The 111,256-nt window shown below is 68.8% G+C and carries 106 protein-coding genes and 3 tRNA genes (2 of these 109 cut by a window edge); 67 read left to right on the top strand and 42 right to left on the bottom strand.

From position 1 onward, the window contains the following. Positions 1-404, bottom strand: the beginning of a protein-coding gene (locus CAL15_RS11015) for a multidrug effflux MFS transporter (protein WP_086078632.1). The gene continues 790 nt to the left of window position 1, outside the view; only the first 404 of its 1,194 coding nucleotides appear in the window; the start codon lies at positions 402-404; its stop codon lies beyond the left edge, outside the window. Positions 405-586: 182 nt separating this feature from the next. Here CAL15_RS11015 and CAL15_RS11010 point away from each other — a divergent pair, with 182 nt between their 5' ends. The 4 genes from CAL15_RS11010 (at position 587) to CAL15_RS10995 (ending at position 5,469) form a co-directional block, all read left to right on the top strand. Then, complete coding sequence (locus CAL15_RS11010) at positions 587-1,924, top strand: class I SAM-dependent methyltransferase (protein WP_086078631.1); 1,338 nt, start codon at positions 587-589, stop codon at positions 1,922-1,924. A gap of 366 nt (positions 1,925-2,290) precedes the next feature. After that, positions 2,291-3,289, top strand: a complete 999-nt coding sequence (locus tag CAL15_RS11005; RefSeq protein WP_086078630.1) for an ABC transporter substrate-binding protein — start codon at positions 2,291-2,293, stop codon at positions 3,287-3,289. A 48-nt stretch (positions 3,290-3,337) separates the two neighbouring features. Beyond that, positions 3,338-4,195: an ABC transporter permease gene (locus CAL15_RS11000; protein WP_086078629.1), complete on the top strand. Its 858-nt coding sequence runs from the start codon at positions 3,338-3,340 to the stop codon at positions 4,193-4,195. Further along, entirely contained in the window at positions 4,192-5,469 is a 1,278-nt protein-coding gene (locus CAL15_RS10995) for a quaternary amine ABC transporter ATP-binding protein (protein ID WP_086078628.1), read from the top strand. The genes CAL15_RS11000 and CAL15_RS10995 overlap by 4 nt, the downstream gene beginning before the upstream one ends. Here the strand turns inward: CAL15_RS10995 and CAL15_RS10990 are convergent. From CAL15_RS10990 to CAL15_RS10980, 3 genes are all read right to left on the bottom strand, one after another. After that, the gene (locus CAL15_RS10990; protein WP_198299203.1) at positions 5,456-6,433 is read right to left on the bottom strand and encodes a Bug family tripartite tricarboxylate transporter substrate binding protein; all 978 of its coding nucleotides are present in this window, start codon (positions 6,431-6,433) and stop codon (positions 5,456-5,458) included. The genes CAL15_RS10995 and CAL15_RS10990 overlap by 14 nt on opposite strands. A 44-nt stretch (positions 6,434-6,477) precedes the next feature. Continuing rightward, positions 6,478-6,942, bottom strand: coding sequence for a MaoC family dehydratase (locus CAL15_RS10985; RefSeq protein ID WP_086078627.1), 465 nt, complete (start codon positions 6,940-6,942; stop codon positions 6,478-6,480). 62 nt (positions 6,943-7,004) lie between these two features. After that, positions 7,005-8,222, bottom strand: coding sequence for a CaiB/BaiF CoA transferase family protein (locus CAL15_RS10980; RefSeq protein ID WP_086078626.1), 1,218 nt, complete (start codon positions 8,220-8,222; stop codon positions 7,005-7,007). Between the two features lie 72 nt (positions 8,223-8,294). Between CAL15_RS10980 and CAL15_RS10975 the strand changes: the two genes are divergently transcribed. Continuing rightward, entirely contained in the window at positions 8,295-9,242 is a 948-nt protein-coding gene (locus CAL15_RS10975; protein WP_232468181.1) for a LysR family transcriptional regulator, read from the top strand. A gap of 12 nt (positions 9,243-9,254) precedes the next feature. Here the strand turns inward: CAL15_RS10975 and CAL15_RS10970 are convergent, their stop codons facing one another. The 3 genes from CAL15_RS10970 to CAL15_RS10960 all read right to left on the bottom strand — a co-directional run bounded on the left by CAL15_RS10970 (position 9,255) and on the right by CAL15_RS10960 (position 11,901). Further along, on the bottom strand, positions 9,255-9,629 hold the full coding sequence (locus CAL15_RS10970) for a tautomerase family protein (protein ID WP_086078624.1): 375 nt from the start codon (positions 9,627-9,629) through the stop codon (positions 9,255-9,257). Positions 9,630-9,706: 77 nt separating this feature from the next. Beyond that, positions 9,707-10,723, bottom strand: coding sequence for an acyl-CoA dehydrogenase family protein (locus CAL15_RS10965; protein ID WP_086078623.1), 1,017 nt, complete (start codon positions 10,721-10,723; stop codon positions 9,707-9,709). Positions 10,724-10,746: 23 nt separating this feature from the next. Beyond that, positions 10,747-11,901 carry an acyl-CoA dehydrogenase family protein gene (locus CAL15_RS10960; protein ID WP_086078622.1) on the bottom strand — a complete coding sequence of 385 codons (1,155 nt, stop codon included), beginning with the start codon at positions 11,899-11,901 and terminating at the stop codon, positions 10,747-10,749. A gap of 202 nt (positions 11,902-12,103) precedes the next feature. Between CAL15_RS10960 and CAL15_RS10955 the strand changes: the two genes are divergently transcribed. Further along, positions 12,104-13,285: an acetyl-CoA C-acyltransferase family protein gene (locus tag CAL15_RS10955; protein WP_086078621.1), complete on the top strand. Its 1,182-nt coding sequence runs from the start codon at positions 12,104-12,106 to the stop codon at positions 13,283-13,285. 56 nt (positions 13,286-13,341) lie between these two features. Here CAL15_RS10955 and CAL15_RS10950 read toward each other — a convergent pair whose 3' ends face one another. Continuing rightward, on the bottom strand, positions 13,342-14,079 hold the full coding sequence (locus CAL15_RS10950; protein WP_198299202.1) for an IclR family transcriptional regulator: 738 nt from the start codon (positions 14,077-14,079) through the stop codon (positions 13,342-13,344). A 145-nt stretch (positions 14,080-14,224) separates the two neighbouring features. On the opposite strand from CAL15_RS10950, the gene CAL15_RS10945 reads away from it, so the two are divergent. From CAL15_RS10945 to CAL15_RS10815, 27 genes are all read left to right on the top strand, one after another. Further along, positions 14,225-15,028 (top strand): enoyl-CoA hydratase, encoded by an 804-nt coding sequence (locus CAL15_RS10945; protein WP_086078619.1) that lies wholly within the window; start codon positions 14,225-14,227, stop codon positions 15,026-15,028. Beyond that, positions 15,025-17,106: an acetate--CoA ligase family protein gene (locus CAL15_RS10940; protein WP_086078618.1), complete on the top strand. Its 2,082-nt coding sequence runs from the start codon at positions 15,025-15,027 to the stop codon at positions 17,104-17,106. The genes CAL15_RS10945 and CAL15_RS10940 overlap by 4 nt, the downstream gene beginning before the upstream one ends. Positions 17,107-17,146: 40 nt before the next feature. Further along, positions 17,147-18,115 carry a Bug family tripartite tricarboxylate transporter substrate binding protein gene (locus CAL15_RS10935; RefSeq protein WP_086078617.1) on the top strand — a complete coding sequence of 323 codons (969 nt, stop codon included), beginning with the start codon at positions 17,147-17,149 and terminating at the stop codon, positions 18,113-18,115. 5 nt (positions 18,116-18,120) lie between these two features. After that, complete coding sequence (locus CAL15_RS10930) at positions 18,121-19,320, top strand: acyl-CoA dehydrogenase family protein (RefSeq protein ID WP_232468180.1); 1,200 nt, start codon at positions 18,121-18,123, stop codon at positions 19,318-19,320. Between the two features lie 5 nt (positions 19,321-19,325). Next, complete coding sequence (locus CAL15_RS10925; protein WP_086078616.1) at positions 19,326-20,360, top strand: acyl-CoA dehydrogenase family protein; 1,035 nt, start codon at positions 19,326-19,328, stop codon at positions 20,358-20,360. A 31-nt stretch (positions 20,361-20,391) separates the two neighbouring features. Continuing rightward, positions 20,392-21,171 carry a spermidine synthase gene (locus CAL15_RS10920; RefSeq protein ID WP_086078615.1) on the top strand — a complete coding sequence of 260 codons (780 nt, stop codon included), beginning with the start codon at positions 20,392-20,394 and terminating at the stop codon, positions 21,169-21,171. 151 nt (positions 21,172-21,322) lie between these two features. Beyond that, a complete protein-coding gene (locus tag CAL15_RS10915; protein WP_086081038.1) occupies positions 21,323-22,168 on the top strand; it encodes a GntR family transcriptional regulator in 846 nt (281 codons plus the stop codon). Beyond that, the gene (locus CAL15_RS10910; protein ID WP_198299201.1) at positions 22,119-23,432 is read left to right on the top strand and encodes a malonyl-CoA decarboxylase domain-containing protein; all 1,314 of its coding nucleotides are present in this window, start codon (positions 22,119-22,121) and stop codon (positions 23,430-23,432) included. Before CAL15_RS10915 ends, CAL15_RS10910 begins: the two co-directional genes overlap by 50 nt. Next, a complete protein-coding gene (locus CAL15_RS10905) occupies positions 23,429-24,232 on the top strand; it encodes an enoyl-CoA hydratase/isomerase family protein (protein WP_086078614.1) in 804 nt (267 codons plus the stop codon). The genes CAL15_RS10910 and CAL15_RS10905 overlap by 4 nt, the downstream gene beginning before the upstream one ends. A gap of 5 nt (positions 24,233-24,237) precedes the next feature. Next, complete coding sequence (locus tag CAL15_RS10900) at positions 24,238-25,779, top strand: malonate--CoA ligase (RefSeq protein WP_086078613.1); 1,542 nt, start codon at positions 24,238-24,240, stop codon at positions 25,777-25,779. Positions 25,780-25,996: 217 nt separating this feature from the next. Then, entirely contained in the window at positions 25,997-26,974 is a 978-nt protein-coding gene (locus CAL15_RS10895) for a Bug family tripartite tricarboxylate transporter substrate binding protein (RefSeq protein WP_086078612.1), read from the top strand. Positions 26,975-27,119: 145 nt separating this feature from the next. Next, a complete protein-coding gene (gene sodC / locus CAL15_RS10890; protein WP_086078611.1) occupies positions 27,120-27,647 on the top strand; it encodes a superoxide dismutase family protein in 528 nt (175 codons plus the stop codon). 171 nt (positions 27,648-27,818) lie between these two features. Continuing rightward, on the top strand, positions 27,819-28,793 hold the full coding sequence (locus CAL15_RS10885) for an ABC transporter substrate-binding protein (RefSeq protein ID WP_086078610.1): 975 nt from the start codon (positions 27,819-27,821) through the stop codon (positions 28,791-28,793). A 109-nt stretch (positions 28,794-28,902) separates the two neighbouring features. Beyond that, the gene (locus CAL15_RS10880) at positions 28,903-29,793 is read left to right on the top strand and encodes an ABC transporter permease (protein ID WP_086078609.1); all 891 of its coding nucleotides are present in this window, start codon (positions 28,903-28,905) and stop codon (positions 29,791-29,793) included. A gap of 2 nt (positions 29,794-29,795) precedes the next feature. Beyond that, positions 29,796-30,590 carry an ABC transporter ATP-binding protein gene (locus tag CAL15_RS10875; protein WP_086078608.1) on the top strand — a complete coding sequence of 265 codons (795 nt, stop codon included), beginning with the start codon at positions 29,796-29,798 and terminating at the stop codon, positions 30,588-30,590. A 110-nt stretch (positions 30,591-30,700) separates the two neighbouring features. Beyond that, positions 30,701-31,282: a DUF4136 domain-containing protein gene (locus CAL15_RS10870; protein WP_232468228.1), complete on the top strand. Its 582-nt coding sequence runs from the start codon at positions 30,701-30,703 to the stop codon at positions 31,280-31,282. An 11-nt stretch (positions 31,283-31,293) separates the two neighbouring features. Next, entirely contained in the window at positions 31,294-32,481 is a 1,188-nt protein-coding gene (locus CAL15_RS10865; RefSeq protein WP_232468179.1) for a patatin-like phospholipase family protein, read from the top strand. 184 nt (positions 32,482-32,665) lie between these two features. Beyond that, a complete protein-coding gene (locus CAL15_RS10860; RefSeq protein WP_086078605.1) occupies positions 32,666-33,958 on the top strand; it encodes an efflux RND transporter periplasmic adaptor subunit in 1,293 nt (430 codons plus the stop codon). An 89-nt stretch (positions 33,959-34,047) separates the two neighbouring features. Beyond that, positions 34,048-37,299: an efflux RND transporter permease subunit gene (locus tag CAL15_RS10855; RefSeq protein WP_086078604.1), complete on the top strand. Its 3,252-nt coding sequence runs from the start codon at positions 34,048-34,050 to the stop codon at positions 37,297-37,299. Beyond that, positions 37,296-38,864, top strand: a complete 1,569-nt coding sequence (locus CAL15_RS10850; RefSeq protein WP_269768324.1) for an efflux transporter outer membrane subunit — start codon at positions 37,296-37,298, stop codon at positions 38,862-38,864. Before CAL15_RS10855 ends, CAL15_RS10850 begins: the two co-directional genes overlap by 4 nt. Then, positions 38,861-39,607: a pyridoxine 5'-phosphate synthase gene (pdxJ, locus tag CAL15_RS10845; protein WP_086078603.1), complete on the top strand. Its 747-nt coding sequence runs from the start codon at positions 38,861-38,863 to the stop codon at positions 39,605-39,607. The genes CAL15_RS10850 and pdxJ overlap by 4 nt, the downstream gene beginning before the upstream one ends. Positions 39,608-39,649: 42 nt before the next feature. Beyond that, positions 39,650-40,366 (top strand): GntR family transcriptional regulator, encoded by a 717-nt coding sequence (locus CAL15_RS10840; protein ID WP_086078602.1) that lies wholly within the window; start codon positions 39,650-39,652, stop codon positions 40,364-40,366. A gap of 117 nt (positions 40,367-40,483) precedes the next feature. Continuing rightward, a complete protein-coding gene (gene acpS, locus CAL15_RS10835; RefSeq protein WP_086078601.1) occupies positions 40,484-40,966 on the top strand; it encodes a holo-ACP synthase in 483 nt (160 codons plus the stop codon). After that, positions 40,953-42,011, top strand: a complete 1,059-nt coding sequence (gene nagZ / locus CAL15_RS10830; protein WP_086078600.1) for a beta-N-acetylhexosaminidase — start codon at positions 40,953-40,955, stop codon at positions 42,009-42,011. Before acpS ends, nagZ begins: the two co-directional genes overlap by 14 nt. After that, the gene (gene uvrC / locus CAL15_RS10825) at positions 41,974-43,806 is read left to right on the top strand and encodes an excinuclease ABC subunit UvrC (RefSeq protein ID WP_086078599.1); all 1,833 of its coding nucleotides are present in this window, start codon (positions 41,974-41,976) and stop codon (positions 43,804-43,806) included. Before nagZ ends, uvrC begins: the two co-directional genes overlap by 38 nt. A gap of 45 nt (positions 43,807-43,851) precedes the next feature. Further along, on the top strand, positions 43,852-44,424 hold the full coding sequence (gene pgsA, locus CAL15_RS10820) for a CDP-diacylglycerol--glycerol-3-phosphate 3-phosphatidyltransferase (RefSeq protein ID WP_086078598.1): 573 nt from the start codon (positions 43,852-43,854) through the stop codon (positions 44,422-44,424). A 169-nt stretch (positions 44,425-44,593) separates the two neighbouring features. Then, positions 44,594-45,883 carry an MFS transporter gene (locus CAL15_RS10815; protein ID WP_086078597.1) on the top strand — a complete coding sequence of 430 codons (1,290 nt, stop codon included), beginning with the start codon at positions 44,594-44,596 and terminating at the stop codon, positions 45,881-45,883. Between the two features lie 100 nt (positions 45,884-45,983). Here the strand turns inward: CAL15_RS10815 and queF are convergent, their stop codons facing one another. Next, on the bottom strand, positions 45,984-46,811 hold the full coding sequence (gene queF / locus CAL15_RS10810; RefSeq protein WP_086078596.1) for an NADPH-dependent 7-cyano-7-deazaguanine reductase QueF: 828 nt from the start codon (positions 46,809-46,811) through the stop codon (positions 45,984-45,986). 312 nt (positions 46,812-47,123) lie between these two features. On the opposite strand from queF, the gene aceA reads away from it, so the two are divergent. Continuing rightward, positions 47,124-48,449 (top strand): isocitrate lyase, encoded by a 1,326-nt coding sequence (gene aceA / locus CAL15_RS10805; RefSeq protein ID WP_086078595.1) that lies wholly within the window; start codon positions 47,124-47,126, stop codon positions 48,447-48,449. A gap of 99 nt (positions 48,450-48,548) precedes the next feature. Here aceA and CAL15_RS10800 read toward each other — a convergent pair whose 3' ends face one another. Continuing rightward, on the bottom strand, positions 48,549-48,863 hold the full coding sequence (locus tag CAL15_RS10800; protein WP_086078594.1) for a DUF4148 domain-containing protein: 315 nt from the start codon (positions 48,861-48,863) through the stop codon (positions 48,549-48,551). Positions 48,864-49,147: 284 nt separating this feature from the next. On the opposite strand from CAL15_RS10800, the gene CAL15_RS10795 reads away from it, so the two are divergent. The 4 genes from CAL15_RS10795 (at position 49,148) to CAL15_RS10780 (ending at position 52,111) form a co-directional block, all read left to right on the top strand. Next, positions 49,148-49,600 (top strand): MarR family winged helix-turn-helix transcriptional regulator, encoded by a 453-nt coding sequence (locus CAL15_RS10795; protein ID WP_086078593.1) that lies wholly within the window; start codon positions 49,148-49,150, stop codon positions 49,598-49,600. A 161-nt stretch (positions 49,601-49,761) separates the two neighbouring features. Further along, the gene (locus tag CAL15_RS10790; RefSeq protein ID WP_086078592.1) at positions 49,762-50,187 is read left to right on the top strand and encodes an organic hydroperoxide resistance protein; all 426 of its coding nucleotides are present in this window, start codon (positions 49,762-49,764) and stop codon (positions 50,185-50,187) included. A gap of 236 nt (positions 50,188-50,423) precedes the next feature. Then, positions 50,424-51,353 (top strand): ABC transporter ATP-binding protein, encoded by a 930-nt coding sequence (locus tag CAL15_RS10785; protein ID WP_086078591.1) that lies wholly within the window; start codon positions 50,424-50,426, stop codon positions 51,351-51,353. Next, positions 51,350-52,111 (top strand): ABC transporter permease, encoded by a 762-nt coding sequence (locus CAL15_RS10780; RefSeq protein WP_086078590.1) that lies wholly within the window; start codon positions 51,350-51,352, stop codon positions 52,109-52,111. Before CAL15_RS10785 ends, CAL15_RS10780 begins: the two co-directional genes overlap by 4 nt. Positions 52,112-52,117: 6 nt before the next feature. Here CAL15_RS10780 and CAL15_RS10775 read toward each other — a convergent pair whose 3' ends face one another. Then, on the bottom strand, positions 52,118-52,816 hold the full coding sequence (locus tag CAL15_RS10775) for a glutathione S-transferase family protein (protein WP_086078589.1): 699 nt from the start codon (positions 52,814-52,816) through the stop codon (positions 52,118-52,120). A 128-nt stretch (positions 52,817-52,944) separates the two neighbouring features. Between CAL15_RS10775 and CAL15_RS10770 the strand changes: the two genes are divergently transcribed. Together CAL15_RS10770 and CAL15_RS10765 are read left to right on the top strand one after the other, a co-directional pair. After that, positions 52,945-53,421: a GFA family protein gene (locus CAL15_RS10770; RefSeq protein ID WP_086078588.1), complete on the top strand. Its 477-nt coding sequence runs from the start codon at positions 52,945-52,947 to the stop codon at positions 53,419-53,421. A gap of 43 nt (positions 53,422-53,464) precedes the next feature. Continuing rightward, positions 53,465-53,680 carry a SlyX family protein gene (locus CAL15_RS10765; protein WP_086078587.1) on the top strand — a complete coding sequence of 72 codons (216 nt, stop codon included), beginning with the start codon at positions 53,465-53,467 and terminating at the stop codon, positions 53,678-53,680. Here the strand turns inward: CAL15_RS10765 and CAL15_RS10760 are convergent. Together CAL15_RS10760 and CAL15_RS10755 are read right to left on the bottom strand one after the other, a co-directional pair. Next, entirely contained in the window at positions 53,674-54,153 is a 480-nt protein-coding gene (locus tag CAL15_RS10760) for a VOC family protein (RefSeq protein WP_086081036.1), read from the bottom strand. The two genes, CAL15_RS10765 and CAL15_RS10760, sit on opposite strands and share 7 nt — an antisense overlap. A gap of 147 nt (positions 54,154-54,300) precedes the next feature. Next, the gene (locus CAL15_RS10755; protein WP_086078586.1) at positions 54,301-54,660 is read right to left on the bottom strand and encodes a DUF1428 domain-containing protein; all 360 of its coding nucleotides are present in this window, start codon (positions 54,658-54,660) and stop codon (positions 54,301-54,303) included. Positions 54,661-54,807: 147 nt separating this feature from the next. Here CAL15_RS10755 and CAL15_RS10750 point away from each other — a divergent pair, with 147 nt between their 5' ends. Continuing rightward, the gene (locus CAL15_RS10750; protein ID WP_086081035.1) at positions 54,808-55,770 is read left to right on the top strand and encodes a GlxA family transcriptional regulator; all 963 of its coding nucleotides are present in this window, start codon (positions 54,808-54,810) and stop codon (positions 55,768-55,770) included. A gap of 119 nt (positions 55,771-55,889) precedes the next feature. On the opposite strand, the gene CAL15_RS10745 is transcribed toward CAL15_RS10750, so the two are convergent. The 4 genes from CAL15_RS10745 to CAL15_RS10730 form a co-directional block, all read right to left on the bottom strand. Further along, on the bottom strand, positions 55,890-56,693 hold the full coding sequence (locus CAL15_RS10745; protein WP_086078585.1) for an aspartate dehydrogenase: 804 nt from the start codon (positions 56,691-56,693) through the stop codon (positions 55,890-55,892). A gap of 42 nt (positions 56,694-56,735) precedes the next feature. After that, positions 56,736-57,866 carry a LysR substrate-binding domain-containing protein gene (locus CAL15_RS10740; RefSeq protein ID WP_086078584.1) on the bottom strand — a complete coding sequence of 377 codons (1,131 nt, stop codon included), beginning with the start codon at positions 57,864-57,866 and terminating at the stop codon, positions 56,736-56,738. A gap of 15 nt (positions 57,867-57,881) precedes the next feature. Further along, the gene (locus tag CAL15_RS10735; protein WP_086078583.1) at positions 57,882-58,862 is read right to left on the bottom strand and encodes a Bug family tripartite tricarboxylate transporter substrate binding protein; all 981 of its coding nucleotides are present in this window, start codon (positions 58,860-58,862) and stop codon (positions 57,882-57,884) included. 211 nt (positions 58,863-59,073) lie between these two features. After that, positions 59,074-59,973, bottom strand: a complete 900-nt coding sequence (locus CAL15_RS10730; RefSeq protein WP_086078582.1) for a LysR substrate-binding domain-containing protein — start codon at positions 59,971-59,973, stop codon at positions 59,074-59,076. A gap of 101 nt (positions 59,974-60,074) precedes the next feature. Here CAL15_RS10730 and CAL15_RS10725 point away from each other — a divergent pair, with 101 nt between their 5' ends. Next, the gene (locus CAL15_RS10725; RefSeq protein WP_086078581.1) at positions 60,075-61,358 is read left to right on the top strand and encodes an MFS transporter; all 1,284 of its coding nucleotides are present in this window, start codon (positions 60,075-60,077) and stop codon (positions 61,356-61,358) included. A gap of 19 nt (positions 61,359-61,377) precedes the next feature. Here CAL15_RS10725 and CAL15_RS10720 read toward each other — a convergent pair whose 3' ends face one another. The 5 genes from CAL15_RS10720 to CAL15_RS10700 form a co-directional block, all read right to left on the bottom strand. Then, positions 61,378-61,590: a YdcH family protein gene (locus tag CAL15_RS10720; protein ID WP_086078580.1), complete on the bottom strand. Its 213-nt coding sequence runs from the start codon at positions 61,588-61,590 to the stop codon at positions 61,378-61,380. A 109-nt stretch (positions 61,591-61,699) separates the two neighbouring features. Then, positions 61,700-62,374: a hypothetical protein gene (locus CAL15_RS10715; RefSeq protein WP_086078579.1), complete on the bottom strand. Its 675-nt coding sequence runs from the start codon at positions 62,372-62,374 to the stop codon at positions 61,700-61,702. Between the two features lie 22 nt (positions 62,375-62,396). Beyond that, the gene (locus tag CAL15_RS10710) at positions 62,397-62,765 is read right to left on the bottom strand and encodes a response regulator (protein ID WP_086078578.1); all 369 of its coding nucleotides are present in this window, start codon (positions 62,763-62,765) and stop codon (positions 62,397-62,399) included. Positions 62,766-62,936: 171 nt separating this feature from the next. Continuing rightward, positions 62,937-63,389, bottom strand: a complete 453-nt coding sequence (locus tag CAL15_RS10705; RefSeq protein WP_086078577.1) for a copper resistance protein NlpE N-terminal domain-containing protein — start codon at positions 63,387-63,389, stop codon at positions 62,937-62,939. A 6-nt stretch (positions 63,390-63,395) separates the two neighbouring features. After that, positions 63,396-65,165: a peptidase M14 gene (locus CAL15_RS10700; RefSeq protein WP_086078576.1), complete on the bottom strand. Its 1,770-nt coding sequence runs from the start codon at positions 65,163-65,165 to the stop codon at positions 63,396-63,398. Between the two features lie 156 nt (positions 65,166-65,321). Here CAL15_RS10700 and CAL15_RS10695 point away from each other — a divergent pair, with 156 nt between their 5' ends. The 3 genes from CAL15_RS10695 (at position 65,322) to CAL15_RS10685 (ending at position 66,734) form a co-directional block, all read left to right on the top strand. Beyond that, positions 65,322-65,654 carry a hypothetical protein gene (locus CAL15_RS10695; RefSeq protein WP_086078575.1) on the top strand — a complete coding sequence of 111 codons (333 nt, stop codon included), beginning with the start codon at positions 65,322-65,324 and terminating at the stop codon, positions 65,652-65,654. Positions 65,655-65,730: 76 nt separating this feature from the next. After that, positions 65,731-66,327: an NUDIX domain-containing protein gene (locus CAL15_RS10690; RefSeq protein WP_086078574.1), complete on the top strand. Its 597-nt coding sequence runs from the start codon at positions 65,731-65,733 to the stop codon at positions 66,325-66,327. Continuing rightward, the gene (locus tag CAL15_RS10685) at positions 66,324-66,734 is read left to right on the top strand and encodes a 2Fe-2S iron-sulfur cluster-binding protein (RefSeq protein WP_086078573.1); all 411 of its coding nucleotides are present in this window, start codon (positions 66,324-66,326) and stop codon (positions 66,732-66,734) included. The genes CAL15_RS10690 and CAL15_RS10685 overlap by 4 nt, the downstream gene beginning before the upstream one ends. On the opposite strand, the gene CAL15_RS10680 is transcribed toward CAL15_RS10685, so the two are convergent. The 3 genes from CAL15_RS10680 to CAL15_RS10670 form a co-directional block, all read right to left on the bottom strand. After that, the gene (locus tag CAL15_RS10680; RefSeq protein ID WP_232468225.1) at positions 66,712-67,857 is read right to left on the bottom strand and encodes a hypothetical protein; all 1,146 of its coding nucleotides are present in this window, start codon (positions 67,855-67,857) and stop codon (positions 66,712-66,714) included. The two genes, CAL15_RS10685 and CAL15_RS10680, sit on opposite strands and share 23 nt — an antisense overlap. Before the next feature lie 213 nt (positions 67,858-68,070). Beyond that, positions 68,071-68,550 (bottom strand): gamma-glutamylcyclotransferase family protein, encoded by a 480-nt coding sequence (locus CAL15_RS10675; protein WP_086078572.1) that lies wholly within the window; start codon positions 68,548-68,550, stop codon positions 68,071-68,073. Next, positions 68,547-69,359: an IclR family transcriptional regulator gene (locus CAL15_RS10670; RefSeq protein ID WP_086078571.1), complete on the bottom strand. Its 813-nt coding sequence runs from the start codon at positions 69,357-69,359 to the stop codon at positions 68,547-68,549. The genes CAL15_RS10675 and CAL15_RS10670 overlap by 4 nt, the downstream gene beginning before the upstream one ends. A gap of 152 nt (positions 69,360-69,511) precedes the next feature. On the opposite strand from CAL15_RS10670, the gene CAL15_RS10665 reads away from it, so the two are divergent. From CAL15_RS10665 to crcB, 6 genes are all read left to right on the top strand, one after another. After that, the gene (locus tag CAL15_RS10665; RefSeq protein WP_198299200.1) at positions 69,512-70,372 is read left to right on the top strand and encodes a TauD/TfdA dioxygenase family protein; all 861 of its coding nucleotides are present in this window, start codon (positions 69,512-69,514) and stop codon (positions 70,370-70,372) included. A gap of 59 nt (positions 70,373-70,431) precedes the next feature. Beyond that, positions 70,432-71,403 carry a tripartite tricarboxylate transporter substrate binding protein gene (locus CAL15_RS10660; protein ID WP_086078570.1) on the top strand — a complete coding sequence of 324 codons (972 nt, stop codon included), beginning with the start codon at positions 70,432-70,434 and terminating at the stop codon, positions 71,401-71,403. Between the two features lie 170 nt (positions 71,404-71,573). Continuing rightward, positions 71,574-74,174: an ATP-dependent chaperone ClpB gene (clpB, locus tag CAL15_RS10655; RefSeq protein WP_086078569.1), complete on the top strand. Its 2,601-nt coding sequence runs from the start codon at positions 71,574-71,576 to the stop codon at positions 74,172-74,174. Between the two features lie 151 nt (positions 74,175-74,325). Next, positions 74,326-74,790, top strand: a complete 465-nt coding sequence (locus CAL15_RS10650; protein ID WP_086078568.1) for a MarR family winged helix-turn-helix transcriptional regulator — start codon at positions 74,326-74,328, stop codon at positions 74,788-74,790. Between the two features lie 87 nt (positions 74,791-74,877). After that, positions 74,878-75,273 carry a DUF1398 family protein gene (locus CAL15_RS10645; protein WP_086078567.1) on the top strand — a complete coding sequence of 132 codons (396 nt, stop codon included), beginning with the start codon at positions 74,878-74,880 and terminating at the stop codon, positions 75,271-75,273. A gap of 136 nt (positions 75,274-75,409) precedes the next feature. Next, the gene (gene crcB, locus CAL15_RS10640; RefSeq protein WP_086081033.1) at positions 75,410-75,793 is read left to right on the top strand and encodes a fluoride efflux transporter CrcB; all 384 of its coding nucleotides are present in this window, start codon (positions 75,410-75,412) and stop codon (positions 75,791-75,793) included. A 119-nt stretch (positions 75,794-75,912) separates the two neighbouring features. On the opposite strand, the gene hpnE is transcribed toward crcB, so the two are convergent. From hpnE to hpnC, 3 genes are all read right to left on the bottom strand, one after another. Further along, the gene (gene hpnE / locus CAL15_RS10635; protein ID WP_086078566.1) at positions 75,913-77,256 is read right to left on the bottom strand and encodes a hydroxysqualene dehydroxylase HpnE; all 1,344 of its coding nucleotides are present in this window, start codon (positions 77,254-77,256) and stop codon (positions 75,913-75,915) included. Continuing rightward, positions 77,253-78,116, bottom strand: coding sequence for a presqualene diphosphate synthase HpnD (hpnD, locus tag CAL15_RS10630; RefSeq protein WP_086078565.1), 864 nt, complete (start codon positions 78,114-78,116; stop codon positions 77,253-77,255). Before hpnD ends, hpnE begins: the two co-directional genes overlap by 4 nt. Before the next feature lie 73 nt (positions 78,117-78,189). Continuing rightward, positions 78,190-79,020 carry a squalene synthase HpnC gene (hpnC, locus tag CAL15_RS10625; RefSeq protein WP_086078564.1) on the bottom strand — a complete coding sequence of 277 codons (831 nt, stop codon included), beginning with the start codon at positions 79,018-79,020 and terminating at the stop codon, positions 78,190-78,192. Positions 79,021-79,160: 140 nt separating this feature from the next. On the opposite strand from hpnC, the gene alr reads away from it, so the two are divergent. Both alr and CAL15_RS10615 read left to right on the top strand, forming a co-directional pair. Further along, positions 79,161-80,291, top strand: coding sequence for an alanine racemase (gene alr / locus CAL15_RS10620; protein WP_086078563.1), 1,131 nt, complete (start codon positions 79,161-79,163; stop codon positions 80,289-80,291). A 148-nt stretch (positions 80,292-80,439) separates the two neighbouring features. Next, positions 80,440-81,156 carry an SDR family oxidoreductase gene (locus CAL15_RS10615; RefSeq protein WP_086078562.1) on the top strand — a complete coding sequence of 239 codons (717 nt, stop codon included), beginning with the start codon at positions 80,440-80,442 and terminating at the stop codon, positions 81,154-81,156. Between the two features lie 105 nt (positions 81,157-81,261). Here CAL15_RS10615 and CAL15_RS10610 read toward each other — a convergent pair whose 3' ends face one another. The 3 genes from CAL15_RS10610 to CAL15_RS10600 are packed head-to-tail and all read right to left on the bottom strand — an operon-like array spanning position 81,262 to position 84,124. Next, a complete protein-coding gene (locus tag CAL15_RS10610) occupies positions 81,262-82,032 on the bottom strand; it encodes a hypothetical protein (RefSeq protein ID WP_086078561.1) in 771 nt (256 codons plus the stop codon). Continuing rightward, positions 82,029-82,607 carry an RNA polymerase sigma factor gene (locus tag CAL15_RS10605; protein WP_086078560.1) on the bottom strand — a complete coding sequence of 193 codons (579 nt, stop codon included), beginning with the start codon at positions 82,605-82,607 and terminating at the stop codon, positions 82,029-82,031. Before CAL15_RS10605 ends, CAL15_RS10610 begins: the two co-directional genes overlap by 4 nt. A gap of 50 nt (positions 82,608-82,657) precedes the next feature. Next, positions 82,658-84,124 (bottom strand): vWA domain-containing protein, encoded by a 1,467-nt coding sequence (locus tag CAL15_RS10600; RefSeq protein ID WP_232468178.1) that lies wholly within the window; start codon positions 84,122-84,124, stop codon positions 82,658-82,660. Positions 84,125-84,569: 445 nt separating this feature from the next. Here CAL15_RS10600 and radA point away from each other — a divergent pair, with 445 nt between their 5' ends. The 3 genes from radA (at position 84,570) to CAL15_RS10585 (ending at position 87,101) form a co-directional block, all read left to right on the top strand. Next, entirely contained in the window at positions 84,570-85,928 is a 1,359-nt protein-coding gene (radA, locus tag CAL15_RS10595; protein WP_086078559.1) for a DNA repair protein RadA, read from the top strand. After that, positions 85,925-86,695, top strand: a complete 771-nt coding sequence (locus tag CAL15_RS10590) for a sulfite exporter TauE/SafE family protein (RefSeq protein WP_086078558.1) — start codon at positions 85,925-85,927, stop codon at positions 86,693-86,695. The genes radA and CAL15_RS10590 overlap by 4 nt, the downstream gene beginning before the upstream one ends. Positions 86,696-86,876: 181 nt before the next feature. After that, positions 86,877-87,101, top strand: a complete 225-nt coding sequence (locus CAL15_RS10585; RefSeq protein WP_086078557.1) for a hypothetical protein — start codon at positions 86,877-86,879, stop codon at positions 87,099-87,101. A 131-nt stretch (positions 87,102-87,232) separates the two neighbouring features. Here CAL15_RS10585 and CAL15_RS10580 read toward each other — a convergent pair whose 3' ends face one another. The 8 genes from CAL15_RS10580 to CAL15_RS10545 all read right to left on the bottom strand — a co-directional run bounded on the left by CAL15_RS10580 (position 87,233) and on the right by CAL15_RS10545 (position 96,224). Further along, positions 87,233-88,654, bottom strand: coding sequence for an MATE family efflux transporter (locus CAL15_RS10580; RefSeq protein WP_086078556.1), 1,422 nt, complete (start codon positions 88,652-88,654; stop codon positions 87,233-87,235). Then, a complete protein-coding gene (locus tag CAL15_RS10575; RefSeq protein ID WP_086078555.1) occupies positions 88,651-90,384 on the bottom strand; it encodes an ArnT family glycosyltransferase in 1,734 nt (577 codons plus the stop codon). The genes CAL15_RS10580 and CAL15_RS10575 overlap by 4 nt, the downstream gene beginning before the upstream one ends. A 167-nt stretch (positions 90,385-90,551) precedes the next feature. Beyond that, positions 90,552-90,818, bottom strand: coding sequence for a type B 50S ribosomal protein L31 (locus CAL15_RS10570; protein ID WP_086078554.1), 267 nt, complete (start codon positions 90,816-90,818; stop codon positions 90,552-90,554). A 155-nt stretch (positions 90,819-90,973) separates the two neighbouring features. Beyond that, positions 90,974-91,819: a tryptophan 2,3-dioxygenase gene (gene kynA, locus CAL15_RS10565; RefSeq protein WP_086078553.1), complete on the bottom strand. Its 846-nt coding sequence runs from the start codon at positions 91,817-91,819 to the stop codon at positions 90,974-90,976. Between the two features lie 10 nt (positions 91,820-91,829). Further along, positions 91,830-93,086: a kynureninase gene (gene kynU, locus CAL15_RS10560; RefSeq protein WP_086078552.1), complete on the bottom strand. Its 1,257-nt coding sequence runs from the start codon at positions 93,084-93,086 to the stop codon at positions 91,830-91,832. A gap of 27 nt (positions 93,087-93,113) precedes the next feature. Continuing rightward, positions 93,114-93,743, bottom strand: coding sequence for an arylformamidase (gene kynB / locus CAL15_RS10555; protein ID WP_086078551.1), 630 nt, complete (start codon positions 93,741-93,743; stop codon positions 93,114-93,116). A 30-nt stretch (positions 93,744-93,773) separates the two neighbouring features. After that, entirely contained in the window at positions 93,774-94,766 is a 993-nt protein-coding gene (locus tag CAL15_RS10550; protein ID WP_086078550.1) for a Bug family tripartite tricarboxylate transporter substrate binding protein, read from the bottom strand. A 57-nt stretch (positions 94,767-94,823) separates the two neighbouring features. Continuing rightward, on the bottom strand, positions 94,824-96,224 hold the full coding sequence (locus tag CAL15_RS10545) for a M20 family metallopeptidase (RefSeq protein WP_086078549.1): 1,401 nt from the start codon (positions 96,222-96,224) through the stop codon (positions 94,824-94,826). Positions 96,225-96,362: 138 nt separating this feature from the next. Between CAL15_RS10545 and CAL15_RS10540 the strand changes: the two genes are divergently transcribed. Then, positions 96,363-97,319, top strand: coding sequence for a LysR family transcriptional regulator (locus CAL15_RS10540; RefSeq protein WP_086081031.1), 957 nt, complete (start codon positions 96,363-96,365; stop codon positions 97,317-97,319). A gap of 4 nt (positions 97,320-97,323) precedes the next feature. Here the strand turns inward: CAL15_RS10540 and radC are convergent, their stop codons facing one another. After that, positions 97,324-98,001, bottom strand: coding sequence for a RadC family protein (radC, locus tag CAL15_RS10535; RefSeq protein ID WP_086078548.1), 678 nt, complete (start codon positions 97,999-98,001; stop codon positions 97,324-97,326). A gap of 129 nt (positions 98,002-98,130) precedes the next feature. On the opposite strand from radC, the gene CAL15_RS10530 reads away from it, so the two are divergent. The 3 genes from CAL15_RS10530 to maiA are packed head-to-tail and all read left to right on the top strand — an operon-like array spanning position 98,131 to position 100,258. Next, a complete protein-coding gene (locus CAL15_RS10530) occupies positions 98,131-98,607 on the top strand; it encodes an FKBP-type peptidyl-prolyl cis-trans isomerase (protein WP_086078547.1) in 477 nt (158 codons plus the stop codon). Then, positions 98,607-99,593 (top strand): 4-hydroxy-3-methylbut-2-enyl diphosphate reductase, encoded by a 987-nt coding sequence (ispH, locus tag CAL15_RS10525; protein ID WP_086078546.1) that lies wholly within the window; start codon positions 98,607-98,609, stop codon positions 99,591-99,593. Before CAL15_RS10530 ends, ispH begins: the two co-directional genes overlap by 1 nt. 20 nt (positions 99,594-99,613) lie before the next feature. After that, on the top strand, positions 99,614-100,258 hold the full coding sequence (maiA, locus tag CAL15_RS10520) for a maleylacetoacetate isomerase (protein WP_086078545.1): 645 nt from the start codon (positions 99,614-99,616) through the stop codon (positions 100,256-100,258). Between the two features lie 168 nt (positions 100,259-100,426). Here maiA and CAL15_RS10515 read toward each other — a convergent pair. Beyond that, positions 100,427-100,502, bottom strand: a tRNA-Thr gene (locus tag CAL15_RS10515). A 109-nt stretch (positions 100,503-100,611) separates the two neighbouring features. Here CAL15_RS10515 and CAL15_RS10510 point away from each other — a divergent pair. Together CAL15_RS10510 and CAL15_RS10505 are read left to right on the top strand one after the other, a co-directional pair. Then, a tRNA-Asn gene (locus CAL15_RS10510) sits at positions 100,612-100,687 on the top strand. A gap of 307 nt (positions 100,688-100,994) precedes the next feature. Then, the gene (locus tag CAL15_RS10505; RefSeq protein ID WP_086078544.1) at positions 100,995-102,005 is read left to right on the top strand and encodes a CobW family GTP-binding protein; all 1,011 of its coding nucleotides are present in this window, start codon (positions 100,995-100,997) and stop codon (positions 102,003-102,005) included. Positions 102,006-102,768: 763 nt separating this feature from the next. Here CAL15_RS10505 and CAL15_RS10500 read toward each other — a convergent pair. After that, positions 102,769-102,845 (bottom strand) — tRNA-Met (locus tag CAL15_RS10500). A gap of 67 nt (positions 102,846-102,912) precedes the next feature. Here CAL15_RS10500 and scpB point away from each other — a divergent pair. The 5 genes from scpB to infB all read left to right on the top strand — a co-directional run. After that, positions 102,913-104,100, top strand: a complete 1,188-nt coding sequence (gene scpB, locus CAL15_RS10495) for an SMC-Scp complex subunit ScpB (RefSeq protein WP_086078543.1) — start codon at positions 102,913-102,915, stop codon at positions 104,098-104,100. Positions 104,101-104,118: 18 nt separating this feature from the next. After that, entirely contained in the window at positions 104,119-105,960 is a 1,842-nt protein-coding gene (locus tag CAL15_RS10490; RefSeq protein WP_086078542.1) for a pseudouridine synthase, read from the top strand. 270 nt (positions 105,961-106,230) lie between these two features. Next, on the top strand, positions 106,231-106,746 hold the full coding sequence (gene rimP, locus CAL15_RS10485) for a ribosome maturation factor RimP (protein WP_086078541.1): 516 nt from the start codon (positions 106,231-106,233) through the stop codon (positions 106,744-106,746). After that, the gene (gene nusA / locus CAL15_RS10480; RefSeq protein WP_086078540.1) at positions 106,743-108,221 is read left to right on the top strand and encodes a transcription termination factor NusA; all 1,479 of its coding nucleotides are present in this window, start codon (positions 106,743-106,745) and stop codon (positions 108,219-108,221) included. The genes rimP and nusA overlap by 4 nt, the downstream gene beginning before the upstream one ends. Before the next feature lie 89 nt (positions 108,222-108,310). After that, positions 108,311-111,256, top strand: partial view of a translation initiation factor IF-2 gene (gene infB / locus CAL15_RS10475; RefSeq protein ID WP_086078539.1) — the 5' portion only. 84 nt of this gene lie beyond the right edge of the window; the window shows 2,946 of its 3,030 coding nt (coding positions 1-2,946); it begins with the start codon at positions 108,311-108,313; its stop codon lies off the right edge, out of view.

Here is a 111,256-nt window from a genome sequence, read left to right as displayed (position 1 = left end):
GCCGCATCCTGAGTGCCGTAGTGATCGCGGATGACCGCGCGCGGAATGACCACGCCGGCCGCGCCGCCCATCGCCTGGGCCAGGCGGCCCAGCGTGAGGGCTTCGATGCTGCCGGCCAGCGCGCAACCCACCGAGGCCAGCACGTACATCAGCAGCCCCAGCTGCATCGGCAGCTTGCGTCCGTAGCGGTCGGCCAGCGGGCCGTACACGATCTGTGCCAGGGCCATGCCCGCCAGGTAGGCGGCCAGCGTGCGCTCGACCTCGCCGCGCTCCACGCCCAGGCCGCCCGCGATGGCCGGAAAGGCCGGCAGGTACATGTCGATGGAAAAGGGGCCGATCGCCGTGACCGCGCCCATCAGCAACAGCCAGCCAGGCAGGGCGCGGGGCAGCGATTCGGAAGGCATGTCGAGTGATGAAGTAGTGAGATGCCGCCGTGCCGGACTACCGGCGCGGCGTGGAGAGAGGGGCGCGGCGGCTGTGCGCCGCGCGAAACCAAAGACTCTAGCACGGTGCGGCTTACATGCAACTTTCCGCCGTTTTCCGATAAAGTCCCCCCACATGTTCTCGTAACAGGGGAGAGGGTCCCGTGAATCCTATGCTTTCTGCAGTGGATCGCAAACTCGGCAACCTGCCGGTGCCGGTCCAGTTAACCATGCCCGATGGAACGACGGTGGGAGCGTCCGACCCACGCGTCAGGTTCATCGCCCGAGACAAAGGCGCGCTGGCGCACCTCGCTTCAGGCGCCGTCGGCATCCTCGCGCAGGACTACGTCGAGGGCCGCATCGACATCCAGGGCGCCATGCGCGACGTGATGGCTGCCGCGGCAGCCCTGCTTCCCGATTCGCCCGTCGAGGGTTCCAGCGGCAGCTGGCTGACCCAGGTGGTGCGCAAGATGGTCTCGGTGTCGCGCCACACCGTCGAGCGCGACGCGCGCCAGATCGAGTTCCACTACGACCTGTCCGACGATTTCTACGCCCTGTGGCTGGATCCGCGCAGGGTCTATTCCTGCGCCTACTTCCGCACGCCGGACATGACGCTGGCGCAGGCCCAGGAAGCCAAGCTGGACCACATCTGCCGCAAGCTGCGGCTGCAGCCGGGCGAACGTTTCCTGGACGTGGGCGCGGGCTGGGGCGGGCTGCTTCTGTGGGCCGCCGAGAACTACGGCGTGGATGCCACCGGCATCACGCTGTCGCGCAACCAGCACGCGCACGTTTCCCGGCTGATCCAGCAGAAGGGGCTGTCGGGGCGGGTGCGGATGCAGTTGCTGGATTACCGCAAGCTCGACGAGACGCAGCCCTACGACAAGATCGCGTCGGTCGGCATGTTCGAGCACGTGGGGCGCGCGCAGCTGGCCGATTACTTCGCCAAGCTCAGCCGGCTGATCAAGCCGGGCGGGCTCATCATGAACCACGGCATCACGTCGGCGGGGGTCTACAACGCCGAGCTGGGCAGCGGCATGGGCGAGTTCATCGAGAAGTACATCTTCCCCGGCGGCGAACTGACGCACATCAGCAGCGTGCTCGAGGCCGTCACCAACGGCGGGCTCGAGTCGCTGGACGTGGAGAACCTGCGGCCGCACTACGCGCGCACGCTGTGGGCATGGAGCGACGCGCTGGAAGCCCAGCTCGAGCGGGCCGGCGAGATCCTGGAGGGCGACAAGGGCCAGCGTGCGCTGCGCGCCTACCGTGTCTACCTGGCCGGCTGCGCGATGGCGTTCGAGCATGGCTGGATCGCCCTGCACCAGGTGCTGGTTTCCACGCTTGCCACGGGCCGGTCCGACGAGCTCGACCATCCCGCCGGCCCTGGCTATCCGTGGCGCCGCGACTACATGTATGGCGCGCCGCAGGCCGCGCAGCCGCCCGGGTCGGCCACGCCGGGCGCGGCCTCCGAAGCGACGTTCGCCGCGTCCGATCAGGCGGCGTGATAGGGGGTGCAATTACCGGTCCGCCGCGAGGCGGCCGGGCCCCTGCATGGCGGAAAATTCGGCTTCTGCTTGAGCATGTTGGCAAAAACGATTAACATGCCGCCTTCTTCGCTCAGCTTCAGTCATTTTCGCTGACTGCTTTTTCTGTGGCGGTGTCATGGGCCTGTGCGCCCATGCATTTGGTGCGTCGCACCAAGCGCTGCTGCTGCCCTACGGGCGCAGGCGACTTCCCGCTTGTCGCTCTTCGCTGCTGGTGTCGGTTTGTATTGGCGGTTCTGCCCGTCTTCCGCACAACCCCCTTAGCTCCTCGGCACGCGCAGGCTCCGGCCTGCCCGTGTCCCTGAACCTATGGAGGCAAAAAAGCCCATGTTTCACCCTGTCTGCAAAACCGTGGCCGTTGCGGCCGTCCTGTTCGCATGCGCCACGGGCGCCCAGGCCGCCGCGCCGGCCTGCGAGATCGACCGGCCCGTCAATTTCGGCGGCATGAACTGGGAGTCGAACCTGGTCGTGGTCGAGATCGAACGATTCATCATGGAAAAAGGCTACGGCTGCAAGACCGAAGTGCTGCCCACCGAAACGCTGCCCGCCCTGGCGGCGCTGCAGCGCGGCGACCTGGACATCAATTCCGAGATCTGGCTGAACAGCGTCGCCGACCCCTGGGACAAGGCCGAGAAGACCGGCAAGGTGAAGCGGATAGGCGAACTGTTCATGGGCGGCGAAGGCTGGTTCGTGCCGCGCTATACCGCCGAGCGCCTGAAAGACCTGCGTTCCGCGGCGGACCTGCCGAAGTTCAAGGACGCTTTCGCCGACCCGGAAGAGCCGTCGAAAGGCCGCTTCTACGGTTGCCCCGCGGGCTGGGGCTGCGAGGTGACCAGCGCCAATCTTTTCCACGCGCTGAAGCTGGACGACACATACACGCTGTATTCGCCGGGCACGGGCGCGGCGCAGAAGGCGGCGCTGATGTCGGCCTACAAGCGCAAGCAGGACGTGGTGTTCTACTACTGGTATCCCACGCCGCTGGTCGGTGCGATGGACCTGGTCAAGCTGGAACTGCCCCCCTACGACGCGGCCGCGCACAAGTGCCTGACGGCCCCGGGCTGCTCCGATCCCAAGCCCAGCGCGTATCCCGAGAACCCGGTGTTCACGGCGGTCAACACCCGCTTCAGCGAAGAGGCGCCGCAACTGACCGCGTTCCTGTCCAAGGTGACGATTCCGCGCGAGCTGATGGACAAGACCCTGGCTCACATGGAAGAGTCCGGCGACGAGGCGGTGGACGTGGCGCGCTGGTTCCTGACGCAGCAGGACGCGGTGTGGACCAAGTGGGTCGACGCCAACGTGGCGCAACGGGTAAAGGCTGCGCTGTAATGGGTGGATCGTCGTTGGCCGTGGGCCACAATCCCTCGGAGGCTGACCATGTTTCCTGAGATCATTCCGGCGCGCGCCGTGCGCGGGGCGATCGATTCGTTCGTCGATCATCTGGTGACGCGCTACGCGGACACGCTCGAGACCCTGTCGCAGCCGTTCCTGCACGTGCTGGTCTGGCTGGAGCAACTGCTGCGCAATTCGCCCTGGTGGGCGGTGGTGCTGGCGGTGGTGGTCCTGGCGTGGGTGGTGGGCCGGCGCATCGGCCTGGCCCTGGCCATGGGGGCGCTGCTGTGCCTGGTGGGCGTGCTCGGCCTGTGGGACGCGGGCATGCAGACGCTGGCGCTGATGATCATGGCTACCGGCCTGTCGGTGCTGATCGGCATTCCGCTGGGCGTGCTGATGGCGCGCGTGAACTGGCTGCGACAGGTGATGCTGCCGGTGCTGGACGTGATGCAGACCATGCCCAGTTTCGTGTATCTGATCCCGGTGGTGATGCTGTTCGGCCTGGGCAAGATTCCGGCCATCATCGCCACCGTCATCTATGCCGTGCCGCCGCTCATCCGCCTGACCGACCTGGGCATACGCCTGGTCGACCGCGAAGTGCTCGAGGCGGCTCGCGCGTTCGGCGCCAGCCCGCGCCAGCAGTTGTTCGGCGTGCAGCTGCCGCTGGCGCTGCCCAACATCATGGCCGGGGTGAACCAGACCACGATGATGGCGCTGTCGATGGTGGTGATCGCCTCGATGATCGGCGCGCGCGGCCTGGGCTACGAGGTGCTGCTGGGCATCAACCGGCTCGAGGTCGGCCGCGGCCTGCTGGCCGGCCTGGGCATCGTGGTGCTGGCCGTGCTGTTCGACCGCATCACGCAATCGTACGGACGGCGCGTGCGCCAGGGAGGCCACCGATGAGCAAGATCGAAGTCCGCAACATCTACAAGATCTTTGGCTCGCATCCCGGCAAGTGGCTGGACAAGGTGCGGGGCGGCATGAGCAAGGAAGCCCTGCTGGCCGAAAGCGGCCATACCCTCGGCCTGCGCGACATCAGCCTGTCGATCGAAGAGGGCAGCATCTACGTCATCATGGGCCTGTCGGGCTCGGGCAAGTCGACGCTCATCCGCCATTTCAACCGGCTGATCGACCCCAGCGCCGGGCAGATCCTGGTGGATGGCATCGACGTGATGGGCCTGGACGCCAAGCAGCTCGAGAATTTCCGTCGCAGCAAGATGAGCATGGTGTTCCAGCGCTTTGGCCTGTTCCCGCATCGCACGGTGCTGGACAACGCGGCCTACGGGCTGGCGGTGCAGGGCGTGTCGCGCGCCGAGCGCGAGAAGCGCGCCCTGCATTGGCTGGAGCAGGTCGGGCTGTCGGGCTTCGAGAAGCAGTATCCGCACCAGCTGTCGGGCGGCATGCAGCAGCGCGTGGGCCTGGCGCGTGCGCTGGCCACCGATGCGGAAGTGCTGCTGATGGACGAGGCCTTCTCGGCGCTGGACCCGCTGATCCGTCGCGAGATGCAGGACCAGCTGCTGCAGTTGCAAGCCCAACTGAACAAGACCATCGTGTTCATCACGCACGACCTGGACGAGGCGCTGCGCCTGGGCAACCGCATCGCGATCCTGAAGGACGGCGAGCTGGTGCAGGAAGGCACGCCCGAGGACATCCTGTTGAATCCGTCCACCGACTATGTGCAGGCGTTCCTGCAGGACGTGAACCGTACCAAGGTGCTGAATGCCGCGCACGCGGTGAACCCGCCACGCCTGACGCTGACCATGCGCACGCGGCCGGCGCAGGCGCTGGAGCGCATGCGGGCGCTGGACTACGACTATGCGCCCGTGCTGGACGGCAAGCGGCTGGCCGGCGTGCTGACCGCCGATGCGGCGCTGCGCGCCGCGCAGGACGGTTCGCGCGACGTCTCGCGGCTGGTGACCGACCTGGCTTCCGTGCCGGCCACGGCCGGACTGGACCAGGTGCTGGCCCGCCTGGTGCACAGCGACCAGCCGGTGGCGGTGACGGGCGAGGGCGACGAGTTCATCGGCATGCTGTCGCGCGCGAAGGTCGTCGAACTCGTCACGCCGACGATCGCCGCCGCGGCGGATCTCGCGGATGCGGCCGCGCAGGCGGCGGCGGTCGCCGAAGAACCCTCCGAGGCCGCCCCGACCGCCGCGCCGCCGGTCAATCCAGCCTGACGTTGGCTGCGCGGACGATCTCGCCCCAGCGCTGGGTCTCCGCGCGGATGTAGTCCGCGTACTCCTTCGGCGACGAGCCCAGCGGCTGGGCGCCCTGTGCCTTCAGCTGCTTGAGCATCTCGGGCGATTGCAGGGCGCGGCGGATCTCGGCGTTGAGCTTGTCCACGATGGGCTGCGGCGTACCGGCGGGTACCACCACGCCCTGCCAGGCACCGATCTCGAAGCCGGGCTTGAGCGTCTCGGCCACCGTGGGGACATCGGGCAGCTGATCGCTGCGCGCCTTGCTGGTGACGGCCAGCGCCTTCAGCTTGCCTTCGCGGATGAAACCCAGCGAGTCGTTCAAGGTATTGGTCATGAACTGCACCTGGCCGCCGATCAGGTCGGTCATGGCCGGCGCGCTGCCGCGATAGGGCACGTGCACGGCTTCCAGTCCCAGCTCGCGCAGCAGTAGGACGGCGCCGAGGTGCGTGACGTTGCCCGCGCCCGCCGATCCGTACGACAGCTTGCCCGGCGCGCGCTTGGCATAGTCCACGAAGCCCGCGACGTCCTTGGCGGGAATGGACGGATGCGTCAGCAGCACCAGCGGAATCACCGCGGTGGACGACACCGCGGTGAAGTCCTTGGCCGGATCGAAGGCGAGCTTGCCGTACAGGTTGGGGCTGAGCGCGATCGAGGACGTGTTGTACAGCACGGTGTAGCCGTCGGCCTTGGCAGCGGCGACGGCCTGCATGCCGATGTTGCCGTTGGCGCCGCCCTTGTTCTCGACCACGAACGTCTGCCCGGTCTGTTCGGTAAGCTGCTTGGCCAGCACGCGGGCCACCAGGTCCGTGGGGCCGCCGGGCGGGAAGGGCACCACGAGGTTGACGGGGCGCTCGGGCCATTCGGCATGCGCCGACGACGCGCCGGCAAGGGCGAACAGCGCCAGCGCGACGCCGGCGGCGCGGCGCAGGGTGATGGCATTCATGGGTTGTCTCCTGGTTTGTGGTCTTGTCGGGATGCTGCGTGGTGCTACTCGGGTTTGCCGGCCAGCATGCGCACGGCCGTGTACTGCATCACGGGCTTGCCGTGCTGGTTGCGGATCTCGATGGCCGAGGTGACGATGGCGCGGTTGTGCTTCGAGGTGGGGCGGATGCCGGTGACCTCCACCTCGGCCCACACGGTGTCGCCGGCCACCACCGGGGCCAGGATCTTCTTGTGCACCTCGAGCAGCGCCAGGCCGGTGCCCTGCACCATGCCCTGCATCAGCAGGCCTTCGATGATCCCGTAGGTAAGCGCTCCTGGCGCGGGCCTGCCGCCGATGGCGCCGCTGTCGAAGGTGGCATCGGTGAAGATCGTCTCGAGCATGCCCGTGACGCTGATGAAATTGACGATGTCGGTTTCGGTGATGGTGCGTCGCACGGTATGGAAGCGCTGGCCGACCTGCAGTTCCTGCCAGTAGTAGCCCATGCCCAGGACGGGGATGGCGTTGCTCATGATGCGTGTCTCCTTGATGTGTCGTCGTGTCGTGCAGTGCATCGCGCAGCGGGCGCCCGCGCTCAGCGCGGGCCGTCGTCGCGCGCCGCGCCGCTTTCCAGCAGGGCGTCTATCTGCGCCGCGGGCAGCCCGGCTTCGCGCAGCACTTCGCGCGTGTGCTGGCCCAGGCGCGGCGGCATCGTGGGAGCAACGTCCGAACGCTGCATGCGCACGGGGTTGCGCACCAGGCGGTAGTCGTGGCCGGCGTCGCTCTTGAGCGGCACGAAGAAATCCACGCTGCGCAGGTGCGGATCGTCTTCGAGGTCTTCCAGCCGGTTCATGGGCGCGGCCGGAATCTCGAGCTGCTGGCAGGCATCCAGCCAATAGCCCGTGTCGCGCCGCGCGACGATGCCGCCCACCAGTTCGTACAGCGTGTCGATGTTGCGGGTGCGCGCCGCGATGTCGGCGTAGCGCGGATCGCCGGCCAGGTCGGCGCGGCCGCAGTGCAGGAAGAAGCGCTGCCAGTGACTGTCGGTGTACGGCATCATGCAGATGTGGCCGTCGGCCGTCTGGTAGGGGCGCCGCCACGGAGCCAGCACGCGCGCGTAGCCGGCCGTGCCCTCGCCATCGGCCAGGTGCCGGCCGTAGTAGTGCTCCAGCAGCACGTACGAGCTCATGGTCTCGAACATGGGCACTTCCAGCTGCTGGCCCAGGCCCGTGCGCTCGCGCTGGAACAGTGCCGCCAGGATGGCGTGCGCCGCCACCAGGCCGCAGGTCTTGTCCGCGGCGATGGTCGGCATATAGCGCGGCGTGCCGGTCTGGCGCCGCATGATGTCCGCCACGCCGGACAGGCCCTGGATGATGTCGTCGTAGGCCGGCCGCCCTGCATAGGCGCCGCCTTCGCCGAAGCCGTACAGCCCCGCGTACACCAGCCGCGGATTGCGGGCGCACAAGGTGTCGGGATCCAGTCCCAGGCGCGCCATTTTGCCGGGCCGCATGCTGTGCATCAGCACGTCGGCCCGGTCGGCCAGCGCTAGCAGCGCCTCGCGCGCCGCGGGCTGCTTCAGGTCCAGCACGATGCTGCGCTTGTTGCGATTCACGCCCAGGAAGATGGCGCCCAGGCCGGGCTCCTGCGCGGGGCCCGTGCGGCGGGTCGAGTCGCCCTCGGCCGATTCGATCTTGACGACGTCGGCGCCGTAGTCGCCCAGCACCTGCGATGCGTAGGGGCCGAACACCACCGAGGTCAGGTCCAGCACGCGCACGCCGGCCAGCGCCGCGTTGTGTGTAGTGTGAGAGTGCATGGCGGAAAATCGTAATGACCTCCCGTATATACGTCTAATATGGCTTCGGTATCGACCCATATGGAATCGCTTATGAGCCTGGACCTGCGCCATCTGCGGCAATTCGTCGCCATCGCCGAACTGGGCAGCTATCGGCGCGCGGCCGAGTCGCTGCACATCGCCCAGCCGGCGCTGTCCGTGTCGATCCAGAAGCTGGAGCATGCTGTCGGCGTGCAGTTGCTCGAGCGCGGCGCGCGCGGCGTGGCGCTGACGGCCGCCGGCGAGGCGTTGATGGGCGATGCGCGCCGCGCGCTGTTCCATGCCGACCAGGCGCGCCGGGCCGCGCGGCGCGTGGCGCTGGGCGAGCTGGGCCGGCTGCGGCTGGGGTTCGTGGGGTCGGCCACCTACATGCTGCTGCCGCGCTGCCTGCCTGCTTTCCGCGAGCGCTATCCCGACGTGCAGCTCGAGCTGCGCGAGGACAGCACCACCGGACTGGTGGCCAGCCTGCGCGCCAACGAGCTGGATGCGGGCCTGGTGCGCGGTCCGCTGGCCGACGATCCTGCGCTGGCGTCATGGGTGGTCGAACGCGACGACCTGATCCTGGCCCTGCCGGCGGGGCATCCATTGGCCAGCGGCGACACCATACCGCTGCAGCAGGTGCGTAGCGAGAGCTTCGTGATGTATGCGCCGGCCAAGGTGCCGGGGCTGCATGGGGTGGCGACGGCGTTGTGCGCCAAGGCGGGCTTCTCGCCGCGTGTCAGCCAGGAGGCGATACAGGTGCAGACCCTGGTCAGCCTGGTGGCCAGCGGCCTGGGATTGGCGCTGGTGCCGGGCGTGACGCGGGCCTATTCGACGCCGCACGTGGTCTTCAGGCCCATCGCCGATGCCGACGCGCGGGGGGCGTTGTCGCTGTCGCTGGTGACCTTGAGCGACACGCCATGCATGCCGGTGCTGCGGTTGCGCGACAGCATTCTGCAGACGCAGCAGGCGGCCGCGGGCCAGGAGGACTGGGCGAGCGCGGCGTGGCGGTGCGCCGGCTGAGCCGCGCAGCCTTCAGCGGCCGGCCGCCTTGGCGGTGAGGCCGCCGGCCACGCCCATGTCGGTGGTGGGCACGTCGGTGATGACGACCCGGATGTCGTCCTTCGAGATGCCGAGGGTGGCATGGATGGCCTGGTTCAGGGCCGCGATCAGCGCCGCCTTCTTCTCTTCCGTGCGGCCCTGGATAAGACGCACCAGCGCCAGGGCCATCGGATGGCCGATGCGGCCGCCGACCATCACGTGTTGCGGGGCGGTCTCTTCCAGCACGATGCGTACCGAGGCCAGCGGCGCGGCGAGGCTGTCCATCACCGAACGGCTCGCGCTTTCCAGCAGTGCGGCCTTCTGGGCCTCGGTATGGCCTTGCATGATCTGGATGTTGAGGATGGGCATGGTCTTTCCGGCAAGGGGACGCGATGGCGGGGCGCCGGCGGCGTTTTCCCGCATTCTGCCAGCACGCGTGCCGCGTGTCAGTCCATGGTCGGGAAGAGCGCGGTGCGCAGGTACGCCAGGGCCGAGCCCTCATGGGCCGCCAGCGCGTCCGCTCCGATGCGCCCATGCCAGTAATTCTCGGTGCCGGCGGCGCGGCGCCATTCGCGCAGGCGGCGCGTGTACAGCTGCAGATCGTATTCTTCCGTGATGCCGATGGCGCCATGTACCGCATGGGCAATGTCCGCGACCGGACCGGCCGCCGCGCTGGTCCGGGCCTTGCCCTGCGCCGCCAGCAGCGGCCGCGGCGCCCAGCCGTCGCTCTGGAACGCCAGCTGCGCCGCCATGCGCGCGGCCCAGACCTGTTCGGCCATGATGCTGAGCTGTTGCTGTATCGCCTGGAACCGGCCGATCGGCTTGCCGAACTGCATGCGCTCGTTGGCGTAGGCTACGGTCATGTGCAGGACTTTCTCCATGGCGCCGGCCAGCAGCACCGCCGCGGCCGCCGCGGTCAGGTCCGCCAGCGAGCCGCCGGACATGAACTGGCTTGCTTCGGGCTCCCCGGTTTTCCAGTGCAGGTCGACATCCAGGCTGGCGTGTCCGCCGGATGGCGCGAGGACGGCCGATTCCACCGGCAGCAGCAGCGCGCCCTGCGGCAGCGCGGCCAGCACCCATAGCGCGGCATGGCCTGCGCAGACCGCGTGGGCATGCACGCCGTCCGCATCCTGCATGGCCCCGAAGGGCGCCAGCGCAATGGGCCCCGGCGGGACGGGATGGCCGGCGGCATGCAGCCAGGCGCGCGCCAGCATGGTCTGCACGAAAGGAGCGCCGACAGCGTGCCAGCCCGCGGCCCGCGCCAGCGGCAGCGTGTCGCACAGGCGCAGGCCGGCGCCGCCCGCGTCCTCGGGCGCCAGCGCATCCAGGAATCCGGACTCCTCGATTGCCTGCCACGCGCGGTCCCGGGCTTGCGCGTCGCCTCGTTCGATGGCGCGCAGCACCTCGGGAGCGTAGGCCTGCGCGAAGAGCCGCTGCGCGGCGTCGCCGAATAGATGGTCCATGTCGTTGGTCCGTGCGGTCGATGTCATCGCAGCCCCAGTCCCCGCGCGATGATGCCGCGCAGGATCTCGCGCGTGCCGCCGCGCAGCGAGAACGTGGGGCTGATCTGCTCGAGATATGCCAGGGTACGCAGCAGTTCGGCTGGCACGGGGCGTTCGGGGGTGCGGCCCAGCGCCTGCGCGATCAGGCCGGGAATGCGTTGTTCGAGTTCGGTGCCGAGGTCCTTCACCAGCGCCGCCTCGACCGCGGGGCTGAGCCCGCGGGCGAGTTGTCCCGCGATGGCCAGCGACGTGGCGCGCAGTGTGGACAGCTGAACGAGGATCTCGCCCAAGGTGGCGCGCGTGGCCTCGTCGTCGATGCGCGAGGCGCGGCAGTGATCCAGCCAGCATTCGACCAGCGCCATGCTGGAATACAGGCGTTCCGGGCCGCTGCGCTCGAAGGCCAGTTCGGCGTTGACCTGCTGCCAGCCTTCGCCTTCAGCGCCGATCAGGGCATCGGCGTCCAGCGCCACGTCCTCGAAGAAGACCTCCGAGAAATGCGCGTCGCCCGCGAGGTCGACGATGGGCCGCACCGTCACGCCGGGCAGGGTCAGGTCGATGATCATCTGCGACAGTCCCTGGTGGCGGTCCGCCGCCGTGCCCGAAGTGCGTACCAGCGCGATCATGTAGTGGGAGCGGTCGGCATTGGTGGTCCAGATCTTGCTGCCGTTCAGGCGCCAGCCGCCTCCCGACCGAAGTTCGGCGCGCGTGCGGATGCTGGCCAGGTCCGAGCCCGAGCCAGGCTCGCTCATGCCTATGCAGAAGAAGGCCTCGGCGCGGCAGATGCGCGGCAGGTAATGCTGGCGCTGACGCGGCGTGCCGTACTTGAGGATCAGCGGCGCGCTCTGGCGGTCGGCGATCCAGTGCGCCGATACGGGCGCGCCTGCCGCCAGCAGTTCTTCGGACAGCACGAACCGCGCGAAATGGCCACGCTGCGCGCCGCCGTACTCGCGCGGCAGCGTCATGCCCAGCCAGCCGCGCTGCGCCAGCGCCTTGCTGAAGTTCGCGTCGAAGCCCATCCACGAACGCGCGCGCCGATCGGCCGGCACGCCGGCCAGCTCGCGCTGAAGAAACTCCCTGATCTCCTGCCGCAGCGACTCGTCTTGCGCGGGTATCGCCGTGAGTTCTAGCGTATCGATCATGCCAGCTGTCCTGCCGTGATTTCTTGTGTGCCGACTATCCCCCCGGCCGGCGATGCCTGTCTAATATTTTTTTCGCGGCTCGCGATACGCTTTTGATATCGCCGGGCCGTCGGCGGGCGGCAGGCGCGTGCAGGTATGATGGATCGATACCGCGGCACCGCCGCCGCGCCAGCACACCGTATGTCGAGAGAGGAGAAATGCCATGAATGAAGTCATCGTCGCATCCGCCGTACGCACCGCCATCGGCGATTTTGGAGGGGCGTTGAAGGACGTTCCGCCCAGCGAACTGGGCGCCACCGTCATCCGCGCGGCCCTCGAGCGCGCCGCCGTGGGCGGCAACGAAGTCGGCCACGTCGCGGTCGGCCACGTCATCAATACCGAACCGCGCGACATGTACCTGTCGCGCGTGGCTTCCATCGGCGCGGGCATCGCAAAAGAGACGCCGGCCTTCAACGTGAACCGGTTGTGCGGCTCGGGCCTGCAGGCCATCGTGTCGGCGGCGCAGACCATCATGCTGGGCGACGCGGAGATCGCCGTGGGCGCCGGGGCCGAAAGCATGAGCCGCGCGCCGTACATCGCGCCCACGCAGCGCTGGGGCGCGCGCATGGGCGACGCCGCCATGCAGGACATGATGACGGGCGCGCTGACCGATCCGTTCGGCCGCATGCACATGGGCGTGACGGCCGAGAACGTGGCGTCGCGCTTCGGCATCAGCCGCGCCGACCAGGACGCGCTGGCCGCGGAGTCGCACCGGCGCGCCGCGGCGGCCATCGAAGCCGGCCATTTCCGCGAGCAGATCGTCCCCATCGTGCAGAAGACGCGCAAGGGAGAAGTCACGTTCGACACCGACGAACACGTGCGCCGTGACGTCACGGCCGAAAGCCTGGCGGGCCTGAAGCCCGTCTTCAAGAAGGAAGACGGCACCGTCACCGCGGGCAATGCGTCGGGCATCAACGACGGCGCGGGCGCCGTGGTGCTGATGAGCGCCGCCGTGGCCCAGCAGCGCGGCGTGAAGCCCCTGGCGCGGCTGGTCGCCTACGCGCATTCGGGCGTGGACCCCGAGATCATGGGCATCGGCCCGGTGCCCGCCACGCAGGCGGCGCTCAAGCGCGCCGGCCTGACGGTGGACCAGCTCGACGTGATCGAGGCCAACGAAGCCTTTGCCGCGCAGGCGTGTGCGGTATCGCGCGAGCTGAAGCTGGACCCCGCCAAGGTCAACCCCAACGGCAGCGGCATCGGCCTGGGTCACCCCATCGGCGCGACCGGCGCCATCATCACGGTCAAGGCTCTGCATGAACTGCAGCGCGTGGGCGGACGCTATGCGCTGGTCACCATGTGCATCGGGGGCGGGCAGGGCATCGCCGCGATCTTCGAACGGGTATAGCCGGCTGCGCAGCCGGGCGCGCCTTCCCGTCGCCGCCCGGCTGCCTGTCTTGACGATCAGCCGCGCGTCGCCATGCCGCGCGCCCACTCCTCGCACTCGCGCCGCAGCAAGGCGCCCATCTCGGCACGGCGCTGCGCATCCAGCCGATTGCTGATCGCGCCGAAACTGAACGCCACCTGCGCAAGCCCCGACACCTGCAGCGCCGCACCCACGCCTGCCACGCCAGGGGTGATGCTGTCCACGATTTCCGAATGGCCGCGGCGCCGGGTCTGCCTCACGGCCTTCGTCAGCGCAGCATCCGCCAGCCCTGCCTGCCGGTACGCGTCGGCATGGCGCGCCTGTATCCGCGCGATCTCTTCGTCGGACAGGCTGGCCAACAGCGCCAGGCCGCCCGCGCCCACGCCAAGCAGCCGTCGTTCGCCCTGGTCGATGGTGAAAACTTTGACGGGAAACGATCCCGCTTCGCGCAGCAGGCACACGGCATGGTCGCCTTGGCGCATCACCACGAACACCGTATCCCCGGACAGGCGCGCCAGCCTTTGCGCGAACGGCCGCAGTGCGTCCAGCAGAGGCATGCGGCGCAGTGCGGCAAACCCCAGCTGCATGGCTTCCACGCCAAGCCGGTAGCGGCGGGTGCGGGCATCGCGTTCGACGAACTGTTCCTCGACCAGGCTGCTCAGTAACCTGTGGGCCGTGGAGCGTTCGAGGCGGCTGGCCTGCATCAACTGCGGCAAGTCCATGCCGTCTTCCTGCTGGTCGGCCAGCAGCCGCAAAAGCCCCAAGGCCCTGCGCATGCTCTGCGTTCCGCCTGTCGATCCTGTGCTCATAATGTGGGATATGGTGTGGGAAATTTTTGTATTCTAGGAAGGGGTCTGCCTAAACTCAATCCTCGCAGCGCGGCTGAGGGCCGTGCAGCAAGACGACAATCGAGGAGACCCCATGGATTACGCCACCCTGGCCGTCGAGCGCTTCGACGCGGTATGCCGTATCAGCCTGGCGCGCGAATCGGCGCGCAATGCCCAGAGCCAGCAACTGCTCGACGAACTTGACCGCGCGCTGGAAGACGCGGCCTGCGACGAGTCCGTGCGCGTGGTCATCCTGGCAGGGCGCGGCGACCATTTCTCCGCCGGGCACGACCTGAACGAAGCACAGGCCAAGCGCGCCGATTTCACGGTCGAAGAGCGCTGGGCATACGAGTCCCGCCGGTACTACGGCTACTGCATGCGCATCTGGGACTTCCCCAAGCCCACCGTGGCGCAGGTGCAGGGCGCCTGCGTGGCCGGCGGGTTCATGATCGCCAATATGTGCGACCTCATCGTCTGCGCGGACGATGCGTATTTCTCCGATCCGGTGGGCCACACGCTGGCCGCCGCCGCGACCGAGGTGCTGATCCATCCCTGGGTGATGGGACTACGCAAGGCCAAGGAGATGTTGTATACGGGTGAGCGCATCCTGGCCGAAGAGGCCTTGCGCATCGGCATGGTCAACCGGGTCGTGCCCAGGGGCGAACTGGAGGATGCCGCGCTGGCCCTGGCGCGCCGCATCGCTGAGGCGCCGCCCTTCGGCCTGGCGCTGACCAAGCGCTCGCTGAACCGCACCGCGGACGCGCAGGGGTTCCGTACGGCCCTGGCCGCGCATTTCGACACGCACCAGCTGTCGCACATGAGCGACGAGTACCGGCGCGTGCGCGAGCGCGGACTGGCCCAGGCGATACAGCGCGGCAAGCGGGGCGAGGCGGCATGACCCGGCTCGAACCCCTGCTCAACCCGCGGTCCATCGCGCTGATAGGCGCCAGCGCCAACGCGGGGCGCATCGGCGGCATGCCGCTGGACCTGCTGACACGCTTCGGCTACCAGGGCATGGTGTATCCGGTCAATCCGAAGTACCAGGAGATGTTCGGCCTGCGTTGCTGGCCTGACATCGAGTCGGTGCCCGAGGCGGTGGACCTGGCAGTGCTGGCCATCGGCGCGGCCGAGGTGGTGCCCATGCTGCGGCGCTGCCACGCGAGCGGCGTCAGTGCCGCCATTGTCTATGCAGCCGGGTTCGCCGAGGCGGGAGAGCAAGGGGCCCGGCTGCAGGACGACCTGGAGAGTTTCGCGCGCGAAACCGGAATGCCCGTGGCAGGGCCGAACTGCATGGGCTTCGCGAATCTGAACACGCGGGCCTACACGGCATTCGCCTCGGTCTTCAAGACAGCCGAGCGACAGTCCGAGCCCGGCATCGCCAGCCTGCTGACCCAGAGCGGCAATGTGTGCGCAGCGGTGTATGCGCTGGCGCGCCAGCGCGGCGTGCCGTTCTCGCACTTCATCAATACGGGCAACGAAGCCTGCATCGATTTCTCGGAGTATCTGGAGTACCTCGCGGCCGACGACCGCACGCAGATCGTGCTGGGCTACATCGAGCAGTTGCGCGACGGGCCGCGCTTCGTCAGGGCATGCCGCGAGCTGGAACGCCGCGGCAAGGTGTTGGTTGCCCTGAAGGCGGGCATCACCGACAAGGGCGCGCATGCGGTCCAGTCTCATACGTCGGCGCTGGCGGGAGATCGGCGCGTCTACGCCGCCGCGTTCAGGCAACTGAACGTGATCGAGGCCGACGACTTCGCGCAGATGGCGGAGCTGGCGCGCCTCGCCATGCTGCGTCACCGCACGGCGGGACGCCGTCTGGCCGTGGTTACGATGTCCGGTGCGTTGGGCGCCATTCTCGCGGACAAGTTCATCACCGGCGGTCTCGAGTTGCCCGAACTGCCTGCCGCGTTGCAGGATGTCCTGCGGGCCGGCATCCCGGACTACGGCATGGTGGGCAACCCCGTCGACGTGACGGGCAACGTCGTCAATGATCCTGACTTCGTGCGAACCGTACTGCACGGCCTGGCGGTGTCGCCGACGATCGATGCCGTGGTGGTGTACGCGCCGGGCTACATGCTCGACCGCATGGCGCAGGCGCTGGCCGAGGCGGCCCGCGACCATCCGCGCCTGTTCGTGGCCATCGACACCGGCGCGGCGCAATGCCGCGAGACGCTGCGCGAAGCCGGCGTGGCGGTGTTCGACGATCTGGGGCGGGCCGTGTCCGCGCTGGTGCCTTACCTGCACTGGTGCGAGGCGCGCAAGCAGCGCCACGGACCGGTTGCGGGACAGCGCGACGTCGCGGCTGCCGTGCCGCTGCCCTGCGACGAGGCGCAGGCGCGCAGCTTCCTGGCAGGGCACGGCCTGCCTTCGGGCGGATGGGGAACCGCCGCCGATGCCGGCGCGGCCGTCGCGCTCGCCCGCAGGCTGGGTTATCCCGTGGCGCTCAAGGTGCTCAGCGCGGACATTGCCCACAAGACCGAGGTCGGCGGCGTGGCGCTAGGCCTTGCGGATGACGACGCAGTCGCCCGGGCCTTCGACACGCTGTTGGCGAGCGCGGCCGCTCATGCGCCGCGGGCCAGGGTGAGCGGCGTGCTGGTGCAGCCCATGGAGCGTGGCGTGGTCGAACTGATCGTCGGAGCCGCGCGCGACCCTGTGTTCGGGCCGGTTCTCACCGTGGGGCTGGGCGGCGTGCTGACCGAGATCTACCAGGACACCAGCCATCGCCTGCTCCCCGTCGACGAACGCACCGCCGCGCAGATGCTCGCCGAATTGAAGGCCTATCCCCTGCTGGAAGGTTACCGGGGCAAGCCGGCGGCCGACGTGGCGGCGGCGTGTCGCGCCATTGTGGCCGTGGGCCGGGCCATGCAGGCGGCGCCTCCGGAACTGGGAGAAATCGAGATCAATCCGTTGCTGGTCAAAGAAGCGGGACGGGGCGTCGCCGTACTGGACGCACTGATCCTGCCCGCACCCCGCTAGCCCCCCGGGCTGGCTTTTCACTACCAAAAAGGAGAGAGACATGATGAGAAGTCTGGCAGCAGGCGTGATCGTGGCCTTGGCTGGCGCGTTCGGCACGGCGGCGGCGCAGCCGTCCTATCCGGCCAAGCCGGTGCGCATCGTGGTGCCGTTCTCGCCGGGCGGCGCCACCGACATCATGACCAGGCTCGTGGCGGACAAGCTGGGAGCCAGGCTGGGCCAGCCGGTGATCGTCGAGAACAAGCCTGGCGGCGGCACCGTGATTGCGTCGGATTACGTTGCCCGCGCGGAACCGGATGGCTACACGCTGCTGATGGCGGCATCCTCGCTGGGCATCGCGCCCAGCATCTACACCAAGGTCAGTTACGACCCGGTGAAAGACTTCGAGCCCGTCAGCCAGCTGGCGTCGGTGGTGCACGTGCTCGAGGTGCATCCCTCCGTGCCGGCCAGGACCGTGAGCGAACTGATCGCCTATGCGAAGGCGAATCCGAACAAGCTCAGCTATGGTTCCGTCGGAACGGGCAGTTCGACGCATCTCGAGGCTGAACTGTTCAGCAGCATGGCGGGCGTGCAGATGTCGCACATACCCTACAAGGGCAGCGCGCCGGCCTTGAACGATCTGGTGGCGGGGCGGCTGCAGGTGATGTTCGACGCGTGGGCCTCGTCGGGCCCCTTCGTGAAGGATGGCCGGCTGCGCGCATTGGCCGTCACCACGGCCCAGCCCTCGGCAACCGTTCCGGACCTGCCGACCGTGGCTTCGTCGGGCCTGCCGGGGTATTCCGCCATGCCGTGGCTTGGCCTGGTGGCCCCCGCGCGTACGCCCGCGCCGATCATCGACAAGCTGTACGCCAATCTTGCCGAGATCCTGAAGCAGCCCGACGTGCGCAAGCAGTTCGCGGACCTCGGCCTGGACATCATCGGCAGCGAGCCCAAGGCTTTCGCATCATTCATCAGGCAGGACATCGACACATGGGCGAAGGTCGTCCGCGACTCGAACATCAAAGCGGAGTAGGCGCCATGCGACGCGATGCGACGGTGATGGCGCTGGTAGGCGCGGCCGACGACGGTACTTTCCGTACGGGATTGCGCCAGTGGCTGGCGCAGGCCTACGCGGAGTTTGCGGCGAGCTGGAAGGACGGTCCGCAGCCGCGCGTCCTGGCGTATCGCAAGGCCTGGGAGGACCGGTTGTGCGCCCAAGGCTGGTCCGCCCTGGGCTGGCCTACGCAGTACGGCGGACTGGCGCTGCCCCTGTCGCGCCAGGCCATATTCCACGAAGAGCACGCGCGCTGCGGCGCGCCGCTGGGCGTGAATCTGATCGGTCACGGCATTCTCGCGCCCACGCTGCTGCACTTCGGATCCGACGCGCAGAAAGAGCGCTTCCTGCCGGGCATCCGGACCAATCGCGAAGTGTGGTGCCAGGGATATTCCGAGCCTGGCGCCGGATCGGACCTGGCCTCCGTGCGCACGCGTGCCGAGCCCGACGGTGATGGCTGGAGGCTGAACGGTCATAAGATCTGGACGTCGTTCGCGGACCTCGCCCAATGGGCGTTCGTGCTGGCGCGCACGAATCTGCAGGCGCCCAGGCATCGGGGCCTCAGCTTCCTGCTGGTGGACATGCGTGCGCCTGGCGTGCGCGTCGAGCCGATCCGCCAATTGACCGCCGAGGCCGAGTTCTGCGAGGTGTTCTTCGAGGACGTGCGAGTGCCGCGCGACCAGTTGGTGGGCGAGGTCGACCAGGGCTGGCGCATCGCCATGGCCGCGGCAAGCTTCGAAAGAGGGACCTACTTCATTCCCAGGCTGGTGCGCTTCGCGCAGGAACTCGCGCAGTTGCGCCGCCTCGCGCAGAACCCGGATGCCCGCGGGCGCCGGCCCTCTGACGACGTCGGCTTCCGGCGGCAGTGGGCGCGCCTCGCGGTGGACAGCCACGTGCTGGCCCTGAAGTCGCAACGCGCCCTGGCCGCGGCGATGCGCGGAGATCCGCCGGGGCCGCAGGGCTCCTCGACCAAGGTGCACTGGAGCGAGGCCCATCAGCGCCTGCTCGAACTGGGAATGCACGTGCAGGGGCTCGATGCATGCGCGCCGGCCGGCATGTCGGGCTTGGCCGACGAGATGACGCACGCCTACCTCTGGTCGCGGGCCGAGACCATCCTGGCGGGGACCTCGGAAATCCAGAGGAACATCATTGCCGAACACATGCTCGGCTTGCCACGAGGGTAGACGCCATGAGTTTCGACCTGACCGAAGCGCAATGCCTGTTGCGCGACGCCGCGCAACGGTACTTCTCCGAACGCCACCCGGTGTCGCGCGCCCGCCAGGCGTGCAATGCGCCGGCAGCCGCTCGGCACGAACTGTGGAAGGAGCTGGCCGAACAGGGTTGGCCCGCCATGCTGGCCCCCGATGACTTGGGCGGCTCGGCGCTGGGCACCCTGGACGCGTGGCTGGTGGCCCAGGAGGCCGGGCGCCATCTGGTGGGCCTGCCGCTGGTTGCCAACATGGCGCTGCTTCCCGCCCTGTGCACGCAACTGGATCCCGTGCCGCCCGCGTTGCGCAACTGGCTTGCTCCTCTGGCTGCGGGCTCGGCATGGTACGCCATGGCCAGCCTGCGGTCCGATGGCACGGCTTTCGTCGAAGGGGCAGCCGCGGGCGCGCCTGTGCTGGCCTGCGAGCGCGTGGAGCCGGGCGTGCTGCGCCTGATGCGCTGCGCCCCGCTGTCGGGCTCTCAGGGCCTGGACCCGACCATGCCCGTGGCGCTGGCGCCTCGGCTGGACAGCCTGGAGGAACTGGACGTGGAGCTGCCGCCGCGCGCATGCGATGACGCCTTGTCGCGCCTGCGGCTACTGCGCGCGGCCGAGATGGTCGGGGCGGCGGACGCCGCATTGCAGGCCGCATCGCAGTACGCGACGCAACGCCGGCAGTTCGACAGGCCCATCGGCGCGAACCAGGCCGTCAAGCACAGGCTCGCCGACGATTGGATGGCGCTGGACGACGCGCGCCTGGCAGCCCGGCACGCCGCGCAGGCGCTGGACGAGGGCGCCGCCGATGCGGAACGTGCCTGCCTGGCTGCTCAGCTTCTTGCCGTCGACGGCGCAAGGCGCACGGTCCAGGGCGCGATACAGGTGCATGGCGCCATGGGCATCACCTGGGAGTGCGACGTGCACCTGTACCTGAAGCGGGTGCTGAGGCTGGCGGCGTTGCTGGAAGCCGAGATCACGCAGGCCGATGCGCTGGACCGTCTCTGGGACATCGCTGCCGTGTAGCGACTGCGCGGCGCATGGCTACAATGCGCCGATGCCGAAATCCCCCGCCCGCAACACTCCCGCGCCGTCCGACATGCCCTCGCTTTCCGAAGCCGACGGCATTCGCTATCTGCACTTCAGCACCGAATGGGTCCAGGGCGCGATGCGCATGGACGATCCCGCCGAATTGGTGCTGGAATACACCGCCCAGATGATGGGTTGGCTGCTGTTCCTCGATCCTCCGAAGCAGGCGCAGATCGGCATGCTGGGCCTGGGCGCGGGGTCGCTGGCGCGCTTCTGCATGAAGCACACGCGCAGTCCGCTGACCGTCGTGGAATGGAATCCGCGCGTCACGTCGGTGTGCCAGCTGTTCTTCCGGCTGCCCACGTCGCCCCGCCTGACCATCCATCATGCGGACGCGGGCCAGTGGGTGGTCGACCCTGCGAATTTCGGCACCTGCCCGGTGCTGATGGTGGACCTGTACGACGCGCAGGCCCGCGGCCCGGTGCGCGATTCGGCGGGCTTCTACATGGGGTGCCGGCAGGTGCTGGGCGAGGTCGGCATCCTGGCGGTGAACCTGTTCGGCCAGCACGAAAGCTTCGATCGCAATATCCAGAATCTCATCAAGGCGTTCGACGGACGCATCGTGCTGCTGCCCGAGATCGACGCGGGCAACCGCATCGTGCTGGCGTTCAGCGGGCCGGACCTGCAGGTAAGCGCGGCGGACCTGATGGCGCGGGCCGAAGTGGTTGAGTCGACATATGGACTGCCGGCGCGTCGCTGGGCGAGATCCTTGATGCAGCACGCCGTGCAGGGCGTACTGCATTTCTAGGCCGGCGAGGGCCGGTGTCGCCCGAAGGCCCCCCGCGCCGGCCCGGCACGACGGCCAAAAATAAATTTCCGCAGGGGTTCCCGCCGGCGTGGTCGCGTGCTAATGTGAGCTTTCCATAATTATGAATTATGGCGTTCACCGGCTGCCGCACATGACCGCTCCCATCATTCGTCAGGCGCTCTACCTCGAGGTCGCCGATCGGCTGCGCGACATGATCCGTTCGCGCTCGTTGGCAGCGGGGGCGTGGATCGACGAGGCCAGCCTGACGCGGCAGTTGGGCATCTCGCGGACTCCGCTGCGCGAGGCCTTGAAGGTGCTGGCCACCGAGGGGCTGGTGCGGCTCGAGCCCGGGCGCGGATGCTTCGTCAGCGAGCTGTCCGTTGCCGACCTCGAACAGATCTTTCCGTTGATGGCCATGCTGGAAGGCCGCTGCGCCTACGAGGCCGCGCTGAAGGCCAGCGCCGCCGACCTGCGCAGGCTCGAGCCCTGGCATCGCGCGCTGCAGGGGCACGCGGCGGCGGGCAGGGTGGACGAGTACTACGACACCAACGCCCGCATCCACGAGGCCGTGCAGGCGCTGGCCGACAATCGGTGGCTGTCCGACATGGTCGGCGGGCTGCGCAAGGTGCTCAGCCTGTTCCGCCACAAGAGCCTGGCGCTGCCGGGCCGCATCGACGAATCCTGCGCCGAGCACATGGCCATCTTCGCCGCGCTGAAGGCGCGGGATCCCGAAGGGGCGGAAGCGCTGGCGCGCAAGCATCTGCTGCGCCAGCTCGACGCCCTGCGCGAACTGGCCCGCTCCGACGCGTCCGCGGGCGAACCTGCCGCCGCGCGCATGGCCGCGAAGGCGGCCGCGGATGCCGCCGCCAAACCTGATGCAGAGGCCGCCCAGCCAGCCGCTGCGCCCGTCATGCTCACTCAAATCGCCCTTCCGGAGGCCGACGTCCATGTCCGTTCCCGAAACGCTCGCCCGCGCGCGCGCGCCGCGCGCACTTGAAGCAGCCAAGCCCGTTGCGGCGCCAGCCGAGGCGGAACCGAATGTCGAGGCCGGGGGGCTGATGGCGCGCATCAGCCGCCTGTGGGAGCGCGACCCGGTACCGGACGCGGCCGCGGTGGAACCGCTGCTGAACGCGCGCCTGACCGACGTGGCTGCCAACAAGCTGGCTCGCCTGTGGTGCGCCGGCTATACCGCCGCCGACGGCAAGCGGCGCCGCGCCATGCTGGGTGCGCTGGCGCAGGCCGCCGAGGCATGCCGCGAGCGCAGCGAGCCCTGCACGCGCATGTTCAAGCGCTTCAATGCGCTGCCGGATGGACTGCGCTTCCTGGTCGACCTGCGGGCCGACATGCTGCGCTGGCGCAAGCAGGTGGCGGGCCTGCAGCCGCTGGACAAGGAGCTGGAAGAGCTGCTGTCGGCCTGGTTCGACGTGGGCCTGCTCGAACTGCGCCGCCTCACCTGGGATTCGCCTGCGTCGCTGCTGGAGAAGCTGATCATCTACGAGGCGGTGCACGAGATCCGTTCGTGGGACGACCTGCGCCACCGCGTGGCGGGCGACCGCCGCTGCTACGCCTACTTCCATCCGCAGATGCCGGACGTGCCGCTCATCTTCGTCGAGGTGGCCTTCTCGGCGCAGATGGCCGACGACGTGCAGGCGCTGCTGGACACGCAGGCGCCCGCGCCCGACCTGGACAAGGCGCGCTGGGCCATCTTCTATTCCATCTCGAACACGCAGGCCGGCCTGCGCGGCATCAGTTTCGGCAACTTCCTGCTCAAGCGCGTCATCGAGCGGCTGCTCGAAGAGCAGCCTCGCCTGAAGTCCTTCGCCACGCTGTCGCCCATGCCGGGCCTGCGTGACTGGTTGTCGAAACTCTCCGCGCAGGAGGTCGAGCAGATCGTGCGCGAGGGCAAGAACCGCGTGCGCGCCGGCGCGCCGGATGGCGCGCGCTGGGCCGAGCGCCTGGCCCGGTCGGCCACCGGCAAGCCCAGCGAAGCGCTGCGCCGTGCCGGGCTTAGGCTGGCCGCGCACTATGTGCAGGCCATGAAGAACGGCCAGCCGGTCGATCCGGTGGCGCGCTTCCATCTGGGCAACGGCGCCCGCGCCGAACGCCTGAACTGGGCGGCCGACGTCTCCGCCAAGGGCTTGCAGCAGTCGTGCGGCATGATGGTCAACTACCTGTACGAGCTGGACAAGCTGGACGACAACCTGTCGCGCCTGGGGCAGGGCAAGCCATCCGCCAGCCGCGCCATCGCGCGCCTCGCATGAACGCCGCCGCAACGAATCAAACCGCGGGCCGCGTGCTGCTGCGCCGCGACGGGGCCGTGGCCCACATCACGCTGTCGCATCCCGGGCGGCTCAACGCCATCACGGTGGCGATGTGGACGCAGCTGCGCGAGGTGTTCGACGCCTTGTCGGCCGACGACAGCGTGCGCTGCGTGGTGGTGGCGGGCGAGGGCGGCAATTTCGCGGCCGGCGCCGACATCCGCGAGTTTCCGCGCGTGCGGCCGGACCAGGCCGGCGTGCAGCGTTATCACCGCGACGTGCTGGCGCCCGCGCTGCATGCGGTGGCCATGTGTCCGCATCCCGTGGTGGCCGCCATCGAAGGCGTGTGCGTGGGCGGCGGGCTCGAGATCGCCTGCCAGTGCGACCTGCGCATCGCCACGGACTCGTCGCGCTTCGGCGTGCCCATCAATCGGCTGGGTTTTCCCATGGCGCCCGACGAGATGCGGGGGCTGCTGGCCCTGGCCGGACGCGCGGCCACGCTGGCCATCCTTCTGGAAGGCCGCGTGTTCGGCGCGGCCGAGGCATTGCGGCTGGGGCTGTTGACGCGTACCGTGCCGGATGGCGCGCTGGAGGCCGCGGCGCAGGAATGCATCGCGGGCATTCTAACGGGGGCGCCCCGGGCGGCGCGCATCAACAAGCGGCTGTCGCGCCGGCTGCTCGACCCCGCGCCGCTGACCGAAGCCGAGTACCAGGATTATTTTTCATACGCGGACAGCCGCGACCATGCCGAGGGCGTGCGCGCCTTCCTGGCCGGCCAGTCCCCCACCTTTACCGGAGACTAGACAAGGTGAGCAACGCCAACCTTTATGCGGTGCTGGAGAGCGGCTTCCCCGCGGACCGCGGCGCGATCGCGCTGGAGACGCCGGACCTGCTCTACACCTGGGACGACATCGATCGTGCCACCGCCTGCCTGGCCAACCTGCTGGCGTCGTTGGGCCTGCCCAAGGACGCGCGGGTGGCCGTGCAGGTCGAGAAGTCGCCCGAAGCCCTGTTGCTGTACCTGGCCACGCTGCGCGCCGGCCTGGTCTATCTGCCCCTGAACACGGCGTATCGCGAATCCGAGATCGAGTACTTCCTGGGCAACGCCGAGCCGGCGGTGGTGGTGTGCTCGCCCGCCAACCTGGAATGGGTGAAGCGCGCCGCCGACAAGGCAGGCACCGCCCACGTGTACACGCTGGACGAGCAGCGGGGCGGCAGCCTGCTGGCGGCCGCCGCGGCCCTGCCGCAGACCTTCCATACCGTCCCGCGCGAGGCCGACGACCTGGCGGCCATCCTGTATACCTCGGGTACCACCGGCCGCAGCAAGGGCGCCATGCTGTCGCACGGCAACCTGGCGTCGAACGCCCGCACGCTGCACGAGTACTGGGGCTGGCGCTCCGACGACGTGCTGCTGCACATGCTGCCCATCTTCCACGTGCACGGGCTGTTCGTGGCCTCTCATGGCGCGCTGCTGGCCGGCGCGCGCATGATCTGGCTGCCCAAGCTCGACGTGGAGCAGGCACTGCGCTACCTGCCGCGCAGCACCGTGATGATGGGCGTGCCGACGTACTACGTGCGCCTGCTGGCCGAGCCCCGCTTCGACCGCGAGGCCTGCCGCAACATGCGTCTGTTCGTCTCGGGATCGGCGCCGCTGCTTACCGAGACCTTCAACGCCTTCCGCGAGCGCACCGGCCACACCATCCTCGAAAGGTACGGCATGAGCGAGACCGTCATGCTCACTTCCAATCCGTACCTGCGCGAAGAAGGCGAGCGCCTGGGCGGCACGGTGGGCAAGCCGCTGCCGGGCGTGGAGGTGCGCGTGGTGGACGACGCCGGCAAGCCGCAGCCGCCCGGCGAGATCGGCAACGTGCAGGTGCGCGGCCCCAACGTCTTTTCGGGCTATTGGCGCATGCCCGAGAAGACACGCGAAGAATTCACCGAGGACGGCTGGTTCAAGACGGGCGACGTGGGCCGCTGGGGCGGCGAATCGGCCGGCCAGCCGGTGCGCCCCGACTACCTGTCCATCGTCGGCCGCAGCAAGGACCTGATCATCTCGGGCGGCTACAACGTCTACCCGAAAGAGATCGAGACGATCATCGACGACATGCCCGGCGTGGCCGAATCCGCCGTGATCGGCGTGCCGCATCCGGATTTCGGCGAAGCCGTGGTGGCCGTGGTGGTGCCGCGCCCGGGCGAGCAACTCGACGCCGCGGCCATGCAGGCCGAACTGAAATCGCGCATCGCCAATTTCAAGGTGCCCAAGCGCATCCACGTGGTCGGGCAGCTGCCCCGCAACACCATGGGCAAGGTGCAGAAGAACGTGCTGCGCGAGACCTACCAGGCACTGTAGCCATTCCGGCCGGGGGCGGATGTCCGTCGGACGACGAAGCCCCCGGCCGCCCCATCAACCAGCAAGAGGAGTTTCATCCGCATTCTTTCCGCGACACCAAGGCTTTGGATGCTGCAGATTCATCGAACCGGCCTCATGCCCGCAGGGGCGTAGCCGGCCATATAAAACCAGACGGGCACATCAGCCTGTCCTGCGCTGTACCAAAGAGGAGACACCAATGAGACATTCCATCACCGCGGCCGCCGCTGCCATGACCCTGTGCGCTGCCGCGCTGGCGCCGGCCTGCGCGCTGGCCGAGTGGCCCGAGCGGCCGATCACCGTGGTCGTGCCGTTCCCCGCCGGCGGCGGCACCGACACCTTCGCGCGTCCGCTGGCCCAGCAACTGGGCATGCAGATGGGGCAGAGCGTCGTCATCGACAACAAGGGCGGCGCGGGCGGCACCGTGGGCGCCTCGTTCGCGGCCAAGGCCCGGCCGGACGGCTATACCTTCTTCATGGGTGGCGCGCACCACGCCCTGGCCCCCTCGCTGTACAAGAACCTGAGCTACGACATCCAGAAGGACTTCGTCCCGGTCGCGCTGCTGGCACAGCCGCCGCAGGTCATCGTGGTGAATGCGACGAAGCTGCCGGTCAAGGATCTGAAGTCGCTGCTGGAATACGTGAAGAAGCGGCCCGGCGAAATCAACTTCGGCACGGCAGGCAAGGGCAGCACGCACCATCTGGCCGGCGAGCTGTTCGCCATGCAGACCGGCGTCAAGCTGGTGGACGTGCCCTACCAGGGCGCGGGCCCCATGCTGTCGGCGCTGATCGGCGGCCAGGTCGACATGGCGTTCGACGGCCTCGGCTCGTCGGCCAGCCACATCCGCGCCGGCAGCATCCGGCCGCTGGCGGTGGCCGCCGCGCAGCGTTCCCCGTCGTTCCCCGACGTGCCCACCGCCGCCGAGGCCGGCGTGCCCAACTACGAGGTCTCGACCTGGTATGCGCTGTGGGCGCCGGCCGGCACGCCGAAGGAGGCCATCGACAAGATGACCGCGCAGGTCACCAAGGCGCTGCAATCGCCGAAGCTCAAGGAGGTCTGGGCCAGCAACGGTTCGGCCATTCCTGACATGACCGGCGCGGCCTTCGGCAAGTTCGTCGACAGCGAAGTGGTGCGCTGGGCCAAGGTGGTGAAGGACGCGGGCGTGACGCTGGAATGAGGCGGCCGTCGGCGAGGTCACCGGCGCTTACCGACTGTTAAGCCTGCGGCGCGCCGGCGTTTCTACACTTGAAGGCCTCTCACCCCGGCCCGCGTTGCGGCGGCATGGCCGCAGGCAGTGCGGGCCTTTGCGCAAGGAGTATGCGATGAAGACCATCCTGATGGCGGGCGCCGTGGTGGCTGCCGGCATGGCGGCCGGCGCGAGCGCCGCACAGACGGCGGTGGAGATGTCCTTCGTCGGGCCCAAGGGCGTGGAGCAGAGCGCCGGCAAGGTCACTATCCAGGACAACAAGTACGGGGCGCTGCTGACGCCCGACCTGTTCGGCCTGCCGCCCGGCTTGCACGGCTTTCACGTCCATGCCAATCCTTCCTGCGATCCGGGGCCCGTGGACGGCCAGACCGCGCCTGGCGGCGCGGCGGGCGGACATTGGGATCCGGACAAGACCGGCGCCCACAAGGGCCCCTACGACGACAGCGGCCACAAGGGCGACCTGCCGGCGCTGTACGTCGCGGCCGATGGCAAGGCCACCTATCCGGTGCTGGCTCCGCGCCTGAAGGCGTCCGACCTGAAGGGCCGCGCGCTGATGGTGCACGCGGGCGGCGACAATCACAGCGACCACCCGCAGAAGCTGGGCGGCGGCGGCGCGCGGATCGTGTGCGGCGTGGTGAAGTAGGCCGACCGCGTTTCTCCCGCACCGATTCAGGGATTTCCCCCGGCGCAAAGGCCGCGTGGCCCGTTGGACACGCGTTAGACTACGCGTCTCATGCCAGCATGGCCGGGTGGAGGTCCCGGCCATGTCCGCGCATGGCCATCATCAACCCCAGGGGTGCAAGGAGAAAACAGAATGCTGATCGGAAAAAAACATTTTCTGACGGTTGGCGCACTGGCGCTGGCAGCGGTCATCCATGCCGCGCCAGCCGTTGCGCAACAGAAGTCGGTGGCGGTCACCGCTATCGTCGAGCATCCGGCGCTGGACGCCGTGCGCGACGGCGTGCAAGAGGCGCTGAAGCAGGCCGGTTTCGAGTCCGGCAAAAACCTCAGATGGCAGTACCAGAGCGCGCAGGGCAATCCCGGCACGGCTGGCCAGATCGCCCGCAAGTTCGTGGGCGATCGCCCCGATGCCATCGTCGCCATCGCCACCCCGTCGGCGCAGGCCGTCGTGGCCGCCACCAAGGACGTGCCTGTCGTGTACTCGGCGGTCACCGATCCCGTCGCGGCGCAACTGGTCCCTGGCATGCAGCCTTCAGGCACCAACGTCACGGGCGTGTCCGACCTGCTGGCGCTGGACAAGCAGATCAACCTGATCAAGCAGGTGGTGCCGCAGGCCAAGCGCGTCGGCATGGTGTACAACCCCGGCGAAGCCAACTCGGTGGTGGTGGTCAAGCAACTGCAGGAACTGCTGCCCAAGGCCGGCCTCACCCTGGTCGAGGCGGCGGCGCCGCGCTCGGTCGACGTGGCCTCGGCGGCGCGCAGCCTGATCGGCAAGGTCGACGTCATCTACACCAACACTGACAACAACGTGGTCTCGGCCTACGAGTCGCTGGTGAAGGTAGGCAACGACGCCAAGATCCCGCTGGTGGCCTCGGACACCGACAGTGTCAAGCGCGGCGCGATCGCCGCGCTGGGCATCAATTACCGCGACCTGGGCATGCAGACCGGCCGCATGGTCGCTCGCATCCTGAAGGGCGAGAAGCCCGGCGCCATCGCCTCCGAGACCAGCTCCAAGCTCGAGCTGTACGTCAATCCGGGCGCGGCGGCCAAGCAAGGCGTGACCCTGTCCGATTCGCTGGTCAAGTCGGCCGCGCAGGTCATCAAGTAATAACAATCGTGGCCAAGGCGGCCCACCCGGCCGCCCTGGCCTGTCCTGCCATCACACACCAAGGAGGCGCCGGCTGGTTCACGAGACCGCGCCGGCCAGGTTCTCTTTCATGTCTCTCTTCTCATTGCTGGGCGCGCTGGAAATCGGCCTGGTGTTCGCCCTGGTCGCATTGGGCGTGCTCATCTCGTTCCGGCTGCTGCGCTTTCCCGACCTGACGGTCGACGGCAGTTTTCCGCTGGGCGGCGCTGTGGCCGCCACGCTCATCTCCTCGGGCACCGATCCCTTTTCCGCCACCATCGCGGCCACCTTCGCCGGCGCGCTGGCGGGCCTGGTCACGGGCTGGCTCAACGTGCGGCTGCGCATCATGGACCTGCTGGCCAGCATCCTGATGATGATCGCGCTGTATTCCATCAACCTGCGCATCATGGGCCGGCCCAACGTGCCTCTCATCACCGAGCCTACGGTGTTCTCGCTGCTGCAGCCTGGCTGGCTCAGCGACTACGTCGCGCGGCCGCTGATCCTGGCCGTGGTGGTGGTGCTGGCCAAGCTGGCGCTCGACTGGTTCTTCGCCACCCAGACCGGACTGGCCATGCGCGCCACGGGCTCCAACGGCCGCATGGCCCGCGCGCAGGGCGTGAACACGGGCGCCATGATCCTGGGCGGCATGGCGCTGTCCAACGCGCTGGTCGGCCTGGCGGGCGCGCTGTTCGCGCAGACGCAGGGGGGCGCCGACATCTCCATGGGCATCGGCACCATCGTCATCGGCCTGGCCGCGGTCATCGTGGGCGAAAGCATCCTGCCGTCGCGCAAGCTCGTCATCGCCACGCTGGCTGTCATCCTGGGCGCCATCGTCTATCGCTTCTTCATCGCGCTGGCGCTCAACAGCGACTTCATCGGCCTGCAGGCGCAGGACCTCAACCTGGTTACCGCGGTGCTGGTCACGATCGCCCTGGTGATACCGCTGCTCAAGCGCCGCCTGGCCGGCAAGAGGGGGGCCTGATCATGCTCAGTGCAAAAGACCTGCGCATCACCTTCAATGCGGGCACGCCCATCGAGACCCGCGCCCTGCGCGGGCTGTCGCTGGACATTCCCAGCGGCCAGTTCGTCACCGTCATCGGCTCCAACGGCGCCGGCAAATCCACTTTCCTCAACGCGGTGTCGGGCGACCTGCCGGTGGACTCGGGCACGATCCACATCGACGGCCAGGACGTCACGCGCCGGCCCGTATGGGAGCGTTCCGGGCTGGTGGCGCGCGTGTTCCAGGACCCGATGGCGGGCACCTGCGAAGACCTGGCCATCGAAGAGAACATGGCGCTGGCCCAGATGCGCGGCGCGCGCCGCGGCCTGGGCCGGGCGGTGCGCCCCGCCATGCGCCAGACCTTCCGCGATCGCCTGGCCACGCTGGGCCTGGGGCTCGAGAACCGCCTGACCGACCGCATCGGGCTGCTGTCGGGCGGGCAGCGCCAGGCCGTCAGCCTGCTGATGGCGGCGCTGCAGCCCTCGCGCATATTGCTGCTGGACGAGCACACGGCCGCGCTCGACCCGCGCACCGCCGACTTCGTGCTGCAGCTGACGGCGCGCATCGTCGCCGAGAACAAGCTGACCACCATGATGGTCACCCACAGCATGCGGCAGGCGCTCGACGTCGGCGAACGCACGGTCATGCTGCACCAGGGCGAGGTCGTGCTCGACGTCTCGGGCGAACAGCGCAAGGGCATGGACGTGAAGGACCTGCTGGCCATGTTCGAACGCGTACGCGGCGAGCAGCTGGCCGACGACGCGCTGCTGCTGGGGTAGGGCATGGGGGCGGGCGGCGGCCCGCCTTCGGGGAGATCGAGGGTCGGTTGCATCCTGCCGGCCTTCGCGGCATCATGTCCGGCGGCGCATCCAGGAGCCGCACGACGATGATCTCTCTGCTACGCAGCATGGCACTGTCCGGCGCTTGCGGCCTGTTGGCGGCATGCAGTTCGGGTCCTGACATCCGCAGCGACTACGATCGCAACGCGGATTTCGGCCGCTACCGCACCTTCGCCTTCATGCCCCACCTGGGCACCGACAAGTCGGGCTACAGCAGCCTGCTTACCGACCGCCTCAAAAGCGCCACGCGCGGCCAGATGGAAATGCGCGGCTACGCATACGACGAAAGCGACCCCGACCTGCTGATCAACTTCAACGCCAATGTGCGCGAGAAGACCGAGGTCGTGTCGCGGCCGCCGCTGCCTTACTACGGCTATCGCACCGGCTTCTATGGCGGCTGGCCCGGTTATCCGTGGGGCAGCGAGGTGCTGCAGTATTCCGAAGGCACGCTCAACATCGACCTGGTGGATGCGCGTCGCAGGCAGCTGGTGTGGGAAGGCGTAAGCGTGGGCCCCGTCGGCGAAGACGTGCTCGACGCTACGCCCGAGCAGGTCAATCAGGGCGTGGCGCGCATCTTCGCGCGCTATCCGTTCCGTGCCGGGGTGGCGGCGCCTCAATTGCCGGCCAAGTGAGCGCACCGGCCGTGACGTCTCGCGTTCATTCCCGGGGCCTGCCTGCCTACGATACGGTTGCCCTGGTCCTGCAAGGCGGCGGAGCGCTGGGCGCCTACCAGGCCGGCGTGTACGAAGGCCTGCACGAGGCGGGCATCCGTCCCAACTGGGTGTCGGGTATCTCCATCGGCTCGATCAATGCCGCCATCATCGCCGGCTCGCCGCAGGACGAGCGGGTCGAACGCCTGCGCGGCTTCTGGGAAAGCATCTGCCGGCCCACGGGCTTCGCCGGCCTGCCCTGGGGCTGGGGCGACAGTCTGGAAGACCTGTTCGACGGCCTGCCGTTCGGCTACGGGTCCGCGCCGGTCAATGGGCAACTGGCCGCCGTGCGCGCGCTGACTCAAGGCCAACCCGGATTCTTCACGCCGCGCTTTCCGCCGCCTTATGTGCTGCGCGATGCCGGTGCCGCCTCTACCAGCTACTACGACACCACGCCGCTCATCGCCACGCTGCGCACGTACGTGGATTTCGACCTGCTCAACCGGGGAGCCGTGCGCGCGAGTTTCGGTGCGGTGAACGTGCGCACGGGCAATTTCGCGTATTTCGACAGCACCCGCCAGCCGCTCGGGCCCGAACACATCATGGCGTCCGGCGCGCTGCCGCCGGGCTTTCCGGCGGTGGAGGTCGACGGCGAGTTCTTCTGGGACGGCGGCCTGGTCTCGAACACGCCGTTGTCCGAGGTGCTGTCGGTGCATCCCATGCGCGACACGCTGGCCTTCCAGGTAGACCTGTGGCCGGCGCGCGGCGTCGTGCCGTCCGACATGCTCGAAGTGGGGCAGCGCCAGAAGGACATCCTCTATTCGAGCCGTACACGTAGAGTTACGGACAATTACCGCAGGATACTGAAGCTGCGGCGCGGCCTGCAGAAGCTGCTGGAACAACTGCCCGAGGCCGAGCGGCGCAGCCCGGATCTGGCGGATATACGCGCCGAGGCGTGTACATCGCTGGTCAACGTGGTGAACCTCATTTATCAAGCCAAGCAGTACGAGCGCGAATCGAAAGACTACGAGTTCAGCACCGAAGCCATGCGCGAGCACTGGCGCGCGGGACTCGATGACATCCGGCGGACGCTGGCGCAGCCGCACGTGCTGAACAAGCCTTCGACAGAGTCGGGTTTCGTCAGCCATGACGTGCACCGCGCCCACGCCGAATCGCGGTAAAGTGGCGCGGGCAGCGCAGAACCGCGTGCCGCAAAGGCCCCGGATCTTGAAAAGAAGGGCCTGCTTTTAATAAAAGCTAATAATTTTCCGCTACATTAGCGGCCTTTCTGAGTACGCCCGGGCTCCCGGCTCTTGCGGCCGACGGCGCTGCGGGCAACACGCTTTCAAAAAGCATGAGGAATCGATGCGTCGTTTTTCCTATGAGCGTTTTTCGGCCCTGACCCTCGCGGCGGCCTTGTCCGTCGCTCTGGCGGCTTGCGGCAAGGAAGACCAGGCCGCGGGCGGTCCCGGCATGGTGCCGCAGGTCAGTGTGGTAACGGTCCAGCCGCAGCGCACTCCCGTCGTCTCCGAACTGCCCGGTCGTGTCGACGCGGTGCGCGATGCCGAGATACGGGCGCGCGTCACGGGCATCGTCGAGCACATCGCTTTCGAGCCGGGCATCGACGTCAAGAAAGGCCAGAAGCTGTTCAAGATCGACCCCGCCCCGTACCAGGCTACGTACGACCAGGCCGCCGCGCAGGTGAAGCAGGCGCAGGCCGACCTGTACAGCGCCAAGGTGCTGGCCGAGCGTTATGCGCCGCTGGTCAAGGCCAATGCGGTCAGCAAGCAGGAGTACGACAACGCCGTGTCCTCGTTCCGCCAGGCCGAGGCCGCGGTGGCGGCGGCGCGCGCCAACCTGACCAACGCGCGCATCAATCTCGACTACACCGACGTCACCTCGCCCATCGACGGCCGCATCGGCCGCCCGCTGGTCACCGAGGGCGCGCTGGTCGAAAGCAGCACGGCCACGCAAATGGCGCTGGTGCAGCAACTCGATCCCATCTACGTCGACCTGACGCAGTCCACCGGCGAGCTGGCGGCGCTGCGCAAGGCTTTCGATACGGGCAAGATGCAGCGCGCCGACGACGGCGCGCGCGTCACGGTGCTGCTCGAAGACGGCAGTACGTACGACCAGCCCGGCAAGCTGCTGTTCACGGGCATCACGGTGGACCCGTCCACCAGCCAGGTCACGCTGCGCGCCGAGGTGCCCAATCCGTCGCACCAGCTGCTGCCCGGCATGTACGTGCGCGTGCGCCTGGAGCAGGGCGTGGACGAGCAGGCGCTGCGCGTGCCGCAGCAGGCCCTGCAGCGCACGCCCGACGGCCGGCAAAGCCTCATGGTCGTGCGCGACAACAAGGTCGACCAGATCCCCGTCACCACCGGCAACGTCGTCGACAACGAGTGGGTGATCACCAGCGGCCTGAAGCCCGGCGACACGGTCGTGGTCGAGGGCTTCCAGAAGGTCCGTCCGGGCGCGCCGGTGCAGGCCACGCCCTGGAACAAGGGCGCCGGCGCCAAGCCGGGGCAGGGGCAGCAGCCGGGACAGCCCGGCCAGGCGGGACAGGCGGGTCAGCCGCCCTCGGCCCAGGGCCAGTCCGGCCAACAACCCGCAGCCGGACAGCCGGCTGGCCAGCAACAACAAGGCCAGAAGCAATGAGCGGCGCGCGGCGCGCCAGCGCGGGCAGTCCTGCCCGCCGGGCACGCCGCGTTCCCCGTCCGTGAGCATCGCTTTACGAGTCAGCCCACATGCCGCAATTTTTCATCGATCGACCTATCTTCGCCTGGGTGGTATCCCTTTTCATCCTGCTGGTGGGGATTCTGGCCGTCAACATCATGCCGATCTCGCAGTACCCTGACGTGGCGCCGCCCGCCATCCAGGTCACCGCGACGTATCCCGGCGCCTCGGCCAAGGAAGTGGCCGAATCCGTCACCAGCATCATCGAGGACGAGCTGAACGGCGCCAAGGGGCTGCTGTACTACGAGTCCGTCAGCGATGCCTATGGCATGGCGACCATCACCGTCACGTTCGCGCCCGGCACCGATCCCGATCTGGCGCAGGTGGACGTGCAGAACCGCGTGTCCAACGTGACGGCGCAGCTGCCGCAGGCCGTGGCCCAGCAGGGCCTGCGGTACGAGCAGACCAGCGCCGGCTTCCTGCAGATCGTCACCGTGTCGTCCACCGACGGCAGCATGGACCAGACCGCGCTGGCCGACTACGTCACGCGCAACATCCAGAACCCCGTGTCGCGCGTGCCCGGCGTGGGCCGCTTCCAGCTGTTCGCCGCGCCGCGCGCCATGCGCATCTGGGTCGACCCGAACAAACTGGTCGGGTTCAACATGAGCATGGCCGAGGTCAACCAGGCCATCTCCAACCAGAACGTGCTGATCTCGGCCGGCACCATCGGCGCGCCGCCCAATCCCGAAAGCCAGCGCGCCACGGCCACCGTCATTGCCAATGGCCAGCTCAGCACGGTCGACGGCTTCGGCGGCATCGTGCTGCGCGCCAATCCCGACGGTTCGCGCGTGCTGCTGCGCGACGTCGCCCGCATCGAGGTCGGCGCCGACAACTACCAGTTCGGCGCGCGTCTCAACGGCAAGCCCACGGCGGCTTTCGCCATCGTGCTGGCGCCGGGGGCCAACGCGCTGGCCACGGCCGAAGGCGTGAAGAAGCAGATGGACGAGCTGGCGCGCTTCTTCCCGGCCAACATCCGCTATGACATCCCGTACGACACCGCTCCCTACGTGCAGGTGTCGATCGAGCAGGTGCTGCACACCCTGGCCGAAGCCATGGTGCTGGTGTTCCTGGTGATGTACCTGTTCCTGCAGAACGTGCGCTATACGCTGATCCCGGCGCTGGTGGTGCCGGTGGCCATGCTGGGCGCGTTCGCGGTGATGCTGGCGCTGGGCTTCTCCATCAACGTGCTGACCATGTTCGCCATGGTGCTGGCGATCGGCATCCTGGTGGACGACGCCATCGTGGTGGTCGAGAACGTCGAGCGCATCATGGCGACGGAAGGCCTGTCGCCCAAAGAGGCGACCAAGAAGGCCATGCCGCAGATCAGCGGCGCCATCGTGGGCATCACGCTGGTGCTGATCGCGGTGTTCCTGCCGCTGGCTTTCATGACCGGCTCGGTGGGCGTGATCTATCGCCAGTTCTCGGTCGCCATGGCGGTGTCGATCTTCTTCTCGGCCTTTTTGGCGCTGAGTTTCACACCCGCGCTGTGCGCCACCATTCTCAAGCCCATACCCAAGGGGCACCACGTCGAGAAGCGCGGCTTCTTCGGCTGGTTCAACCGCAAGTTCGATGCCACCACGCACGGCTACCAGAACTGGGTGGCGCGCTCGCTGCACCGCAGCGGCCGCATGATGCTGGTGTTCCTGGTGCTGGTGGTGCTGCTGGGCTGGCTGTACCTGCGCATGCCTTCGTCCTTCCTGCCCGAGGAAGACCAGGGCTACGTGATCAGCAACATCGAGCTGCCGGCCGGCGCCTCGGCCAACCGCACCATCGAGGTCATCGAGCAGGTCGAGGCCTACTTCCGCGAGATCCCCGCGGTCGCGAACATCATCACGGTGCAGGGCTTCAGCTTCAACGGCAGCGGGCTGAACGCGGCCATTGCGTTCACCACGCTGAAGGACTTCGACGAGCGCAAAGGCGAGGGCGACTCGGCCGGCGCCATCGCGGGCGGAGCCATCGGCAGGCTGCTGATGGGCATCCACGACGCCATGGTGTTCACGGTGGTCCCGCCGGCCATCTCCGAACTGGGCAACGCCAGCGGTTTCGACTTCCGCCTGCAGGACCGCGCGAGCGCGGGTACCGAGGCGCTGTCGGCGGCCACCGCGCAGCTGATGGGCGCCGCGATGCAGAGCCCCGTGCTGGCGCAGGTGCGCATCACGGGCCTGGGACCGGGCGCGCAGCTCAGTCTCGAGATCGACCGCCAGAAGGCGGCCGCGCTGGGCGTGGACTTCGCCGAGGCGGCCAACCTGCTGTCCACGGCGGTGGGTTCGTCGTACCTGAACAAGTTCCCCAACATGGGGCGCATGCAGAACGTGTGGGTGCAGGCCGAGCAGAAGTACCGCATGCAGGTCGAGGACGTGCTGCAGCTCAACGCCCGCAACAACCAGGGCGGGATGGTGCCGCTGTCGTCGTTTGTCACCGCCAAGTGGGTGCAGGGGCCGGTCCAGGTCGTGCGCTACAACAGCTACGAGTCCATCCGTATCGGCGGCGACGCCGCGCCCGGCTATACCTCGGGCGAGGCGATGGCCGAGATGGAGCGCCTGATGGCCGACCTGCCGCCCGGCTTCGGCTATGAATGGAGCGGCCTGTCCTATCAGGAAGTGCAGGCGGGCAACCAGGCCCCGATCCTGATGGGCCTGGCGCTGCTGGTGGTGTTCCTGGTGCTGGCGGCCCTGTACGAGAGCTGGGCCATTCCGCTGTCGGTGATGCTGGTGGTGCCGCTGGGCATGCTGGGCGCCGTGGCGCTGGTGTCGGCCATGGGCATGTCCAACGACGTGTACTTCCAGGTGGGCATGGTCACCGTGATCGGTCTGGCGGCGAAGAACGCGATTCTGATCGTCGAGTTCGCCAAGGACCAGTACGCCCGCGGCATGGGGTTGTACGAGTCTGCGGTCGAGGCCGCGAGGCTGCGCTTCCGTCCCATCCTGATGACGTCGCTGGCATTCATCCTGGGCGTGGTGCCGCTGGCCCTGGCCACCGGCGCCGGCGCCGCCAGCCAGCGCGCGGTGGGTATCGGCGTGCTGGGCGGCATGCTGGCGGCCACGCCGTTCGCGGTCATCTTCGTGCCGGCCTTCTTCGTGGTCGTGCTGGGCCTGTTCAAGACCAAGCCGCGCCTGCTGGGCGCGGAGGCCAAGGCTTACGCGGAAGAGCAGGCGGCCAGGAAGCGCGCCGAGGAGCAGGCACAGGCTGGCGACGGCCCGGCGCCGGCGCTGCAGACGCCTTCCGGCAATCATCCCCAAGGCGGCCAGGAGACCAAGCAATGACGGCCCGTCCCATGATTCAATCGCACGTGCCTTCGTTCGCGGTATCGGCACGCGGCGCCCTGGCGGCGCTGCTCATCGCCGCCCTGGCCGGCTGCTCGCTGGCGCCCGACTACAAGCGTCCCGACGCGCCGGTGCAGTCCACGTATCCCGACCAGCCCAGGATGCAATACGGCGCCGCCGAGACGCCCATGCAGGTGGGCAGCCAGCCGGCCGCCGCGGTGGCGCCGGCGGGCGCGGTGCCGGCCGCCGACATCGGGTGGCGCGAGGTGTTCCGCGACGCGCGGCTGCAGAAACTGATCGAACTGGCGTTGGCGAACAACCGCGACCTGCGCGTGGCCGTGCAGCGCGTCGAGGAAGCGCGCGCGCAGTATGGCGTGCAGCGTGCCCAGCAGTGGCCCACCATCGGCGCGGGCATCCAGGGCACGCGCCAGCGCCTGCCGCGCGACCTGCGCGTCGGCGGTCCGGATTCGCCTTCGGTGACCAGCCAATACCAGGCGGGCCTGGGCCTGACCACCTTCGAGATCGATCTGTTCGGCCGGCTGCGCAATCTGTCGGAAGCGGCCTATCAGCAGTACCTGTCGACCGAGCAGTCGCAGCGCAGCGTGCACATCACGCTGGTGGGCGCGGTGGCCGAGGCGTACTTCAACGTGCGCGCGGCCGAGGTCCAGCTCGAGCTGACGCAGAAGACGCTGGCCTCGCGCCAGCAGTCCTACGATCTGGTCAAGACGCGCTTCGACGGCGGCGTGGCCTCCGAGCTCGACCTGAACCAGGCGAAGTCGCTGCTGGACAGCGCCTCGGCCGACCTGGCGACGCTGGCCAGGGCGCGCGCGCAGGCGTCCAATGCGCTGCTGGTGCTGATCGGACTGCCGGGGCTGCCCAACGACCTGCCGCCGCCCGCCGAGTTCGGACGCGAGCAGGTCGTCGCGTCGGTGCCGGCCGGGCTGCCGTCCGACCTGCTCGAGCGCCGGCCCGACATCCTGGCCGCCGAGAACCAGTTGAAGTCCGCCAATGCCAATATCGGCGCGGCCCGCGCGGCCTTCTTCCCGACCATCTCGCTGACTGGCATGCTGGGCGTGGCCAGCGGTCCGCTGGACGACCTGTTCAAGGGCGGCAACGGCTTCTGGAGCTTCTCGCCGAACATCACCACGCCGATCTTCGCCGGCGGCAGCATCCGCGAGGGGCTGAACCTGGCGCGGGCGCGCGATAATATCGCGGTGTCGCAATACGAGCAGACGATCCAGCAGGCATTCCGCGAGGTCGCCGACGCGCTGGCCGGCGAGGCGACCTATGGCGCCCAGCTCGATGCGCAGCGCGCCCTGCAGGCGTCGTCGGCGCGCACGCTCGAGCTGTCCGACATGCGCTATCGTGGCGGCATCGACAGCTTCCTGCAGGTGCAGACCGCGCAGGTGGATTTCTTCAACGCGCAGATCGCGCTGGTGCAGACGGGGCTGAACTCCCTGATCAACCGCGTCGAGCTGTACAAGGCGCTGGGCGGCGGCTGGAACGAGAACACCGTGGCCGCGCAGCCGGCGCCGCAACCCGTCGCGCAGCAATCGCAGCAATGATAGAACTCGGCGTCAACATCGATCACGTAGCCACCCTGCGCCAGCAGCGCCATACGCCGTACCCCGATCCGGTCGCGGCGGCGCTGCGGGCCGAAGAGGCGGGCGCCGACCTCATCACCCTGCATCTGCGCGAAGACCGGCGCCACATCCAGGACGCCGACGTGCACGCCATCCGGCCGCTGCTGCGCACGCGCATGAACCTCGAGTGCGCCGTCACCCGCGAAATGCTCGACATCGCCTGCGGGGTCAAGCCCAGCGACGTGTGCCTGGTGCCCGAGAAGCGCACCGAGCTGACCACCGAGGGCGGCCTGGACGTGGCCGGCGGCCTGGCCGCGGTCACCGATGCGGTGGCGCAACTGGCCGAGGCGGGCATCCGGGTCTCGCTGTTCATCGATCCCGAGCCCGCCCAGATCGACGCGGCCGTGCGCGCGGGCGCGCCGGTGGTCGAACTGCACACGGGCGCCTACGCCGAGGCCGCCGGCCCCGAGCAGGCGCAGGCCGAACTGGCGCGCGTGCGCGCCGCCGTGGCGCATGGCCTGCGCGCCGGGCTGCGCGTCAACGCGGGCCATGGCCTGCACTATGGCAACGTAGCCGCGGTGGCCGCGCTCGACGGCATCGCGGAACTGAACATCGGCCACGCCATCGTGGCGCAGGCCGTGTTCGACGGCTGGGACAAGGCCGTGCGCGACATGAAGGCGCTGATGGTGCAGGCGCGCCTGCAGGCCATGCGCGGCCGCGCCTGAAACGCCTGCCGGATCCACGCCCCGCACCTACGCACGTCCATCATGGCCCGCACTGTCGCCGTCCCGTCCGCTGCGCCGACCGAGTCGGTTGGCGGTCCGCCCGCGGCAGACCTGATGTCAGCCGTGCGCGAGCTCGAGGAAGACATCGTGCTGGGCCGGCTGCATCCGCGCGAGCGGCTGATCGAAGACGACCTGATGCGGCGCTTCGGCCTGAAGCGCCATGCCGTGCGGTCGGTGCTGGCCGAGCTGGCGCTGCTGGGCCTGGTAGAGCGGCGCAAGAACATCGGCTGCGAGGTCCGGGCATTCACGGCGCGCGAGGTGGCCGACCTGTATCAGGTGCGCGAACTGCTTGAAACCGAGGCGGCGCGGCACGTGCCGTGTCCGCTGCCGGCCGACAGGGTGCAGGAACTCATCGCCATCCAGCGCGAGCACGACGCCGCCGTGGCCGCGCTGGACCCGCGCGCCGTGTTCCGCGCCAACGTGCGCTTTCACGAGGCGCTGTTCGCCTGCTGCGAGAACCGCGTGCTGCACCGGGCCATCGGCGAGTATGCGCGGCAGACGCATCCCATCCGCTTCAGTTCGCTGGGCGATGCGCGCTATCGCGAGCGCGCGCGCCAGGAACACTGGGCCATGATCGAGGCGCTGAAAACCGGGCGGCGCGACGACCTGATCCGGCTCTGCCGCGAACACCTGGCGCCGTCGCGCGATGCCTATCTGGCCATGAACAGCCACCTGTACGGGCGCGGTCCGGCATCCTGAGGCCTGCCTGCCCGGCGGCCCTCGCGTATCATTCCATCAAGCGGCCGCGGCTGTCCGTATCGCCGGCCGGCCCGCACCGCGCTTCAAGCCGTCATCCCGTTTCTTTCGCTGCCGTTCATGCCAGAAAATCCCACCGCTACGCTCGCCGGCCCCGGCTGCATCGCCGGCATCGGCATGGACCTGATACGCGTCGACCGCATCGAGCGGGCACTGGCTCGGCATGGCGACCGCTTCGCCGAGAAAATCCTGGGGCCCGAAGAGCTGCAGAAGTTCCATGCCCGGCGCCAGCGCGATCCCGCACGCGGCGTGCGCTTCCTGGCCACGCGCTTCGCGGCCAAGGAAGCCTTCTCGAAGGCCATTGGGCTGGGCATGCGCATGCCCATGACATGGACCCGCGTGCAGGCCCTGAACGCGCCTGGGGGGCGGCCCGTGCTGGTGCTGGCCCCGGCGCTGCGGGGCTGGTATGCCGAGCGCTATGGCGCGGCCCACGTCTCGCTGACCGATGAATCCGACATGGCCGCCGCCTACGTCGTGGTGGAGCACAAGCCCTCCGCGTCGCCGCGCCAGGCCCCGCAAGGAGCTGCCGATGGCACGCCGTAAATCCCGCCACGTGCTGCCGCCCGGCCCCGTCGTGGTAGACGTGGCCGGCACCCGGCTGACCAAGCACGAGAAACGCCGCCTGCGCCATCCGCTGGTGGGAGGAGTGATCCTGTTCTCGCGCAACTTCGAAAGCCGCGAACAGCTTTGCGAACTGACCCGCCGCATCCACGAGGCGCGCGACGAGCCCCTGCTGATCGCGGTGGACCACGAGGGCGGACGGGTGCAGCGCTTTCGCGAAGACGGCTTCACCGTGCTGCCGCCCATGCAGGCGGTTGGCCGCGTGTGGGACCAGGACCCGCTGGGCGCCATGCGCATGGCCACCGATGCGGGCTACGTGCTGGCCGCCGAGCTGCGCGCCTGCGGCGTGGACTTCAGCTTCGCGCCGGTGCTGGACCTGGACTACGGCGTCAGCAAGGTCATCGGCACGCGGGCCTTCCATCGCGATCCGCGCGTGGTGGCCATGCTGGCGCGCGCGGTGGCGCAGGGGCTGGCGCTGGCCGGCATGGGCGCCTGCGGCAAGCATTTTCCCGGCCATGGCTTCGTCAGCGCCGATTCGCACCTCGACATTCCCGTGGATCCGCGCACGCTCGAACGCATCATGACCGACGACGCCGCGCCCTACGGCTGGCTGGGCGACCACGTGCTGCCCGCCGTCATGCCGGCGCACGTCATCTATCCCAAGGTCGATCCGCATCCGGCGGGCTTCTCGCGCCGCTGGATCCAGGACATCCTGCGCGACCGCCTGCGGTATGACGGCGTGGTGTTCTCCGACGACCTCACCATGGAAGGCGCCACGGTGGCGGGCGACATCCTGGCGCGCGCGCAGGCCGCGCTGGGCGCGGGCTGCGACATGGTGCTGGTGTGCAACCGCCCCGACATGGCCGACGACCTGCTCGAGCGCCTGGTGGCCACGCCCACGCCCGAGTCGGTGGCGCGCATCCGGCGCCTGGCGCCGACCCGCCCCGCGCTCGACTGGGACACTCTGCAGGCCGACGGCCGCTATCAGCATGCCCGACGAATTCAATCTCAAATCGTTCCTGGCTGACCTGCCCCACCTGCCCGGGGTATACCGGCACCTGGATGCCGGGGGCGAGGTCATGTATGTGGGCAAGGCGCGCGACCTGAAGAAGCGCGTCTCGTCGTATTTCCAGAAGACGCTGTCCAGCCCGCGCATCGCGCAGATGGTGGCCAAGGTGGCGCGCGTCGAAGTCACGGTCACGCGCTCCGAGGCCGAGGCGCTGATCCTGGAAAACAACCTGATCAAGCGCCTGCGCCCGCGCTACAACATCCTGTTCCGCGACGACAAGTCGTATCCCTACCTGCTGATCTCGGCGCATCGCTATCCGCGCATCGCGTATTACCGCGGCTCGACCAGCCGCGGCGGGCAGTTCTTCGGGCCGTTTCCCAATGCGTGGGCGGTGCGCGAGACCATCCAGATCCTGCAGAAGGTGTTCCGCCTGCGCACCTGCGAGGACACCGTCTTCGCCAACCGGTCGCGGCCCTGTCTGCTGCACCAGATCGGGCGCTGCACGGCGCCTTGCGTGGACGCCATCACGCCCGAGGACTACGACGCCGACGTGCGGCGCGCGGCGCGTTTCCTGAACGGCGCCGCGCAGGAGGTCCTGGGCGAGATCGAGGCGCGCATGCTGCAGGCCTCGGCCGAGCTGCGCTTCGAAGAGGCGGGAGCGCTGCGCGACCAGATGGGCTCGCTGGCGCGCGTGCTGCATCAGCAGACCATGGAGAGCACGGGCGGCGAAGAGGACACCGACATCATCGCGGTGGCGATCGCGGGCGGCAAGGTATGCGTGAACCTGGCCATGGTGCGCGGCGGCCGCCACCTGGGCGACAAGCCGTTCTTTCCGTCGCACGCCGAGGGCGAACCGGCCGCCGACGTGCTCGAGGCCTTCGTGGCGCAGCACTACGTCGAAAGCTCGCTGCCCGCCGTGCTGGTGTGCTCGCACGCGCTGCCCGACGAGGAGCTGCCGGCGCTGCTGGCCGAGCAGGGCCGGTCGCGGCCGCCGCGCGTGCTGACCCGCCCGCAAGGCATGCGGCGCGCGTGGCTGGAGCAGGCCCAAAAGAATGCCGAGATGGCGCTGGCGCGCGCGCTGACCGAATCCGGCGCGCGGGCCGCGCGCACGCTGGCGCTGGCCGAGACCCTGGACCTGGACACGGACGAGGCCGCGCTGGATGCGCTGCGCATCGAGTGCTTCGACATCAGCCATACCGCCGGCGAGGCCACGCAGGCGTCCTGCGTGGTCTATCAGCACCATGACATGCAGCCCTCGCTGTACCGCCGCTACAACATCGTGGGCATCACGCCCGGCGACGACTACGCCGCCATGCGCCAGGTGCTGACCCGCCGCTTCGGCAAGGTGGCCGATGGCGAGGCGGTCATGCCCGGGCTGGTCCTGATCGACGGCGGCAAGGGCCAGGTCGAGGTGGCGCGCCAGGTCTTCGTCGAGCTGGGCCTGGACGTGCAGGTGCTGGTGGGCGTGGCCAAGGGCGAGGGCCGCAAGGTGGGCCTGGAGACGCTGGTATTCGCCGATGGCCGCCCGCCGGTGGCGCTGGGCAAGGAGTCGGCCGCGCTGATGCTGATCGCGCAGGTGCGCGACGAGGCGCACCGCTTCGCCATCACCGGCATGCGGGCCAAGCGGGCCAAGGCCCGCAACGTGTCGCGCCTGGAAGAGATCGAGGGAGTCGGCGCCCGGCGCCGGCAGCGCCTGCTGGCGCGCTTCGGCGGGCTGTCGGGCGTGACGGCGGCCAGCGTGGCCGACCTGGCCTCGGTCGACGGCATCTCGGACGAGCTGGCGGAACGCATCTATGACGCCCTGCACGGCTGACCCGCCGCGCAGGCCATCCCCACGCTGAGGTAGCATACGACCACTATGCCCATGAACATACCGATCATCCTGACCTGGCTGCGCATCGCCATGATCCCGCTGGTAGTGGGACTGTTCTACATCCCCGACAGCTGGATGTCGGTGCCGATGCGCGACACGCTGGCGGCCTGCGCATTCATCCTGGCGGCGCTGACAGACTGGTTCGACGGCTGGCTGGCGCGGCGCTGGAACCAAACTTCGGCGTTTGGCGCCTTCCTGGATCCGGTGGCCGACAAGCTGATGGTGTGCGCCGCGCTGCTGGTGCTGCTCGACCTGAACCGGGTCGATGCCTTCATCGCGCTGATCATCATCGGCCGCGAGATCACCATCTCGGCGCTGCGCGAGTGGATGGCCAAGATCGGCGCCAGCGCCAGCGTGGCGGTGCACCGCCTGGGCAAGTTCAAGACGGCCGCCCAGATGATTGCCATCCCGTGCCTGCTGTACGGCCGTCCGCTGGCCAATGTAGACCTGTTGTGGGTGGGCTTCTGGCTGATCGTGGTGGCCGCCGTGCTGACCGTCTGGTCGATGCTGTACTACCTGCAGCGCGCCTGGCCGGCGATACGCGAGAAGGCGCAGTAGTAATATCCTGGACGCGCGGCTCCAAGCCGCGCGATTCCACATCGACGAGGCGCGGCGGCATGCCGCCAGCGCTCGCATGACACGACGGAGGGGCTCGCGGCCGCCGTCCGGAGACAACCCCGATGCGTGCCTGCACGCGTCTCTCGGCGGCCCGTGGCCGCATGCCGACATGAATACCGCAGCAGACACCGCATTGCTCGACACGCCTTTCCTGCGCCGCCGCGACTGGCAGATCATCATGCTGATCGGGGTGGCGCATGCCAGCTCGCATTTCTTCCAGCTCGTGCTGCCGTCGCTGTACATCGCCCTCGGGCGCGAGTTCCGCCTGGACTTCGCCGAACTGGGGCTGCTGGCCTCGGTCTTCTACGTGGTGTCCGGACTGGGCCAGGCCTCGTCGGGCTTCGTGGTGGACCGCATCGGCGCGCGGCCGGTGCTGTGGTTCGGGCTGGGCTGCTTCGTGCTGTCCGCCGTGCTGATCGGGCTGGCCAATGGCTACTTCATGCTGGTGCTGGCGGCCGCCATCGGCGGGGCGGGCAATTCGGTGTTCCACCCGGCCGACTATTCCATCATGAATCATCGCGTCAGTCCGGCCCGGCTGGGGCATGCCTTCAGCACGCACGGCCTGACGGGCAACCTGGGCTGGGCGCTGACGCCCGTGTTCATCGGCACGATCACGGCCTTGGCCGACTGGCGCACCGCGGCCTTCAGCGCGGCCGCCCTGGTCGCCGTGGTGCTGGCCCTGACCATCATCGGCCGCAATTTGTTGGGCGACCCCAAGACGGTGGTCGCCGCGGCGCCCGGACGCGACACCGCCGAGCCTCCCAAGCCCGCGAAGCCCCAGGAAAGCGCCTGGGACACGCTGTTGGCGCTGCTTGCTCGGCCCGCCCTGTGGGGCGCCTTCCTGTTCTTCGCCTGCACGTCGATCGCGCTGTCCTCGGTGCAGAACTACACCATTCCGCTGCTGGATCACCTGTACGGGCTGTCCAGCCTGGCCGCCAGCTCGGCGCTGTCCGGCTACATGGTGGCCTCGGCGGTGGGCATGGCGGCCGGCGGTTTCCTGGTGTCGGCCACCCCGCGCACCGAGCGGACCGTCATGCTGGCGCTGATCTGCGCCGGCATCACGCTGGTGGTGCTGGCCATGGGCTGGCTGCCGCCGGCGGTCGCCGCGCCGGTGGTCGGCCTGGCCGGATTCTGCTCGGGCGTGGCGGCGCCTTCGCGCGACATGCTCATTCGCCGCGTGACGCCGCGCGGCGCGACCGGTTCGGTCTACGGCCTGGTGTACTCGGGCATGGACGCCGGCGCGGCGCTGGGCCCGCTCGGCTTCGGCCTGCTGCTGGATGCCGGGCTGACGCACGGGCCGTGGGTGGGCGCGGGAGCCGCCTTCGTCATCGCGGCGCTGCTGGCGCAATGGATCGGCCGGCAGGCCAGCCGGGCCGAGCCGGCGCCGGCTCGGGCCTGATGCGCGGCACTGGGCCGCTATTGCGCCCGCACTAGCCGGCATGAAGGCGCCGGCCTGTCACCGATGAACGGCATGCGCGGGCCCGAGGGCCCTCCTTGCATTATTGGCGCGCCGTGCGCGCCATGCCGATGGCCGGCGCCGCCACGTTGCTGCGCCAGGGGTTGATGTCCAGCCCGCCGCGCCGCGTATAGCGCGCGTACACGGTCAGTTCCTGGGGCGCGCAGGCGCGCATGACGTCGGCGTAGATGGTCTCCACGCAGTGCTCGTGAAAGCCCGCATGCTGGCGGAAGGACACGATGTACTTCAGCAGCGCCTCGTGGTCGATGGGCCGGCCGCGATAGCGGATCTGCACGCTGCCCCAGTCCGGCTGGCCGGTGACGGGGCAGTTCGACTTCAGCAGCCTCGAACACAGCGTCTCTTCGCGCACCGGTCCGTCTGCGCAGCGCAGCAGTTCGGGCGCGGGCTGATACGTGTCGATCTCCACGTCCAGCTTGTCCAGGTCGATACCGTCCAGTTCGGCCATCTGCTGCTGGCCGAAACGCTGCGGCAGCACGAAGTCCAGTTCCACGGGCGCGCCCGCCGCGGCGCTCAGGTCGCGTTCCAGCCGCTCGCGCAGCGCCTGCGCGTTGTCCAGCCGCGTCTGGTTGAACGAGTTGAGATAGAGCTTGAACGACTTGGACTCGATCAGGTTGGGACTGTCGGCCGGCACCGTGAAGGTGGCCATGGCCACGCGCGGCTTGCCCTTGGCGTTGAGCCACGAGATCTCGTAGGCGGTCCAGATGTCCGCGCCATGGAAGGGCAGGCGGTCGCCCCGTTCCAGCGGCAGCGCGGCGCGGTTGAGCGCGCGCGACACGGGGAACAGCAGGCCGGGATCGTATTCGGTGGGGTAGGGAACGGAGAGTCCCAGGGGGGCGTCGGACAGCGTCATGATCGGGCAAAGCTTGGCACAGCCCCCATTGTAGGCGCTGTCGGGCTGGATTTTGTATGGTGAAACGTCGGTGGCGGAATGCGGAAACCGATGCTGCGGGGCAGCGTCGGGTCATTTCATTGACAGCAACATCGTTTCGTATTGAGAAACTAGAATCTCATATTATTGATTTTACTGGAGAAAATTTTTTATCTTATATAAGACTCGAATCGACGTTGCCTCGCAGCATGGGGACTAGACTTTTTCCAACGGCGCGCACTTCCGCGCGCCCGGATTTACCGCAGTTCCTTCCATGTCCATCGAGGAGTCATCATGAATCAACGCGATACCGAGATCAGCAAACTGGAGTTGGATTGGGCCGAGAACCCGCGCTGGCAAGACATCAAGCGCGGCTACGACGCCGCCGAAGTGGTGAGGCTGCGCGGCTCGCTGGCCGTCGAGCATACGCTGGCGCGCCGCGGCGCCGAACGCCTGTGGGAACTGCTGCATTGCGAGCCGTTCGTCAATTCGCTGGGCGCGCTGACGGGCAATCAGGCGATGCAGCAGGTCAAGGCCGGGCTGAAGGCCATTTACCTGTCGGGCTGGCAGGTTGCCGGCGACGCCAACCTGGCAGGCGAGATGTACCCCGACCAATCGCTCTATCCCGCCAACTCGGTGCCGCAGGTCGTGCGGCGCATCAACGCCACGTTGACGCGCTGCGACCAGATCCAGTGGATGGAAGGCATCAACCCGGGCGACCCCGGCTATATCGACTTCTACGCGCCCATCGTGGCCGATGCCGAAGCCGGATTCGGCGGCGTGCTGAACGCGTATGAATTGATGAAGGGCATGATCGAGGCGGGGGCCGCCGGCGTGCACTTCGAAGACCAGCTGGCATCGGTGAAGAAGTGCGGCCACATGGGCGGCAAGGTGCTGGTGCCGACCCGCGAGGCCGTGTCGAAGCTGATCGCCGCGCGCCTGGCTGCCGACGTGATGGGTACGCCGACGCTGCTTCTGGCCCGTACCGACGCCGACGCGGCGGACCTGGTGACCAGCGACGTGGACGAGAACGACCGTCCCTTCATCACGGGCGAGCGCACCGTCGAAGGCTTCTTCCGCACCCGCGCCGGCATCGACCAGGCCATCTCCCGCGGGCTGGCCTATGCCGAGTACGCCGACTTGGTGTGGTGCGAAACCTCCACGCCCAATCTCGAGTACGCGCGCAAGTTTGCCGATGCGCTGCATCGCCGCTTCCCGGGCAAGCTGCTGGCCTACAACTGCTCGCCCTCGTTCAACTGGAAGAAGAACCTGGACGACGCCACCATCGCCAAGTTCCAGCGCGAGCTGGGCGCCATGGGCTACAAGTTCCAGTTCATCACGCTGGCCGGCTTCCATGCGCTGAACTACGGCATGTTCGACCTGGCTCACGGCTACGCCCGCCGCCAGATGAGCGCCTTCGTCGAGCTGCAGCAGAAGGAGTTCGCGGCGGCCGAACGCGGCTTCACCGCGGTCAAGCACCAGCGCGAGGTGGGCACGGGCTATTTCGATGCGGTCACGCAGACCATCGAGGGCGGCCGGTCGTCCACCACCGCGCTGACGGGCTCGACCGAGGAAGCGCAATTCCATCATGACGAGGCGCTGGCGGTGCGCGCCGCCTGACGGGCGCGCATAGCCGTGGCGCCATAGGGCAGGCCGGCGGCGCGTCGCGGTATTTCCGCGACGCGCCGCCGGCTTTCCTGCGTCTGATCGGGCAGCGCTTCAGCCCGCGACGCTGCCGTCTTCGCCGAAGGAGACGAGGCCGGCATCGCGGGCCTGCCGCAGTTCGGCGCGTACCGCCTCGCGCGTCGCGCTCTGGCCCTGGACGCCGTCCAGCACGAGCGTTTCTTCGCCCGACTGCAGTTGCCCGTCGGCACGGGCCTCGGCCAATTGGGCGCGCACGGCGGCGCGGGTCAGTTCGGCGGTGCTGGCCACGGCAGGCGGATAGTCCAGCTCACCGGACGGTTCGCGGCCCGCGTGGGCCGTCAACGACAGGGCGCTCAGCGACAGGATCAGGGTGTTCATCAGGGTCTTCATGGTGTTCTCCAGATAACAGGGTAGGTAGGGATTCGTCTGCTTCGATCCGCTGCGTTTCGCATCCGGCGTCGCAACGTGAGACGAACTTTATGGCTGTATCTGGCAACCAGCTAGACCATAATCCGGTGTTTGATAAGCAACTGTAGATTGCCTATAGGAAAACGGAACAAGCCACCGCTTGCCGGTGACGACTGCATCGATACGAGGTCGCCGGGCATGACAAAACCGCCCCGACGCAAAAATATCTTGCTATTAAATCGTGTGCGATTTAATATGCGTTCATCATGACCAAGCAAGCCGACGCCTCTCCCTCCTTGCTGCTGGACGACCAACTGTGCTTCGCGTTGCATTCCGCCACGCTGGCGCTGCACAAGGTCTATCGCAAGCTGCTGGGCAAGCTGGGGCTGACGTATTCGCAGTACCTGGTGATGATGGTGTTGTGGGAGCAGGACCAGGTCACCGTTACCGACATCGGCAAGCGGCTGTTCCTGGATTCGGCCACGCTCACCCCGCTGCTCAAGCGCATGGAGGCGGCCGGGCTCATCACCCGCGCCCGCGCCGAGCAGGACGAGCGGCAGGTCATCATCACCCTGACGCCGCAGGGCCGCGAGCTGCGGTGCCAGGCGCCGGAGGTGCCCAAAGGCCTGGTCTGCGCCATGGCCTGCACGCCGGACGAAATGCGGCATTTGAAGGCCGAACTCGAGCAACTGCGCGACCGGCTGGTCGACCAGGACTAGCCGCGGTGTCTGAAGCAGCAAAAGTAGTTGACGATTTAAATAGCACACGATTTAATAGCGTACGATTTATGCAGCAAGCAACTTCGCTTCATCAACCGACCCGGACGGCCACAAGGCCGCAGGGCCAAGCAGCAAGACCTTACCTTTACAGGAGCCTTACCATGTCCGTTGAAAAAGTTCTGTACCGCGCCCAAGCCCAAGCCACCGGCGGCCGCGATGGCCGCGCCGTCTCGTCCGACAACGTGCTGGACGTCAAACTGACCACCCCGCGCGAGCTGGGTGGCGCGGGCGGCGCCGGCACCAATCCCGAGCAGTTGTTCGCCGCGGGCTATTCGGCCTGCTTCCTGGGCGCCATGAAATTCGTCGGCGCACGCGATAAGATCGCCGTGCCGGCCGACGTGTCGGTGCAGGGCACCGTGGGCATCGGTCCTATCCCCAACGGCTTCGGCATCGAAGTCGAACTGAAGATCTCGCTGCCCGGCATGGACCGCGAGGCCGCCCAGGCGCTGATCGACAAGGCCCACATCGTGTGCCCGTATTCGAACGCCACGCGCGGCAACATCGACGTCACGCTGACGCTGGCCTGATCGCGCGGGCCTGGCGGCTCGATGCAGCCGCCTCGAATCCGCAGCGCCGGGTTCTCCGCGCACGGTACCCGGGCGCGCCACGGCTCATGCCGCGGCGCGCCTTTTTTTCGAAACAGTCTTGTCCGCCGGTCGAACCAATTCCGCCATCCTCGCAAAGTAGAATCCGACAGGAAAGTCCACCCGCGGGCTGTGGGCGCCTCACCGGGTGCCCGGCTCGCCGCAATCACGAGGTGTGCGTGCAGCCAGTCATATCCGTGCAGGGCCTGTCCAAGACCTACAAGTCCGGACACCAGGCACTCAAGAACATCAATCTCGACATTCAGCCAGGCGAGATCTTCGCCCTGCTGGGGCCGAACGGGGCAGGCAAGACCACCCTGATCAGCATTGTCTGCGGCATCGTCAATGGCACCGAGGGCAGGGTGCTGGCCGATGGCCACGACATCGTCACCGACTACCGCGCGGCGCGGGCCGCCATCGGCCTGGTCCCGCAGGAGCTCACCACCGATGCGTTCGAGACGGTGTGGAACACGGTGACCTTCAGCCGCGGGCTGTTCGGCCTGCCGGCCAATCCCGCGCACATCGAGAAGGTACTGCGCGACCTGTCGCTGTGGGAGAAGAAGGACACGCGCATCATGGCCCTGTCGGGCGGCATGAAGCGCCGCGTGCTGATCGCCAAGGCGCTGTCGCACGAGCCGCGCATCCTGTTCCTGGACGAGCCCACCGCGGGCGTGGACGTGGAACTGCGGCGCGGCATGTGGGACATGGTGCGCCGCCTGCGCGACAACGGCGTCACCATCATCCTGACCACGCACTACATCGAAGAGGCGCAGGAGATGGCCGACCGCGTCGGCGTGATCCGGCGCGGCGAGATCATTCTGGTCGAAGAGACACAAACGCTGATGCGCAAGCTGGGCCGCAAGCAGCTGGTGCTGGCGCTGGCAGCGCCGCTGGCGGCGCTGCCCGAGGCGCTGCGCGGCGAACCGCTGGAGCTTTCGGCCGACGGCCTGCAGCTGGTCTACACCTACAACGACCAGCAGGAAGGCGGCGGGGGCATTGCGGCCCTGCTGCGTCGGCTCGACGAGGCCGGCATCGTCTTCAACGACCTCAAATCCTCGGAAAGCTCGCTGGAAGAGATTTTCGTCAGCCTGGTGAGCAAGGAATCATGAACTGGTACGGCGTACGCGCAATCTATTTATTCGAGATGGCTCGCGCCTGGCGCACCCTGGCGCAGAGCGTGGCCTCGCCGGTGGTGTCCACGGCGCTGTATTTCGTCGTGTTCGGATCGGCCATCGGCTCGCACATGGTGGAAATCGGCGGCGTCAGCTATGGCGCCTTCATCGTGCCGGGCATGATCATGCTGTCGCTGCTGACGCAGAGCACCGCAAACGCCTCGTTCGGCATCTACATGCCGCGCTTCTCGGGCACCATCTACGAGCTGCATTCCGCGCCGGTCTCGTATGTCGAGATCGTGATGGGCTACGTCGGCGCGGCCGCCAGCAAGTCCATCATCCTGGGCCTCATCATGCTGGCCACCGCGCGGATCTTCGTGGACTTCGGCATCGCGCATCCGCTGTGGATGATCGTGTTCCTGGTGCTGACCTCGGTGGCCTTCAGCATGTTCGGCTTCATCATCGGCATCTGGGCGGACGGCTTCGAGAAGCTGCAGATCATCCCGCTGATGATCATCACCCCGCTGACGTTCCTGGGCGGCACGTTCTATTCCATCGACATGCTGCCGCCGTTCTGGCGCACGGTCACGCTGTTCAATCCGGTGGTGTACCTGGTCAGCGGCTTTCGTTGGAGCTTCTACGGCATCTCCGACGTCAGCGTGTCCGTCAGCCTGGGCATGACCCTGGTGTTCCTGCTGGTGTGCATCGTCATCGTGCGCTGGATGTTCCGCACCGGCTATCGCATGAAGCAGTAAGCCGGGTCAGCCGTGCGCTCGCCGGGCGGCGCGCGCATGGCCGCCATGGGCGTCCAGCAGGCGTTCGCGCCAGGCGTGGACCGGATCGTCGGCCTGCAACAGTTCCACCGGGCTGATGCAGCGCGCCCACATGAACATGCCGAACACGGCATAGTCGGCGTAATCGGGCGTGTCGCCGGCAAGATACGGCTGATCGCGCAGAGTGTGGCGCAGCGGCAGTATCACCTTGCGCAGGGCGTCCAGATGCTGGACGCGGTCGTCGCGCAAGGCCTGCAGGCTGCCCAGGCGCTGTTCGCGCGATTCGACGAAATAAGCCCGGTCGCCATCGTGCAGGCCGTCCGGGATGTCAGGAATGATCACTTTGGTAATCGCCGGCGCCAGCGCGGTGTCCGCCCAGCTGTTGACGAAGCGCGCCAGCGCCTCGCCGCCAGGGCCGGCGAACAGCGCGGGGCGGTCGGGAAACGTGTCTTCCAGATAGCGGGCGATGCGCCACGAGTCGTGCAGCCAGGTATCGCCGTGCACCAGCACCGGCACCCGTTCCTGGCCGCTGGCCGCGATGCGGGACTTTTCGATGAAGCGCCACGGCAGGCCTTCGGCATGCAGGCCCTTGTGCGCCAGCGCCATGCGGATCTTCCAGCAATAGGGACTGAACCGGACGTCGGGATCGGCGCCCGCCAGTTCAAACAGTCTCAGCTCTGCTTCCACCGCGCGTCTCCTTGTTCTGGCGCCCCTGGCGGGGGCGATAGCGCGAGCATAGCAGGCCGTTTACGCCATTCCGTTTGCCCCAAAACGGCCAAGATGCGGGAAAATGCCCAAAAAAATGGAGGAGAGGAATGGCTACCACCTATGAGGGCGGGTGCGCCTGTAGCGCCGTGCGCTTCCGGCTGACCAGCGAACCAATGTTCGTGCACTGCTGCCACTGTACCGAGTGCCAGCGGCTGACGGGCAGTGCCTTCGCCATCAACGCCCTGATCGAGGCCGACCGCGTGCATCTGCTGCGCGGCACGCCGCAGGCGCGCGTGGTGCCCACCGATCCGGGCCGCACGCGCACCGAATTCCGATGTCCTGACTGCGGGGTCGCCCTGTGGGGTCATCATCCCGACCTGGGCGACCGCGTGGCGCTGGTCCACGCCGGCACCTTGGACCACGGGCGAGAACTGGTTCCCCAGGCGCACTGCTTCACGCAGTCGCGTCTGCCCTGGGTGCTGCTGCCGCCCGACGTCCATGCCGCCGACGCGCACTACGAGCTCGAGGCCTGTTGGCCCGCGTCCAGCCTGGCCAGGCTGGACGCCGCGCTCGAGCCGGAATGAAGACCGGCCTGCGCCATGGAGAGACTTGCGGTCTAATTCCGCCATGGACATCCAAGACGATACCGAACGGCGCCTGACCCAGCTGGAGATCAAGGCCGGTTTTGCCGACGACCTGCTCGACCAGCTCAACCAGACCGTATTCCGCCAGCAGCAGCAGATCGAGCTGCTGATGCGCGAGCTGGTCGAGCTACGCCGGCAGGCGCCGGCCGGGCCGGCGCCTTTTCGCAGCCTGCGCGACGAACTGCCGCCGCATTACTGAGACGATCCGCAGGGCGGGGCCTGCTCCATGGCGGCCCGGATCTCGGCATCGGTCATGTCGCGCAGATGGGTGGCGATCGACCAGCGATGGCCGAACGGATCGGTGAGCTGGCCGTAGCGGTCGCCCCAGAACATGTCGGTGGCCGGCATGGTGATGGTGCCGCCCGCCTCGGCGGCCTGGGCCATGACCGCGTCCACGTCTTCCACATACAGGTGCAGGTACACGGGCGAGCCCTTCAGGGCCTTGGGATCGGTCGATCCCCATTCGGGCATCGCGTCGACCAGCATCAGCGTCGAGTCGCCGATGCGCACCATGGCGTGCATCAGCCGGCCATTCGGGCCGGGCAGGCGGGTGATTTCCACCGCGTTGAAGGCTCGCACATAGAAATCGATGGCGGCCGCCGCCCCGTCGCACACCAGGTGCGGGGTCAGGGTATGCATGCCATCGGGTATGGGTTTGGCGGGTACGGACATCATCGTTCTCCTGGTCGAGGACGGCGCCGGCCGGGGATCGGCCGCGCTTCATGAATACGACGAACGGCGCGGCCTGGAATCGACAGGCCCGGATGATTTTTTTCAAGGCGGCAGCGTCATCCGCCGTCCGGGTCGGGCGGGACGCTGCTAGACGCTTACCGCGACTTCGAATCCGCCGTAGGCCATGCGCTTCATGTCGAAGACGCCGTCGGCGCAGCAGCCCGCCAGGCGCGGGTCGGCCATGACCGCGGCGTTGATGCGGTCGCGCTCGGCGCGGCTGGCATAGCGGATCCACGAGAAAACCACCACTTCATTGTCGCGCGCCCCCGCCACGGTGCGGAACGAGGCCAGGCCTTCGGTCTGCAGGTCGTTCTCGACGCATTCGCGGTAGTCCAGGGCGCCGTGTTCCTTCCAGATTTCGCCAGCTTTGCGCGCGATCTCCTTGTAGCGCGCCAGGTTGTCGCGGGGGACGCTCAGCAGAAAGCCATCGACATACTCTTGGTCCATTTCCAATCCTCGTCGGTTAAGATTCTTACTGTCCGCTGAACGTTTCGGCGGATTTCTACTCTAACGGGAAACCCCCCTGCCGCAGATAGGCAATTGCGACATTCTGGTGGGTGGATTGCGTCTTTGGTCCAACGCTATGCTGCTTTCATGAAAAATATTGCGTTCCTGCTGCCCGTTGGGGCGAACATTGCTTCCCTGGAAAACGCCCGACAGGGCTTTCTCACCGCCAACCAGTATCTGCAGGACCGCGGCGAGGCGCCGCGCTTCTCCGTGCAAACGGTGGCCGCCGCCCCGCAGGTGCGCCTGGACGGCGGCCGCATCATCGTGCAGGCCGATGCGGTGCTGGACGAGGTCCGCGGCGTGGACATCTGCATCGTGCCGCCGCTGCTCAACGCCTTGCCCGAGGCCATGCAGGCCAACCGCGCCATGATCGACTGGATCGTGCGTCACTACAAGGATGGCGGCGAGGTCGCCAGCCTTTGCCTGGGCGCGGCGCTGCTGGCCGCGGGCGGCCTGCTGGACGGGCATCGCGCCGTCGTGCACTGGGCGGCGCAGAACCAGTACGCCAGCCTGTTCCCGTCGGTGCAGTGGGTCAGCGACCGCGTGGTGGTGGCGGGCAACGGCATCTATACCAGCGGGGGCGCGTTCTCGGCGGGGCACCTGGTGCTGCACCTGATCGAGAAGTACACCGACCGCGACACCGCCATCTGGTGCGCCAAGGTGTTCCAGATGGACTGGAGCCGCCAGAGCCAGCTGCCGTTCGCCATTTTCTCGGGCCGGCGCAGCCATGGCGACGACGTGGTGCGCCAGGTGCAGGACCACATCGAGGCCCGCTACGCCGAGCGCGTCACGGTCGAGCAATTGGCCTCGCGCTACGCGCTGGGCCGCCGCACGCTCGAGCGGCGCTTTCGCCAGGCCACCGGCAACAGCGTGGTCGAGTATCTGCAGCGCATCCGCGTCGAGGCCGCCAAGTCGCAGCTCGAAGGATCGCGCAAGACAGTCAGCGAAGTGATGTACGAGGTCGGCTACAACGATGCCAAGGCGTTCCGCGAGATCTTCGGCAAGCACTGCGGCATGTCGCCCGCGGCGTATCGCGAGCGCTACGCCTGACCGAAGCGTCGCGGGCAGGGTCGGCATGCGCCGATCCGCCCGCGCGGCCCGGATCGAGCGGCCGACCCAGGCTGCCGTAGGGACGCCGCCGCGCGCGCCGCCCTGCGGCTGTCCGGAACTCAGGTCCCCACGCGCAGCGCGCCGGTCAGCTTGCGCAGGGCCGCCACCACGCTCTGCGCGGTGATGCGGCCGGTCTTGGGGTTCTCGGACGGGATGTTCTGGATTTCCATCGAGAACGTGGCCGAGTCCGAGTCGACCTCGACGCGATGGATGTTGCGCGTGACGCCGGGGTCGGCCCAGATTTCCAGCGTGGTGCGTTCGGGTCCGATGCCGGCCAGCGACACGCTGACCGCCACGTTCAGGTTTGCCGGGAATCCGATGGCCGCTTCGCGCGGGGTGCCGCGGAAGATGCGGGTGGGCTCGGTGATCGCGGCCACGTCGATGCCGTGGGTCTCGAGGTAGGGCGCGCCCAGCAGGCCGCGCGGCGGCTTGCGGGTGATCATGGTGACCGAGTGGATGGTGCCTTCGGCGGCGGCGGTCAGCGCGTCCAGGCCCAGGATGGCGCCCGAGGGCACGATGATCTGGCCGCCATGCGCGGCCGCCAGTTCGATCAGGTCATCGTTGCGCAGCAGCGCGCCGGAGCTCAGCACCACCAGCTTCTTGCCGGCGCGCAGCACCGGTTCGGACAGTTCGCGGAAGACCGCGGCGGGCGCGCATTCGACCACCACGTCGCACAGGTCGGCCAGGCCGGACAGCGTGGTCCAGGCGGGCGCGGCGCCCTGCCAAGTGGCCGCCGGAGGGCGCTGCGGATCGCGGATGGCGACCGCGGCCAGCGTCAGCCCCGGCACCCCGGCGTCCAGTGCGCGCGCCACGGCCTGGCCGATGGCGCCGAAACCCGCGATGCCGACTCGATATTGATTCATGCTGCCGTAAATCCTGTTCAATGGTTGGGGAACTGCCCGATGCTAGGGCAGCCGCGCGGCGGCGGCAAACGATTCGTTCTGCGCGCGTGCATGAGCGCGGCTAATGGATGCGCAGGCGTCGCCCGCCGGCGTGGCATCCGGGGCCGGCGTCGCGTCCTGGCGCGAGGCCGCATCCCGGCCTGACGCCGTATCCTCATGCGCGCCGACGGTCGCCGCCGCACTCGCCGCCGCCTCTCGCAACACCCAGCCGCGGAAGGCCGCGATGGCGGCGCGCTCGGCCCATGCGCCGTGGGTCAGCAGGTAGTACTCGCCCGCGCTTTTCAGCGCCGGGCGCGGCCGCCAGGGCACCACCAGTTCGTTGCGGCCGGGATAGCCGTCGATCAGCACCTCCGGGATCAGCGCGATGCCCTTGTGTTCCTGCGCGGCGCGCAGCGCGACGTAGAAGTGTCCGTAGTCGGCGCAGTTGCGCTGCGGCGGCAGCGTGGCGCCCAGCGCATGCAGCCAGTCGCGCCATGCGTGCGGGCGGCTGGCGGTATGGATGAGCGGAAAATCCAGCATGTCGTCCAGCGTGTCGATGGGCCCGCCTTGCTCCAGCAGGCGGCGCGACATCACCGGCACCAGCGCGTCGTCGAACAGATAATCGGCGCAGATGCCGTCCCAGCGCTGCACCAGCGTCAGGTCGATGCCGGGCAGGTGGCGCGGATAGCGGCGCCCGGCCAGCGGACCCACGCGGATGGCCACGTCCACGCCGTCGGCCTGCATGTCCAGGGGGCGGATGTCGGTGACCACGCGCACCTCGATGTGAGGATGGGCCGCGGTGAAGTCCGCCAGTCGCGGCATCAGCCACAGTTGCCCGATGGTGGGCAGCGTGTTCACGATGAGGATCTCGCCCCGATCGCGGCTGCGCAGCCGGCTCGTGGCGTCTTCGAGATCGCCCAGCAGACGGCGGCAGGCTTCGTAGTACTGCGCGCCGGCCTGCGTCAGTTCGACCCTGCGCGACTGTCGCACGAACAGCTTCTTGCCCAGGAAAGACTCGAGCTTGCGCACCTGCAGGCTGACCGCGCCCTGTGTCACCGCCAGTTCCTCGGCGGCCAGCGTGAAGGAGCGGTGGCGGGCGGCTGCCTCGAACGAACGGACCGACGACAAGGGCGGCAGGTTGCGCGAGACGGCCATGGGAGGCTCCGGGGCTTATTGCACCTGGATGCCGGCCTGTTTGACGACGTCGGCCCAGGTCTGGTTTTCGGACTGGACGTAGCGGGTGAACGCGTCGCGCGCAAGCGGCAGCGGGTCGATGCCGCGTGCGCGGAAGTCGGCCTGCAGGCCGGGATCGGCCAGTGCGGCGGCCAGCGCGCTGCCCAGGCGGGACAGGACCGGTTCGGGCGCGCCCGCGGGAACGAACAGGCCGAACCAGGTGCTGGCATTGTAGTCCACGCCCAATTCCTTCAGCGTGGGCACCTCGGGCAGCAGCGGCGAGCGCGTGTCGGTGGTGATGGCCAGCGGCCGGACGCGGCCGCCCTGCGCGGCGGCCAGCGTGGTGGGCAGCGGGTCGACCATCACGTCGATCTGCCCGCCGATCAGGTCCGTCATCGCCGGCGCGCCGCCGCGATACGGCACGTGCATGAAGCGCGTGTGCGCGCGCAGGTTCAACAGCTCGGCCTGCACGTGGTGGCTGGTGCCCGAGCCGGCCGAGCCGTAGCTCAGCATGCCGGGGCGTTCACGGTCGGCGGCCACCAGATCGCTCCACTTCGCATACTTCGATTGCGAGGCCACGATGATCACGCTGGGCACCGAGGCGATGCCTCCCACCGCGACCAGGTCGCGCGCCACGTCGTAGCCCACGTCCTTGTACAGGTGCGGCGCCACGGCCATGGTGCTGGCCGCGCCCAGCACGACCGTATAGCCGTCGGCCTGGCTGCGCGCCGCGGCCTGCGTGCCGATGGTGCCGCCCGCGCCGGGCTTGTTCTCGACGACGACCTCCGTGCCCAGCTTGCCGGCCAGGGTCTTGAACAGCACGCGTCCGATGGTGTCGTTGATGCCGCCGGCGGGGAAGGGGATGACGGCGCGGATCTGGCGCGCCGGATAGGCGTCCTGCGCACGCACGGCGGCGGCGGGGGCGAGGGCGGCGGACAGGGCGGCGAGACAGAGCGCGAGGCGGGAGAGGGCACGCATGACACGGTTCCAGGCAAAGAGCGCAGGGGGCGCGATGCTGCGAGTCTAGGAGTGCCGTGCACAGGCCTACAAACGATTATTTGTGGACGATGGATTAGTAAATCTCGTGCACCGGATCGGATCATTGCACCGGCTTGGGGCGGCGTCGCGCCGTGCGGCCGGCGCCGTCGGGTCCGCGCGCGGCAGGAGCGTGCCCACTATGGGGCATGGACTAGCCATCGTGCTGCCGCGCCAGATCGCGCATGAGCGTGACGGCGTTGTTCGCGGCCGGCGAGCGATCCAGCCGGCGGTATGCCATGTCCAGTTGCGCATGCGGCGCATCGCCGCGTATCGGGCGGTAGGCGATGCCTTCGGCGCCCATGTGGCGCAGGGCGGCGGGCACCAGCGCGACGCCCATGCCCGCCGCCACAAGACTGATGATGGAGGCGATCTGGGGGGCTTCCTGCACCACCCGTGGCGCGAAGCCGGCGCGCTGGCAGGCCTCCATGATGGCGTCGTACAGGCCCGCGCCGATGGGACGGGGGTACAGCACGAACCCTTCGTCGGCCAGCGCCTGCATGGGGACGGCACGGCGACGGCACAGCGCGTGGTCGGGCGGCAGGGCCAGCAGCATGGGCTCGTCCAGCACGCGCTCGGCGAGCAGCTCGGGATCCTGCGGATAGGGCGGGCGCACGAAGGCCACGTCGACTCGGCCGGCCCTCAGGTCGCGCAGCAGCGATACGGTGTTGCTTTCGTTGAGCTGGATGCGCACGTCCGGGTAGCGGTCGCGATACGCGCGGATGGCGCGGGGCAGATAGGGATGGAACACGGCCGACGCCGTGAAGCCGATGGTGACCGCGCCGTGTTCGCCGCGGCCTACGCGGCGCGCCATGTCGATCGCCCGTTCGGCGCTGGCCAGGATGGCGCGGGCATCGGCCAGGAACTGCACCCCCGCTTCGGTCAGCGCGATGCCGCGCGGCCGCCGCAGGAACAGCGGCGTGGCCAGTTCCCGCTCGAGCTGCTGGATCTGCAGACTGAGCGGCGGCTGTCCGATGCCCAGCCGGGCGGCCGCGCGCGTGAAGTGCAGTTCTTCGGCGACGGCCACGAAATAGCGTAGATGCCTGAGTTCCATTTCTTCAAAGTATGGCGGAGCCCAGTTCTATATATTGGACATATGCAGGGCAGAAGTCTATCGTTTCCCACATTCCCCGTTTTCCGCTGTCGAGTACCTTCATGTCTGCGCCGTCTTCTGTTTCCGCTGCCTCCACCCGTGCCCCGGCCGGACCGCCGGAGCCGGCGCCGCAGCCGGCGCTGGCGCGCGGCAGTCAGGCGCTGCGTCGCGCGCAGTGGGCCTTGTTCGCCGCGGGCTTCGCCACGTTTTCCATGCTGTACTGCGTGCAGCCGCTGCTGCCGCTGTTCACGCACGCTTTCGGCGTGTCGCCGGCGCAGAGCAGCCTGGCGCTGTCCTTCTGCACGGGCATGCTGGCGCTGTCGATCTTCCTGGTGGGGCTGTGGTCGCAGGCGTTGCCGCGCAAGCGCGTGATGGCGCTGTCCATGTTCGCCGCCTCCGTCCTGGCCACCGTGGCGGCCGCGGCGCCCGACTGGCACACGCTGCTGGCGCTGCGCGCGGTGCAGGGGCTGGCCATGGGCGGCGTGCCCGCGGTGGCCATGGCCTACCTGGCCGAAGAGGTCGAGCCGGGCACGCTGGGCCTGGCCATGGGCCTGTACATCAGCGGCAGCGCGTTCGGCGGCCTGTCGGGCCGCGTGGTGGCCGGCGCGGTATCCGACCTGCTGGGCTGGCGTTACGCGCTGGGCATCATGGGGCTGATGGGACTGGCCTCCGCGCTGCTGTTCGTGTGGCTGCTGCCGCCCTCGCGCCGCTTCGTGCCGCGCCGCGGCAACGCGCTGGCGGCGATGCGCGAAGGCTTGTCGCTGCATTTGCGGCATGCGCCGCTGGTGGGCCTGTTCGCCATGGGCGGCCTGCTGATGGGCGCCTTCGTCACCGTGTACAACTATGTGGGTTTCAGGCTGATGCTGCCGCCGTTCTCGCTGAGCCAGACGCTCATCGGCGCGATCTTCGTGGTGTACCTGGTGGGCATCGTCTCGTCGACCTGGTTCGGCCGCCTGGCCGACAGGCACGGGCGCGGCACGATCCTGTCCGGCGCCACGCTGCTGACGCTGGCCGGCCTGCTGTCGACGCTGTCGGGCAGCCTGCCCCTGGTGATCGCCGGCATCGTGGTGTTCACCTTCGGCTTCTTCGCCGCGCACGCGGTCGCAAGCGGCTGGGTGGGACAGATGGCGCAGGGCTACAAGGCCCAGGCCGCGTCGCTGTACCTGCTGGTGTATTACCTGGGATCGAGCGTGCTGGGTTCGCTGGGCGGGCACAGCTGGTCCGCCGCCGGCTGGACGGGCGTCGCGGAACTGGCCGGAGGCCTGCTGGTGGTGGCGCTGGCGATCAGCGCCTGGTTGAAGCGCGGGCAGGGCCTGCCCGCCGGAACCTCGCCCGGCCACTCGTAGAGCGGCCGGGGCGGCAATGCTAGCCGCCGTCTTTCAGGATCGCGTAGATGCGATCCTTGAGGTACAGCTTCTGCTTCTTGAGTTTCTCTATGTCGAGGGACGATCCGGTGGCTCGGCCGCTTTCGATGTTCTGAATGCGTTGGTCCAGGTCGCTGTGCCTGCGGCACATGCTGTCGAAATGCCGATCGTTGTTCTGAAGCGTGGACTGCCGGTCGCGAAACTCAGGAAACATGGAGCACCTCCTTGACAAGAAAGGCCATGCGCCGCGCATGCTGGCGGCGAGGCCGTCGGGATTGCCGTTGCCTGGGATCGGTTCAGTATACGCCCGGTGGGCGGACGGATCAGACGCGCGCGCCGTCGGAGGAGGGCAGCTGCAGGATCCAGGCGGCGTCGTCACGACGGGCCCGCCAGCCATGCACCTGTGCCAGCGCGATGCATTCGTCGGCCGTGATGCCGGAACTCGGGCCGCCGGCGGCGCCCGCGGGCTGGACGGCGCCGGGATAGGCCCGCAACTCGTGTTCGCCCACCGCGTCGATGCGCAGTTCGGCGCCATCGGGCATGCCGTCCAGCAGGCACAGCAGCCATGCCAGCAGCACGTAGCGCGCGGAGAACTCGGGCAGCACGGCCTTGGGACAGCGCTCGGGCAGGTGGATCTGCTTGCCCGAGCGCAACAATTGGGTGAAGACCAGCTTGCGGCACTGCGCCAGCACGTCGGACAGCAGCATGGTGCCGCCCGTGTCCTCGAGCCAGTCGCTGAGCCGGCGCACTTCGGACGTGCTTTCCGCCAGCATGCCCTCGAGGTCGGTGATCAGGTCGTCCTGGCGATGGTCTCCGTCGACCTCGGTGGCGGGACGTTCGGGGGCATGGTGCAGCATGGCCGCTGCCAGCGAGGCGTTGGAGATGGGGCGGATGACTTCGTGCCGCAGCACCGGGAAGATCAGCGCCAGCACTCGGAACTGCAAGCCGGCCACGTAGCGCGGGTCGGTCATGCCTTGCGTCTCGGGAAACGATGACATCCTGCAGCCTCGTGGAACGGAATCAGGCGAGCGGGCTGACCAGCTTGACCAGGGTGTGCGGATCGGCCGGCTTCTCGACCCAGGAGTCGAAGACGTCGACGTTGCGACGCTGCGGGTCGCGGGGCAATCCGCTGAGCGCGATGAGCCGGGGCGGCTGCTGGGCGTGCTGCTCGCGCAGGCGATTGGCCAGCAGGTAGCCGTCGGTATCGGGCAGGACGATGTCGACGATGACGGCATGCGGAAGGAACTCGGCGCTTTGCTCGAGCGCCTCGGCGCCGCTTGCCGCCCTGCGGACGTCGATGCCGGAAAGGGACATGAAATCGGCCAACAGTTCGGATGCCATGGCGTTGTCGTCCACCAGCAATACGCGAGGCGCGTGTAGGTCGGTCAAGCGAGGTGCTCCTTGGGAGGGGCTGAGCGAGGCGGCAGCGTGGGGCCGCGACGCGTTCGGAGATTTCTGATTCTTGGTTCCTGGCTGCGGGCCTGCCTGCGCAACGCGACACGGTCCGAGCGGTTCCGGTGTCTCATTATGCCAACTTCCGGAGCGCGCAGGGAGCGGCCGTCAAGGCAGGCGGACCAGGGCGCGGCCGGCCTCCTGGGCCGGCGTGGGCACCGCGCCGCCGTCGGTCAGCAGCACGACCCGCCCGCGCGCCACCAGGAAACGCAGGCTGTGCCCGGACGCGTCCAGCTGTATGGAATTGCCGTCGGGCAGCCAGGTGTAGGCGCCGCGCGTAACGGTGGGGATCGTGGAGTCGGGTGGGGCGGCCTGCATTTCATAGCCTCCGGCGGCCTCCAGCGTCAGGCGCACGCGCGCGTGGGGGCATGCGGCACACCGCAGCACGCCTTCATAGGCGCCCACCCAGTTCAGGCCGTTGCGCGCGTTCTGCGGCGCAGCCGCGGGCGCGGGAGCGGACAAGGCCCGCGCGCGACCGGCGCCGGACGGCACGATGCAGGCCGACAGCAGGCCGGCGCAGAGGCCGGAGGAGATCAGCAGGGACAGCCGCGTCGGTTTCACCTTGTATCAATTTCCTTGCTGAAATGTGTCAAGTATGCCGCGCCACGCCTGCGTCGCGGCCAGCACGGTGGCCTGCTGCACCGTGTGCGCGAAGCGGAACCGCTCGCCATAGACCGTCTCGTCCGGGAATTCGGTAAGCAAGGCCACCGGAGCGAGCTCCACCTCGCTTTGCGCCATGTGCACCGCGATGCCGTTGACCGTGCCGAAGCCGGGTTGTCCCGCGTGCGCCTCGTACAGCGCCGTCTGCGCGGCATGGAACTCCAGCAAGCCCGGCACGCGCGCCAGCCGCGTCGTCACCGCGTCGACCAGGGCTTGTGCGTGCCGCTGCCATCCTGGGTGGTGGCGCACCACCAGGAAGAAGCCCCTGGGCACGGTCCACGACTCGAAATGCCGCGGCAGGTAGCCAGACAACGGACGGGTCCATTCGTGGGCGGGATAGCCGTGCAGGTTGATGTGCAGCCGCGCGCCGCTGATGGCCAGGGCGTCGATGCGGGCCTGCTGTTCGTGCCGCGGCGCGCGCATGCGGTACGCGATGTCGTCGCCCAGCGCGCTGTAGCGCGCCGCATGGTGCATATGGCGCGGGTGCACGGCGAGATAGTCCTGGTGCAGCGCGTAGCCGTCCGGATTCTCGGCCGCGATCAGGGCGTAGTGGGCATCGCCGGCAGCCTGCAGGGCCTGTGCGGCGCGCAGGGCGCCCACCACGCCCGAGGTTTCGTTGGCGTGCTGGCCGGCCGAGATCAGCACCGCCGGGCCGGGCCCCGCGACGTACGCGCCCAGCACGGGACGACCCTGGCGCGACGTGGCCTGGAACGGCCGGCCGCCCAGCGCCGCCATGACCCCCGCGATGCCGTCCGGCGCCAGCGGCGCATCGACGAGCTCCAGCGGGCCGTCGGGCGCCCGCGGCACGACGGTCGCCGGCGCGGCGAACGCGCAGGTGGCGATGCGCAGGCGGGCGGGGCCCGCGTGCGCCCGCACGTCGGGCACGATCTGGCCCGGCTGCAGGCCCCGGTCGCCGGGCGGCAGGCCGGACAGCCGCTGGAAGTGTTCCAGCAGCGAGAAGTACAGGTCTTCGTGCAGCGCCTCGCACGTGCTGACGAGGTCTTCGTCGCGGTCCAGCGCGAACTCGATGGCCGGGATGTCCACGCGCAGTTCCAGCCGGTCGAAATAGGGCTCGCCGCGTTCCCATGAGTGTCGGCGCACGCAGTCCAGCGTCGCGTCGAACACCGCCTGGTATTCGCTGCGCCAGGCCGCGTCGCGCCGCAGCGCGCCGTCGGCATCGCGCACGCGCAGCCATGCGGTGGGAGACAGCGCCGGGCCGTCGGGGGAATCGTTGACCGTATTGGGCGCAACCACTTCGTGCGACAGCACGCGGCCGTCGGCATAGTGCAGCGCCAACTGGTAGCGCGGCAGCGGCGCGAGCAGTTCGGGGCCGCCCGCCTCGAACGCGACGTCCACGCCGGCATACAGCGCCGCCAGCGGATACGCTTCGAGCCTGTAGCGATTGGGCGCGGCCTGGGGGTGTACGGGATAGCGCACATGAACGCGCCGCAGCCCGCGCGTATCGACCTCTTCCAGGAAATGATGCAGCAGGGGCTTGTACGCGCTGCGCAGCCGCGAGCTGACGCCGGCCCTGGCCAGCTGCGCTTCGGCGTCGCGCCGCGCCTGCCGGCCTTCGAACAGCCAGCCTTCCAGGTGCGCGCCGCGCCACGACGTGGCGGAGAACTCGCGCACCCATGCGTCCAGGGTGCGTTCGAAGACGGTGTCCAGCAGGATCAAGGGCGCGCTCCAGGACGCTGACGTTGCATGCCTTGTACCATGCCGGGGAAACGGGCAATGGGCCCCGGGGCTACGCTCTGTTGCCGATGGACACGCCCGCCCCGCGCCGGGCCGACTACGATTGCCCAGCCGTTTTCGTTTTTCCGAGGTGGTTCCATGAAGATACGCATGCAAGCGCTGGCCGCGCTGGGTTTCTCGATACTGTCCGGCGCCGCGCTGGCACAGCCGGTGCAGCAGTACAACTTCCCGTCGTCGCCGGGCAGCGCCTCGCCGCCTTCCACCTTGCGCATCACCGAATCGCCCGCGCCTATGGCCGCCCAGCCGGCTCCCGCGCCGGCGCCGATACGCGACACGCAGGAAAGCCTGGAGGAGTATCAGCGCTGCCGCACGGTATCGGACCGCGCCGCGGTCGACAGCGAGCAGATGCGCATCGGTGTGGCCGCCTGCCTGAAAGAGCTCGAACAACGGCGCCAGATGCAGGCGCGATAGCCGCCGTTTCGTCACGCTGGCGCCGCGCGGGCGGTGGTAAGCTGCCCCGTTTCGATAGCTGCCGCTGCCCGCCGACATGACCGACCACGCCGCGCCCGACGACGCCCATCTTGCCGAGACCACGCTGCAAAGCGAACTGATCTGCGATGGCGATTTCCTGAAGATCCGCCGCGACACCGTGCGGCTGCCCAGCGGGCGCGAGGCGCGGCGCGAATACGTCGTGCATCCTGGCGCGGTGGTGGTAATTCCGCTGCTGGACGACGGGCGCGTGCTGGTCGAACGCCAGTTTCGCTATCCCGTGGGCCGCGTCATGACCGAATTTCCCGCCGGCAAGCTCGATCCCGGCGAGGCGCCGCTGGACTGCGCCAGGCGCGAACTGCTCGAAGAGACGGGCTATACGGGCGGGCAGTGGGCCAGCGCGGGCCACCTGCATCTGGCCATCGCCTATTCCACTGAGATCATCCACATCTTCTTCGCTCGCCAGTTGCGTGCGGGCACGCGGAAGCTGGACGAGGACGAGTTCCTGGACGTGCATGCCGTCGACCTCGACGAACTGGTCGAGGCGTGCCGCCAAGGCGAGGTCACCGACGCCAAGACCCTGACCTGCATGCTGTGGCTGCAGAACGTGCTTAGCGGCGCCTGGCCCCTTCAGTGGGAAGACGTCGCGCCATGAGCGATACGCGGTTGCCCGCGGTCGACGCCGCTGAGGCGCGGCCGGCAGAGGCCGCGGCCGCCGCGCCGCAGCGGCCCGCGCATGCCGTCACGCTGCAACCCTCGGGCTGGCGCTATGACTGCGCCGAGGGCCACACGGTATTGGTCGGAGCCCTGCGCGCCGGCATCCGGCTGCCCAGTTCCTGCCGCAACGGCACGTGCCGCACGTGCATGTGCCGGATGCTCGAAGGAAAGGTGGCCTACAGCATCGAGCGTCCGGGCCTGAGTCCGGACGAGAAGGCCGAGGGCTGGATATTGCCTTGCGTGGCGGTCGCGCAGTCCGACCTGCTGCTGGAGGTGCCGAACGCCAGGGCGCTGCAGTTCCGTCCGCGCCCGCCCGGCATGCTTACCGGGGCGCGCCGCTCTTAGCGGGAGCGCCGCTTTTGTCGGCGGCGTCCACCAGCGGGATGCAGCGGGATGCGTCCGCGGACGAGACTGCCGACGGCCCCATCAGCGCCTGCACCGCGCAAGTCGACCTGTACAGGTGCGCGCCGCCGTGGCCGGCGTTGGACACCTCGAAGGCGCGGTGCGACGTCGCGCGGCCGTGTCCTGGCTGGGTCAGGTAGCGCCAGTAGTTCAGGCCGCGCGCCAGGCGCGTGGCGCCCTGGGCCTCGGCGCCGCAGCTTTTGTCCAGGCCGGGCTGCTCGGGATTGTTGTCCGCGCTGCCGAACAGATAGACCACGCTGCGTCCCGCGTAGCGCGCGGCCAGCCGCGCGCGATCCGGCTTGCCCAGCAGCGGCGGCAGGCTGTCCAGCCCATAGCGGTACTGGTCGTAATTGGGGCAGATGCCGCGTTCGTAGCGGGCGTAGCCGCGTCCATCGGGGCGGGGGCGGTCGGGCGTCAGGTACAGATACGAGTCGGCGTTGGACACCACATACGACAGCGCCAGGTCCTGCGCGCGCAGCGCTTCGTCCACGCCGTTCAGCACCGCATAGCGCTGCACCATCTGTCCGCCGCTGCCGTGGCCCGCGACCACGATCTCGCGCAACGCGGGCAGGCGACCGGGCGTGGTCAGGTCGCGCAGCACATCGTCCATCACCTGGAAGGCGCCCACCGGCCGCGGCCGTCCGTTGCCGGAGGCGCTGGCCTGCCCGTCTTTCCAGTCGCCGCGGCGCCAGACGGGCAGGCCGCCGAACCCGGCTTCGATGGCGCTGGGAAATTTCAGAGCGAGAACCAGCGTGTCGTCGGCGCGCTCGCGATTGCCGGCATACAGGGCGGTGACGGCCTGGTACGCCTGCGCGGCGTCGCGCCGGTCGTCGTGCACCGCGATGATCACGCGACGCACGGCGCGCAACTGGGCGGGTTGGTCGAGCTGCCGGCTGGCATAGATCGCAAACGGATAGCGTCTGCCCGCGCCGCCCAGTTCGATGCGCTGCCAGGCTGGCGCCGCGCGCGGCGCAGGCGGCAGGTGTTCGATGTAGGGATCGCGTTCGCCGGACGCCGGCTGTGCGTACGACGGGCTGCCCGAGGCCGCGATGCACGCGAACGCCATCAGCAACGCGGCAACTCGGTGCGGCGCGATTCGCGCAAGGGATGGACAGGCGTCTGGTGTCGGGATAACCCGCTGCGGCATGGCGGTCCTTGGGTATAGCGCGGGCCGGCAGGGCGACGGCGAAGGCCGTCATTGTATGCGGCCAGCGGCGCGCGGCTTGCGGTATGCGCTATGCAGTATGCGGTATGCAGTCTGCGGCGGCCCGGCGGCTGTTCAGTCGCGGACTCCGGCGCCCGCCGGCGGTCGGCCAGCAAACGCCGTGCCGACAATCTGTACCCGTGCGCTGTCCCGACGCGCGCGATAGGCGACCCAGTCGTCGCCATCGATGTCCGCCGCCTGGCCGCGAAACGCCGGGTCTATCGGGTAGTACTGGCATGCGACGGGGCCATTGTCCGTCTCTGCCATGATCTCGCGGCGCACGAAACAGCACGGCGTGCCGGGCGTGTATTCCTCGATCGCGTCCATCAGCGCCAACAGCCCGGGTTCGACGTGGTACAGCTCGCCCACCACCGTACGGCCCGACGAGTCGGGCAGCAGGCCGGGCCAGTCGCCGAAATCGACCAGTGTGCCGGGCACTCGTGCGTGGCCCGCCGCGCGCGGCGGCGGCAGGCCGGCCCGCGCCGCGGCGCGTTCCAGATCGTTGATCTCGCCGCGCCGCAGCGTGCCATAGACGAAGACGCAGGTGGCGCTCATGGCGCATCCTTGCGGTCGGGCAGCGTGGCGCCCGTGTCGGCCATGATGGCGCGCGCGCACGCCAGCAGGCGTGGCGCGACTTCGTTGGACAGCGTGTCGGGCGGCAGCTTGAACGCGGGCCCGCCGCAGTTCAACGCATAGACCTCTCCATCGGGCATGAGCAGCGGCGTGGCGATGGCGTTCACGTCCGGATGCCATTCGCCGAACGAGGCCACGTAGCCCTTCTCCTGATACTGGGCCAGGGCCTGCTGCAGCGGCGGCGCCAGTACTGGCCATCGGTCGTCCATGCCGACCCGCAGGCTGTCGATGAGGCGCGTGCGCTCGTCTTGCGGCAGGCCGGCCAGGTAGGCGCGCCCCGATGCCGACGTGGCGAGTCCCAGCCGCGCGCCGATGCCGATACGCATGACGATCGCCGCCGACGCGGGCCGCACCGATTCGAGCAGCACCATTTCCAGGCGGTCCCGAGTGCCCAGGTGCACCGTGACGCCGGCTTCCTCGGCAAAGGTGCGCATGTGCGCGCGCGCCTGCGCGCGCAGGTCCAGCTTGGACAGGTACGCATGGCTCAGCGCCATCACGCCCGGACCCAGGTCATAGCGCTCGGACCCGGGCGGACGGCGCAGCAGTCCGGCGGACAGCAGCGTACCGGTCAGGCGCAGCGCCGTGGGCTTGGGAATGCCGGTGCCTTCGGAGATCTCCTTCAGCGTGACGGGCGCCTCGCTGGCGCCGACGAAGCGCAGCACGGCCAGTCCGCGCGCCAGCGCGCTGACCTCGCCTTCGATGAGTTCGCCGCCCGGCGGGACTTCCTGCATAGAGACTCCTGAATTGAATGATGAGCGCCGGGCCGGCTGTGGACCGGATGAGGGCGCATTCCGTTTTGCGGGATTTTACTGACGCGCAAATCGCTCGCCTGGCGTGATGTTGTGTTTATAATAAAATCAAATTTCATTAAACGGAGACGCGCTTGGCCCTGACCTTGACCCCCATCATGCCCGGCTTCGCCGCCGAGGCGCACGGCCTGGATCTGTCGCAACCGCTGGACGCGGCTCAAATCCAGGCGGTCGACGCCGCCATGGACCGCCATGCCGTCCTGGTGTTCCGCAGTCAGGCGCTGACCCCCGAAGCCCAGCTTCGCTTCGCGCGCAGCTTCGGAGAATTGGACCTGGGTTTCAAAAAAGCCTCGAAATCGTCCAATCGGTTGGCGCATGAGGAATTGCTCGACATTTCGAACGTGGACGAGCACGGCCGCGTGGCCGATCGCAACCATCGCAAGATCGTGGGCAATCTGGCCAACCAGCTGTGGCACAGCGATAGCTCGTTCCAGGATCCCCCCGCCCGCTATTCCATGCTGCACGCCGTGGTGCTGCCCGAAGAGGGCGGCGAGACGGAGTTCGCCGACGTGCGCGCGGCGTACGACGCCTTGCCAGACGCCATGAAACAGCGGTTGGCCGGATTGACGGCCGAGCATTACGCGCTGCATTCGCGCTTCCTGCTGGGCGATACCGATTACTCGGAAGAGCAGCGCAAGGCCATCCCGGCCGCGGCGTGGCCGCTGGTGCGGCGCCATCCGGGCAGCGGGCGCGAGCTGCTGTTCATCGGCGCCCATGCCAGCCACGTGCTTGAGCTGTCCGTGGCCGAAGGGCGGCTGCTGCTGATGGACCTGCTGGAACACGCGACGCAGCCCCGCTTCGTGTACCGCCACGTCTGGCAGCCCGCCGACCTGGTCATGTGGGACAACCGCAGCACGCTGCACCGCGGGCGTCCCTTCGACCTGTCCGCGCGCCGCGAGCTGCGCCGCACGACCACACTGGACGCCGCCGCATAGTCGCGGACCATCGCACCGATCCGATTACAACAAGCCGCCCATGCGGCATAGGAGACATCATGAGAAAAACACTGAAGGCCGCGCTGTGCGCGGCATTGGCGGCATGCGCCTGGCTGCCCGTCGCGCATGCGGCGTCGCCCTATCCGAACGGGCCCGTGCGCCTGATCGTGCCGTTCCCGCCCGGCGGTCCCACCGACGCGCTGGCCCGTGTGCTGGCGGAGGGCCTGCAGACGCGCTGGAAGCAGCCCGTCATTGTCGAGAACAAGCCGGGCGCCGGCACGATGATAGGCGCGGACCAGGTGGCCAAGGCGGCGCCGGACGGGCAGACCATCGGCATGGTCAACAGCGCCTACACCATCAATCCGTCTGTGCGGCGTTCCATGCCCTACGACACGCTGCGCGACCTGACCGGCGCCAGCCAGCTGGTGGAGTCCAAGCTGGTGCTCGTGGCGCGGGCGGACGCTCCGTTCAACACCGTGCCGCAACTGATAGAGCGGGCCCGCGCCCACCCCGGCAAGCTTACCTATGCGTCGCCGGGCGCCGGCACGTCGACGCACCTGGCCGGCGAGCTGTTCAAGAGCAATGCCGGCGTGGACATCGTGCACGTGCCCTACAAGGGCAGCAGTCCCGCGCAGACCGACCTGATCGGCGGGCAGGTGGACATCATGTTCGACGTGCTGCAGTCGGCGCTGCCGCTGGTGCAGAGCGGGCGATTGAAGATCATCGCGCTGGCCTCGGCGCAGCGCGATCCCGCCTTTGCGCAATATCCCACGGTGGCCGAGACCCTGAAGGGCTTCGAGGTGGGCAGCATGTTCGGCCTGGTCGCGCCGGCGGGCACGCCCCAGCCGGTGCTTGCGGCCATCCGGGACGGCGCGGCCGCCGTGCTCGAGACGCCGCAGGTGCGGCGCACGCTGACCGACATGGGCATGACGGCGGTGGCGTCGACGCCGGAGGCATTCAACGGCTTCCTGAAAGCCGAGATCGCGAAGTGGCGCGAGGTGGTGCGCACGAGCGGCATCCAGGCCGAATGAGGCGGCGCGGCGTGCCGTGGCGCGCCGCGCGGGATCCGTCTATGCTGGTCGGGCAGGTCGTGTCCGCCTGGAGGGCGGGCGCCCGGGGGTATTGAAATCCCTGCTGGCGTCCGCACATTCAGGACATCAGGTTCGCCGTCGCGGGCCGCCCATATTGCCAACCGACCACCATGCGATTCGACAAACTCACCACCAAGTTCCAGCAGGCGCTGGCCGATGCGCAAAGCCTGGCCGCCCGCAGCGATCACCCGTACATCCAGCCCGAACACGTGCTTGCGGCCTTGCTGGCCGATCCCGACAGCGGCGCGGCCAGCCTGCTGGCGCGCGCCGGCGTGGCCGTCAGCCGCGCGCAGTCGGCGCTGGACACGGCGCTCAAGGGCCTGCCCCAGGTGCAGGGCACCGACACCGTGCAGGTCGGGCGAGACCTGCAGGCCGTGCTGACGCGCACCGACAAGGAAGCGGCGCGCCGCGGCGACACATACATCGCCAGCGAGCTGTTCCTGCTGGCGCTGGCCGACGACAAGAACGAGGCCGGCCGCATTCTGCGCGACGCGGGCCTGCAGAAGAAGGCGCTCGAAGCCGCCATCGATGCGGTGCGGGGCGGCGAGAACGTCTCGGGCGCCGAGGGCGAATCCAATCGCGAGGCGCTGTCCAAGTACACGCTCGACCTGACCGAGCGCGCGCGGCAGGGCAAGCTCGATCCCGTCATCGGCCGCGACGACGAGATCCGCCGCACCATCCAGATCCTGCAGCGCCGCACCAAGAACAACCCGGTGCTGATCGGCGAACCCGGCGTGGGCAAGACCGCCATCGTCGAAGGGCTGGCGCAGCGCATCGTCAATGACGAAGTGCCCGAGACGCTGCGCGGCAAGCGCGTGCTGTCGCTCGACCTGGCCGCGCTGCTGGCGGGCGCCAAGTTCCGCGGCGAGTTCGAGGAACGACTGAAGGCCGTGCTGAAAGAACTGGCGCAGGACGACGGGCAGAACATCGTCTTCATCGACGAACTGCACACCATGGTGGGCGCCGGCAAGGCCGAGGGCGCCATGGACGCGGGCAACATGCTCAAGCCCGCGCTGGCGCGCGGCGAGCTGCATTGCATCGGCGCCACCACGCTCGACGAATACCGCAAGTACATCGAGAAGGACGCCGCGCTCGAGCGCCGCTTCCAGAAGGTGCTGGTCGACGAACCCGACGTCGAGTCCACCATCGCCATCCTGCGCGGCCTGCAGGAGCGCTACGAGATCCACCACGGCGTCGAGATCACCGATCCGGCCATCGTGGCGGCCGCCGAGCTGTCGCATCGCTACATCACCGACCGCTTCCTGCCCGACAAGGCCATCGACCTGATCGACGAGGCCGGCGCGCGCATCCGCATGGAGATCGACTCCAAGCCCGAGGTGATGGACCGGCTCGACCGCCGCATCATTCAGTTGAAGATCGAGCGCGAGGCCGTCAAGCGCGAGACCGACGATGCGTCCAAGCGCCGCCTGGCCGTCATCGAGGAAGAGCTCGAGAAGCTGCAGCGCGAGTACAACGACTACGAAGAGATCTGGAAGGCCGAGAAGGCCGCGGTGCAGGGCACCCAGGCCATCAAGGAAGAGATCGACCGCGTGCGCGCCGAGATGGCCGAGCTGCAGCGCAAGGGACAATTCGACAAGCTGGCCGAGCTGCAGTACGGCAAGCTGCCCGAACTGGAAGCGCGGCTGCAGGCCGCCGACACGGCCGAGCAGCAGAAGTCGGGCCAGGCCGACGGCGATCGCCCGCGCCTGTTGCGCACGCAGGTCGGCGCCGAAGAGATCGCCGAGGTCGTGTCGCGCGCCACCGGCATCCCGGTGTCCAAGATGATGCAGGGCGAGCGCGACAAGCTGCTGCACATGGAAGACGTGCTGCACAAGCGGGTGGTGGGCCAGGACGAGGCCGTGCGGCTGGTGTCCGACGCCATCCGCCGTTCGCGCGCCGGGCTGGCCGATCCGTCTCGTCCGTATGGCTCGTTCCTGTTCCTGGGCCCCACGGGCGTGGGCAAGACCGAGCTGACGCGCGCGCTGGCCGACTTCCTGTTCGACTCGCAAGAGCACATGATCCGCATCGACATGAGCGAGTTCATGGAGAAGCACTCGGTGGCCCGCCTGATCGGCGCGCCTCCGGGCTACGTGGGCTATGAAGAGGGCGGCTACCTTACCGAGGCCGTGCGGCGCAAACCTTACAGCGTGGTGCTGCTGGACGAGGTCGAGAAGGCGCATCCCGACGTGTTCAACGTGCTGCTGCAGGTGCTGGACGACGGCCGCCTCACCGACGGCCAGGGCCGCACCGTCGACTTCCGCAATACGGTCATCGTGATGACGTCCAACCTGGGTTCGCAGCACATCCAGTCCATGGCGGGCAAGCCGTACGAGGTCATCAAGGAAGTGGTGTGGGACGAGCTGAAGCAGACGCTGCGGCCCGAGTTCCTGAACCGCATCGACGAGGTCGTCGTGTTCCATGGCCTGGAGGCGCAGCACATCGAGTCGATCGCCCGCATCCAGCTCAAGCGCCTGGCGGACCGCCTCGAGAAGCAGGAGATGCGTCTCGAGGTGACGGACGCCGCGCTGTCCGAGCTGGCGCGCGCGGGCTTCGACCCCGTGTTCGGCGCGCGCCCGCTCAAGCGCGCCATCCAGCAGCAGATCGAGAACCCGGTCGCCAAGCTGATCCTGGAAGGCGTGTTCGGACCGCGCGACGTCGTGCCCGTGGACTGGCGCGACGGCAAGTTCGTGTTCACGCGCACGCTGCAGTAGCGCCGCGCGTCGGCGTCGCGGCACGGGGCCCCTCGATGTATCGAGGGGCCTTTTTCATTGGACGCCGGCAATGTCCTGCTCGCCTCGGGGCTTGACTTCTGGTTTCCATGGAAACTAGACTGCGTTCATCAGGTTTCCATGGAAACGGTCAATGAAACGCGCCGCGAAGCAGCAGCCCAGCAAGCTGGATTCGCACCTTGGGTATTGGCTGCGGTTCGTCTCCAATCACGTGTCCTTGCGGTTCCAGCAGCTGTTGGAGGCCGAGGGTCTCTCGGTCACGGAGTGGGTGGCGCTGCGCACGCTGTTCGACAAGCCTGAAACCACGCATGCCGAGCTGATCCTGAGCCTGGGCATGACCAAGGGCGCGGCCTCCAAGGTGGTCAGCCGCCTGGAAGCAAAGGGACTGGCCCGCCGCAGCTTGGCCGGCGGACTGCGAGAGCAGGTACTGGCGCTGACGCCTGGCGGAAAGACGCTGGTCCCGCGGCTGTGCGCGCTGGCGGACCAGAACGATGCCCATTTCTTCGGACACCTGAAGCGCGGCGAGCGCGAGGCGCTGCGCGACGCGCTGCAGAAGCTGGTCTCGCATCATCGGTTCAAGCAGGTGCCCGTCGCATGAACTGGGCGCGCCTGAAGACGCATTTCGCAAGGTGGCACGAAGGTGCCCAGCGATGAAGCGGTTTTCCATTGTCACAAGGAGGTGAACATGGACGGCACTACCCGCGCTCTCATTCACGAAGCTTCCGAAGGTTCGCGCGCCGGCCGATTGCATTTCGGCGAAGTCGTCGGGCTCATGGTGCAGGCCGGCGTCGAATCGTACGTCGCGGATTACCGCGCGCGACGCACGACCTACTATCTGCCGGACGGCGAGACGCTGAGCATCAACCTGGAAGTTCCCGACGTGCCCATAGCGCGGAACTTCGATGCGGCGGCCATCCGGGCCGCCATCCGGGGAGCGCAGCAAGGCAGCGTGAAGTACGGGGAATTCAAGCGGCTGTCCTGCCTGGCGGGCTGCATCGCCTACACGGTATGGGTGGCCGGCAGGCACGTCAGCTACTTCGGCCGCAAGGGCGAGACCCACGTCGAACCGTTTCCTTCCTGAGCGGTTCGGCGGCCGGCCAAAGTGGAGGTCGTACGCGGCGCCACGCCAGCGGGCGTCGGCGCCCGGCATGGCGAAGCCTTTGCCGGCCGCCCCAGGCAAGCTACGATGGCGCGTCTCATCGCCCTCTGACTTGTCCATGACGCCGCTGATTCCCGCCCATTTTCTCGCCATCGGCGCGGGCGCCGCGCTGGGCGCCTGGTTGCGCTGGCTGCTGGGTCTGCGCCTGAACGCCGCCGGCTGGCCCTGGGGCACGCTGGCCGCCAACCTGATCGGCGGCTACCTGATAGGCATCATGCTGGCGGTGATCGCGGCACATCCCGAATGGCCCGCATGGGTGCGGTTGGCCGCCGTCACCGGTTTCCTGGGCGGCCTCACCACGTTCTCGACGTTCTCGGCCGAAACCGTGGACATGCTGCAGCGGGGGGCGTATGCCGCCGCGCTGGGCTATGCGGCCATCAGCCTGCTGGGCTCGCTGTGCCTGACGGCATTGGGGCTGGCGACGGTGCACCTGTTGCGTTGAGAAGCCTGCTTTGCAGGCCAGGCTGTGCGGCCGGGTCCGCGACTTGGCAAGCTTGCAGGCCAGCTAACCGGCCGGCCCGCGACTGGGCATGCGCCTTGGAAGCCCGGCAAGCCGTGCGCTCAGACGTGCGAGGTCGGCCCGCCCGCCGCGCCGGCCTGCAGCACGCGCGCGGCCTGAAGTCCGCTGCGCACCGCGCCTTCCAGCACGCCGGGATAGCCGGTGTCGGTCCAGTCCCCGGCCAGGGCCAGCGTGCGCCACGGCGTGTGGTTCAGCGGCCGCGCGCGGTGAGGCACGGCCGAGAAGGTGGCGCGTTTCTCGATGAACAGCTCCGCCAGTTCGACCGCCGGCATGGGCGGAAGGCCGGCGGGATGGCGCGACGCCTGGTCGCGCACCTGTTCGACCAGGCTGGCGATGATCGTGTCGCGCTCGTCGTCGGCCAGGCCCGCGGCCGCGCTGACCACCACGGCCAGCTCCGCGCCGCCGGTCCGTCCCGTCAGGCGCGAACGGTCGAACAGCCATTGGCCCGCATGGCCGCGGGCGGCGTCCTCGCGCAGCATCATCATGGGTTCGGGCAACGGCCACGGCTGGGCCAGCCGCAGGTTCAGCGTGGCGATGGGCATGTAGTCGAACGCCTGCAGCGCTTTGAGCAATCCCTGCGATCCGTTGTCGCGCAGCGCGTTGCCCAGCAGCCGCGCGGCCACGGACGGAGGCACGGCCAGCACGGCCGAATCGAAGCGTTCGCCATTGACGTCCACCCAGCGATCCGTCGGCTGCAATTGGCGCACGGTGCTGCCGTAGCGCATCGTCACCATGCGCGCGGCGGCGTCCGGCCACAGGGCCGACAGATCCACGCAGGGCAGCAGGATGTCGCTGTCGCGCAGTCCGCCCGCCAGGCTGTCCTTCAGCACGCGCACGAACAGCATGGCGCTGGCCTGCGCGGGCGGCGTATTCAGCGCCGCCAGGCACAAGGGTTCCCATAGCTGGCGGGTCAGGCGGCTGGGCTGCGCATGCTGGTCGAGCAGCTGCGCCACGGTCCAGGCGGCCGGCACCTGCCAGTCGTCGCGTCGCAGCGCCGCCATCATGCGCATGGCGGCCATGCGTTCGGACCAGCCGGGGCCGCGGGCGGTCAGCAGGGCCAGCGCGGCATGCCAGGGCGCCGGCAGTCGCGCGGCCGACAGGCGGAACGAGCCGTCCAGGCTGGCCAGCCGCAGCGGCCGACGCATCAGCAGCGCATTGGGGTTGCGGCCGAGCCGGCGCATCAGCGCCAGCGTCTGCGTGTAGGCGCCCAGCAGGATGTGCTGGCCGTTGTCGAGCAGGTCGCCGAACTCGGGATGCACCACGCGGCGCGCGCGCCCGCCGGGGGTGCGGCCCGCCTCGAACACCGTGACCTTGGCGCCGAGCTCGCGCAGCGCCGTGGCGGCGGCCAGGCCGGCCCAGCCGGCGCCGATGACCGCGGCCTTCATGCCGACAGGCGGCGCACCAGGCCGCGGCCTCCGCCCACCCAGGTCTTCCACGCCAGCATCAGCTTGCGCAGCGGCGTCAGTGAAATGCGTTGGTGCAGCACCTGCCAATCGTCGCGCTCGATCTCGTCCAGCAGGGCGTAGTAGATGGCCGCCATCATCAGGCCGGGCCGCTGCGCGCGGCGATCGGCCTCGGGCAGCGCGCTCATGGCCTCGCGGTAAAGCTGGCGCGCACGGTCGGCCTGGAAGCGCATCAGCGCGGTGAAGCGCTCGGAATACACGCCGTTGAGGATGTCCGCCGCCTTCACCTCGAACTGCTGCAGTTCGTCGACGGGCAGGTAGATGCGGCCGCGCCGCGCATCGTCGCCCACGTCGCGGATGATGTTGGTAAGTTGAAACGCCAGGCCCAGCTTGCCCGCATATTCGAGCGTGCGCGCATCGGTATAGCCGAACACGCCGGCCGACATCTCGCCCACCACGCCGGCCACGTGCCAACAATATTTGCGCAGGCCAGGCCAGTCGAGGTAACGGCTCTGGTCCAGGTCCATCTGCATGCCGTCGATCACGGCCAGCAACCGCTCGCGCGTGATGCCGCAGCTTTCGAGGTGCGGCCGCAGCGCCAGCGTGACCGGATGATCCGGCTTGCCGGCCAGCATCTGGTCGACCTGCGTGCGCCACCAGGCCAGCTTGATGCGCGCCACCGATTCGTCCTTGGCCTCGTCGACCACGTCGTCGACCTCGCGGCAGAACGCGTACAGCGCCGTGATGGCGAGCCGCCGTTCCGGGGGCAGGAACAGGAATGCGTAGTAGAAGCTGGATCCGCTCTTCGCGGCTTTTTCCTGGCAGTATTCGTCAGGGGTCATGTCGTTGCGGTTACCTGTCCATCCGGGCCGATGTGCCGGCGCCTGGGCGCGGCGGACGGGCGGGTTGTTTCATCTAAGTGGCAAGCGCGCGCCACAACATGACGGTCCAGTCGCGCGCGCCCAGTTCGGGGCGGTTCATGAAGACGTCGTATCGCGCGCGCTCGATGCGTTCCAGGATGCGCAGTCCGCCCTGGACCACCAGCCGCAATTCAAGGCCGATGCGGCCCGGCAGGCGGCGAGGCAGCGCAGCCCCGGAGTGTAGCAGCGCGCGCGTGCGTTCCACCTCGAAGGCCATCAGCTCGCGCCATTGCGCAGTCAGCTTGCAGGTGGCCAGGTCCTGTTCGGTCACGCCGTGGCGCCGCAGGTCTTCCTGCGGCAGGTACACGCGCTGCTTGCGCCAGTCTACCCGCACGTCCTGCCAGAAGTTCACCAGCTGCAGGCCGGTGCAGATGGCGTCCGCATCCTGCTGGTTCTCGGGCGTGGACGCGTCGTAAAGCGCCAGCATCAGCCGCCCCACCGGGTTGGCCGAGCGCGAGCAGTAGTCCAGCAGGCTGGCGTAGTCCTCGTAGCGCTTGGTCCGCACGTCCTGCTCGAAAGCCGACAGCAGGTCGAAGAAGGGCGTGATGGGCAGCTGGTGGCGCGCGATGGCGGCGGCCAGGGGCTCGAAGATGGGCGCCAGTTCTGGCGAGGGACGAACCGGCGCGCCGGGTTCGGCGCCGATGCGATGCAGTTCGGCGCGCAGCGCGCCCAGTTTCTGCAGCCGCACTTCGTCGGGCGCATCGCCCTCGTCGGCGATGTCGTCGGCGGTGCGGGCATAGCGGTAGATCGCCGTCACGGCTGGGCGCAGGTGGCGAGGCAGCAGCAGCGACGCGACCGGAAAGTTCTCGTAGTGATCGACGGCCATACGGTGATTCGGTGATACGTGTGCGGACACGGGACGCGGCCGCGTCCGCACGGCGCGGTTGGACGGGTCATTGTAAGGAATGGCGCCGGCACCCGCCCGCGGGGCTTCGGAGTAGACTAGCGCCCACAGGAATCCGCATCATGCCGCGTCCCATCACCGCCTCCATCTCCATCTCCGCGCTGCGCCACAACCTGGCCACGGTACGACGCCACCTGGACCATGCCGCGGCGCTCACCGGCGCCACGCCGGCTTCCATCTGGGCCGTCATCAAGGCCAACGCCTATGGGCATGGCATCGAACGCGCGGTGTCCGGATTCTCGGCGGCGCAAGGCCTGGCCATGCTGGACCTGGACGAGGCGGTGCGCTGCCGCGAGGCCGGCTGGGGTGGCCCGGTGCTGCTGCTCGAAGGCTTCTTCCAGCCGGCGGATCTCGACATCGTCGACCGCTATCACCTCACCTGTACCGTGCACTCGAGCGAACAGTTGGCCATGCTGGCCGCCGCGCGCCTGTCGCGCCGCGTCGACGTCATGGTCAAGCTCAACAGCGGCATGAACCGCCTGGGCTTCGCGCCCGAAGACTATGCGCAGGCCCACGCGCGCGCCGGGCAGCTGCAGCGCCAGGGCATTCTGGGCTCGGTCGGGCGCATGACGCACTTCGCGTGCGCCGACGGCGCGCCCGGCGTGGCCGACCAGCTCGAGACCTTCGCCCGGGCCACCGAAGGACTGTCCGATGGGCCGGTCAGCGTCTGCAATTCCGCCGCCACGCTGCGCTATCCCGAGACCGCGCACGCCGGGGCCGGCGGACCGCACTGGGTGCGCCCGGGCATCTGCCTGTATGGCGCCTCGCCGTTCGACGACGTGTCCGCCGCCTCGTACGGGCTGCGTCCGGCCATGTCGCTGCGTTCCGAGATCATCGCGGTGCAGCAGGTGCCGGCCGGCCAGGCCATCGGCTATGGCGCCACGTTCCGCACCGAGCAGCTCATGCGCATCGGCGTGGTGGCCTGCGGCTATGCCGACGGCTATCCGCGCCATGCCGGCACGGGTACGCCCGTCACGGTGGCCGGCGTGCCCACCCGGGTGGTGGGCCGGGTTTCCATGGACATGCTGATGGTGGACCTGGCGCCGGTGCCCGCCGCCGGCGTGGGCGCGCCCGTGGCGCTGTGGGGCGAGGGCGGCCCGTCGGTCGACGACGTGGCGCGCGCCGCTGGCACCATCGGCTACGAGCTGCTGTGCGCCGTCGCGCCGCGCGTGCCGGTGCTGACGCGTCCCTGACGCACGCCGCGGGCCGGGCGATGCGCGCCGGCGTGTCACGCAATGCGCATGACATCCGCCCCCCGCTTGGTGTCTACTAACTCACCGCGGCCGCCCGATGGCCTGTCGCGCTGCCACGAATAATGATCAACGTTAGAGGGTTGCATCCATGAAGGACAAATGCGTGCTGGTGACCGGTGCCACCAAGGGCATCGGCTGGGCGCTGACCCAGCGGCTTACCGACCTGGGCTGCCACGTCGTGGGCATCGCGCGCAATACCGCCGATGTGGATTTCCCGGGCTATCTGTATGCGTGCGACCTGTCCGATGCCGGGCGTACCGAAGAAGTGCTGCGCGAGATCCGCGACAAGTTTCCGGTGGACGCGGTGGTGAACAATGTGGGCGTGGTGTCGCCGCAGCCGCTGGGCGAGATCGACCTGGCCACGCTGTACCGCGTCATCGACCTGAACGTGCGCGTGGCCGTGCAGGTCACCCAGGCCTTCGTCGAGTCGATGAAGGTTCGCCGCACCGGGCGCATCGTCAACATCTGCAGCCGGGCCATCGAGGGCTCGTACGACCGCACCAGTTATTCCGCCGCCAAGAGCGCGCTGGTGGGCTGTACGCGCACGTGGGCGCTGGAACTGGCCGAGTACGGCGTCACGGTCAATGCGGTGGCGCCGGGGCCGATCGAGACCGAGCTGTTCCGTCATAACCATCCCGCCGGCGGCGATGCCGAGAAGCGCGCGCTGGCCTCCATCCCCATGAAGCGCCTGGGCACGCCGGCCGAGGTGGCGGCCGCGATCGCCTTCCTGCTTTCGGATGAGGCCGGCTTCATCACCGGACAGGTGCTGGGCGTGGACGGCGGCGGGTCGCTGGGCGGCCGCTGAGCCGCGCCGGCGCGGCCGTCTGCAGCAGTTGCGGCGCCGCGAGCATCATCGCGCCGACCGCCGCGCTGGGCGGCCAGCACAGCGGCACGATGCGCCGAGCGGGCTTCAGGGCGAGCGGGCAGGGTCGGGCAACAGATGCCGCAGGTCGGCGGGCACCCGATAGTCCGGCCACGCGCGCCGCAGCGCGTCCAACGCCTGGGCGGCCTCGTCGCGCCGGCCGGCTTTCAGCATGGCGCGCACGCGTTCTATCTGCTGCTCGGCGGTGGTGGCCACGCCGTGCGGCGCGTCGGCGCGTCCGAGCTTGCGTTCGCTTTCGACCTGCGCGCGGCGCGCGCTGCCTGCCTGGGGCACAGGGTCGGCGGGCGGCGCTGCGGCGGGCGCGGTCGCGGCCGGTGGCGGCGGGCTGGTTTCGGCTGGCGGCTGGCGGTTTGCGGCCGGCGCCCGCGCCTGCGGCGCGAACTGCAGATCCGCGGGCGGCGAGAAAGGCTGCGGCGCGGGCCTGGCCGGCGCGGCCCGCCGCTGCTGCGCCTGCAGTTCCGGCGGCAGTTCGGGCGGCGCGGCCGGCGCCAGGCCGTCCAATTGCGGCGGCTGCGCGAGTTCGGCGTCCACGGCCGGCGGCTCTGCCTGTTGCGACAGGTCGGTCAGCAGCAGCAGTCCGCTGGCCAGCACCACCGTTGCGGCGATCGCCCAGGCGGGATGCAGCCGTCGCCGCGCGGCGCGGGCGCGCTGGTCGGCCTGCGCCGCGGCATGCGCACGCGAGCGGATGCGCGCGTCCAGCCCGGGGCCGGGCTCGTTCCGCGGCAGTTTGTCGTACAGGTCGCGCAGGTCGCGATCGTCGTCCATGAAGTCGTCGTCGGAAGGGCGGGGCGCGTTCATGCGTCGCTCCTTGAAGAGACGCCCAATTCGTCGCGTATGCGGCGGATGGCGTAGCGCAGCCGCGATTTGACGGTCTCGCGCGCGGTACCGGTGGCCTGCGCGATGTCTTCCACGCTCAGGTCGTGCTCCCATTTCATCAGCAGGGCCAGGCGCTGTTCGTCGGGCAGGCGCTCGATGGCCGACTGCAGGCTGCGCCGGGCCTGGAACTGCGACAGCTGCTGCTCGGGCTGTTCGTGCTCGGCCGCGGGCAGTTGCGCCAGCACGGCCTCGGCGTCGTCCACTGTCTTGCGGCCGGGCTGCCGGCGGTAGGCGTCCACCAGCAGATTGTGCGCGATCTGCAGCAGCCACGTGGTGAAGCGGGCTTCGGGACGATAGCGCGCGCGGGCATCGATGACGCGACTCCACGTTTCCTGGAACAGGTCGTCGGCCTGTTGCGGATTGCCGATGCCGCGCAGCAGGTATCGGTACAGGCGGGCCCGGTGGCGCGCGTACAGCGTGTCGAAGGCGACGGTGTCGCCGCGTGCGCCGTAGGCCTGCATCAGCGATTCGTCGTCGGCGCCGGAGGGATCATCCATGGCCGGGCAGTGTATCGCTGCTGGCGCGGGCGCGCACGGCGCTTCCATGATCAGCGCACCGCCGGCGTGCCCAACGAGCCGGCCAGCTCGACCAGGTTGGCGAATTCCGCGCGCAGGCCGTACGGATCCGCACCGCGCGCCCCTCGCGCCAGCGCCGCGATCTGGGCCGGGCCATAGTCTTCCAGGTATTTGCCGCCGCGCAGCCATTGCGCGAAGGCCGCCGCCGAGGCGGCCATCTGCAGCCGAGCCCCCGCCTGTGCGGACGCCGCGGCCGGTATGGCCTGTTCGAGCGCCTTGCTGCGCGACTCGCCCGGCAGCTTGTAGCGCAAGCGCAGGAAAGCCAGTTCCGACGCGTCGGGCCGCCGCGCGGCCGCATCGGACTCGCGCTTCTCGTCGTAGCGCAGCGGCTCCACGCGCGGCCGCGCGGCAGCGGCCGGCGTGATCTCGTAGAGCGCGGTCACGCCGGCGCCCGCGCCGATCTCGCCGGCGTCGACGCGGTCGTTGTTGAAGTCCTCGCGCGCGAGGGCGCGCTTCTCATAGCCGATCAGGCGATAGTCCGCGACCGCCGCGGGATTGAATTCGACCTGCACCTTCACGTCGCCGGCGATGGCCATCAGCGTGGCGGCCAGTTCGCGCGACAGCACCTTGCGCGCTTCGGTCAGGTTGTCCAGGTAGTGGTAGCTGCCGTTGCCGGTGTCGGCCAGCTGCATGGCCAGGGCATCGTTGTAATTGCCGCTGCCCACGCCCAGCGTGGTCAGTGCGATGCCGCGCTTGCGCTGCGCGGCGATCTTTTCCTTCAGGGCCTGAAGATCGGTCAGCCCCGCGTTGAAGTCGCCGTCGCTGGCCAGCAGGATGCGGTTCACGCCGTGCTCCACATAGCCTTGCGCGGCCTGCGCGTACGCCAGGTCCAGGCCCGCCGCGCCGTTGGTCGACCCGCTGGCGGACAGCGCGTCGATGGCAGCCAGGATGCGCTCGCGTTCGCGGGCGGGCGTGGAGGGCAGCGCCACGCCGGCCGAGCCCGCATAGGTCACCACCGCCACGCGGTCGTGCGGCCGCAGTTCCGCCACCAGCTGGCGCAGCGCGGCCTTCAGCAGCGGCAGCTTGTCGTCGCTGGCCATCGAGCCCGAAGTGTCCACCAGCAGCACCAGGTTGACGGCGGGGATGTCCTGGCGCGCCACCTGGTAGCCCTGGATGCCGACCAGCAGCAGTTGGCGGTCGGGGTTCCAGGGCGCGGGCGCCAGTTCGGTGGTGACCGAGAACGGCGTCTCGCGGCTGGCGGGCGCCGCATAGCCGTAGTCGAAGTAGTTGATGAACGCCTCGCTGCGCACCGCGTCCTGGGGCGGCAGGCGGCCTGCGTTGAGGATGCGGCGCACGTTGGCATACGAGCCGGTGTCCACGTCCACGCCGAAGGTGGACACAGGCTGCTCGCTGGCCAGGTGGACGGGATTGTCCTGGTAGCCGGCGTAGTTTTCGCGGTCCGCGACAGCCGTCGGCACGGCGTCGGCGGGGATGCCCATGGGCGCGGGCCGGACCAGGCGCGCCGCGGTTTCGCCGCGGTATGGGTGTGCGAAGGGTCGCGCGACGGGGGCGGGCGATATGGAAGGCGCGGGCGGCGGGGCCGCCTCCGCCGCGAACTGTGCAGGCCCCGATGCAGGCGGTCGACGGGACGCCTGCTGCGCGGAGGCGGCCTGCCGCGCCGAATCGCGCGGCTGTGCGGACGATGACGAGGCCCTGGCAGGCTCTTTCGCGCCTTGCGGCGGTTGCGGCGACGGCGGCGAGCAGGCCGCCAGCAGCGCGGCCATCAGCAGCGTGCAGGCAAAACGTACGGGGCGGGACGGGACAGGCATGGCGGTTCCTTTTCGTGGTGGCCGTAATGCCTTGAACGCAGCACGCGCCCAAAAGGGGTTGAACGCGTGTGCAAGCAAACGTATCGCCGTTGCCGATCCCGGTAAACTTCCGCCCATGGCCAAGTCCCGAACCGTGTACGTCTGTTCCGATTGCGGCGGAACCAGTCCCAAGTGGCAGGGGCGCTGCCCGCATTGCTCCGCGTGGAATACGCTGGAAGAGACCACCGAGGCGCCGGCCGGCACGGCCGCGCATCGCTACGCGCCGCTCGCCAGTTCCAGCCCGGTGCGCAGCCTGTCCGATATCGAGGCGCGCGAAACCCCGCGCCAGCCCACCGGCCTGGACGAATTCGACCGCGTGCTGGGCGGCGGCCTGGTGGCCGGCGCGGTGGTGCTGATCGGCGGCGATCCCGGCATCGGCAAGTCCACGCTGCTGCTGCAGGCCCTGGCGTCGCTATCCGCCAGCGCGCGCGTGCTGTATGTCACCGGCGAAGAGTCCGCCGAGCAGGTCGCCCTGCGCGCGCGCCGGCTGGGGCTGCAGACCGGCCAGGTCGACCTGCTGGCCGAGATCCGCCTCGAGGCCATCCAGGCGGCCGTGGCCGAGCAGAAGCCGTCGGTCGCGGTCATCGATTCCATCCAGACGCTGTACAGCGGCGAACTCAGCGCCGCGCCGGGCTCGGTATCGCAGGTGCGCGAGTGCGCAGCCCAATTGACGAGGCTGGCCAAGCAGACCGGCATCACCATCGTGATGATCGGTCACGTCACCAAGGACGGCGCGCTGGCCGGCCCGCGCGTGCTCGAGCACATCGTCGACACGGTGCTGTATTTCGAGGGCGACACCCATTCGTCGTTCCGCCTGGTGCGCGCCTTCAAGAACCGCTTCGGCGCCGTCAACGAGCTGGGCGTGTTCGCCATGACCGATCGCGGCCTGCGCGGCGTAGCCAATCCCTCGGCGCTGTTCCTGTCGCAGCATGCGCAGCAGGTGGCGGGTTCGTGCGTCATGGCCACGCAGGAGGGCACCCGCCCGCTGCTGGTCGAGGTGCAGGCCCTGGTGGACAGTTCTCATGCGCCCAATCCCCGCCGGTTGACCGTGGGCCTGGAAGGCAACCGCCTGGCCATGCTGCTGGCCGTGCTGCATCGCCACGCCGGCGTGTCCACGTACGACCAGGATGTGTTCGTCAACGCGGTGGGCGGCGTGCGCATCACCGAACCGGCCGCCGACCTGCCCGTGCTGCTGGCCATCATGTCCTCGCTGCGCGACCGGCCCTTGCCGCGCGGGCTGGTGGCCTTCGGCGAGGTCGGCCTGGCCGGCGAGATCCGGCCCGCGCCGCGCGGCCAGGAACGCCTGCGCGAAGCCGCCAAGCTGGGCTTCGGCATCGCGCTGATCCCCAAGGCCAACGCGCCGCGCCAGGCCATCGAAGGCCTGGAGATCTGGGCCGTCGATCGCCTGGAAGACGCGCTGGAAAAACTGCGATGAGCCTCACGGTAGTGGCGGCATGCCTGGCCGGCGGCGCCGCCATCGGATTCCTGGGCGGCGTGCTGGGCATCGGCGGCGGACTCATCGCCATTCCCGCGCTGGGCCTGCTGCTGGGCATGCCGCAGCAGGAAGCACAGGGCACGGCGCTGATCATGGTGCTGCCCACCATCATGGTCGCGGTGCGCAAGTATCACCAGCATGCGCGCTTCGACCTGCGCGTGGCCGCGGCCGGAGCCGCGGGCGCCGTGGCATTCACCTGGGTGGGCGCGCAGCTGGCGCTGGGCATCCCTTCGGGCGCCCTGCGGCTGGGCTTTGCCGCCTTCCTGTTCTGCGTGGGCCTGTTCTATGTGCACCAGACGTGGCGCAAGGGCCGGCCAGCCAGCGCCGCGCCGCGCGGGCCCGCCCCCGTGCTGACGGCATGGCGGGCGGCGCTGCTGGGCGTGGCCAGCGGTACGCTCGGCGGGTTTTTCGGCGTGGGCGGCGCCATCCTGGCCGTGCCCATCATCACCACCGTGTTCCGCTTGCCGCAGACCACCGCGCAGGCGCTGGCGCTGTCCATGATCATCCCGGGATCCATGATCGCGCTGGCCGCGTACACGTGGGCAGGGCAGGCGGACTGGACCATCGGCGTGCCGCTCGCATTGGGCAGCCTGGCACTGGTGCCGCTGGGCGTGCGCCTGGCCTACCGCCTGCCCGAGCGCGTGCTCAGGGCCTGCTTCGCCGCCATGCTGTTCGCCACGGTGGCCCTGCTCATCTACGAGTCGTGACGGCGCCGAGGCATGCCTTCAATGGCTGCTGACAGGGCCGACAGCCAGTCGTCAACGTCGTGACGATGCGTAAGAGTTGCCGCCCGCCGCTGAACCTTCGCGCGGCGCGCCGGCTCCAACGCCTTACACGTGCATCGCGGCACTCCCGTCGCGTACCGTTCGACCACGAAGGAGCACCTCCATGACGACTCAATCGCGCATCGCCGCGTTCCTGTCCACGTCGGCGCTTTGCCTGGGGCTGGCCGCCGCGCCGTCGGCCCATGCCGCGCCGCAGGCTGCACAGTCTGCGCAGAACGGCCAGGCCGCCAAGACCGCCAAGCACAAGGCCCATGCGCAGAAGCCGGGCGCCAAGAAAGCCGATGCCCATGCCGCCAAGCCGGCGCCCGCGCCCTCCACGATGAAGTAATCCACCGACACGGCGGCCGGCCCTTGCGCCGCTGCGGACCTTCGCCGGTAGCCTACGCGCGGCGCGGGGTCGGCATGCCGTGTACCGATTGGGCCTTCGCAAAGGCCTCGCCGGGGCCGGGCCAGGCCGCGCTACGGCGCCGCCGACGCGGCCGCGGCCGCGCGGCGCAGCGTGCGCCAATACCAAAGGTGCAAGAGCAGCGCCGAGAGCCCCAGTCCCACGATCGCCATCAGCCACATCGTGCCCACGCCTTGCGGGGAGCCCGGCATGATGGCCTCGCGCAGCCAGTCCAGGCCGCCGCGTCCGGGACCGAAGCCCAGCCACCATCCGCCTATCAGGCCCACCAGGCCGAGCGCCACGATCTGCAGCAGCAGCGGCATCACGGCGACTTTGTAGGCACGCAGCAGGTACGAGTTGATGCACTGCATCGAGTCGCACAGGTGGAACAGCGGAATGACCGCCAGCAGGGTCGTCGCCACGGCCGTCACCTGTTCATCGCTGGTATAGGCCGCCAGGATCGCCGGGCGGCCGACCAGCAGCACCGCGGAGGTCAGCAGCGCGCCCAGGACCCCCAGCGCCAGGCCCGCCATGCCGGTGCGCTGCGCCTGCATCGGATTGCCCGCGCCGATGTTCTGCGCCGCCACCGCGCCCGCGGCCACGCCCAGCGCCATCGGCATCATGTAGCACAGGGCCGCCAGGTTCGCCATGATCTGGTGCCCGCCCAGCACGTTGGTGCCCTCACGCGCGACCAGCAGCGACATGAACGTGAACGCCGAGACCTCGACCAGGTAGGAGCCGCCCATGGGCAGGCCCAGCCGCAGCAGTTCCTTCAGCCGCCGCCATCGCGGGCGGCCAAGGCGCAGCGCGAACTGCCGATAGTATTCGTCGTGCCGCACCACCCACAGCCCGACCATCAGGCTGGCCCAGTAGACAATGGCCGTGGAGACGCCCGCGCCGGTCGCGCCCAGCGCGGGCAGGCCGAACTTGCCGTAGATCAGCACCCAGTTGCACAAGGCCTTCAGGCCGATGCCGCCCAGGTTGATGGCCATGACGATCTTGGGCCGCGACACCGCGGCGCCCAGCGCGTACAGCGTGCGAAACATCAGCGCCGCCGGCAGCGCCACGGCGAGCGCGCGCAGGTAGGCCGCCGTGATGTCGCGCACCTCGGGATCCACCGGCCCTGACAGCGACAGCCATACGTCAGGAAACAGCATCAGCGCCGATCCCACGGCGGACAGGCCCAGCGCCAGCCAGATGCCCTGGCCCCAGGCCCGGCCTACCTCGGCATGGCGTCCGGCGCCGAAGTGCTGCGCCTGGATGGGAATGAGCGCGTGCACCACGCCCATCAGCCCGACGAACACGGTGATGTAGACCGACACGGACAGCGACATGGCGGCCAGGTCGCGTGCGCTGGCATGGCCCGTCATGGCGGTGTCGAGCACGCCGAACGCGATGCCGGCCCACTGGCTGACCAGGACGGGCCAGGCTTGGCGCACGATGCCGCGCATCGTGGCCAGGAAGCTCATGATGGACGACCCTGCTGCAGGACTCATTGGCTGGGAGGCAGGCGCAGCAGGCGGAAGACTTCGTGGCGGTCGGCGCGTCGCCCGCCGCGCCAGAGTTCCTGCACCTTCTCGTCGCTGTACGCCGCCGTGCCGTCGCGCAGACTGCTGTTGGTGGTCTGCTGCAGCACGATGGTGCAGCGGGCGTCGTAAGGGAAGGTGAGGTTGTCGAAGATGAGGAACGAGGCGCGCTGCCCGGCCCCGACGCCCAGACCGCGCACGCATTCGCCGGGACGCACGTGAGTCTTCAGGGCCGCGGCCAGTTCGCCCGATGCGGTGCGATAGCTGCGCGCGTAGTCCACGGCGGGCTGCCACAGCAGCACCAGCAGTATCCAGGTGGCGGCCAGGCCGCTGGCGGACAGCACGGTGCCGCGCCACAGCGCAGCCGGCCGCGCATGCACGCGCCATACCACCAGCAGCACCCAGGCGGCCGTCACCACCAGCGCCAGCAGCACGGCAGTCCATGAGATCGCGGGCTCGTACCCGGCGGTCTGGCGCGCGATGTTGCGCGCGATCTTGGTAGGCCAGCCGAAATGCAGCGCCACCCAGCCCAGCCAGGCGGTGCACACCGTCAGCGAAAAGCACATCACGGCGAACCAGTCGAGCGTGTTGACCACGCCGCGCCGCAGGGTCGGCAGCGAGAAGGCCGCCAGCGCGGCGCAGGGCACGGCCAGCATGACGTACTCGGTTTCGTTGGGCTCTTCGAGAAAGAAGAGCAGCAGCGCGGCGCACAGGGCCTGCATCATCGCCAGCCAGATGTGCGGCGAATAGAGCCAGCTGCGCCAGCGCCAGATGGCCACCAGCGCCAGCGGCCAGGCGGGCCACAGGTACCACGGCAGATCGCGCAGCGTGCGCACCGACATGCCCAGCAGCGGCCAGGTGAACGAAGTGGTGTTCCAGGCCTTCCAGTTGCGGATCCAGTACTCGCTGGCCTGCGTGGCCGGGATCCACCATGCCAGGATCAGCAGCGCGGTCAGCAGCGCCACGGCGGGCAGCCAGCGCGCGCGCGGCCACAGCATGCTGCGCGGATGGAAGGCCAGCACCGCCGACATCATGACCGGCAGCGCGCCGATCCAGCCGCGGGTGAGAAAGCTGCCGGCCAGGGCCAGCACCAGCGTGACCGAACCGGTCAGCGGCCGGTCGAGCATGCGGGCCAGGGAATAGAACGCCAGTGCGCCGCACGCCATGATGGGCGGCACCACCGAGGTCTCGTGGATGCGCTGCAGGATGCCCACGGTGGCCAGCAGCAGCAGCAGCGCCGCGTCGGCCAGCATGCGGCCGTAGTCGCGCGGCTCGGGCTCGCCGCCGAAGGGCAGGGCCAGCGGCTGCGCCTCGGCGCGGCGACCCAGCAGATAAGTGCCGTACCAAACCGACGCCGCGGTGATGCCGAACCACAGCAGGTTGGGCAGGCGGCCGGCGGTGATGTCGCCCACCAGCGGGCCGAACAGCCAGATCGAGATGGCGCCCACCCAGGTCGTCAGCGGTCCTTCCTGGGCATGCGCCAGATTGCCGACCTGCGGCAGCAGCCATGCCACGCCGCCTTCGCGCAGCGCCGTCAGCATGGTGGCCAGGCCGACAGCGTCGTCCGTCTTCCAGGGATCGCGCATGAACAGGCCCGCCGTGATGTAGGCGAGCGACAGGCCCAGCAGCACCAGGCGGGGCAGCTTGGCGGCGCCGAGAATGGTCAGACGGGCGGGAGTAGAGCGCGAGATTGGGGACACGGGGCTAATGTAATCGACGCCGGGCGGAATGAAGATGAAAAAAGAGGACGGAGCGCGAAGCCGCAGAAAAAAAAGCAGCCCGCCTGGGGCTGCTTTCTTGCTGCTTCGCTGCTATGCCGATCGCATTGCCGGGAGCAGCCCGTGCACTACGGATCGGAAGCCTGCGATCAGGAGCCGGACTTGACGGTGCCGGCGGTGCGGGCGAAACGGGCGCGGAACTTCTCGACGCGGCCGGTTTCGACGATGCGGGTCTGGGCGCCCGTGTAGAACGGGTGCGATTCGGACGTCACGTCGCACTTGAACAGCGGGTAGGTCTTGCCGTCCATGTCGATGGTTTCACGGGTGTTGATCGTCGAGCGGGTGATGAACTTGCCGCCGGTCAGCACGTCCATGAACACCACTTCGCGGTATTCGGGGTGGATGCCTTCTTTCATGATGGATCTATATCCTTGGGGGTTGGTGGGTCGCCAGCCGGCCCTGCCCGGGCCTTGCATGCAAGGCCCATCGCTGTCGTTGCGCGCAGGCCGGCCACGTATCCAAAAAGGTAACTCGGCATTCTAGCAAGCCTGCGGCGCAGGCTGCAAGCCCGCTACAGGTCGGTGCGCAGCTTCCAGATTTCCGGGAACAGCACCACCTCGATCATCTTGCGCAGGTAGTCCACGCCCGACGTGCCGCCGGTGCCGCGCTTGAAGCCGATGATGCGCTCCACCGTGGTGACGTGGCGGAAACGCCACAGGCGGAACGCGTCCTCGAGATCGGTCAGTTTCTCTCCCAGCTGGTACAGGTTCCAGTACGCATCCGGCGAGCGATACACCGTCAGCCAGGCCTCTTCCACGGCGGGATCCGCCTGGTAGGGGCGCGTCCAGTCGCGTTCCAAGTGATCCGCGGGCACATCGAGTCCATGGCGCGCCAGCAGCCGCAGCGCTTCGTCGTACAGCGAGGGCGCCTCGTACGCCGCCTGGACCTGGGCCAGCAGTTCGGGCCGGTGCGCATGCGGCTTGAGCATGGCGGCGTTCTTGTTGCCCAGCATGAACTCGATCTGGCGGTACTGGTAGCTTTGGAAGCCGCTGGAGCGCGCCAGGTACGGGCGCAGCGCCGAATACTCGGGCGGCGTCATCGTGGCCAGCACGTCCCAGGCGGACACCAGCTGCTCCATGATCTTGCTGACGCGCGCCAGCATCTTGAAGGCCGGCTGCAGGCGATCGGCGCGCAAGGCCTCGATGGCGGCGCGCAGCTCGTGCAGCATCAGCTTCATCCACAGTTCGCTGGTCTGGTGCTGCACGATGAACAGCATCTCGTTGTGCTCTGGGGACAACGGATGCTGCGCGTTCAGCAGTTCGTCCAGGTGCAGGTAGTCGCCATAGGTCATGTCGCGCGAGTAGTCCAGTTGTGCCTGCTCCTGCCGCACCACGTCCTCGGAATTGGGTCGGGTCATGGCGGTCTCCTCAGGTTACGGCGGCCTGGCGCTGGAAGCGGGCCTCGCGCCACGCCCCCTCGCTCAGCACCTGTTCCAGCCGCTCGGCGGCATTCCACACGTCTACGTACCGCGTGTACAGCGGCGTGAAGCCGAAGCGCAGGATGTCCGGCGCGCGGAAGTCGCCGATCACGCCGCGTTCGATCAGCGCCTGCACGATGGCATACGCGCCTTCCTGGCGCGCGAAGCAGACCTGGCTGCCGCGCTGCGCCGCGTCGCGCGGGCTGGCCAGCACCAGGCCATGGCCGGCGCAGCGCGCCTCCACCAGCTCGATGAACAGTTCGGTCAGCGCCACCGACTTCTCGCGCAGCGCCGCCATGCCGCCCAGCGGCTCGGCCGCCAGCACAGTGTCGATGCCGCATTCGAGCGCCGCCATTGACAGCAGCGGCGGTGTGCCGCAAAGGTAGCGGGCGATGCCGGGCGCGGGCTGGTAGTCGGGCGTGAACTGGAAGGGCGCCGCGTGCCCCATCCAGCCCGACAGCGGCTGGCTGAAGCGGTCCGCGTGGCGCGCGTGCGCCCACACGAAGGCCGGCGCGCCGGGGCCGCCGTTCAGGTACTTGTAGCCGCAGCCGACCGCGAAGTCGGCCTGCGCGCCGTTCAGGTCCACCGGCACCGCGCCCGCCGAGTGGGCCAGGTCCCACACCGCCAGGGCGCCCGCATCATGCGCGTCGCGCGTCAGCGCGGCCATGTCGTGCATGCGGCCCGTGCGGTAGTTGACGTGCGTCAGCATCAGCACCGCCAGCCTGTCGTCCAGCTGCGCGGGGATCTCGTCGGGCTCCACCAGTTCGAGCGTCATGCCGTATTGGCGCGCCAACCCTTCGGCGATGTACAGGTCGGTGGGGAAGTTGCTGCGCTCGCTGACGATGCGCGTGCGGCCCGGCGCGTCCGCGCGCACGATGGACAGCGCTGCCGACATCGCCTTGTACAGGTTCACCGAGGTGGAATCGGCCACCACCAGCTCGCCGGCGTTCGCGCCGACCAGGCGGGCGATCTTGTCGCCCAGCCGTGCGGGCAGGTCGATCCAGCCCGCGGTGTTCCAGCTGCGGATCAGGCCCTCGCCCCATTCTTCTTCCACCATCTGGCGCACGCGCGCCGGCGTGGCGCGCGGCAGCACGCCCAGCGAATTGCCGTCCAGATAGATCTCGTCGTCGTTCAGCTGGAATTGGCCGCGCAGGCCGCGCAGGCGATCGGCCTCGTCCTGCCGCAGGCAGGCGCTCTTGTCTTTCATGCGTTCCTCGTCTTCGGGAAGGTCGGGTCAGCCCAGCGAGCGCAGGATGGCGCGCACCGGACTGGCATCGGCCTGGACCAGCGCCAGCGGCAGGGCGATCAGTTCGTAGTCGCCTTGCTCCACGTCGTCCAGCAGCAGGTTTTCCAGGACGCGCATGTCGCGCCGCAGGATGACGTGGTGGCTGTCCAGGGTCTTGCTGGAGGCGGGGTCGATGCTGGGGGTGTCCAGGCCGATCAGCATGACGCCGCGTTCGGCCAGCCATTCGATGGTCTGCGGAGCGTAGGCGGAGAAATCGTCGGTCCACCAGTGCACGGCGGCGTGCTGCGCCGTGCGCACCAGCACGCGCGGCGGCAGGTTCGCGGCCGCATGCTCGAGATGCTGGGGCAGGATCAGCGGGCCGCAGTCGATGGCATGAATGACCCGACAGGGGCCGAGGAAGGGTTCGAGCGCCACCGCGCCGATGGCGGGGGCGCCGTTGCCGTAGTGCAGCGGCGCGTCCGCATGCGCGCCCACGTGCGGGGACATCGTGATTTCGCTGACGTTGACGGGGCAGTCTGGCGTCAGCGTCCATTTCCATTGCTGGCGATAGGGCGTGTCGCCAGGAAAGACTGGCGAATCGGCCGATACCGGCGGTGAAATGTCCCAGAGACGTTTCATGGAAACAAGCGGACGAGGGCGTGGCTAGGGTCAGTCGAGGGAGATCTTTGCGCGTTCGCCGATATCGCCGAAGACCTTCAGTTCTTCCGCGACCTGCTTGCGGAAGGCGTCCGGTCCCAGGGATACGGGTTGCAGCGCCAGCGCCGCAAAGGCCTTCCGTAGTTCGGCGTCCCCCATGATACCGGCAACGGCTTGTTCCAGGGTAGTGCGCACGGCGGCCGGCGTGTCGGCGGGCGCAACCAGGCCATACCAGCCGATCATCGAAACGGACGGCATGCCCGCTTCCGCGAAAGTGGGCACGTCCGGCAATTGTGCGGCACGTTGCGAGCCGGTGACCGCGATGGCGCGCACCTTGCCCGCCACGATGTGCGGCGCCGCCGACGACACGGTGTCCACGCCCAGGTCGATCTCGCCGCCGATCAGCGCCGTGATCAGTTGCGCGCTGCCCTTGTAGGGCACGGGTACCAGCGTGGCCCGCGCGGCCTGCGCCACCATCTCGCCGGCCAGGTGCGGGGCCGACCCCGCGCCGAAGGTGCCGTACATCAGGGCGCGGCTCTGCGAGCGCTGGCGCGCCAGGTCGGCAAGCTCGGCGGCGTTGCGCACCGGCAGGTCGTTCTTGGCCACGAGCACAACGGGCGCCAGGGCCACGATGGCGATCGGCGCGTAGCTCTTCAGCGGATCGTATGGCAACTGCTTCTTCAGCGCCGGCACCACGGTATAGGTGCTCGAGCCTGACAGCATCAGGGTATAGCCGTCCGGCGTCGCGTCCGCGGCCGCCTGCGCGCCGATGACGGTGGCGGCGCCCGGCCGGTTCTCGACGATGAAGGGCTGGCCCAGGCGGGCGGCGAGCCTGCCGGCCAGCTGCCGCGCCACAGCGTCGGTGGCGCCTCCCGGCGTGAAGGGCACGATGATCTTTACCGGCCTGGAAGGATAGGGCTGCGATTGCGTCTGGCCCTGCGCCTGCGCGGGCCCGGCCAGTACGAAAGCCGCGCCGGCCATGCCCAGGATGCGCTTCAGTGTCATGATGTTTTCCCTTGGTATGTCGTATGGGTATGGTGTGGCGCGCAATGTCGCGGCGGATCAGTGCCGGCGGCTGCGCACCTGTTGCGCGGATTCGCCCAGGTCCCAGTACAGCCCCGCCATGATGGCCAGGCCCTCGCGCGCCACGCTGCCCAGCAGGTGTTCGTTGGGCGCATGCTGCGCGCAGGCCGGATAGGAGTGCGGTATCCAGATCGTCGGCAGGCCCAACTGATCGGCGAAGATGTCGTTGGGCAGCGAACCCCCGAGATTGGGCAGCAGCACCGGATCCTTGCCGGTGGTCTCGCGCAGCGAACGGGCCGCCCACTGCACCCACGGATCGTCGGGCAGCAGCCGCGTGGCGCCCGCGTGCGCGCCCACGCGCACCTGCACCATCGAGAAGCCATGGCTGTCCAGGTGTTCGCGCACGTGCTGCTGCAGGCGGCGCCAGTCGGTGCCGACCACGAAGCGCAACTGGCACCATGCGCTGGCTTGCGGCTGGATGGCATTGACCGGCTTGGCGGGGTCGCCGGCCGACAGGGTCAGCACGTCCAGGCTGTTCCAGCCGAACACCTGCTCGGCGCGGGTGAGGCCCGGTTCGCCCCAGTGCGTGTCGACCTCGGGATCGTCCGCGCCGCCGCCCACCTGCAGCCCGTCGAGCACTTGCCGCAGCTGTGGCGGCATGGCGGGCGGACGCAGCGCGTCGATGACGATGCGGCCACGCGCGTCGACCAGCGACGCGATCGCGTGCGACAGCAGTATGGCGGGGTTGGCAAGCAGGCCGCCCCAGTTGCCCGAGTGATAGGCCCGTTCGCGCAGTTGCACCGACAGTTCGAAGTTGACCGCGCCGCGCGAGCCCATGAACAGGGTAGGGCGGTCGGCGGCAAGGCGCGGGCCGTCGCTGGCCAGGAACAGGTCGGCCGAAAGCGTCTCGCGCTGGGCCTCGCAGAACGCGCCCAGGCCTGGCGAGCCCGCTTCCTCTCCCGTCTCGAACAGCAGCTTGGCGTTGAAGCCCAGCCGGCCCTCGCGCGCCTCGATCACCTGTTCCAGCGCGGCCAGATTGATGGAGTGCTGACCCTTGTTGTCGGCCGTGCCGCGGCCATACCAGCGGTCGCCGTCGACCTGCAGTCGCCATGGCGCCAGTCCGTCGCTCCATTTCGCGGCGTTGCCGCGCACCACGTCGGCGTGCCCGTACATCAGCACCGTGGGCAGGTCGGGATGCTCGATGCGCCGGGCCACCAGCAAAGGCAGATCGACGGAAGCGGGGTTCGGATGAATGTCCACGGAGAACCCCAGACGCTGCAATAGCGGGGCCAGTTCTTCGCGCAGATAGGCATGCTGCGCGGCCGCCTGGCCCGGCTCCTCGCTTTCGGTCTGGTAGGCGACGCGGCGCGCGAGCGCGTCCTGGAAATGGCCGTCATCGAATTGCCGGACGGCGCGGGAAATGGCTTCGGAACGGGTCACTGGGCGGGCCGCCTGGCGGGTCGTTGAAAACCCAAAGTTAGTACAGCTGAAGTGATGCAACAATTAGAACTTTGGCACAGGGTCATTGCCTTTAAGGCAATGGTGTTTCCTGAACGGTTCGAGCTTACGGAGCGCGGCATGATCTCCACCGCAATGCGGCATTTTCTCGAGGTGGTCCGCACGGGCTCGATCGCCGGGGCGGCGCAGCAACTGCACGTGGCGCCTTCGGCCGTCAGCCGGCAGATCGGCAAGCTCGAGGGCCTGGTGGGCGCGCCGCTGTTCGATCGCGTCCCGCGCGGCATGCGGCTGAGCGATGCGGGCCGGCAGTTGTCGGCGTATGCAAGCGCCAGCGCGCTGGAGGCGGAACGGGTCCTCACCGCCATCCGCCAGCGCAGCACGCTGGGCGAGGTGACCGTGCGCATCGCCAGCACCGAGGGCTTCGCACAGCAATTCCTTTCCCAGGCCATGGCGCGCTTCAAGCGCCTGCACGCCGGGGTGCGTTTCCACATGCACGTGGGCCATGGGGAAGAGGTCGGCAGGCGCGTGGCGGAAGGCCTGTCGCATATCGGTATCCGCTACAGCCTGGCCGTGGACCGACGCCTGGAGACGCGCACGCTCTGCGCCGCGCCGGTGTACGCCATCATGTGCAAACGCCATCCGCTGGCGACGCGCAAGTCGATCGACGTGCGCCACCTGCGCGACTATCCGCTGGCACTGGGCGATACCGACACGACCGTGCGCCAGCTGTTCGACAACTGTTGCGCCAACGTCGGCCTGCACCTGGAACCGTCGTACGTGTCCAACTACTCGGCCGCCTTCCTGCCGCTGCTGCCGGGCGATCTCATCGTGGCGCTGTCGGGCTACCTGGTGGTGCAGGGGCAGCCATATGCCCGACGCCTGGTGGCGGTGCCGTTCTCGAACCCCGAGCTGCACCAGCGCGCCATCCAGGCGCTGACGCTGCAGTCGCACCCGCCGCCGCCCATGGCAGCGGCGTTCCTGGATTTCATCAGCGTAGATCTGGCGCGCGCCGCGCGCCCCGATCCGCAGCCGCCGGTCCGCAGGCGCGCGGCAGGAAGTCGTGGGACCGCCGGCTAGGCCGCTACAGCAGTCCGAGTTCGGCCATGGACACCACCGAGTCCGCCGCCACGATCAGGTGATCGACCAGTCGTACGTCGACCAGCGCCAGCGCCTGGCGCAATCGCCGCGTCAGTTCGCGATCGGCGAGGCTGGGCTGGGCCAGTCCCGATGGATGGTTGTGCGCCAGTATCAGCGCGGCCGCATGATGGCGCAGCGCCTCGCGCACGACTTCGCGCGGATACACCGAGGCCTGCGCCAGCGTGCCGCGCGCCAGTTCGCCGCTGGCGATCAGGTTCAGGCGGTTGTCCAGGTAGAGCGCGATGCAGTGCTCGACGGTGCGGTGGCTGAGCGCGGTGCGGCAGTACAGCTTGACGTTGTCGGGGTGGCTCAGCGATGGGCGGCCGACCAGGTCTTCCTCGATGGCGCGGCGTGCCAGCTCGAGCACGGCGGCCAGCGCGCAGGCCTTGGCCGCGCCCAGGCCCGGCTCGTTGCGCAGTTCCGCCGGGGTGGCGGCGAACAGCCCGCGCAGGCCGCCGAACCGCGCCATCAGCCGGCGGCCCAGCTCGACCGCGTTGACGCCCGGCGCGCCGGTGCGCAGCGCCACCGCCAGCAGCTCGGAGTCGTGCAGCGCCGCCGCGCCCTGGCGCATCAATCGTTCGCGCGGACGCTCGTGTTCGGGAAGGCTTTCGGAGAGTTTCATGTGCGCTCCGATGGGCCGGCGGGAGGCTGGTGCGCGCCCCTGGAAGGCGGCCAACATGGCGAGCGTGCGGGCAGTTTCATTTCTGGCTCTAAAATCAGGGTTTTACGATTGCCCATACGGTGGCAGATCTTGAGCGCCGCATCCTCTGAAGTGAATGTTTTGATCCGTCCGGATTCCTACCTGACCCTCCACTACCGCATCGTCCTGGCCTCGGGCCCGGCCGAGGGCTCGGTCTTCGCCGATACGTTCGACGGCCGGCCCGCCACGCTGCAGATGGGCAGCGGCCAGTGGGCGCCCGGCCTGGAGGCCGCCCTGCTGGGCCATGCCGAGGGCGAGCGCTTCAGCGTCACGCTGGCGCCGGCCGACGCCTACGGCGAGCGCAACCCGGAGCTCATCCAGCGCGTCACGCGCGCCATGCTGGCCGAGCACGCCGGCGCCGACGCCACGTTCGATCCGGGCGACCTGGTCGAATTCGCCGCGCCCAACGGCGGCCGCTATTCGGGCATCCTGAAAGAAATCAACGACCAATGGGCGCTGTTCGATTTCAACCATCCGCTGGCGGGCGCCGCCCTGCGGATCGACGTCGCCATTCTCGGAGTCCTGTGATGCAACAAGCCGTCACCGCACCCGGCGCCGAGGTCGTGCTGGCCCAGCCGCGCGGGTTCTGTGCGGGCGTGGACCGCGCCATCGACATCGTCGAGCGCGCCCTCGAACTGCATGGCGCGCCCATCTACGTGCGCCACGAAATCGTGCATAACCGCTACGTCGTGGCCGACCTGCGCGCCAAGGGCGCCGTCTTCATCGATGAACTCGAAGACGCGCCTTCCGGCGCCATCGTGGTGTTCTCGGCGCACGGCGTGTCCAAGGCCGTGCGCGCCGAGGCCGAGCAGCGCGGCCAGCGTGTGTTCGACGCCACGTGCCCGCTGGTCACGAAGGTGCACATCGAGGTCGCGCGCATGCGCGCCGCCGGCCGCGAAATCGTGATGATCGGCCACAAGGGCCACCCCGAGGTCGAGGGCACCCTGGGCCAGGCGGACGGCGGCGGCATGTACCTGGTGGAAACGGTTGAAGACGTGGCCGCCCTGCAGGTGCGCGACCCCGACAACATGGCCTACGTCACGCAGACCACCTTGTCGGTGGATGACGCGGCCGCGGTCGCCGCGGCGCTGAAGGCGCGCTTCCCGTCCATCGCCGAGCCCAAGAAAAGCGACATCTGCTATGCCACGCAGAACCGCCAGGACGCGGTCAAGGTCATGGCGCCCGACTGCGACCTGGTGCTGGTCGTGGGCAGCCCCAACAGCTCCAACTCGAACCGCCTGCGCGAAGTGGCCGAGCGGCGCGGCGCGGCGGCCTACCTGGTCGACGGCGCCGACGCCATCGATCCGGCCTGGCTGCACGGTCGCCAGCGCATCGGCATCACCGCGGGCGCGTCGGCGCCCGAGGTCCTGGTGCAGCAGGTGATCGAGCGCGTGAAAGAGCTGGGCGCCGTGTCCGTGCGTACCATGCCTGGCCTGGAAGAGAACGTCGCTTTCCCCCTGCCCAAGGAACTGTCGCGCAAGACGGCAGCCTCACCCGACACCCCCGCCGCCTGACGCGGCATCCAGGAGACTTCATGCAGCTGTACGGCTATTTCCGCAGTTCGGCCGCGTTTCGCGTCCGCATCGCCCTGAACCTGAAAGGGCTGGCCTACGACTACGTGCCCGTGCACCTGCTGAAGGATGGCGGTCAGCAGCTGGCGCCTGCCTATCGCAAGCTCAATCCGAACGCGCTGGTGCCGACGCTGGTCGACGGCGACCTGTCGCTGGGCCAGTCGCTGGCCATCATCGAGTACCTGGACGAGACGCATCCCCAGCCGCCGCTGCTGCCGTCGGATCCCGCCGGCCGCGCGCGCGTGCGCGCCATCGCGCAGACCCTGGCCTGCGACATTCATCCGCTGAACAACCTGCGCGTGCTGAAGTACCTGAAGCACGGGCTCAAGGTGGACGAAGACGCCAAGAACGGGTGGTACCGCCACTGGATCGACGTGGGACTGACAGGCTTGGAAGAGATGCTGGCCGGCTCGCCCCAGACCGGACGTTATTGCCATGGCGATACGCCCACGCTGGCCGACCTGTGCCTGGTTCCGCAGATGTTCAACGCGCGCCGTTTCGATTGCGACCTGTCGGCCTTCCCCACGCTGACGCGCATCGACGCCGCATGCCGCGAACTGCCGGCGTTCGAGGCCGCCGAACCGCAGAACCAGCCGGACGCGGAGTAGGGGGACGAGGCTGGCCCATGACGGCCTTCACGGGTCAAGTCATGGGTTTAAGTCGCGGCTGAGCCGGCCGGCGCCGGCAGCCCTACGCGCCACGCACGCCGAAAGAGCTGTCGCGACAAAAAGCAAAAAGGGCAACCCATGCGGGTTGCCCTTTTCACGTCAATCGACTGGTGCCGGCAATAGGAGTCGAACCTACGACCTTCGCATTACGAATGCGCTGCTCTACCAACTGAGCTATGCCGGCAGCAAAGACAGCTATCTTACCAGAGATTTCCGATTGCCGTAAAGCGGGGGCAGAGCAACTTGCCGATTTGCGCGATCTCAAAATCCCGTGCATAATCTCGTTTCTCTGGTCCCCGATAGCTCAGTCGGTAGAGCGACGGACTGTTAATCCGCAGGTCGCTGGTTCGAACCCAGCTCGGGGAGCCAAAAAACGCAGGGCCACGCTATGTACGGCGTGGCCTTTTGCTTTGCCCGAAGCTGTCGTAAAGGCGGTGCATGGATCGATGCATCGCTGTCGCCCGCGCGGGTCGTGTGGCCAGCGCCGTGGTCGATCCGCACGTATCCGATAATTCGAAGATGTAGGGACGACAGGAGTCTGTCGATTGTCCTGCTGCGCTGCCCGCACAACGCATGCCGCGCGTCGTCCTGCCTTGCGGTCGACGCGCGGCAAAAAGGGCAGGGCGTTCGCAGGACGCCGCGAGGGTCGTGATGGCGGCCCGTACGCTAGAGGAGAATGGCGGCGTCCATGAGTGACCGGCGCATCGCTTTGACTGTACTGACGGGCTTTCTGGGCAGCGGCAAGACGACGCTGCTCAATCGCCTGGTGCGCGAGCCGGCCTATGCCGGCGCCGCGGTCATTGTCAACGAGTTCGGCGACATCGGCGTGGATCATCACCTGGTGCGCGCGGTGGACGGCGGTATCGTGCTGCTGGAAGGCGGCTGCATCTGCTGCTCGGCCAGCGGCGGCCTGGCCGACACCTTGCGCGATCTGTTCATGCTGGCGCTGCGCCGGCAGATCCGCGCCTTCAGTCACGTGCTGGTCGAGACGACTGGCCTGGCCAGTCCCGCGGCGATCATGTTCACCTTGCGGCACGACGCCTTTCTGGCCGAGCGTTTCGTCTATCGCGGGTCGATTACGGTGGCCGATGTGCAGCACGTGGCCGTGCAACTGCGCACGCAACCCGAAGCGGCACAGCAGATTGCGCTGGCGGACGTGGTGGCTTTCAGCAAGGCGGACCTGTGCAGTCCGGCGCAGGTCGAGGCTGCCCGTCGCGAAGTCGCCCTGGCCAATCCCGCCGTGGCCACGTGCGTGCTGGGACGCGGCCAGCCGCTGGACGAGCTGTTGCTGCATGTGCAGCGCCCCGAGGGGCGCGAGCGGGTCATGCGCATGGGGCGCTGGCTGGGCGCGTTCGGCGCCTCGCAGGGCGAGCGGCACCCGGCTCTGACGCATTTTTCGCTGGTGCTGTCCACGCCGATCAGCCGAGGCGCATTCCTGGCCGGGATGCACGACGTGCAGGCCAAGTACGACCAGGGCCTGTTGCGCGTGAAAGGATTGATCTGCTTCGAAGGCGAGACGCTGCCTTGTGCGGTGCACGGCGTGCATCGCCAGCTCTATCCCTTGGAAATGCTGCCCGATTGGCCGAGCGACAGCCGGGACTCCAGCCTGGTGTTCCTGGTGCGCGGCCATGACCGTGCCGAGGTGATGGCGACGGTGCGGCGTGCGCTGCGCCAGCCCCAACCATAGACCGTGGCGGGCGAGTGCCGGCGTTGCCCTATCCGTACTTTCCGCGGCACACGCGATGTGGGTATAATTGACATGTCTGACGCCAATTCGGGTCGTGGCAGATCGCCGCGACTAGACCAGGCGCCCGGCCATGCCAAACCGAACCGGCGCCGTATGCGCGGCGCCCCAAGGTTCGCAGTGGCGTCCGGGGCGGTCGAGCGAATCGGCGATGCCGACCCCGTTGCCTGCGGCGCAGGCGCTGGCCCGATCAGGGCATGCGGGAAACGGCGCTTGTCGTCCTAAAAACTTCTAAGAATCGTCAAGGCGGGCGCGCATTTTCGATATGCGCGCAAGGCCGGGCCTCATCCGGGCCGTGCGTGTTGCGTCGACTGGCTGTCGTGCCGGGCGGACTCCGCGGGTCGGCGGTTCTCGGCGATTCAGTTCATTGCTGCTGCTGGTCTGGCATCCCATGGCCGCCTCCACACGAGGCTTGCCGATGTCGGCCGCATGGCGTTTGGGGCGGGTAGGGGTAGGTCCAGCCTCATGTCAACAACAGGAAGTCAGTGTTTTCTACGTCCTTCGATGCCGTACGGCATGACATCGCAATAGTGCGTCCGCCCTGTGTGGCCGTGCAATGCGCGGTGTCGGGCATGGGTCGGGGTGTGCCGCGGGCCGCCGCGGCGCGTGCGCCCATGGCCGCGGCACGGGTGGGCGAAGCCTTGCCGATCGACGTGCGCAAGGCGCCAATGAAAAAGGCCCGGCGCGATGGCCAGGCCTTGATATCTGGTTGCGGGGGCAGGATTTGAACCTACGACCTTCGGGTTATGAGCCCGACGAGCTGCCAGACTGCTCCACCCCGCGTCTGAGAACAGAATATTAATCTTGATCCGAATTTCTCGCAAGTTGGCCAATTTCACATTGAATATCGATGAACGATAGCGAGGCACTTCTGGTGCTGGAGACGGCGCTGCTGTGCGCGTCCCAGCCCATGCAACCGGCCGAGATGCGCAAGCTCTTCGGCGAGGATCCGGAGATCGACAACGCGAGGTTGCGGCAGTGGCTGGAAACGTTGCAGGGGCAGTGGGCCGATCGCGGCCTGGAGCTGGTGCAACTTGCCTCGGGCTGGCGCTTCCAGAGCCGTCCGTCCATGCAGCGCTATCTCGAACGGCTCAATCCCGAGAAGCCGCCCAAATATTCCCGGGCCGTGCTCGAGACGCTGGCCATCGTGGCGTGGCGCCAGCCGGTCACGCGGGGCGACATCGAGGACATCCGCGGCGTCACGGTGTCGTCGCAGATCGTCAAGGTGCTGGAAGACCGCGGCTGGATCGAAGTGATCGGCCATCGCGACGCGCCGGGCCGGCCCGCGCTGTTCGGCACGACGCGGCAGTTCCTGGACGACCTGGGCCTGCGCGCTCTGGACGAGTTGCCGGCGCTGGAGTCCACCGATGCGGTCGCGGTGCTGGCCGGCCTGGACCTGGGCGGCGCCACTGTCGAGATCGCCGCGAACGCCGTCCAGACCGAGGACGGCGCGACGCCGGGCGAGATTGCCGATGCCGGCGAGCCGGCCGCGGTGGAGGATGAAGTCCAGGCGCCCGCGCCCGACGCGGGCATGCCGGTCGAGCCGCCCGCCGACGCGGAGGCCCCCGTCCCGCAGGCGGCGGAAGTGGCGGTCGAAGGAACGAATTCCGAAGACATGCGCTCCAACGAAGAAACGAGCGAAGAACAAAATGCCGGCGCACGCGCCGCCGAGCCGATGCCCGATGGCCCGGCCGGCATGCCGGCCTCCGCCGATGTCCTGCCGCCGGCGGGCCCCGACCATCCGCCCGCGGCCCTCGACACATCCGACGAACCCGACGAATCGATGCAATTGGCTGCCGGGGGCGTCACCCCGGAGCCCTTGCCCGACATTCCACCCGAGGTGACGCCGATCCACGGCGATGACATCCGGCGTCCCGACGCGTCTCCGGAAATTCAGCCGGACCCGCGCCAACCCGAAATCATGCCGGCTGATCTCGATCCCGAGATCGTGCCGCCCGCGCCGAGCGAGATCCCCCGCGATCCGTCCGGCCCCGACCAAGACGACGTGCCCGCCCCAGGCAGGCCTCCCAAAGTTTGATCATTCGGAGCTGTCTCAGTGACAACTGATACCAAGACACAAGAAGACACTTCCTTCCCGCGCGAAGAGACTTCCTTTTCTTCCGTTGCGACGCCGGACGCGCAGCAGAGTGCCGTGCCGGCCGCCGCGGAATCCGCGCCGCGCGAAGGGGGCGAGTCCGCCGAGCCCGCCGAGGGGCGCGCCCGCGGCCGCAAGCTGCGCACGCCTTTCCGACGCCGTCGCGGCGACGCGGCCGGCGCGGCCCAGGCCGGCGCCACTGCCGAAACCGCGGGCGCCGCGGCGGCCGAATCCCCCGCGGCCGAGGCCGCTGCCGAGCAGCCGGACGTCGATCCTCGTGTGATCGAGCGCGAAACCGAGCTGGCGCTGGCCTATCTGGAATCGGATGCGCGCACCGAGCAGCGCCTGGGCAAGTACCTGAACAGCGAAGCGGTGATGCCGAAGCTGCACAAGGTGCTGGCCGATGCCGGCATCGGTTCGCGCCGCGAGATGGAAGAGCTGATCGTGGCCGGGCGGGTGTCCGTCAACGGCGAGCCGGCCCACATCGGCCAGCGCGTGGGCCCCAATGACCAGGTGCGCGTGAATGGCAAGCCCATCACCCGGCCCAACGCCAAGAAGCCGCCGCGCGTGATCCTGTACCACAAGCCCGCGGGCGAGATCGTCAGTCATGACGACCCCGGCGGCCGCGCCAGCGTATTCGCGCGCCTGCCGAAGCTGCGCACCGGCAAATGGCTGTCGGTCGGCCGCCTCGACCTCAATACCGAGGGTCTGCTGATCTTCACTACCTCGGGCGACATGGCCAACCGCATCATGCATCCGCGCTACGGCACCGAGCGCGAGTACGCCGTGCGCGTGCTGGGCGAGATGGACGAGGCCCAGCGCCAGTCGCTGGTGGACGGCATCGACCTCGAGGATGGCAAGGCCGCCTTCGGCGCCCTGGATTATCTGGGCGGCGACGGTAGCAACCGCTGGTATCGCGTCACGCTGCAGGAAGGCCGCAACCGCGAGGTGCGGCGCATGTTCGAGGCGGTGGGCGTGACGGTCAGCCGCCTCATCCGCACCCGCTTCGGCGATATCGTGCTGCCGCGCAATCTGCGCCGCGGCCGCTGGGAAGAAGTCGAAGGCTCGCTGGTCAGCGCGCTGATGGTGCAGCTGGGATTGCTGCGCGATGGCGACGAAGGCGAAGGCCGCCGCCGCTCGAAGCAGCCGCAGTCGCACGACAGCGCCTTGCCGCCGGGCTTCGGCACGCTGGAGCGCAACGGCATGAACGGCGCCCGCATCGGCCGCCGCGGCAAGCTGCAAGGCGGCCGCGCGGGCAGTCCGGGCACCGCGCAGGCGTATCCGTCCGACCCTTTCGGTACCGGCCTGATGATCACCGGCGGCTATGCCAACGGCCATCCGCTGGGTAACGAGGGCGGGCGCAAGTCCGGCGGCAAGCCGGGCAACAAGCCGGCCGGCGTCGGCAAGGCGCCGGGCGGCAATGGCGCCGGCAAGCCCAAGGCTGGCGGCGGCAAGTCGCGCGGCCAGGGCGCGGCGCGCAAGCAGGCGGCGGGGCAGGGCGCCCGTCCCGGCGCACCCAAGGCTGCCGGTGCTCCGAAGGCTGCCGGCGCTCCCAAGGCGGCGGGCTCGCCCCGCGCGGCGGGCGCCGGCAAGGCGGCCGGCCCTCGCGGCCCGAAGCACGAAGGCGCCGCGCGCGCAGCCGCTTCCGGCAACAAGGCGCCCGCCAAGGCGCGCGCGCGCAAGTCCGGCGGCGCGGGCAATGGGGGCGGCGGTCCCCGTGGCGACGATTGGCAACCGCGCGGCGCCGCGGCGCACGAATCCCGCCTGGGATTTCTGGGCGGACGCAGCCGCGGCGGTCGCTGAATCGCTTCGGCATGCAGCCCGTTGCCGGAATCGGCAGCGGGCCAGGCAATTAACTGGTTTATCTGGTAAAATCAATGGTTTTCATGGCGCCAGCATGAACGCGGAATGTGGTTTTGTCCCCAGTTGCCGCGCCATTGATAATGCATAGACACAAGCCCGACACAAGCCCGAGCCTGGCACGGCGCCTACGCAAGTTGGTGCGGCCGGGCTTTCGAGCAGGGCTGCTGGGATACGGTGGGCTGGGCGTGCAGCCCATTTTTTTTGAGCGTAATGGCTGATTTATTCGCATTGACCGAAGAGGCACTGGCCGGCATGGACGTCGAACTCGTCGACGTCGAGCGCGCGGCCATGGGCCTTTTGCGCGTCACGATCGACAAGGTCGACGGCGTGCGCATCGAAGACTGCGAGCAGGTCTCGCGGCATCTGTCGCGCGTGTACGAAGTCGAGAACATCGACTACCGGCGCCTCGAGGTGGGTTCGCCGGGCGTCGATCGTCCGCTGCGCACCGAGGCCGAGTTCCTGCGTTTCGCGGGCCAGCGTGTCGAGATCAAGCTGCGCGAGGCCATCGACGGTCGCAAGGTATTCACCGGGACGCTGCGCGGGCCCGATGCGCCGGCCTCGGAGGCGCCGCAAGGCGCCGACCCGGCCATCCAGGCCACCCGCACTACATTCGGTCTCGAATTCGAGGCAAAGAAGGACGATATCCAAGTTCTGAGCTTCACGCTCGATGACATCGAGCGCGCCAAGCTGGATCCCGTTCTGGATTTCAAGGGCAAAAAGCGATGAGTCGCGAAATTCTTCTGTTGGTCGATGCTTTGGCGCGTGAAAAGAACGTCACGCGCGACACCGTGTTCGGTGCGCTGGAGGGCGCGCTGGCCTCGGCCATGAAAAAGCGCTTCAAGGAAGACGCCGACATCCGCGTCTCCATCGACCGCGAGACCGGCAGCCACGAAGGCTTTCGCCGCTGGCTGGTGGTGCCAGACGAGGCCGGCCTGCAAGAGCCCGACAAGCAGGAACTGCTGTCCGAAGCCCGCGAGCTGCTGCCCAACATCGAGGTCGGCGAATACATCGAGGAACCGCTCGAGCCGGTCGAGTTCGGCCGCATCGGCGCGCAGGCCGCCAAGCAGGCCATCCTGCAGAAGATCCGCGACGCCGAGCGCGAGCAGGTGCTCAACGACTTCCTCGATCGTGGCGAGACCATCGTGTCCGGCACCATCAAGCGCATGGACAAGGGCGACTGCATCATCGAAACGGGCAAGATCGAGGCGCGCCTGCCGCGCACCGAAATGATCCCGAAGGAAAACCTGCGCATCGGCGACCGGGTGCGCGCGTTCGTGCTGCGCGTCGACCATGCCGCGCGGGGCCAGCAGGTCATCCTGTCGCGCACCTCGCCCGAGTTCATCCGCCAGCTCTTCGAGAACGAAGTGCCCGAGATCGAGCAGGGCCTGCTCGAGATCAAGGCCGCGGCCCGCGACCCCGGCGTACGCGCCAAGATCGCCGTGATCGCGTACGATAAGCGTATCGATCCCATCGGCACCTGCGTCGGCATGCGCGGTTCGCGCGTCACCGCGGTGCGCAACGAGCTCGGCGGCGAGCAGGTCGATATCGTGCTGTGGTCCGAAGACCCGGCCCAGTTCGTCATCGGCGCACTGGCTCCGGCCAACGTCGAATCCATCGTGGTCGATGAAGACCGGCACGCGATGGACGTCGTGGTCGACGAGGAAAATCTGCCCAAGGCCATCGGCGCCAAGGGCCAGAACGTGCGCCTGGCGTCGGAACTGACCGGTTGGCAGATCAACATCATGACGCCGGAAGAAAGCCTCAGCCGCCAGGAAACCGAGCGTACCTCGCTGCGCGTCACCTTCATGAGCAAGCTCGACGTGGACGAGGAAGTCGCCGACATCCTCATCGACGAAGGCTTCACCGGCATCGAGGAAATCGCCTACGTGCCCATGCAGGAACTGCTGGAGATCGAGGCATTCGACGAAGACACCATCAACGAGTTGCGCGCTCGCGCCCGCAACGCGCTGCTGACCGAAGCCATCGCCCAGGAAGAGCGTCTGGAAACGGCGCAGGATCTGTTGACGCTGGAAGGCATGACGCCCGAACTGGCCGCCCGGCTGGCCGAACGGCAGGTGCATACGCGTGACGACCTGGCCGAACTGGCCACGGATGAGTTGGCCGAGATCTCCGGCTTGGACGAACAGCAGGCCAGCGAGCTCATCATGCGCGCCCGTGCCCACTGGTTCGACGAAGAATGATCATGGACTTCGATGCCCACCCGGCCCGCCAAGCCTGCCGCGCATTCGTGACCATGAGATAGATACAGCAATATAGGGAAGAGAGCCTAATGTCGAGTAATACCGTCGCGCAGTTCGCCACAGAGTTGAAGATGCCCGCCAACGTGCTGCTGGAGCAGCTGCGTTCGGCTGGCGTTGACCTCAAAACGGTGGACGACGCGGTCACTGACAGCGACAAGGCGAAATTGCTCGATTCGCTTCGCCGCGCGCATGGCGGCAGCGAGGGCAAGAAGATCACGCTGACTCGCCGCCAGACCTCCGAGATCCGCCAGGCCGACGCTACCGGCCGTTCGCGTACGATCCAGGTCGAGGTGCGCAAGAAGCGCGTGTTCGTCAAGCGCGATCCGTCCGAGCTCGCGGCCGAGCAAGCTGCCGCGCGCGCCGAGGACGAGGCCGCGGTCCAGGCCGCCGTCGAGGCGGCCCCCGCGGCCGCCGAGCCGGTCGTGGCCGAGGCGCCCGTCGCTGCCGCGCCCGCCGAGCGCCAGCCCGAAGCCGCGGTCGAGGCCGCACCGGCGCCGGCCGAGCCCGCGGCCGCCGAGCCGGCTCCCCAGCCCGAACCCCAGGCATCCGAAGCTCCCGCCGCGGCGCCCGAGCCCGCCCCTGTGGCGGCCGAGCCCGTTGCCGAGGCTCCCGCTGCTCCGGCCGCTGAGGCCGAACCCGAATCGACGACGCCCGCCGAGGCGCCTGCCGCCACGCCGGCCCAGGCCGACATCCCGAATGAACCCGCGACCACGCCCGCCGATGAACAAGCCGGGTCGGAACCCTTAGTGCAAGCCCAGACTGAAACGCCCCCCAAGGCTGCCGTGCCGGCCGCCCAACCCGCCGCTCCCGCTGCCCAACCCGCCCGTGCCGGCCGTCCCGACCTGCGCCGCGGTCCGCCTCCCGTGGCCGCTTCGGTGTCCGACCGCGGCCGCGACGAAGCGCGCCGTGCCGCCGAGGCCGAGGCCGCCGCGCTGCGCGAGATGCTGAACCGGCCGCGCAAGGTGCTGCGCGCGCCCGAGCCCGAGCAGCCCGCCGCCAACAACGCGGCGCTGTCCGGCACGCTGCACAAGCCGGCCGCCAAGCCTGGCGCCCCCGGCGCTGCCGCGTCCGGGCCCAAGAAAGACGCGAACAAGCCCGGCGCGCCCGGCACCAAGAAGACGATCAAGACAGCCGAGGTGGCTTCCACCTGGACCGACGACTCGTCGCGCAAGAAGCCGGCCGAGAAGTCCGCCGCGCCCACGCGCGATGGCTGGCGTGCCGGCGGCAAGGGCGGCAAGAGCTCCCGCGGCGGCCGCAACCAGCAGGCCGATCGCCGCCACGAGCCGGCCGCGCAGGAATTCATCGCCCGCGAAATCCACGTGCCCGAGACCATCAGCGTGGCCGACCTGGCTCACAAGATGTCCGTCAAGGCGGCCGAGGTCATCAAGCAGTTGATGAAGCTGGGCCAGATGGTCACCATCAACCAGGTGCTCGACCAGGAAACCGCCATGATCGTGGTCGAAGAGCTCGGCCACGTTGCGATCGCGGCCAAGCTGGACGATCCCGAGGCGTTCCTCGACCTGGCGCCCGCCGCCTCCGAGGCCGAACTGGCGCCGCGCGCTCCCGTGGTCACCGTCATGGGCCACGTCGACCACGGCAAGACCTCGCTGCTGGACTACATCCGCCGCGCCAAGGTCGCCGCGGGCGAGGCCGGCGGCATCACGCAGCACATCGGCGCCTACCACGTCGAAACCGACCGCGGCATGGTCACCTTCCTGGATACCCCGGGCCACGAGGCGTTCACCGCCATGCGTGCGCGCGGCGCCAAGGCCACCGACATCGTCATCCTCGTGGTGGCGGCGGATGACGGCGTGATGCCGCAGACGCGCGAGGCCATCCACCATGCCAAGGCCGCCGGCGTACCGCTGGTGGTCGCGGTCAACAAGATCGACAAGCCCGAAGCCAACCCCGAGCGCGTCAAGCAGGAACTGGTGGCCGAGCAGGTGGTGCCCGAAGAGTACGGCGGCGACGTGCCGTTCGTGCCCGTGTCGGCCAAGACCGGCGCCGGCATCGACGATCTGCTCGAGAACGTGCTGCTGCAGGCCGAAATCCTCGAGCTCAAGGCGCAGGTCGACGCGCCCGCCAAGGGCCTGGTCATCGAAGCCCGCCTCGACAAGGGCCGCGGTCCCGTGGCCACCATCCTGGTGCAGTCTGGCACGCTCAAGCGCGGCGACGTGGTGCTGGCTGGCGCCAGCTACGGCCGCGTGCGCGCCATGCTCGACGAGAACGCCAAGCAGATCCAGACGGCCGGTCCGTCCATCCCCGTCGAGATCCAGGGCCTGACCGAAGTGCCGGCCGCCGGCGACGAACTGATGGTGTTGTCCGACGAACGCAAGGCGCGCGAAATCGCGCTGTTCCGCCAGGGCAAGTTCCGCGACGTCAAGCTGGCGCGTCAGCAGGCCGCCAAGCTCGAGTCCATGTTCGAGAACATGGGCGAGGGCACCCAGCAGACGCTGCCGCTCATCGTCAAGACCGACGTGCAGGGTTCGCAGGAAGCGCTGGTGGCCTCGCTTACCAAGCTCTCCACCGACGAGGTGCGGGTGCAGGTGGTGCATGCGGCCGTCGGCGGCATTTCCGAAAGCGACGTCAACCTGGCCATCGCCTCCAACGCCGTGGTCATCGGCTTCAACGTGCGTGCCGACCAAAGCACCAAGAAGCTGGCCGAGTCCAACGGCATCGACCTGCGCTACTACAACATCATCTACGACGCCGTGGATGAGGTGAAGGCGGCCATGTCGGGCATGCTGGCGCCCGAGAAGAAGGAAGAGATCATCGGCCTGGTCGAGATCCGCGAGGTCTACAGCATCTCGCGTATCGGCAACATCGCGGGCTGCATGGTGCTCGACGGCCTGGTGCGCCGCGATTCGCAGGTGCGCCTGCTGCGCAACAACGTGGTCCAGTGGACCGGCCACCTCGATTCGCTGCGCCGCTTCAAGGACGACGTGCGCGAGGTCAAGTCGGGCTTCGATTGCGGT

The organism is Bordetella genomosp. 13 (assembly GCF_002119665.1).
Classification (GTDB): Bacteria; Pseudomonadota; Gammaproteobacteria; order Burkholderiales; family Burkholderiaceae_B; genus Bordetella.
The sequence above is the reverse complement of the archived record's forward strand: the minus strand, read 5'-3'. Positions and strand labels throughout refer to the sequence as shown.

Coding starts and splice junctions, on each gene's coding strand:
- CAL15_RS11005 (WP_086078630.1), top strand. CDS start 2,291: ATGTTTCACCCTGTCTGCAAAACCGTGGCCGTTGCGGCCGTCCTGTTC.
- CAL15_RS11000 (WP_086078629.1), top strand. CDS start 3,338: ATGTTTCCTGAGATCATTCCGGCGCGCGCCGTGCGCGGGGCGATCGAT.
- CAL15_RS10995 (WP_086078628.1), top strand. CDS start 4,192: ATGAGCAAGATCGAAGTCCGCAACATCTACAAGATCTTTGGCTCGCAT.
- CAL15_RS10990 (WP_198299203.1), bottom strand. CDS start 6,433: ATGAATGCCATCACCCTGCGCCGCGCCGCCGGCGTCGCGCTGGCGCTG.
- CAL15_RS10985 (WP_086078627.1), bottom strand. CDS start 6,942: ATGAGCAACGCCATCCCCGTCCTGGGCATGGGCTACTACTGGCAGGAA.
- CAL15_RS10980 (WP_086078626.1), bottom strand. CDS start 8,222: ATGCACTCTCACACTACACACAACGCGGCGCTGGCCGGCGTGCGCGTG.
- CAL15_RS10975 (WP_232468181.1), top strand. CDS start 8,295: ATGAGCCTGGACCTGCGCCATCTGCGGCAATTCGTCGCCATCGCCGAA.
- CAL15_RS10970 (WP_086078624.1), bottom strand. CDS start 9,629: ATGCCCATCCTCAACATCCAGATCATGCAAGGCCATACCGAGGCCCAG.
- CAL15_RS10965 (WP_086078623.1), bottom strand. CDS start 10,723: ATGGACCATCTATTCGGCGACGCCGCGCAGCGGCTCTTCGCGCAGGCC.
- CAL15_RS10960 (WP_086078622.1), bottom strand. CDS start 11,901: ATGATCGATACGCTAGAACTCACGGCGATACCCGCGCAAGACGAGTCG.
- CAL15_RS10955 (WP_086078621.1), top strand. CDS start 12,104: ATGAATGAAGTCATCGTCGCATCCGCCGTACGCACCGCCATCGGCGAT.
- CAL15_RS10950 (WP_198299202.1), bottom strand. CDS start 14,079: ATGCGCAGGGCCTTGGGGCTTTTGCGGCTGCTGGCCGACCAGCAGGAA.
- CAL15_RS10945 (WP_086078619.1), top strand. CDS start 14,225: ATGGATTACGCCACCCTGGCCGTCGAGCGCTTCGACGCGGTATGCCGT.
- CAL15_RS10940 (WP_086078618.1), top strand. CDS start 15,025: ATGACCCGGCTCGAACCCCTGCTCAACCCGCGGTCCATCGCGCTGATA.
- CAL15_RS10935 (WP_086078617.1), top strand. CDS start 17,147: ATGATGAGAAGTCTGGCAGCAGGCGTGATCGTGGCCTTGGCTGGCGCG.
- CAL15_RS10930 (WP_232468180.1), top strand. CDS start 18,121: ATGCGACGCGATGCGACGGTGATGGCGCTGGTAGGCGCGGCCGACGAC.
- CAL15_RS10925 (WP_086078616.1), top strand. CDS start 19,326: ATGAGTTTCGACCTGACCGAAGCGCAATGCCTGTTGCGCGACGCCGCG.
- CAL15_RS10920 (WP_086078615.1), top strand. CDS start 20,392: ATGCCGAAATCCCCCGCCCGCAACACTCCCGCGCCGTCCGACATGCCC.
- CAL15_RS10915 (WP_086081038.1), top strand. CDS start 21,323: ATGACCGCTCCCATCATTCGTCAGGCGCTCTACCTCGAGGTCGCCGAT.
- CAL15_RS10910 (WP_198299201.1), top strand. CDS start 22,119: ATGTCCGTTCCCGAAACGCTCGCCCGCGCGCGCGCGCCGCGCGCACTT.
- CAL15_RS10905 (WP_086078614.1), top strand. CDS start 23,429: ATGAACGCCGCCGCAACGAATCAAACCGCGGGCCGCGTGCTGCTGCGC.
- CAL15_RS10895 (WP_086078612.1), top strand. CDS start 25,997: ATGAGACATTCCATCACCGCGGCCGCCGCTGCCATGACCCTGTGCGCT.
- sodC (WP_086078611.1), top strand. CDS start 27,120: ATGAAGACCATCCTGATGGCGGGCGCCGTGGTGGCTGCCGGCATGGCG.
- CAL15_RS10885 (WP_086078610.1), top strand. CDS start 27,819: ATGCTGATCGGAAAAAAACATTTTCTGACGGTTGGCGCACTGGCGCTG.
- CAL15_RS10880 (WP_086078609.1), top strand. CDS start 28,903: ATGTCTCTCTTCTCATTGCTGGGCGCGCTGGAAATCGGCCTGGTGTTC.
- CAL15_RS10875 (WP_086078608.1), top strand. CDS start 29,796: ATGCTCAGTGCAAAAGACCTGCGCATCACCTTCAATGCGGGCACGCCC.
- CAL15_RS10860 (WP_086078605.1), top strand. CDS start 32,666: ATGCGTCGTTTTTCCTATGAGCGTTTTTCGGCCCTGACCCTCGCGGCG.
- CAL15_RS10855 (WP_086078604.1), top strand. CDS start 34,048: ATGCCGCAATTTTTCATCGATCGACCTATCTTCGCCTGGGTGGTATCC.
- CAL15_RS10850 (WP_269768324.1), top strand. CDS start 37,296: ATGACGGCCCGTCCCATGATTCAATCGCACGTGCCTTCGTTCGCGGTA.
- pdxJ (WP_086078603.1), top strand. CDS start 38,861: ATGATAGAACTCGGCGTCAACATCGATCACGTAGCCACCCTGCGCCAG.
- CAL15_RS10840 (WP_086078602.1), top strand. CDS start 39,650: ATGGCCCGCACTGTCGCCGTCCCGTCCGCTGCGCCGACCGAGTCGGTT.
- acpS (WP_086078601.1), top strand. CDS start 40,484: ATGCCAGAAAATCCCACCGCTACGCTCGCCGGCCCCGGCTGCATCGCC.
- nagZ (WP_086078600.1), top strand. CDS start 40,953: ATGGCACGCCGTAAATCCCGCCACGTGCTGCCGCCCGGCCCCGTCGTG.
- uvrC (WP_086078599.1), top strand. CDS start 41,974: ATGCCCGACGAATTCAATCTCAAATCGTTCCTGGCTGACCTGCCCCAC.
- pgsA (WP_086078598.1), top strand. CDS start 43,852: ATGCCCATGAACATACCGATCATCCTGACCTGGCTGCGCATCGCCATG.
- CAL15_RS10815 (WP_086078597.1), top strand. CDS start 44,594: ATGAATACCGCAGCAGACACCGCATTGCTCGACACGCCTTTCCTGCGC.
- queF (WP_086078596.1), bottom strand. CDS start 46,811: ATGACGCTGTCCGACGCCCCCCTGGGACTCTCCGTTCCCTACCCCACC.
- aceA (WP_086078595.1), top strand. CDS start 47,124: ATGAATCAACGCGATACCGAGATCAGCAAACTGGAGTTGGATTGGGCC.
- CAL15_RS10800 (WP_086078594.1), bottom strand. CDS start 48,863: ATGAAGACCCTGATGAACACCCTGATCCTGTCGCTGAGCGCCCTGTCG.
- CAL15_RS10795 (WP_086078593.1), top strand. CDS start 49,148: ATGACCAAGCAAGCCGACGCCTCTCCCTCCTTGCTGCTGGACGACCAA.
- CAL15_RS10790 (WP_086078592.1), top strand. CDS start 49,762: ATGTCCGTTGAAAAAGTTCTGTACCGCGCCCAAGCCCAAGCCACCGGC.
- CAL15_RS10780 (WP_086078590.1), top strand. CDS start 51,350: ATGAACTGGTACGGCGTACGCGCAATCTATTTATTCGAGATGGCTCGC.
- CAL15_RS10770 (WP_086078588.1), top strand. CDS start 52,945: ATGGCTACCACCTATGAGGGCGGGTGCGCCTGTAGCGCCGTGCGCTTC.
- CAL15_RS10765 (WP_086078587.1), top strand. CDS start 53,465: ATGGACATCCAAGACGATACCGAACGGCGCCTGACCCAGCTGGAGATC.
- CAL15_RS10760 (WP_086081036.1), bottom strand. CDS start 54,153: ATGTCCGTACCCGCCAAACCCATACCCGATGGCATGCATACCCTGACC.
- CAL15_RS10755 (WP_086078586.1), bottom strand. CDS start 54,660: ATGGACCAAGAGTATGTCGATGGCTTTCTGCTGAGCGTCCCCCGCGAC.
- CAL15_RS10750 (WP_086081035.1), top strand. CDS start 54,808: ATGAAAAATATTGCGTTCCTGCTGCCCGTTGGGGCGAACATTGCTTCC.
- CAL15_RS10745 (WP_086078585.1), bottom strand. CDS start 56,693: ATGAATCAATATCGAGTCGGCATCGCGGGTTTCGGCGCCATCGGCCAG.
- CAL15_RS10740 (WP_086078584.1), bottom strand. CDS start 57,866: ATGGCCGTCTCGCGCAACCTGCCGCCCTTGTCGTCGGTCCGTTCGTTC.
- CAL15_RS10735 (WP_086078583.1), bottom strand. CDS start 58,862: ATGCGTGCCCTCTCCCGCCTCGCGCTCTGTCTCGCCGCCCTGTCCGCC.
- CAL15_RS10730 (WP_086078582.1), bottom strand. CDS start 59,973: ATGGAACTCAGGCATCTACGCTATTTCGTGGCCGTCGCCGAAGAACTG.
- CAL15_RS10725 (WP_086078581.1), top strand. CDS start 60,075: ATGTCTGCGCCGTCTTCTGTTTCCGCTGCCTCCACCCGTGCCCCGGCC.
- CAL15_RS10720 (WP_086078580.1), bottom strand. CDS start 61,590: ATGTTTCCTGAGTTTCGCGACCGGCAGTCCACGCTTCAGAACAACGAT.
- CAL15_RS10715 (WP_086078579.1), bottom strand. CDS start 62,374: ATGTCATCGTTTCCCGAGACGCAAGGCATGACCGACCCGCGCTACGTG.
- CAL15_RS10695 (WP_086078575.1), top strand. CDS start 65,322: ATGAAGATACGCATGCAAGCGCTGGCCGCGCTGGGTTTCTCGATACTG.
- CAL15_RS10690 (WP_086078574.1), top strand. CDS start 65,731: ATGACCGACCACGCCGCGCCCGACGACGCCCATCTTGCCGAGACCACG.
- CAL15_RS10685 (WP_086078573.1), top strand. CDS start 66,324: ATGAGCGATACGCGGTTGCCCGCGGTCGACGCCGCTGAGGCGCGGCCG.
- CAL15_RS10680 (WP_232468225.1), bottom strand. CDS start 67,857: ATGGCGTTCGCGTGCATCGCGGCCTCGGGCAGCCCGTCGTACGCACAG.
- CAL15_RS10675 (WP_086078572.1), bottom strand. CDS start 68,550: ATGAGCGCCACCTGCGTCTTCGTCTATGGCACGCTGCGGCGCGGCGAG.
- CAL15_RS10670 (WP_086078571.1), bottom strand. CDS start 69,359: ATGCAGGAAGTCCCGCCGGGCGGCGAACTCATCGAAGGCGAGGTCAGC.
- CAL15_RS10660 (WP_086078570.1), top strand. CDS start 70,432: ATGAGAAAAACACTGAAGGCCGCGCTGTGCGCGGCATTGGCGGCATGC.
- clpB (WP_086078569.1), top strand. CDS start 71,574: ATGCGATTCGACAAACTCACCACCAAGTTCCAGCAGGCGCTGGCCGAT.
- CAL15_RS10650 (WP_086078568.1), top strand. CDS start 74,326: ATGAAACGCGCCGCGAAGCAGCAGCCCAGCAAGCTGGATTCGCACCTT.
- CAL15_RS10645 (WP_086078567.1), top strand. CDS start 74,878: ATGGACGGCACTACCCGCGCTCTCATTCACGAAGCTTCCGAAGGTTCG.
- crcB (WP_086081033.1), top strand. CDS start 75,410: ATGACGCCGCTGATTCCCGCCCATTTTCTCGCCATCGGCGCGGGCGCC.
- hpnE (WP_086078566.1), bottom strand. CDS start 77,256: ATGAAGGCCGCGGTCATCGGCGCCGGCTGGGCCGGCCTGGCCGCCGCC.
- hpnD (WP_086078565.1), bottom strand. CDS start 78,116: ATGACCCCTGACGAATACTGCCAGGAAAAAGCCGCGAAGAGCGGATCC.
- hpnC (WP_086078564.1), bottom strand. CDS start 79,020: ATGGCCGTCGATCACTACGAGAACTTTCCGGTCGCGTCGCTGCTGCTG.
- alr (WP_086078563.1), top strand. CDS start 79,161: ATGCCGCGTCCCATCACCGCCTCCATCTCCATCTCCGCGCTGCGCCAC.
- CAL15_RS10615 (WP_086078562.1), top strand. CDS start 80,440: ATGAAGGACAAATGCGTGCTGGTGACCGGTGCCACCAAGGGCATCGGC.
- CAL15_RS10610 (WP_086078561.1), bottom strand. CDS start 82,032: ATGAACGCGCCCCGCCCTTCCGACGACGACTTCATGGACGACGATCGC.
- CAL15_RS10605 (WP_086078560.1), bottom strand. CDS start 82,607: ATGGATGATCCCTCCGGCGCCGACGACGAATCGCTGATGCAGGCCTAC.
- CAL15_RS10600 (WP_232468178.1), bottom strand. CDS start 84,124: ATGGGCATCCCCGCCGACGCCGTGCCGACGGCTGTCGCGGACCGCGAA.
- radA (WP_086078559.1), top strand. CDS start 84,570: ATGGCCAAGTCCCGAACCGTGTACGTCTGTTCCGATTGCGGCGGAACC.
- CAL15_RS10590 (WP_086078558.1), top strand. CDS start 85,925: ATGAGCCTCACGGTAGTGGCGGCATGCCTGGCCGGCGGCGCCGCCATC.
- CAL15_RS10585 (WP_086078557.1), top strand. CDS start 86,877: ATGACGACTCAATCGCGCATCGCCGCGTTCCTGTCCACGTCGGCGCTT.
- CAL15_RS10580 (WP_086078556.1), bottom strand. CDS start 88,654: ATGAGTCCTGCAGCAGGGTCGTCCATCATGAGCTTCCTGGCCACGATG.
- CAL15_RS10570 (WP_086078554.1), bottom strand. CDS start 90,818: ATGAAAGAAGGCATCCACCCCGAATACCGCGAAGTGGTGTTCATGGAC.
- kynA (WP_086078553.1), bottom strand. CDS start 91,819: ATGACCCGACCCAATTCCGAGGACGTGGTGCGGCAGGAGCAGGCACAA.
- kynU (WP_086078552.1), bottom strand. CDS start 93,086: ATGAAAGACAAGAGCGCCTGCCTGCGGCAGGACGAGGCCGATCGCCTG.
- kynB (WP_086078551.1), bottom strand. CDS start 93,743: ATGAAACGTCTCTGGGACATTTCACCGCCGGTATCGGCCGATTCGCCA.
- CAL15_RS10550 (WP_086078550.1), bottom strand. CDS start 94,766: ATGACACTGAAGCGCATCCTGGGCATGGCCGGCGCGGCTTTCGTACTG.
- CAL15_RS10540 (WP_086081031.1), top strand. CDS start 96,363: ATGATCTCCACCGCAATGCGGCATTTTCTCGAGGTGGTCCGCACGGGC.
- radC (WP_086078548.1), bottom strand. CDS start 98,001: ATGAAACTCTCCGAAAGCCTTCCCGAACACGAGCGTCCGCGCGAACGA.
- ispH (WP_086078546.1), top strand. CDS start 98,607: ATGCAACAAGCCGTCACCGCACCCGGCGCCGAGGTCGTGCTGGCCCAG.
- maiA (WP_086078545.1), top strand. CDS start 99,614: ATGCAGCTGTACGGCTATTTCCGCAGTTCGGCCGCGTTTCGCGTCCGC.
- CAL15_RS10505 (WP_086078544.1), top strand. CDS start 100,995: ATGGCGGCGTCCATGAGTGACCGGCGCATCGCTTTGACTGTACTGACG.
- scpB (WP_086078543.1), top strand. CDS start 102,913: ATGAACGATAGCGAGGCACTTCTGGTGCTGGAGACGGCGCTGCTGTGC.
- rimP (WP_086078541.1), top strand. CDS start 106,231: ATGGCTGATTTATTCGCATTGACCGAAGAGGCACTGGCCGGCATGGAC.
- nusA (WP_086078540.1), top strand. CDS start 106,743: ATGAGTCGCGAAATTCTTCTGTTGGTCGATGCTTTGGCGCGTGAAAAG.